Raw genomic sequence first — 112,141 nt, 5'->3', positions numbered from 1 at the left:
TCGGCCTCGAAGGCGGCGGCGAGCCGGGCGCGGGACGCGGTGACCTCACCGATCCGGTCCCGCAGCTCGGCCTCGCGCGGGGCGAGCAGCGCCCGGGCGAGCGCCGCCCGGGCACCGGCGAGCGCGGTGAGCGGATGGAGCAGCAGCGGCAGCAGCAGCATCCCGAGCAGCGCGGCCCCGAAGGCCTGCGGGTACGAGGTGACGAGGTACGCCTTGACGACCTTCGCCTCCTGCCCGTCGGCCGCCAGCTGGAGCGGCGCGCTCATCAGCGCGAGGGGCAGCCCGACCCCGACGGCGAGCACGAGGAGGTCGAGCGGCCACAGGACGGTGGCGTGCAGCACGGCGTACGCGAGCTCCCGCCATGTCGCCTGCTCCCGTGCCCGTACCCGCACCCAGGCCCCGAGCCCGGGCGCCTCGGGCACGCGATGCGGATCGGCCGCCGGCTCGGTCTCGACCAGCCGCAGCCGTCGTCGCTCGCTCCCACCGAGCGCGACCCCCGCCGACAGCAGCAGCGGCAGCCCGACGAGCAGCACGGAGAACCCCGCGAGCACGAGCAGCACCGCCAGCACGACGGCCCCGCTCACGACCCCGGACGCGAGGTAGGCGACGGCCCGCCAGGGCCAGGAGGTGCGGAGGAAACCGCCGGGCCGGGCAAGGGCCTGCCAGGCGGTACGGGGGCCGTGGGGGCGACGGGGCTGCATGACGATCACGCTATGCGCGGGAGGCGGGGGCGGGCCATGGGTGTGGCGGGTGTACCAGGGGTGGCCCTGGCCCTACCCCTGGGGCCGTGGGACCTGCCCCGGGAAGGGACGGTTCTGCTTCTCGTACAGCCCGCGCAGGTGGGTGCGGCCCTCCGGCCCGAGCGGCTCGTACGGCGCGGTGGGCGCAGGGCGCCACCAGATGGGGTCGGGGGTGGTGAGGCCGGCCCGGCGGAGGGCAACGCGGTGGATCTTGTTGGTCGCGGTGAGGGGGAGTTCGGGCATGACGCGGACGTAGGTCGGGGGCATCTTGGTGCCCAGGTCGGTCTGGGCGGCGAGGAAGGCGGCGAAGGCGGTCGGGTCGAAGGCGGCGCCGGGTCGCAGGGCGAGCGCGGCCATCACCCGGTCCCCGGCGACCGGGTCGGGTATCGCGTAGACGGCGACGCCTGCCGCGCGCTCCCAGCGGGCCAGGATGTTCTCGATCATCGCGGCGGCCAGGTTCTCGCTGTCGACGCGCAGCCGGTCGCCGGTGCGGCCGGCGAAGTAGAGGAAGCCGTCGGCGTCCCGGTAGAAGAGGTCGCCCGTCCAGTACCAGCCGTCACGGAGCCGGGCGGCGTCGGCTTCGGGGTTGCGCCAGTAGCCCTCGAAGGGGCTGCGGCCGCGGTTGACCAGCTCGCCGACGGCCTCGTCGGCGTTGAGGAGGACGCCGGTGGCCGAGAAGCGGGCCGGCGGGCACGCGCGTCGGGTGTCCGGGTCGACCACGGCCAGGTCGTCACCGGGCGCGGCGCGCCCGATCGCGCCGGCCGGGGTGTCGGCGGTCCGCTGGATCGCCGCCCCGCCCTCGGAGGAGCCGTACCCCTCGACCAGCCGCGCCCCGAAGCGCGCCTCGAAGCGTGCCGCGTCCACCGCGCCGGCCTCGGTGCCGAAGCCCAGCCGGAGGCGGTGGTCGCGGTCGTCGGGGCTCTCGGGGGTGGCGAGCAGGTACTGGACGGCGCGGCCGACGTAGGTGAAGTACGTGGCGCCGAAGCGTCGGACGTCGGGGAGGAAGCGGGAGGCCGAGAATCGGGCCCGGAGCGCGATGCCGGCACCGGCGGCGAGGGCGGGCGCCCAGTCGGCGATGACGGCGTTGCCGTGGAACATCGGCATGCAGATGTAGTGCGTGTCGTCGCGCGTGACGCCGAAGTGGGAGACGAGCGAGGCACCGGCGGCGGCGAGCCGCCCCTGGGAGCAGACGGCCGCCTTCGGAGCCCCGGTGGAGCCGGAGGTGAAGTACAGCAGCAGCCGGCTGTCGGGGCGGGCCGGCCGCAGGAAGGTGTCGTCGGGGGTGGCCGAGCCGTAGGGGGCCAGGAGGGCCGCGTAGGCGTCGGTGTCCGTGACGAGGACGCGCAGCCCGGGCAGCGGGAGGCCGTCGAGGAGCGGCAGGTGGGCGCGCTGGGTGACCAGGACCCGGCAGGCGGTGTGCCGGATGTCCCGGGCGAGTTCGGCGCCGCGCCGCGTGGGGTTGATCCCGGCCACGGCGGCCCCCGCGAGGGCCGCCGCGCCGAGCCAGAGCGGGTACTCCGGTGTGTTGTCGAGCAGGAGGCCGAGGTGCGGCTCGCTCCCCGGCCGGTCGGGCATCAGCTCCGTGAGCAGGGCGGCGCGCGCGGCGGCGCCGGAGGCGACCTCGTGGTGGGTGAGGGTGGTGTGCTCGTCCCTCAGTCCGGTCCGGTGGTCGCCCCACTGGCGTCGTACGAGTTCCGCGACGGTCCCCATGCGGCGGGATGGTAGCTGACGCTCCGTCAGAACTGAACGTCCGAGCACGCGTAGAAGGCGTTCCCGGTGTCCGCGATGGTCCACACCGCCAGGATCAGGTGGCGGCCGGTCTTGCCCGCCGGGACGGTCCCGGAGTGCGAGAGGGTCGAGGGCGGCTGCTGGTTGTTGTAGGGGACGACCAGGAAGGGCTGGGTGTCGAGGTCGGCCCGGGTCAGGGTCTTGCTCCCGTTCCAGCCGTTCTTGGTGATGTAGTAGCGGAAGTCCGTGGTCGCGTGGCGCGCCGTGAACTGCCAGCGGAAGGTGTAGCTCTGGCCCGCGGTGACCCTGGTGGTGGGCCAGGCGCCGCCGCGGGGGTCGTCGAGCTGCGCGAAGCGGCTGTTGCCGCCGGCGCATATCTTCCCGTCGGCCGGCCCGGCGGCCGGGAAGCCCTTGAGCCCCTCGACCGACTGCGGCTCCCATTGGATGTCACCGCAGTTGCCCACGGTGCGGTTGGCGCAGAGCTTCTGACGGCTGATCGGCGAGTCGGTGTAGCCGTGGCTGCTCGCGCTGGTGGTCGCGAAGAGGGAGGCCGCGGCGACGCCGAGCGCCACGGCCGCCACTCCTGTCTTTTTGCGCATGCTGTCGCTCCAGGAGAACGTGGGGGAGTTCTGTGGGCTGTGCTTCACGCGTGCGGGGATGACGGTTCCGGTCTAGACCAAGTACCAAGGTAGGGACGGAAGTTGAGCATGTCCATACCAAAGGAGAGGGTCGGGGGAGCACACGGGTGTCCCCCGCGGGGAAGCCCCACGGGGGACGGCCGCCTCCGGCCCCGCCCCCCTTACGCCCCCTCCCCCGGCACCGTTCGGCCGGTGTAGAACGCCACCGTCAGATCCTTCACCAGCGCCTTGCGCTCGTAGTCGTCCAGCTCCACCAGACCGCGGGAGGTCAGCCGGTGGACCACGTCGTCCACCGCGTCCACGACCGAGGTCAGCACGCTGTCCCGGTGCTTCGCGTCGATCGCCGCGATCCGACGGCGCTGCATCGCCGCGGCGACCTCCGGGGCGTACTCGATCCGGGTCGGCTGCACCGAGAAGACGTCGATGCCGACCGGGGCGCACTCCGCCGACAGCAGGCGGGTGAGCGCCTCACCGACCGCCTCCGAGTCGCGCAGCGTCGGCGCGTCCTCGTGGAACGCGTCGGCCGGCAGTTGCGACAGCACGCGGGCCATCGCCGCCTCCACCTGCTCGCGCAGGTACTCCTCGTGCCGGTCCACGCCGAGCGCGGCCCGCACGGTGTCCCGGATCCGCCAGACGACGAGGACCACGACGTCCAGCGCCGTGCCCTTCGCGTCGACGGCGGGCAGCGGCTCGCTCCTCCAGTGCCGCAGCCGTACGTCGACGCGACGGCGGAGGAGGAGCGGGCTCACCCAGAGGAGCCCGGTGCGGCGCACGGTGCCGCGGTAGTCGCCGAAGAGCGTCAGGACGAAGGCGTAGCCCACCCGCCCGCGGCCGAGCCCGCCCAGGAAGAACAGGGTCAGCACCACCCCGAGCGCCAGCAGGGCCCACTGCCAGAGGCGGATCCCGTCGTACGGGCGCGAGGGCGCGTGCAGCATCCGCGTCACCTCTGCGGGCACGGCCCCCGTCCACCACAGCAGGGCCGCGCACCCGACGAGCGCGAGCACTCCCCCGGCCACCCCGATCCACCCGGGCAGCACCGGCCCCGGCCGCTCGACCAGCTTCGGATCGGCGGTCGGAGCGGGGCGGGCGGGTACGGCGGCGCGGCGGGCGGGTAGGGGAACGGCGGCCTTGCCCTTCCCCTTCCGCGCCGACGCCTTGGACGCCACGGGGGTCTTGGGCATCTTGGGCACGGGCACGGTGGCGGGCCCCCCGTCGTCGGCCCCGTCCGGCTCGTCCCGGAACAGCAGATGTACCGGGATGGACCCGGTGGTCTCGGTCCCGATCACGTTCCGGCGCCGCGAGCCCCCGCCGCCGTTCCCGACACCGACCCCGGAGGTCCCGGAGGTCCCGGAGGTCCCGGAGACCCCGGAGGTCCCGGAGATCCCGGAGATCCCGGAGGTCCCGTTGGTCCCACTGGGCCCGCTGGACCCGCGCGGCACGACGTCGACGGAGGCGGCCACGGGCACGGCGACAGTCCTGACCCGGCCCCCGGCGAGGCGGCCGAGGTCGACGGATCCGCCGGCCGCGGGGGCGGTCGCCGTGGGACCCGCGGCCGGCGGGGTGGCGGGGCCGCCCGGCGCCCCCGAGCCGGACGGATCCACGTCCTGCGCGGCGTTGCCGGTCGCCGCCGCGCACGAACCCACGGCGGCCGCGGTCGGGGCAGCGGCCTGCGCGGTCTCGGGGCCTTCGGCGACCGCGCCGCTACCGGCCGGGCCGGGCGCCGCCGAGGAGTCGGAGGACGCGGCCCGCGGGGTGGCGAGGCCGGGCGCCGCGGCCCGCGGGCCGTGCTGCGGCGCGGCGCCGGAACCGGCGGCGGGCGCCGGCGAGGTGTCCGCCCGGCGGCCGTGGTCACCCGCGGCCGCGCCGCCCCGAGCCAGCCCGGGCGGCGCGGGGCGCAGGCCCGGCCGGGCCTGCTGCGAAGAGCCGGCCGCGCCCGCCGTCGCCGGAGCGCCGGAACCGCCCGCCTTCGGAGCGCCGGGCCCCCCTCCGATCGGGCCGGCCCCCGCAGCAGCAGAGTGAACGTCCTGCCGTGCGGCACCGGGGCCGGTCGCCCCCGCACGTGCACGGGCCGGGTCGGGCGACCCGGCCCCCGGGCCGTCGGAGGCCGTCCGAACCGCGCCGGCCTGCGCGGCGCCGGGAGTGCCGGGGGATGCGTCCCCGCGGGTCGGGCCTGGCGACGCCGGGCCGAGGTCCGGACGGACCGACGGCGCGGCGCCGGGGCCGTCGGAGGCCGCCCGAACCGCGCCGGCCTGCGCGGCGCCGCGGCTGGCGGGGGATGCGTCCGAACCCGCCCGGCCGGAGGGTCCGACGCGCGGGCCGGACCGCGTCACGGCGGGTGAACCGGCTCCGGGTGCCGCCGAGGCCACGGAGGACATGGCCGGCGAAGGAGCGGAGCCGCCCGGCACCGCGTCCGGGTCGGCGGCGGTCGCGCCGGGGGTGGCCCGGAGGCCGGCGGGGTCACCCGCGACCACGCCCTCGTCGGCCGGAGCCGGCGACGCGGGGCGCGAACCGACTCCGGGAGCCACCGACGCGTCGGACGACGCACCCCGCGCGGTGACGGAGCCGCCCGGAGCCGGGCCCGTGCCCGCCGAACCGGGCGACCCCGCACGTGAAGCGACGGCGGGCGCCACCGGCGCGCCGGACGACTCGGCCTGCCGGACGGCGGAGCCGTCCGGCGCCGGGCCCGAAGCGGCGGCGGGCACCGAATCGGTGGCGGGCGCCGAATTGGTGGCGGGCGCCGTCGCGGTGGCAGACGCCGCAGCGGTGGCGGGCGCCGTCGCGCTTGCAGGCACCGACGCCGTGGCCCTCTCCGGCCCCGCGCCCTCGCGGGCCCGGCCGGGCAGCACGGAACGCGGGCCGACGGTGGGCGCCGAGCCGGTCTGCGGGCCGGCGGGGTCGGACGCGGGCCGCGGGCCCTGCTGCGCCCCGGCGCCCGGGTCCGTGGCGGGTGCGGCGTCCCTCGCGTGGACGGAGCCGGTGCCTCGCGGTGCCGCCGGGGCTTCGTACGGGCCGGCGGGGTCGACGGTCGGGCGCGCATGCCGCGAGCCGCCGGCCGCCGCTTCCTCCTGGACCCCCACCTGCGGGGCGGGCGCCCCCGGCACCGGACCTGCCGAACGGTCCGCCGGCTGCGAGGCCACGCCGCCCACCGTGCCGGAGGCCGTACCCGGGCGTGCCGCTCCTGCCGAATCGATTCGCGCCGTCGGGGCACCGGACGCACCGGACGCCGCCGGATCCTGCGGCACACCGGCCGCTCCGGGCCGCGGGGCGCCCGCGCCGGGTGCGGCCCCTTCCGGGGCGGCGTCGACGGCGACGGCTCCGGCCCGCGCGCCCGCCGCGGCAGCGGGCAGCGGGCCGGCGCCCGGCCCCTCGGACCCGCCCGCGGGCGGACCCGCACCCAGGTCCCCGCCGCCGGCAGGTGCAGCCGAGCCCGCACCCGTACCCGGCGCCGCGCCGCCGCCAGCGGGCACCGCCGTCCCCCTCACCGGTGGGGCCCCGTCGCCGGGTGAACCCGCGCCGGCAGGTGCCCCCGCACCGGTGCCGGGCGCAGTCGTCCCGCCCGGAGGCCCCGCCGGGCGTAGGCGGCCGTCGGTGAGGCGGCGGGCCGTGCGGGCCGCGTCTCGGGTGGCCGCCGGGCCGGAGTCCGGGGGATTCGGGGTCGATGCCGTCATTCGGTCCACCTCATGTTCTCGGGGTCATCGGAACAAGCGCCGCCAGGTCTCCGGACCCGGGTAGCCGTCGGCCGCGCCGCCGCGCCAGCCCTGGGCCCGTTGGAAGGCCTCGACGTTGCGGCGGTCCGCTTCCGTCCACCGCGGACCGGGGCCCGACACGTAGTGCCCGCCGTAGCCCCGCTTCACCAGTTGTTTGCCCAGCTTCTCCACATATGCGTTGGATTGGCCCGGACGGAAGTAGCCACGCCCTGGGAACCCGCTCGCAGTTGCGCTCGACCCGCCCGAACCACTCGAACCGCCGATGTCCTTGCCCTTGCCGGCGACGAGCAGCGACCAGGTCTGCGGGCCGGGCATGCCGTCCGCGTCGCGGCCCTTCCAGCCCTGGGCCTGCTGGAAGGCCTGGGTCGCCCGGCGGTCCGCCTCGCCCCAGCGCGGGCCGGGGCCCTGTGCGTAGAACTTCTTGCCGCCCCGCGCCACGAGCAGCCTCCCGAGCTGCGTCACGTACGCGTTGTTCGCACCGGGCCCGAACATCGCCGTCCCCGGGTACGCCGACGCCGTCACCGCCCCCGCCGAGCCGCTCCCCGTACTGCCGCCGCTGATCACGCCCTTGTAGCGGTAGGCGAGGTAGCGGTCGGAGTTCGCCCAGTACGCGAGCGGCGTCGCCTGCTTCCGGGTGCGCGGCTTCGTCTGCTCGTAGGCGATGTACGAGGTGTGCGTGTAGTCCGTCCACCCGCCGAAGATCGTCACGTGCGAGCCGCGCGTCGGGTCGGCCGGGTTGTGGAAGAGCAGGATGTCGCCGGGCTGGAGCTCGGTCCGGTCGATCCGGTCGGCGAACCGGTCGAGGCTGCCGGTCCACTCGTTGGTCCGGAGGCTCCAGGCCATCGAGATGTAGCCGGAGCAGTCCTGGCGGTAGCCGTCGCTCCAGTACCGCTCCATCGAGTACGGGACGCCCTCCGTGATCCAGGTCTTGGCGCGGTTGATGATCTCGGTCCGGGTCGTCTTCCGCAGGGACTGGGCGGAGACCTGACTGGTCGTCGGCGTAGCGCCCGGGGCCGGGGACGAGCCGGGGCCGGGAGCGCCGCCGTGCAGCGGGCCCCGGCCGCCCTGCGGGGTGTCCGCGCCCGGGCCGGTGGAGACGGCGCCGTCGTCCGTGACGCCCGCGGCGTCCGTCACTCCCGTCGCGCCCGCCGCGTCCGCGTCGGCCACTCCCGTCCCCCCGCCGAGCACCACCCCCGCCGCCGTCACCAGGACCAGGGCCCGGCGGGCGCCGTGCACGGACGGGTGGCCTCCCGCGCGGACGGGGAGGCCCAGCGCGAGGTCGCGCCGCTGCCGGGCGCAGCCCGCGCAACCGCAGTCGGCCGCGGGCTCGATTTCTTCGAAGACCGGCACACTCATGCGTTCCCCTCCACACTCGTCAAGATCTTTTGGCGCTCTTGCACGGGCGCCAGTTTCTCAACTGTCTGGACAAATCGCATTTTGACGGATCGAAGGGTCAATACGACCATCCGACAGGCCGGGCGGGACCGTAAATGGTCAAGGGCATGGTCAGACGTCCTGTAGAGTTATCTCTGTCAGCAGGCGCCGCTAGCTCAGTTGGTTAGAGCAGCTGACTCTTAATCAGCGGGTCCGGGGTTCGAGTCCCTGGCGGCGCACGCGAGGCCGAGGCCCTTCACCATCTGGTGAAGGGCCTCGGTCGTTCTCGGCGTTCTCCTCTACAGTGAGCGGGACCCGACCTCCCGCGGCGGCTCCGGGCTCCTCCCGCGGCCCGTGAGCCCGCGGTCGAGGACCGGACCGGCCGGCGGCCGGCGCCTCCCGCCCCGCCGGCCGGCCCCCGGTCGCCCGCCCCACGGGATCGCGGGCACGGTCGTCCCCGATGCGGCGCCGCGCCGCTGCGGAAGGGCGGTCAGCCGCGCTTCCCCGTCAGATACGCCGACACCACCACGTTCGCCGAGTAGGTCCCGCTCTCCCGGTCGTAGGTCCCCCCGCAGGTGATCAGGCGCAGCTCCGCCCGGTCCGGCACGTGCGGGCCGTAGGCCCGCCGGGCGTCGAAGCCCGCTCGCGGATGGACCCGGACGTCGTCGATCGTGAATTCCGCGACGCTTCCGTCCGAACGGGTCACGGAGACCGTCGCGCCGGGGCGGGCCGCGCTCAGGCCGTAGAAGACGGCGGGGCGGGTCTCGGTGTCGACGTGGCCGACGAGGAGGGCGGGCCCGGGGGCGCCGGGGCGGGTGCCGGAGCCGTACCAACCGACCGTGTGCGGCATCTCGAACGGGGGCGGGTCGATCGCCCCGTCCGCGTCCAGGCCCCGGGGCACGACGGGCGCGGAGATCCCGAGCGAGGGGATCTCCACACGCAGCGGTTCGACCGGGTCCAGCGGGGTGCGCGCCGGGGGCGGCGGAGCGCCGGGCGGGCGCCCCACGGCGGCCATGTCACCGGTCGTGGGGGCCGAGCCGCCGACGGGCCCTTCGACGGCGCCCCGGCCCCAGAGCCACAGGCCGAGGAACAGGACCGTCCAGGCCGTCCCGGTCAGCGCCCGGCCGGACGTCACGCGGGTCAGTCCGAGCCCGTACCGCGGCGGCGGGCGCTGCGGAAGGCGACGGCCACCGCGGCGACCGCGGCCAGGCCGAGCCCCAGGAGGGTGTACGGGGTGCCGAGGCCCGCCGCGCCCGCGGTCTGCGCCACGCCGGGCGCGGCCGGGGCGGCGAAGGCGGCCGCGCCGCCGCCGCCCGCGTGGACCGGGGCGATCGGGGACGGGTGGTACGTGGGCCGGTGGGTCGGCCCGTCGTGGTGCCTGACATGGATCGTGCCGACGTCGCGGTGCTCGTGCCCGTCGCAGGTCACGCTGACCTTGTAGGCGCCGTCCTCGAGACCGTGCCTGACCGTCGTGTCGCCGAACAGCGGGTTCTTCCCGCCGTCCCGGCCGGTGAGCTCGGCGTCCGTGGCGAACGCCCGGGACTTGGCGGCGCCGGTGGTGCCCTTGCAGCCGGTGACGCGGACGTCGACGTCGGCGCCGGGCGAGGCGGTGGACGGGGTGACGGTGGCCTGCACTCCGTCGTGGGCGAGGGCGGTGCCCGCCGTGGGCGCGAGCACCAGCACCAAGGCCGCTCCTGCGGCACGGAGAGCGATGGGACCTGAACGCATGGTGACCTCCTGGTACTGGCAGGGTCACCCGGTTCGGTCCGTCGCGCATCCGCAGAGGGCCGACCAGGGCCCCCGTCGCGACCGCTCAGACGCGGTCGACGAGGTCCGCGATCGACTTGACGATCTTCGACGGGCGGAACGGGAAGCGGTCGATCTCCGCCTGCGTGGTCAGACCGGTGAGCACCAGGAAGGTCTGCATGCCCGCCTCCAGACCGGCCAGGATGTCGGTGTCCATCCGGTCGCCGATCATGGCGCTCGACTCGGAGTGGGCGCCGATCGCGTTCAGGCCGGTGCGCATCATGAGCGGGTTGGGCTTGCCGGCGAAGTACGGCTCCTTGCCGGTCGCCTTGGTGATCAGCGCGGCGACCGACCCGGTCGCGGGCAGCGGGCCTTCGAGGGACGGCCCGGTCTCGTCGGGGTTGGTGCAGATGAAGCGGGCGCCCGCGTTGATGAGCCGGACCGCCTTGGTCATCGCCTCGAAGGAGTACGTACGGGTCTCGCCGAGGACCACGTAGTCGGGGTCGTGGTCGGTGAGCACGTAGCCGATGTCGTGCAGCGCGGTGGTCAGGCCTGCCTCGCCGATGACGTACGCGGTGCCGCCGGGGCGCTGGTCGTCGAGGAACTTCGCGGTGGCGAGCGCCGAGGTCCAGATGTTCTCGACGGGGACCTGGAGGCCCATGCGGGCCAGCCGGGCGTGCAGGTCGCGCGCGGTGTAGATCGAGTTGTTGGTGAGGACCAGGAAGGGCTTCCCGGTGTCCCGCAGCTTCGTGATGAACGCGTCGGCACCGGGGATCGGCACGCCCTCGTGGATGAGGACGCCGTCCATGTCGGTGAGCCAGGATTCGATCGGCTTGCGCTCTGCCATGGGTGCGGGACTCCTGCCGTGCGGACGTGCGGTGTGCTGGGGGCGACGCGACGACGCTGTGGCGACGCCCCCAGCCTAGGTCAGGAAGTGCCGACCTTGACCCCGTCGATCACCCAGTACCAGTTGTTGGACCCGGTGTAGCGGAAACGGAAGCTGACGTTCGAGGCGCCGGCCGGCACGGCGACCGTGACCGACTGGGGCTGCGAGACGACGTCCGCCGCGTAGCTCTTCACGACCGTCGGCGTGCCGCCGTTGAAGGAGGCGAGGACCTGCGCCGTCTGGGCGCCCTCCTGTCGGTAGAAGGTCGTGAAGTCCAGGGTGACGCGGGACGCGCCGGTGACCGCGTACGCAGGGCTGACGAGCGTGGAGTCGTAGGTGCCCGAGAAGGACTTGTCGGCCCACTCGTCGGAGTCGGCGACGGCGAAGACGCCGCGGGCGCGCACGTTGAGCTCGCGCCACTGGTCGCGCTGGGAGCGGGACCAGAACTCGTCGGTGGCGAAGGACCAGCCGCGCCACTCGGTCACACCGCCGGTGCCCATGGCGTTGTTGATGACGGACCAGCCGCTGGGCGCGGTGTGGGTGAAGCCGAGGACACCGGCCGGGATGCCGGTCTCGTCGACGCGGCCGCTCAGGGAGGGGTGGAGGGCCTCGAACGGGTCGGTGGAGCGGTCCTGGATCGGCTTGCCGTCGAGCCCCCAGGCGGGGGCGGGGGTGATGCCGAGCTGACGGAAGACGGTGGCGGCGACGTCGACGAGCCGGGTGTCGACGGGCCGGGCGCCGGCGGCGATGCCCGGGCCCTGGGCGAGCACGAAGGTGCGGCGCTCCTCGATGCTGGAGCCGCCGTGCCCGCCGGCGTCGGTGTGGCCGTGGTCGGTGGCGACGATGACGGTCCAGCGCTCGCCGGCGTAGGTCGGGCGGGCCCGGATCGCGGCGAGGAGGCGGCCGAGGTAGGCGTCCTGGACGTCGATGGCGTCGAGGTACTTCTGGCTGGCGGCGCCGTAGGTGTGGCCGATCTCGTCGGTCTCGCCGAAGTAGACGAACAGGACGTCGGGGTTCTGGTTGCGCAGGACGTCCTCGGTGATCTCGGTGATCGTGAGGTCGTTGACGGCGTAGTCGTTGTCGTAGACGAGCTTGGCGTCGGCGCCGGGGGTGACCGTGCCGTACGTGTCGAGCTCGGGCCAGTCGACGGCGGCGAAGAGCGAGAGCTCCGGGCGCACCTGGTGGAGGCGGGCGAGGAAGCCGGGGTAGGTGCCGTAGTTGCGGCCGGCGAAGGTGTTGTCCTTGACGCCGTGCTTGTCGGGCCAGACGCCGGTGGAGACGGTCGACCAGCCGGGGCCGGACGAGGTGGCGGCCATCGGGTCGGCGTAGAGCAGCGAGCGGCCGTAGGTGCCGTTCGCCATCAGGGACTTGAGGGTGGGCGCCTTGGCGGCGTCGATGCGGTCGTGGCGCAGGCCGTCCATGCCGACGACGAGCACCTTGTCCTGGCTGGTGCCGTCGGGGAGCGTCGGCGCGGCGGCGGTGGCCGCCTGCGCGGCGGGGGCGGTGGCGAGGCCGGCGGCGGCGACGGCCGCGGTGGCGCCGGCGGCGGCGAGCACGGTGCGGCGGGATATGCCGGTGAGCGGCATGTCGGGGGTCCTCCGTAGCTGGGAGATCGGGGTCGGAGCGCGCCAACGCCCCTGATTCCTCAGGGGCGTTGAGCTTTGGTCCGTACCCGTTATCTTTCCGCTACATTTCTGGGCGGGGAAAGGGGCGTGCGGTGAACTTTCAGCTGCCGGTCGCGGACTTCCACGCGTCCACGTAGGCCGTCAGGTTCGTGTCGATGTCCGACCAGTCCGGCTCGAAGACCTCGACGCCGGTCATCAGCTTGCCGAGCTCGATGGCGTTGGCGTCGGTGGCCCTGACGTCCTTGCGGACGGAGAAGCCGCCGCCGACCGAGCTGACCTCGCGCTGCGCCTGCTCGCCGAGCATGAAGTCGAGCAGCTTCTTGGCGTTCTCGCCGTGCGGGGCGTTGTTCACCAGGCCCGCGGCGTACGGCAGGGCGAAGGTGGTGGGCTTGCCGCCCTCCTTCGCGGGGAACCAGATGGCGAGGTTCGGCATGGAACGGGCCTGCGCGAAGTTCATCTGGACGTCGCCGTTGGCGACCAGGATCTCGCCCTTGTCGACCTTGGGGGCGAGCTTGGAGGTGGAGGAGGACGGGCCGACGTTGTTGGCCTGGAGCTTCTTCAGGTACTCCATCGCCGGCTCCTTGCCGCCGAAGTCGTGCATGGCCTTGATGAGCACGGCGGTGCCGTCGCCCGCGACGCCCGGGGTGGAGTACTGCAGCTTGTTCCTGAACTTGGCGTCGAGCAGCTGCTCCCACGTGGTGGGCGCGGTGGGCAGCTCCTTCTTGTTGTGGATGAAGCCGAAGTAGTTGTTGACGACGGAGATCCACTTGCCGTCGTCGGCCTTGTCGATGCCGTTGACCATGGCGGCGTCCTTCGGCGTGTACGCCTGGAGGAGCCCCTTGGAGTCCGCCTGCTGGATGAACGGCGGCAGGGTGACCAGCAGGTCGGCCTGGGTGTTGCTCTTCTCGCGGGCGGCGCGCTGCACCATCTCGCCGGAGCCGCCCTCGACGTACTCGACCTTGATGCCGGTCTGCTTCTCGAAGTCCTTGAAGACCTTGTCGTACCAGCCGTCGCCCGCCTCGCCCTTGAGGCCGTCGGCGCTGTAGACGGTGACGACCTTCTCCTCGGAGGCGGCGGTGGAGCCGCCGCAGCCGGTGAGAGTGGCGGCGAGGGCGAGGCTGCCGGTGACGGCGGCGATCGGCTTGAGGTGCTGGGACATGGTGCGCATGACGTCGTTCTCTCCTGGTGGTACGGGGCGGGGTTGTCAGCGGTACGAGGCTTTGGTGCGGACGCGGGAGACGGCGAGCAGGACGATCAGCGTCGCCGCCATGAGGACCACGGCCAGGGCCGAGCCCGTGAAGAGCGAACCGCGGTCGGTGGCCGTGAAGACGAGCACGGGCAGCGGCAGCCAGTCCGGCGGGTAGAGCATCATCGTGGCGCTCAGTTCGCCCATGGACAGGGCGAAGCAGAGGCCCGCCGCCGCGTTCAGCGACGGCAGCAGGAGCGGCAGCCGCACCCGGAGCAGGACGTACGAGGGGCGGGCACCGAGACTGGCCGCCGCGTGCTCGTACATCGGGTCGAGACGCAGGATGGCGGCCGAAACCGACTGGTAGGCGAACGCCGTGACAAGAATGGCGTGCGCGAGGATCACGATCCAGCGCGTGCCGTTCAGGAGCAGCGGCGGCTGCGAGAAGGCGACCAGGACGGCGAGTCCGACGACCACGGACGGCACCGCCACCGGCAGGACGAACAGCGCGTCGAGGACCTTGCGGCCGACGCCCTTCTCGCGCATCGCCGCGGCGGCGAGCGCGGCCCAGGTCCCGACCGTCAGCGCGAGCAGGCTCGCGGTCAGCGCGGTGACGAGGCTCGTGGTGAGCGCCTGCAGCGATTCGCCGCGCACGGCGGCGGCGTAGTGGGCGGTGGTCGGCCCGGAGGGGAAGGCGCCGGACCAGTGGGTGGAGAAGGAGGCGGCGAGGATGACGAGGAGGGGCAGGGCGAAGAGCGGTACGAAGAGGACCGCGAACAGGGCCCAGGCGCACCGGCGCCCCGCTCGGCTATGCACCAGCACGACGACGGCTCCCTTCCCGGCCCGACCCGGCGCCGCCGGACCTGGCCAAGAGCGTCCGGTAGAGGCCGTAGAGCCCCACCGAGATCAGCACGTTGACGACGGCGACGACACAGGCCGCCGCGTAGTCGGACTCGAGGATGGCCTTGCCGTAGACGAGCATCGGCAGGGTCGTGACGCCCTTGGCGCCCGTGAACAGCACGATCCCGAACTCGTTCAGGCACATCACCAGGACGAGGCTGCCGCCGGCGGCGAGCGCGGGCAGCGCCTCGGGCAGGATCACCCGGCGCACGATCCGCAGCGGCCTGGCGCCGAGCGAGGAGGCGACCTCCAGCTGGGCGGTGTCCAGCTGCGAGAAGGCGGCCAGCAGCGGCCGGATCACGAACGGTGTGAAGTACGTGATCTCGGCGAGGAGCACGCCCCACGGGGTGGTGAGGAACCGGAAGGGCCCGTCGGCCGCGCCGGTGACGTCCGTCCACAGTCCGTTGGCCATGCCGGCCGTGCCGTACAGGAACAGCAGGGCCAGCGTGATCAGGAAGGACGGGAAGGAGAGGAAGACGTCGATGAACTTCGACACCGCCCGGCCGCCGGGGAACGGCACGAACGCGACGACCAGCGCGAGCACGAAGCCGAGGACGAGACATCCCACGGTGGCCGCCGCGGCGAGCCACACGGTGGTGACGAGTGCGTCGCGGAAGGAGGCGGAGGCGAAGACCTGCGCGTACGCCCCGGGGGCGAGGGACTCCCGGACGACGAGGGCGAGCGGATAGAGGAAGACGACGGCGAGGGCGAGAACGGGGGGCGCGGCCCAGAGCCAGGCGCGGGCGCTGCGCTCCTTCGCGGCGGCCGGGGGCGTGCGCCGGCCTGCCGGGCCGGGGGTCGGGGCGGCCGCGGCACCGCGTGGCGGCAGATCACTGTCCACCGGTCGTGGGCAATCGTCCCGCAGGGCCTTGGGGGTCCCCCCGGACGGAGTCTGGGGGAGGGTGGGCACAACCCCCCGTGCGGGCTGCGCCTTCGCGAGACGCGCGCCCCGGCTACCCATCGTTCACCCCCGCGGCCAGCAGCACCGCGTCCTCCCGCGCGAAGTGCAGCGTGACCTCGTCGCCGAGGGCCGGCGTCTCGCGCAGCTCGCGGACGTCCGCCTTCACGCGGTGTCCGGAGCCGACCTCCACGTACAGGCGGTGGGTGGCCCCCCGCCACTGCACCTCGGCGATCCGGCCACGCAGGGCATTGGGACCGGGGCCCAGGCCCACCAGGTGCGGCCGCACGCACAGCGTCGCGCTCGCGCCGGCGACCGCGCCGCCGTCGACGGGCACGTCGAGCGGGATCCCGTCGAGGCTCACCCCGTCCGCGCCGACCGTCACCGGCAGCAGGTTGGCGTTGCCGACGAAGGACGCGGTGAACTCGGTGCGTGGCCGCCGGTACAGCTCCTGCGGGGTGCCGCAGTCCTGGACGCGGGCCCGGTCCATGACCGCGATCCGGTCGGCGAGGGTGAGCGCCTCGACCTGGTCGTGGGTGACGTACAGCAGGGAGACGTCGGGCAACTCTCGGTGAAGTCGCGCGAGTTCGGCGAGCATGCCGGACCTCAGCTGGGCGTCGAGCGCGGAGAGCGGCTCGTCGAGGAGGAGGACGTCCGGGCGGATGGCGAGCGCCCGGGCGATGGCCACGCGCTGCTGCTGGCCGCCGGAGAGCTCGCGCGGATAGCGCTTGGCGTAGGCGCCCATCCCGGTCATCTCCAGGGCCTCGGCGACCCGCCCGGGGATCTCGCCCTTGGGCGCCTTCTGGGCCTTCAGACCGAAGGCCACGTTGTCCTCGACCCGCATGTGCGGGAAGAGGGCGTACTGCTGCACGACCATGCCGATCCCCCGCTTGTACGGAGGGAGTTCGGTGACGTCGCGGTCACCGATGAACACCCGGCCGGCGACCGGCCGGACGAATCCCGCGACGGCCCGCAGGGCGGTGGTCTTGCCGGAGCCGGACGGCCCGAGCAGGGCCATGACCTCGCCGGGTTCGACGGTCAGGTCGAGGGAGTCGAGGACGGTGGTGCCGTTGTAGGCGACGGAGACGCCGTCGAAGCGGATACCGCTGGAGGCGCCGCTCATCCCTCGCGCTCCTCGTAGTCCCTTATGAGGGCCGGGAGTTCGGCGACCGAGGGCAGGACGTGGGTGGCGCCGTGCTCCTTGAGCGCGGGCTCGCCGTGCGCGCCGGTGAGGACGCCGGCCACGATCCCGGCGCCGGAGCGCACGCCGCTGAGCATGTCGTACGAGGTGTCGCCGGCCACCACGACCTGGTGGACGTCGTCGACGGCGCCGGTGCGCAGGAAGGCGGCGAGCACCATGTCCGGGTACGGGCGGCCGCGGCCGCCGGCGTCGGCCGGGCAGAGGGTGAGGGCGACGAGCTCGCGCCAGCCGAGGGCATCGAGGATGGCGTCCTGGGTGACCCGGGCGAAGCCGGTGGTGAGGACGACCGTCCGGCCCTGCCCGGTCAGCTCGGCGATGGCCTCGGCGGCGCCGGGGACGGCGGCGATCCGGCCGTCGGCGACCAGCTCGCCGTACGCCTCCTCGAAGGCCAGGTTGGCCTGCTGGGCCCGCCGCTCGTCACCGCCGAAGAGGTGGCGGAAGACGGAGATCTTGGACTCGCCCATGGTGGCGCGGACGTAGTCGATCATCGTCGCCGGGTCCTCGCCGAGGCGCTCGGCGGCGGCGGTGAACGCCTGCTCGACGAGGCCGCCGTCGGCGACGGTGGTGCCGGCCATGTCGAGGACGATCAGGTTGTGCCGCGGTGCGTTGTCGGTGGTCACGGTGTTCACCAGCCCAGTTCGTTCGCGGTGGTCTCGGCGATGGCGGGCGAGCAGGTCATGCCGCGTCCGCCGGGTCCGGTCACCAGCCAGACGCCGTCGCGCACCTGCTGGCGGTGGACGACCCGGGTGGTGTCGGTGCACTGCGCGTACACGCCGGCCCAGCGGCGGCGGACACGCGGCAGCGGACGGCCGAGGAAGGACTCGACCACGCGCGTGAGGTGCTCGTAGGGGTCTTCGACGGTGTCGAAGGCGAAGGGGTGCTCGTACTCGTGGGTGTCGCCGATGGTCAGCCCGCCGTCGAGTCGCTGCACCATGAGCAGCTGCATCTTGTGGGCGGCGGCGGTCGGGTCCTGCGCCTGGCCCGCGTTGAGGGCGTCGAGGGCCGGGGAGGCGTAGGCCGGGTAGTAGCGGAAGGAGTCGGCGTCGGCGACGGAGGTGGTGAGGGGTTCGCCGAGCGGGTCGGTCTGCATCATCTGGAGCCGGACCCGGCGGACCGGGATCTCGCCGGCGACCTCGCGGACCAGGCCGGAGAGCCAGGCGCCGGTGCACAGGACGACGGCGTCGCCGGTGTGCGTGTCGCCGTGGTCGTCGCGGACGGCGTTCTCCCCCACGACCTCGCGCACCTCCCGATGGGGCAGGAAGGTGTAGCGGCCGGAGGCCAGAAGGGCCTCGCGCAGGGCGAGTTGGGCGGTCCTGGGCTCGACGGCGGCGTCCCGCTCGCACCACAGTGCGGCGTCGAACGCGCCGCGCAGGGCGGGGTTCACGGCCCGGGCCTCGTCCGGGGTGAGCAGCTTGTAGCCGCGGGCGGCGGCGTCGGGGCGGGCCAGGGCGGCCTCGGCGACGGCGAGTTCGAGCCCGCCGCGCACGGGGGTGAGGGAGCCGATCGCCCGGAAGCCGAGCTCCGGGACACGGGCGCCGATGCCCTCCCAGAGTTCACGGGCGCGCAGCGCGGTGTCGAGTTCCTCGCCGCCCGCCCGTCCGCTGACCCATATCTGGCCGAAATTGCGGAGTGATGCCCCGCGCGCCTCGGCCTCGCGCTCGATGTGGACGACCTCATGGCCGCGTTCGACTGCCTGCCAGGCGTGCATGGTTCCCACCACGCCGGCTCCTACGACGATCACCTTCATGCCGTTCACGGTCGGGGCGGCGGGTGACCCCGGCCGGTCGGAACGGCGACGGGACGGTGAACGGACCGACAAGCTTGGACTAGACCCGTTATCCCTTCGTGACATTTCTGGGTGCGGAGGAGGCGAAGGCGGTGGGGCCGGCGGGTCGGTGAGCGGTGGGCCGGTTGGCCCGTTGGCCGGTTGGCCGGTTGGCCGGTTGGCCGGTTGGCCGGTTGGCCGATGATCGGTGATCGGTGATCGGTGGTGCGGGAGCTCAGTCCTGCCGCCCCAGGTGCGCGGTGAAGCTGAACCGGTCGCCTCGATAGAGGGTGCGTACGCGCTCCAGGGGCCGTCCGGCGGTGTCCCGCGAGACGCGGTGGATCAGGAGCATCGGCAGCGCGGGCGGGGTGCCGATGAGCAGGGCCTCGCGCGGGGTCGCGAGCACGGTCTCGATGCGCTCGTCGGCGTCGCCGAACGAGACGCCGAGCCGGTCGTGGAGGTACGCGTAGAAGGAGGAGTCCGGGTCGAAGTCGGTGTCCAGGCGCGGGGCGCGCGACTCGGAGACGTACGTGCTCTCCAGGCCGACCCGCTCGTCGTCGGCGAGCAGCACGCGCTCCATGTGCCAGACGGGCGCGCCGCGTTCGACGCCGACCTCGGGCGCGAGGGACTCCGGGCAGGGGAAGCGGTCGAGCGAGATGAGCGCACGGCCGGGCCGGCGGCCCTGCCGCCGCACGCCCTCGGTGTAGCTGGCGAGTGAGAGCGGCTGCTCCAGCTTGGGCCCGGCGACCACGGTCCCGCGCCCCTGCCGCCGCAGCCGCCCCTCCAGGAGCAGCTCGCGCAGCGCCTGCCGGACGGTCTCCCGCGACACCTCGTAACGGACGGCCAGATCCCGCTCGGTGGGCAGCAGACCGCCCTCACCGAGCTCGTCGACGAGCGCGGCGACCTTCGCCTTCACCGCGTAGTACTTCGGGATGCGCCCGTGCTCGGGGATCCCGGAGCGGATGGGGGCGCCCGGCCGGTCGGCACCGCTCTGTCGGGCGCTGCTGTCTTTCTCCACGTTCTGCACGCGTTGATCGTCGCAGAGCCGAGTGAACGGGAAGGTGTACGGAGCGTGGCCTGCGGGGTGTCCGGCGGATCAGCGGCGACGCGCACGGGCCCCGGGAGTGCCCGGGGCCCCGATCCGCCGGACCGGCTCCCGGTCGTTCCCCTCAGATCATCGGACCGTCGATCGGGTCGGGCCAGTGCCGGCGTTCGGGAATCACCCTGCGCAGGATCCACAACCCGGCGCGCAGCTTCCAGTCGCCGGGGGAACGGATCTCGGAGATGAGGGCGGCGGTGCTCCTGCCGATCGACCGCGACGCCTCCTCCGTCGCATGCGGGTCCAGGAGCCTGTCGCAGTTGAACCAGGCCAAGCCCCGCGCGACCCGGATCCCGTAATTGGTCAACAGTTCGTCACTACGGGTGAACAGCCTGTCCAAAGAGCCGAGCCCACGGATGTACCTGGACGAAAGGTCGTCCTGGACCGCGTCGATACAGGACGCCAGCACGTGGTTCATGCGGTGGAAGTCCGCGATGCGACCGCGGTCGCCCGTGGACGTCGCCATGCGCCGCAGCGCCTCCGGCAAGTCGTACGAGATGTGCGCCATCATGGAGAAAAGCACGTCTTCCAGCGTGTAGGAGCGCCGGACGCTCGAAGCGGCGAAGACGTCCCGCCACGGTTGCGGGATGGAGTCCGGCAGATCACCGGGCCGGACCTCGTCAGCGGATCCGGCGGAACCGCCGGGTCGTTCTGCGAGCCATGCGTCGATGCCGTCCATCGCGCTGAAGTAGGCCGATGCGAGCGTCTCGCACAGCTCGGCGACCCACGGCGGGTCGTTGAACACGGGGTCGCCCGCGTCCAAGCCCGTGGCGAGCGTCGTCGTGAGGCGGTAGTAGGTGTAGGCGAACGCGGCCCGGCGGTCGCGCGTGGCGTCGTACTGTCTGACCCGTTCGGCAAGCAGACCGGCGACCAGGGTGACCTTCTCGGCGGGGAGCATGGACTCGGCGGTCATCGGGAGCGCTTTCCTGCCGCCCGCTAGGCCGGCGCGCCGACTCGGCGGGTTTCCTCGGTCACCCTGCCCCAGTCGCACAGCAGTTCCGCGAAGAGGCTCTGACGGTCGGTCGCGACCTGATAGTTCGCGATCCATGGGCTCCCGAGCAACGGCATGCGGTAGGTCGCGGCCATCCCCTCGTCACGAATCTCCGCGGAGTAGGTGAAGGTCCGCGTGAGCACGCCCGGCACGGGACCGAGCCGCTCCTTCCCGTGCACGACGACCCCGGTTCCGTTGCTGTCCAGTACGTACTGCTCTTCCAAGAGGTAGAGGGACATGCCGAACTTGGAGATCTTGACCACGTTGTCGGCCACACCGAACTCCCCCTCCTCCGGCTTCGCCACGATCGTCGATTCCTGCTCCGGCGCGCCGGTGAGCAGCTCGACGACGTGCATGACGGTCGCGAGCAGCTTGTTCGTCAACCCGATGCGGCTGCGCATGAGACGAGGCCAAGAGGTGACGCGGAAGGTGGCCTTTCCCCGCCAGACGCCGGTCCCGATATCGAAGTAGTAGACGTGATTGGGCGCGTTCGTGCGGTGTCGGGTGATGCCCTCGGGCTCCGTTGTCACGCTGCGTAGCATACCATCACACTCGGTGAGTGGCGCTCTGGACTCGGCCTCTCCTGTCGGCCTCGCACGCGCGTACCGGCGGGTCCGAATGGGCACCAGGCACCACGAGAGCCCGGCGCGATCGGCACGGCGCCCCCTAGGCGGGCCGTCGGCGGCGGGCGCGGACGCGGAGCACGACGGCCACCCCGGCCGCGAGCAGCGCCGCGGCGGGTGCGGCGTATCGCAGGGCGGGATCCGGTCCCGTGCGCGCGAGTTCGGCGAACTCGGGGGCGGGCGCTGCGCCGGGGACGGTGGGGCGGGCCGGGGCGGCAGAGGGGTCCCGCGTCGGGTCGGTGGGGGCGGTCGGGGCGTCCGGGTCGGCGGGGACGATCGTCAGGCGGTAGTCGCCGGACTCGCCGACCCAGTCGCCGTCGTCACCCCGGCGCTGGACGACGGCGGCGTTGACGACGACCTCGTCGGGCGCGGTGTCGGCCCGGAAGGCGAGCCGCACGGGAACGGTGAGCGTCCGGCCGGCGGGGACGGCGAAGCCGGGGAACGGGGGGAGCAGGGGTGTGGGGTTGGCGGACGCGGTGGGCTCGGTGGGGCCGGTGGGGCTGGTAGAGCCGCTGGGTCTGGTGGAGTCGGTGGGTCTGGTGGAGTCGGTAGGTCTGGTGGAGCCTGGCTCGTGAGGGGCGGCGGGGTCGGTGGGGGCGATCGGGTCCAGCGGGTCGACGGGCGTGCTGGCGAACACCCCCACGCTCTCGGCCTGGTCGGTCCCCTCGAAGACGACCGGCCGCCAGATCCGCGCCGCCGCGTCGTAGAACTCGGCCCGGATCTGCGCCGGACGCAGGACCCGGTCGCGGTCGGTGACGACGAGCACCGGGTGGATGCCCCGGCAGGGCTCGGCGGTGGTGTTCGCGAGGTCCAGCTGCCAGGTCTGGAAGCGCCCGCCGGCGGGGTAGTCGACGGGGCCGCCGTGGATCCGGGTGGCCAGGGGGAAGTCGGCCACGTCCGCCGCACCGCAGGTGGGGGCGGGGGCATGGGCCGGCGCCGCCGCCTGGGCCGCCGGGGCGGTGTCGGAGGCCACGGGGACGGCGGTCGTGGTGGCCGTGACGAGGGCGGCGAGGGCGAGGGCGTTGCGCGTTCGCATGGGGGCGGTGCCTTTGCTGCTCGCGGGCGTACGGGGTGCCCGCGACGTTGCCAGGCGGGGCGGGGCGGGCCCGGGAGCGACGCGGCCGGGCGGCCGAACGGCACCACCCCTTCCGCCCGATCAGCCTATTTTCCGAAGATCGGCGCGAGGATCAGGTGGGCCGCGCCCTCCGCCACGGCGTACGGCGCACCGGCGACCTCGACGTCCGTCGGCAGGCCGAGGCCGACCAGCACCTCGCGGGCCCCGCGCGCGTACGCCCCGGGGTCGGCGAGGACGGCCCGGCCGCCGAGCAGCACCCGGTCGATGTCGAGCAGACGCACCAGGTTCGCCGCGCCGGTGCCGAGGATCCGGGCGGCCTCCGTGCGGTCGCCGCGCGCGAGCGCCGTCAGGCACAGCACCTCCAGACAGCCGCGGCCGCCGCAGTCGCAGGGCGGCCCGTCGAGCTGCACGGTCTGGTGCCCGAGCTCCCCGGCACCGGTCCTGCCGCCGCGCAGCACCGCGCCGCCGAGGACGAGCCCGGCACCCAGGCCCGTACCGAGGTGGACGTACGCGAAGGAGTCCGGAGCGTCGGGACGCAGCGCCAGCCCGAGGGCGGCCGCGTTGGTGTCCTTGTCCAGCACGACCGGCAACCCGAGCCGCCGCGCCAACTCCTCGCGCAACGGAAACCCGTCCCATGCGGGGAAACCGGTGACCCGGCCGGGCGTCCCGGTCCGGTGGTCCAACGGGCCGGGCATGGCGACACCGACACCGAGGACGGAGCCGGGGACCGCCCCGCTCCCGGCCGCCGGCGCCACAGTCGCAGCCGCCCCGGCGCCCGCGCAGGCACCTGCACCCACACCCACACCGGCACCGGCACCGGCACCGGCACCGGCACCGGCACCGGCACCCGCACCCGCACCCGCACCCGCACCCGCACCCGCAACGGGACCGGGACCGAGACCGGCCCCCGCACCCGCACCCGCGCCCGCGCCCGCGCCCGCGGCAGCCGTCAGCGCCGCCACCTCCGCCAGCGCGGCGGCGAGGACCGGCTCCGCGCCCGCGCCCAGGTCGAGCGGCACGCGGCGGGCGGCCACCCGGGTGCCCGCCAGGTCGAGGAGGACGGCGGTGAGCTCGTCGCGGTCGAGGTGGAGGCCGACGGCGTACGCGGCCGCCGGCACGAGCCGGAGCACCGTGGCCGGCTTGCCGCCCGTCGAAGCGCGGCGGCCCGCCTCGGCGACGAGGCCCTCGGTCCGCAGCCGCGCGGTGATCTTGCTGACGGCCTGAGGGGTGAGGCCGGTGCGCTCGGCCAGCTGGAGGCGACTGATCCCGCCCTCCCCCGCCGTGCGCAGCAGATCGAGCACCAGCGCCGCGTTGTGGCTGCGCAGTGCCGGCAGGTTCGCTCCGGCCGCGACGCCTCCGTTGTCCCTGTTCACCCACCCATTGTGCCGGTCGCTTGCACTTTGGCAACAGCGTTGCCAAAGTGGTGGGCATGAGCTCCTCCACCTCCCCGCTCCGCGTCGGGCTCGTCGGCTACGGCCTCGCCGGCTCCGTCTTCCACGCCCCGCTGATCGCCGCCTCCCCCGACCTCGTCCTCGACACCGTCTCCACCGGCAACCCCGAGCGCGCCGCGCAGGCCCGCGCCGAACACCCCGGGGTGCGCGTGGCGGCCTCCCCCGAGGAGCTCCTCGCACGCGCCGGCGAGCTCGACCTGGTCGTGGTCGCCTCCCCCAACAAGACCCACGTCCCGGTCGCCACCGCCGCCCTGCGGGCCGGCCTGCCCGTCGTCGTCGACAAGCCGCTCGCCGGGACCGCCGCCGAGGCCCGCGCGCTCGCCGCCCTCGCCGACGAGCGCGGGCTGCTGCTCTCCGTCTTCCAGAACCGCCGCTGGGACAACGACTTCCGCACGCTCCGCGCCCTCATCGCCGAAGGCGCCCTCGGCGAGGTCCAGCGCTTCGAGTCGCGCTTCGAGCGCTGGCGCCCACAGCTCAAGGGCGGCTGGCGCGAGTCCGGCGCCCCCGAGGAGATCGGCGGCCTGCTCTACGACCTCGGCAGCCACGTCGTCGACCAGGCCCTGGTCCTCTTCGGGCCGGCCGTCCGCGTGTACGCCGAGTCCGACGTGCGCCGCCCCGGCGCCGAGGCCGACGACGACACCTTCCTCGCGATCACCCACGCCGGCGGGGTCCGCTCGCACCTCTGGGTGAGCTCCACCGCCGCCCAGCTCGGCCCGCGCTTCCGGGTCCTGGGACAGCGCGCCGGCTTCGTGAAGTACGGACTCGATCCCCAGGAGGCCGCCCTCCGCGAGGGTCTGCGCCCCGAGCCCGGCACCGCCTGGGGCCTCGAACCGGAGGAGCTGTGGGGCCGGCTCGGCTCCGGAGAGTCCCCGCTCACCGGCGGCGGCACCCCGGTCGAAACCCTCCCGGGCGCCTACCCCGCCTACTACGAGGCCGTCGCCGCCGCCCTCCGCGGCACCGGCGAGAACCCGGTGACGGCGTACGAGGCCGCCGCCGCACTCGACGTCCTGGAGGCGGCGAAGAAGTCCGCCCGCGAGGGCGTGGCGGTGACGCTGTGAGCTCCGATACCTCCGTGCCCCCCGGCGGGCCCGCGGCTCCGCCGGCTTCCGTCGAGGAACTGACGGCCCAGGAGGCCCGGCTGCGCCTGCCCCGCTTCACGTACGAGGACGCCTGGACGCTCGGCACGATCCTGGTCGGACTCGCCCGCGAGCGGCGGGCCCCCGTCGCGATCGACGTCCGGCGCGGCGCCCAGCAGCTCTTCCACTGCGCCCTGCCCGGGTCGAGCGCGGACAACGACGCGTGGATCGACCGGAAGCGGCGGGTCGTGGAGCGGTACGGCGTGAGCTCGTTCCTCGTCGGCGCACGCTTCCGCGCCAAGGGCACGACCTTCGAGGATTCCTCGCGCCTCGACCCGGACGCCTTCGCGGCGCACGGCGGTTCGTTCCCGGTCGCGGTCGAGGGCGCGGGGGTCATCGGCTCGGTCACGGTCTCGGGCCTCCCCCAGGCCGAGGACCATGCGCTGGTCGTCCTCGGCCTGGAGCGCCTGCTCGCCTCGTACGAGCAGGAGGCCGACGCGTAGGGGCCGGTCGGCACGGGTCCGGCCGACAGGGGGCCGGCCGTCACGGGTCCGGCCGACACGGGTCCGGCCACTACGGGCCCGGCTCGACCGGCGTCAGCCCGTAGGGACCCGACGGCATCGGTCCGTACGGCCCCTACGGGCTCAGTCCTTGCGGCCCCGACGGCGGGCGACCGCCACGAGGACGCCGCCGGCGGCGGTGAGGGCGAGGGCCAGGGCGGCCATCACGGCCTTGCGGGTGCCGGATCCGGCCCCCGTGTCGGGGAGTTCGGCGCCGCTGGTGCGACCACCGGTGGCGGCGGCAGCGCCGGTGGTGGCGCCGCCCGAGTCCGTACCCCCGCTCGCGCCGGCCCCTTCGGCCGCGCCCCCGTCCGACGCCCCACCTCCAGCCGTCCGGTCTTCAGCGGTTCCGTCTTCGGCGGTCCCGTCTTCGGCCGTTCCGCCTTCGGCCGTTCCGCCTTCGGTGGACGTCCCGTCGAAGGCGTCGTCGCTCGCGGTCACCGGCTTTCCGTCGTCCTGGCCCCCCGTCGGACTCGTGGCCGACAGGGGAGTCGACGTCGGGCCGGTCCCGTCGCCGGGGCACTCGGGCAGGTCGCCGTCGAACGGGTAGTTGTGGAACTCCTGCCCGCCGCCCCCGCCCACCGCCGAGGCGTGGGTGAGCGAACCGCTCGTGTAGAAGCGCCCGTTCATGCCGGACATCGTCACCTCGGTCGTGCTCGCCGGGTCGGCGACGAGCACGCTGCCGTCGAACTGCCCGCGGCCCTCGAAGACCACGTTCGTCGCGTCGGGGAAGTTCCACAGCAGCCGCTCGCGCAGCCCCTCCTGGAGGCCGTTGACGTACGTGTCGACGGTCCGTCGCGCGCCGACGACGTTGACGAGGACGGTCGCGTCCGCCGGGATGCCGGCGAACCTCAGCCGCTGGGACCCGCCCTTCGCCGACTCCAGGTCGAAGTCGACGTCGAAGACCTGGAGCACGGACTTCCCGTCGCCCGTGAACACGGTCTCGTAGCCCCTGTTCACGGCCGTGCCGGTGGCGGTGCGCGGCCCGCCGTCGCCCGGGTGGGCGTAGCAGCGACTGGCCGCGGTGAGTTCCTCCCGCAGGTGCTCGTACGGGGCGGCGGCCTCGGTGTCGGCGGCCGCCTTCGGGCCGACGGCGCCGCTCAGCGTGCCCCCGTACCGCACGGCTCCGCGGACTCCCCGGACCCTGCCCTCCTCGGCGAGCAGGCGCTGACCCGAGGCGACGGTGACGTTCCCGCCGGCGGTCAGGAAGTCGGTGCCGCTGTCGGGCGGGACGCGCGAACCGACGCCCGCGGTGCCGACGTTGTAGTCCTGCGAGGCGTCGGCGCGCTTGTCCACGTCCACGTTCCCGAGGACCACGACCTTGCCCTCGGCCCCGGCGGCCGCCTCGCGCACGAGGAGGTCGCCGCCGACGAAGACGTTGACGTTGTTGTCGCGGCCGGCGACGGAGCTGTTGTTGATCCCCGGGTACGGGGACGGACAGCTGCCCGGCAGACATGGTCCCAGGCCGCCCGGGAGCGGCGCGGCGGAGGCGGCCGCGGCCACGACGACGCTGGTGGCGAGGGCGGCGGTGGCAAGGGCGGCGGCGGTGGCGAGGGCGGCGGCGGTGGCGAGGGAGCCGACGAGCGCGGCGGCCCGGGTGGCCGCCACCCCGACGGTCGGCATCCTGGTGACCGCCCGATGGCGACGATTCATTACATGTGCGCGCATATGCGGCAATATGCAGAACGTCAGTCCGCAAGGCGACGCCCCACGCGCGAGGGCGCATGGGGCGTCGCCCGAACGACTCACGTACGGGATCGGAACGGGTCCCACGGGGGGATCACCTACGGGCGCAGGTCACCTACGGGAGGGATCACCCCTGTGTGGGCTCAGGCGCTCTTGAGCTCCTGGCGCTGCCGGCCGAGGCCCTCGATCTCCAGCTCGACGACGTCGCCGGCGCGCAGGTACGGCTTGGGCTCCGGCTGCCCCATGGCGACGCCCGCCGGAGTACCGGTGTTGATGATGTCGCCGGGGTAGAGCGTCATGAACCGGCTGACGTACCGGACGACCTCCGCGACCTTGAAGATCTGGTCCGACGTGTGGCCGTCCTGCTTCAGCTCGCCGTTGACCCACAGCTTCAGGCCGAGGTCCTGCGGGTCCGGCACCTCGTCGGCGGTGACCAGCCACGGGCCCAGCGGGTTGAAGGTCTCGCAGTTCTTGCCCTTGTCCCAGGTGCCGCCGCGCTCGATCTGGAACTCGCGCTCGGAGACGTCGTGGGCGAGGGCGTAGCCGGCGACGTGAGCGAGGGCTTCCTCGTCGGTCTCCAGGTAGCGGGCGGTGCGGCCGATGACGATCGCGAGCTCGACCTCCCAGTCGGTCTTCACCGAGCCGCGCGGCACGAGCACGGTGTCGTCCGGGCCGACGACGGTGTCGGCGGCCTTGAGGAAGACCACGGGCTCCTCCGGGATCGCCGCTCCGACCTCGGCGGCGTGGCCGTGGTAGTTCAGCCCGATGCACACGACCTTGCCGATGCGGCCGATCGGCGGGCCGATCCGCAGGCCGGCCGGGTCGAGCGCGGGCAGCACGCCCGCGCCGAGCGCGGCCCGTACGCGGTCGAGCGCGGCGCCGTCGGCGAGCAGGGCGCCGTCGATGTCGTCGACCACGGCGGACAGGTCGCGCAGCGTCCCGTCCTCGTCGAGGAGGGCAGGCCGCTCGGCTCCCGCCGGGCCGACACGCAGCAGCTTCATGGTCTTCTCCCTGTGGTCGAGGTGGCCCGGGGAGCGGGCCGTGGTGAACCCCGGCCGATGGAGTGCGGCCATCGGAGGATTGGCCGATCCTCCAAGACAAAAGGTCACTCTGCAAGACCCCGTTCACACCCTGGACCCTTACGCATGGGTAACAAGTCGCGCGTAAGGGACCCGACGGAAGGCGGCGACGGCCGGACCGGCCGGCGTCAGGAGGTCCCGGACCGGCGTCCCGGAGTGGCTGGACCGGCGCCCGGAGGCCCCGGGCCGGCGTCCGGAGGGTGCTGTACCGAGGCGCGGCGCCGGACCGGCGTACGGAGGTGTTGGACGCGGGCCCGGAGGTCCCGGGCCGACGTCCGGAGGGTGCTGGGCGGGCCCGGTTCCGGGCCTGCGTCCGGAGGCGCTGAGGCCTGGGCCAGGACGGGCGGTCAGGGGTCTCAGAGGCTCGGCGCCAGGGCCCCGGCGGCGGGCATGTCGCGATAGAGGAAGGCCCGCTCGACGGCGCTCCAGGTGGTGCTGGTGACGATGTAGAGCGCGGCGGCCAGGGGCACGACGGCGACCGAGATCAGGGTCGCGAAGGAGAGCAGCGGGAGGTAGCGGGCCATGCCGGCGGCGAGCGCGGCGCCCGGCTGACCGGGGTCGGCGGCCGGGGCGGCGGCCTGCTGCCGCTTCGCCCGCACGAAGTTGTACGTGGCCACGGCGGCCACGACCGCGAAGAGCGCGAGGTAGACCAGGCCGGCCGGGCCGAGGACACCTCCGTGCGAGAGGGCGTCGGCGTAGTGGTCGCCCAGAGGTGCGGCGAAGAGGCTGTGCCCGGCCATCCGCCCGCTGGAGAAGAGGTGGAACATCAGGAAGAACGCGGGCGCCTGGAGCAGACTCGGCAGGCAGCCGGCGAACGGCGAGACCTTCTCCTCGGCATGCAGCTCCATCACCGCCTTCTGCAGCCGCTCGGGGTTCTTGGCGTGCTTCTTGCGCAGCTCGGCGAGCTGGGGCGCGAGCCGGGTGCGGGCCTTCTGCCCGCGGGCGGCGGCGCGGGAGAGCGGGTGGATCGCGAGCCGTACGCCCATCGTGAAGAGGACGATCGCGGCGGCCGTGGAGGCGGTGGCGAACAGCGGCTGGAGCAGGTCGGCGAGCTGCTCGACCAGGGAAGCGAAAACGGACATGGGAGCCCTCCGGGGGTCTTGTCGTGCCGGAAAAGAAATGGGGAGGTCGGCAGGACGGAACCGCGTGGAGAACCATGGAGGAGCGCGGGATCCACTGGATCCGTGAGATATCCGCGGGATGCGCGGGATATCCGTCGGATCCGCAGGATCCGCAGGATCCACGGGATCCGCAGCGTCCGGCAGGACCGTGGGTTGCCCACGGATGCCCGTCGCGAACACTGCAGAAGCTGCAGAAGGTGCAGAACCCCGGGAAAGCGCTGATGGTCTCGCTACGCGGCCGTCGGGAGGGAACGGCCGGGCGCTCGCGGCCTGCGACGACCCGACGCGTCGGGGTCGCGTTGGGGCAGGAAGGCGGTACGCCGGGCACGGTCGCGCAGGGCGGTGCGCACGCGGGTGGGCGGTACGGGCAGGGCCGTACGAGCTCCGATCAGGGCGCAGAAGAAGCCGGCCGCGGCGACGGCGAAGGCGGCGGAGAGGCCGGCCCCGCTCGAACCGTCGGAGAGCAGCAGATCGGCGAGGGCGAGGAGGACGAGCAGCGGCGCGAGGACGCGCAGGACCAGGTCCTTGAGCATCTCCTCCTCCTTTCGCAGATCTCGTCCGTTATACACGACGTGATTCGGCCGGGGAGAGTTCCAGCGGTACGAGGAGCCGGCGCGGGGCGAGGAGGGCGCGGCTCACCGGGTCGGCGGGGTCCGGGTCGAGGCCGGCGCCCGGCCGCATCTCGATGTCGGCGGGGGGCACGGGGATCCGGCAGGCGGGGCACTCGCCGTACGGCCCGACCTCGGTGCCGCAGTCGGCGTGGTGGAAGTGGCGCACGGGCACCGCCCCGGGCAGCGCCTCGCGCCCCCAGAGCCCGAGCGAGCGCAGGACCGGCCACAGGGCGATGCCGCGCTCGGTGAGCACGTACTCGTCGCGCGGCGGCGACTGCTGGTAGCGGCGCTTGTCGAGGACCCCGACGTCGACGAGGGCCTGGAGACGGGCGGCGAGGACGGCGCGGGGGGCGCCGAGGTGGACGAGGAAGTCGTTGTAGCGGCGGACGCCGTAGAAGGCGTCGCGCACGACGAGAAGGGTCCAGCGCTCGCCGACGACTTCGAGGGCGCGGGCGATGGAGCACTGCTGGGTCGCGTAGTCCTTGCCGAGGGCCATGGGGACGAGTGTAAGCCCAGTGGGTTCAATGAATGAACCAATGCTGCTACGGTGACGGGCACGCACCAAGGTTCATTCACCGAACCCACCCCGTGAGGACCTGCCATGCCCGAGCCCACCACCGCGCCCCCGGCCCCCGAGGCCCCCGGCCGGGCCATCCGCCGCCCCGCTCCCCACGGCCATGCGCCCCGCCGGGCCCACCCGGACGCTCCGGACCGCCACGCCGACCCGGACCGCCAGGCCCGCAAGGACCACCAGGCCGGCCGGGCCCGCCAGGACCACCAGGCCGGCCGGGCCCGCCAGGACCACGAGGCCGGCCGGGCCCGTGCCGGCGCCACCCTCGCCGTCACCAGCGCCGCCACCGCGCTGACGCTGATGAACTACACGGCCCCGATGCTCACCCTGCCCGCGACGGCCGCCGCCTTCGGCACCGCGCCGTCCGCCCAGGCGTGGCTGCTCAACGGCACCCCGCTCGGCCTGGCCGTCCTGCTCCTCGTGGCGGGCAGCCTCGCCGACGCGCACGGGCGGCGACGCGTCTTCCTCCGCGGCACCCTCGCCCTCGGCCTCACCACCGCCCTCGGCGGCCTCGCGAGCACCACCCTCACCTTCACCCTCGCGCGCATCGCGCAGGGCGCGGCGAGCGCCGCCGTGCTCGCCGCCAGCCTGGGGCTGCTGGCCACCGCGTACCCGACCGGCGCGGCACGGATCCGGGCGACGGGGGTGTGGGGCGCGTTCGTGACCGCGGGCATCGCGCTCGGCCCCCTGCTCGCGGGCACGCTGAGCGGCCTGGCCGACTGGCGGTGGACGTACGAGGTCCTGGCGGCGGGCACCCTGCTCGTGGCCGCGCTCGGCACCCGCGCCCTCGTCGAGTCCCGCGCCCCGCACGAGGGCCGCACGGACATCGCCGGCGCGCTGACCCTCGGTCTGGCCCTGGCCGCGCTGCTCACCGCGCTGACCCTCGGCCGGGACGGCTGGCTGCGCCCCTCCGTGGGCCTGTTGCTGCTCGCCGCGGCGGTGCTGACGGCGGCGTTCGTACGGGTCGAACGACGCAGCCGTACCCCGATGATCGACCTGGCGCTGTTCCGTCGCCCGGCGTTCCGGGCGGCCACGGCGGGGGCGCTCTTCACGGGCCTGGCCGTGATCGGCTTCTTCAGCGTGCTGCCGGCGCTGCTGCAGCGGGGCGCCGGGATGTCACCGCTGGGCACGGCGTGGCTGTTCCTGCTGTGGTCGGGCACGGCGTTCGTGGTGGCCCTGCAGACCCGTCGGCTGGCGGGCCGGCTCCCGGCCCCGTACCAACTGGCCGTCGGCTTCGCACTGTCGACGGCGGGGGTGCTGGCCCTGCTGGGCGCCCTGGAGGGAGGCGGGCACGGACAGGGAACCGCCTGGCTCCGCCTCCTGCCCGGCCTGCTGGTGGCGGGCGCGGGCAGCGGCCTGCTGAACGCGGCGCTGCCGCGCCTGGCCGTGGACTCCGTACCGCAGGACCGCGCGGCGATGGGTTCGGGCGCGAACAACACCGCCCGCTACATCGGCTCCTCGGCGGGCGTGGCCCTCGCCCTGGCACTGGCGACGGCGGGCCCGGACGCGGCGGTCGTGGCGTCGGCGGTGCTGGGCGTCACGGGGGCGACGGTCACCCTCGCGGCCGCGCGGGGCCGGTGACGGACGAGGAGGGCGCCCCGTACGCGCGAGACCTAGGGTCTGACGAGCTCGGCCCAGACGACGAGCCGGTAGCGCGAGGTGAACTCGGGCGTGCAGGTGGTGAGGGTGAGGTAGGCGCCGGGCCGGTCGTAGCCGTAGGACGGGTGGACGAGGGACCGGGGCACGGGCTCGATGACCCCGGTGTCGCGGGCGGAGGTCTGCGGCAGGACGCGGTCGACGCGGTAGGTGAAGGTACCGGCCCGGGTCCGGACGGTGATGCGGTCGCCTTCCTGCAGTCGATTGATGTAGCGGAACGGCTCGCCGTGGGTGTTGCGGTGCCCGGCGAGGGCGAAGTTCCCGGTGCGGCCGGGCTGGGCGGTCCCGGGGTAGTGCCCGACGTAGCCGCGGTCGAGCACGTCGCGCTTGCCGACACCGGCGGCGACGGGGACGCTGAGGCCGAGCCGCGGAATGCGCAGGACGGCGTAGGCGGAGCTGGGGGCGGGCGCCGTCCCTTCCTCGTCGCGCGCGCCACCGGAAGGCGAGCCGTCGGAAGCCGCTTCGCGGGACGGCGTGACGTCAGGGGCCGGCCCGTCGGAGGGCGCCGCACCGGGCGTCCCGGAAGGTGACACGGCGGGAGGTGAGGCGTCCCACTCCCGCTCAAGGGCGTGCACGGACCGCACGGCCTCGGCGCGGGCCTGCTCGTTGGTCCACCACAGCTGGTGGACGACGAGAAGCACCAGCAGAAGACCGCAGGTGACAAGCCCTTCGGCACAGGTGAACAGCGCGCGCCCGACGGGCCCACGTCTCCTCCCCGCCGACCCGCGCGCCTGCACGACAACCGGAATTCGCCCTCGCACGGCGGGCACGATAAGCGCTGCGGCACCAACTCTCCAGGCCCATACCGCAGTACGGTGTTCGACATGCGCCCCGACACGCCTGCCGACCACACCACCGAAGCCGAGCGCCTGCTCCGCACCGCGGGGCAGTACCCGGAGGACCGCGAACCGCTGCTGCTGCGCGCGGCGGCCCACCTGGAACTGGCGGGCGAGCGCGAGAGAGCGACGCCCCTGTACGACGACCTCCTGTCCTCGGACCCGGCGGACCCCCTCCTGATCAGGTCCCTGAAGGCGGCCAACCTGTGGGAGTACGGCCACGAGGCCGAGGCGCGGGCGATCATCGAGGGTGTCCGGCGCGCCCGCCCGCAGGAGCCGGCGCCGTGGGAGATCGTCGCGGAGACGCTGGAGGCGCACGACGAGCTGGAGGACGCGGAGGCGACGTTCACGGAAGCGGCCGGCCTCCTCCTCCCCGCGGACACGGACGACATCTCGTACGCCCTCCAGTCCCTCCTGACCGGCCGCCACCGCGTACGCCGCCTGCTCGCCCTCCCCCACGACGCGCACGACGCCCTGGCGGACCGCCTGCACACGGCGGACGTCCCTCTGGACGAGCTGCACGACCCGAAGCGCCTGTGGGCCCTGGGCTCCTCGGACCCGGCCGAACTGCAGGCCGAGATCACCCGCCTCCGCTCGGAACTCGGTTCCTACCGCACGGCCCTGTCCCGCCCCTTCCCGGTGGCGGTCCTGCACTGGCCGGAACGGGAACTGGACGAGCTCCTGGCGGCGTACCCGGAGCTGGAGGCGGAGTACCCCACGTACCGGGCCCACCTCACCGACATCGAGGCCTCCCTCCGCGAACTCGCCCAGTCCGGCACCCCCAACCTCGGCATCGTCCCGGCCACGGTCCCCTCCTACGAAGCCTTCGCCGCCTCGGAATCCTCCACCCCCGCCAACCCGGACCTCCTCCCCCAGTACGCCACGACCCTCGCTGCCCGGGGGCGCGCCACTGCTTGGCCGCCGGCCCGGGGGGCGGATTGCTGGTGCGGGTCGGGGCGGGCTTACGGGGTGTGCCACGGGGGTGACGGGGACTGAGTCCGCGCGCTGACCGTGCAGGCTTGGCCAAGGATCGCCCGGCAAACCGTTCTGTCCTGGTAGTGGTGCCTGATATCACTGGGTGATCTACGCGGGGAGGGACGACGATGACCGGTCAGCGTGGCGCCGAGCAGCCGATCTCGGGGTTGTACGAGCAGCTGATCACGCTGCGCCTCGAGAACCACCTCAAGGGGATAGAGGCCGGAGGCTGGCACGCCATCGACGCCACCGTGGGACCGGAATCGTCGCCCCACGTCATCTCACGGCACGTAGCCGAGACCACGCGACGCATTCTGGAACGACTTCCGGCAACGGAACGCGTCCACGCGGCCAACCACATTCTCGAATCGATGAGCACCATCGAAGGCGCGAGAGAGTGGGTGGACCTGGTTGCCGAGGGCCCGCGACAACTTCTCGCCATCGCCGAGCAGGAGTCCGCAGACGCATACCAGGTTCGCCCCGCCACGCCGCTCTCCGAAACCGCGCTCATCACCAACTCGCCCGAGGATCCCAGTCTCGGGTTTGAACTGCGCGCGGAGCTTGCCACAGCCGATCGGGTGGACCTGCTGTGCGCCTTCGTGAAGTGGCACGGCCTGCGCGTCATAGAGCAGTCACTTGAAGCGGCTCACGCGCGTGGGGTACCCATCCGCGTGATCACCACCACGTATATCGGCGCAACAGAGCGACGTGCCCTTGATCGACTGGTGCAGAGGTTCGATGCGCAGGTCAAGGTCAACTACGAGCTGCGCTCTACGCGGCTGCATGCCAAGGCATGGTTGTTCCGTCGGAACAGCGGCTACGACACGGCCTTCGTCGGGAGCTCCAATCTGTCGAAGGCCGCACTTCTCGACGGGCTGGAGTGGAATGTCCGCCTGTCTTCCGTCGCCACTCCAGAGGTGATCCGCAAGTTCGAGGCGACATTCGACTCATACTGGAGCGAATCAGCCTTCGAAAGCTACGATCCAGCTCGGGATTCCAGCCGCCTCGACGAAGCGCTTCACGTGGCCAGCCACGGCACGAGCAACGCGCCGGGCGATCGCATCACGCTCTCCGGCCTAGAAGTGCGCCCCCACCCCCACCAGCGCGACATGCTGGAAAGGCTTGAGGTCGAGCGTGAGGTGCACGGGCGGCACCGCAATCTCCTGGTGGCGGCCACGGGAACAGGCAAGACCGTCATGGCCGCGCTCGACTACAAGCGTCTGCGACAGAAGTACCGGCGGGACCTTCGGGTGCTGTTCGTCGCCCACCGTCAGGAGATCCTTCGCCAGTCCCTTCGCACCTACCAGGACGTTCTGGTCGATGCGAACTTCGGCGAGGAACTGCATAGCAGTCTCGTTCCGGCGGACTGGAAGCACGTCTTCGCCAGCGTCCAGTCCCTCAGCGCGGGAACCTTGGACGGGCTCGCGCCTGACCATTTTGACGTCGTCGTCATCGACGAGTTCCACCACGGTGTGTCCCCGACGTACCGGCGGATCATCGATCACTTCAGACCGCTGGAGTTGCTCGGCCTCACAGCCACCCCCGAGCGCATGGACGGGCGCAACGTTCAAGACGAATTCTTCGACGGGCGCATCGCGGCTGAGATGCGTCTCTGGGAAGCCCTCGAGAACGACTTGCTGAGCCCCTTCCACTACTTCGGCATCACGGACAACACCGACATGAGCTCCATCGCTTGGAAGCGTGGAGCCTATGATTCATCCGCCCTCAGCAACCTGTTTACCGGCAACGAAGCTCGCGCCCGTCTCGTGGTCCAAGCCGTCAAAGACAAGGTCAGCGACCCTGGTTCGATGCGCGCTCTCGGCTTCTGCGTCTCCGTGGCCCACGCACGGTTCATGGCGGAGTTCTTCCAGAAGGCAGGCCTACGAGCCGTCGCGCTGTCCGGCGAGACACCCCGGGACGAGCGAAAGGCAGCCCTGAACGCCCTGCGGTCAGGGGAACTCCAAGCGATCTTCTCGGTCGATCTCTTCAACGAGGGACTGGACATCCCTGACGTTGACACCCTTCTGTTGCTGCGCCCGACGTCAAGTGCCACCGTCTTCCTGCAGCAGTTGGGGCGGGGACTCCGGCGCAGTGAAAGCAAGGCGGTGCTCACCGTCCTCGACTTCATTGGCCAGCACCGCAAGGAGTTCCGCTTCGAGGAGCAGTTCCGGGCCCTGACGAACCTCACACGCAACAGGCTGCTCTCCAACATCGAGCGGGACTTTCCCCAACTGCCCTCCGGATGTCAGATCGTCCTTGAGGCAAAGGCCAAGGACCTGATCATCAACAACATCCGCAGCCAGATCAGCGTCAACGTCGCTCAACTGGCTCGCGAGGTGGCGCAGTACGGCGAGACGCAGCTCTCCGCGTACCTCCGAGAGAGCGGTCGGGAGCTCAAGGAGATCTACCGCGGCAACGGAAACTCGTGGAGCGGACTTCTGCGGCGAGCCAAGTTGCTTCCCGCCACAGGCCCGGAAGGCGAGGATGCGCTTCTGAAGCGAGTGCCCGCCTTCGTCCACATCGATGACCCCCAGCGTGTGGCGATCTACACGAGCATCCTCGAGGACGACGCCCCTACCTACAGCGAACTCAACGAGCGCGAGCGCGCTTACGCCCGCATGTTCTACTTCTCCCTCTGGCCGCTGGGCGGACACGCGGCCTACCAGGACGGGTTCGACCTTCTCGCCCAACAGCACGCCTTCCGGAGCGAACTCCGGCAGGTCCTGGCGAGCGCCCTCGACCGCACCGACCACGTACCCATCCCCCTCCTTGGCCCTCTTGCCGACCTCCCTCTCACGGTTCACGCTTCGTACAGCCGTGAAGAGATCCTGCCGGCCCTGGGGCAGTCCTCCATAGGTGGCTTCGTGCCGGGACACTTCCGCGAGGGAGTGAAGTGGTGTGAGGACATCCAAACGGATGCCCTGCTCATCACTCTGGAGAAGGACGAGAAGGACTTCTCTCCGCAGACGCGCTATCGCGACTACGCGTTGAACGACACCCTCTTTCACTGGGAGTCGCAGAACCAGACGTCAGAGACATCCCCGACAGGTGTCCGTTACCAGACCCACAAGGCGAACGGCTCCCATGTCCTCGTCTTCGTCCGCCGCTACAAGAAGACCGACATCGGCGGCCCGCAGCCCTGGATGCTCCTAGGCCCGGCCGAGTACGTCGAGCACAGGGGCAGCAAGCCCATGGGAATCACATGGAAGCTGCGACACGACATCCCGGCTGACGTCTGGACCTACTCGACCATCACAGCAAGCTAACCCAGACGATCCGCCGGGATCGGCTTGGTACCCCGAACCGAGAGCAACAGTCCAGGCCACCTCAGCCACTGACCAAGACCCGCCCCACCGGCCGGTCACCCGCCTGCGGCGGGAATGGCTACCCGGTCTCCCCGCGCGGCACCGCCCCGGCCGCCCTCCGAGTGCGAAAGGGCCCGCGGAGCCGCCGGGTCAAGGGTGGGCGGAGCCCATCGCGCAGCGACGCGACCGAAGGGAGCGCCCTTGACGCGGTGGTGGAGGGGGCCACACTCGGGAAGAGGGCGGCCGCGCGCTGCGCGCCGTAGGTCGTTCACCGGGACGAACTCGCCCCCTGAGGTGGAGGGCCACCAGGACGCCCGCCCCGAACAGCCGCTCGTTAGGCTCGACGCAGACCGTTTCCGCGAGAAAGGCACCGTCATGCCCCGTATCCCCTCCCCCGCCCTCGCCGCCGTCGGGCTCGTCGGCGGGTACGCCGTTGCCCGGTGGACCAAGAAGCGGCCGCTGGGTGGGGCCGTGCTGGCGGTGGCCGGTGGCGTGGCGGCGCGGGAGTGGCAGCAGGTGGGTGGGGCGAAGGTGGCCGCCGGGCTGGGTGCCGCCTATGTGGCCGCTTTCGCCGGGTCCCACCCCCTGGCGAAGAAGATCGGGGCCTGGCCCGCCGTGTTCTCCGTGGCCGGGGCCATGGCCGCCACCTCCTGGGCCGTCACGCGCAAGGCCGGCTGAGACCGCAGCCCTGCTGAGCCGCCGGGGCCTCGTACGCCGTCACGCGCAAGGCCGGCTGAGACCGCAGCCCTTCTCGTGATCGGGGCCGCGTACGCCCGACGCGCAAGGTCGGCTGAAGGCTCCGTTCCTCCGGCCGAGGGCCGACGGCTCCCCAGCCGGCGTCGGCGGCTCGTGCCCCCGGAAGGCGGCTCGTGCCCCCGGAAAGGTGGGCCGCGCCCCCGGCCAGGCGTCGGCGGCTCGCGCCCCAGCCGGCGTCGGCGGCTCGTGCCCCCGGAAGGCGGCTCGTGCCCCCGGCCAGTGTCGGGGCCCCGCGCCCCCGGAAGGCGGGCCCTGCCCCGTGGCGCCTCCTGAGGGCTCAACCGCCCAGCGCGTGGCTCACCGTGTAGATCAGGAGGCCGGCCAGGGCGCCGACCACCGTGCCGTTGATGCGGATGAACTGGAGGTCGCGGCCGATGTTGGCCTCGATCTTCTTGGAGGTCTGGGTGGCGTCCCAGCCGGCGACCGTGTCCGTGATCAGGGACGTGATCTCCGTGCGGTAGGTGGTGACCACGTACGCCGCCGCGTCTTCCGCCCAGCCTTCGACCTTGGACTGGAGGCGGGTGTCCGAGGACAGGCGCTGGCCCAGGGAGATCAGGGAGGCGCGGGCGCGGCGGCGGAGTTGGCTGCGGTCGTCCTCGGCGGCGGCCAGGAGCAGGGCGCGCACCGACGACCAGGCCGAGGCGATGACCTCCTGGACCTCCGGGCGGGCCAGGATCTCGGACTTGAGGCGTTCCACGCGGACCCGGGTGTCGGTGTCGGCCTGGAGGTCGGCCGCGAAGTCGGTCAGGAAGCGGTCGATCGAGGCGCGCGCCGGGTGGGCCGGCATGTCGCGCATCTCCGTCACGAAGCGGAGCAGCTCCCGGTAGACGCGGTCGCCCACCTTGCGGTCCACGAAGCGCGGGGTCCAGCCCGGGGCGCCGCCCTCGATCGCCTCCATCACCGAGTCCCGGTGCGTCACGAGCCAGTCGTGGCCCCGCGCGCAGATCAGGTCCACCGCCCGGTGGTGGGCGCCGTCGGCCACGATCTTGCCCAGGGTCTTGCCCAGGGCCGGGCCGACCTCCGCCGACTCCGCCCTGCGCGTGATCGCCTCCCCCACCACCGCCTGCACGTCGGAGTCCCGTAGGACCGTCAGGGCGCCGCGCAGGGCCGCGGCCAGTTCCGAGGTGACGCGGTCCGCGTGGGCCGGGTCGGCCAGCCACGTGCCCAGGCGGCGCGCGATGGCGAAGCCGCGCAAGCGCCCCCGCACGACGTCCGCGGAGAGGAAGTTCTCGCCCACGAAGGAGCCGAGCGAGGCGCCCAGCTGGTCCTTCTTCGTCGGGATGATCGCCGTGTGCGGGATGGGCAGGCCCAGCGGGCGGCGGAACAGCGCCGTCACCGCGAACCAGTCGGCCAGGGCGCCGACCATGCCGGCCTCGGCCGCGGCCGCCACATAGCCCGCCCAGGCGCCCGCGTCCGAGGACTTCGCCCACGTGGCCAGGGCGTAGATCGCCGCGACCAGCGCCAGCAGGCCCGTGGCAAGGGCCTTCATGCGCCGGACGCCTCGGCTCTTCTCCTCGTCCGCCGCCGTGTACGTGAAGCTGACCATCACCTCACCTCCCTACCTCAGGGACTCCTGGGCCGCATCCGGAGTTCCCCCGTACATCTTCGCGATCACCGCCTCGATGTCCGGCTCCCGCACCGAGAGGTCCACCAGCGGGTACGCCGCCGCCACCGCCGCGACCACCGGGGCCGCCGAGGAAGAAGTGGGCAGGGCCAGCCACTGCCGGGGGCCCTCCGCGCGGACGAAGCGCGCACCGGGTACGTCGATCGGGGGCGTCTCGCGGTCCAGGTCGACCACCAGCAGACGCTCGCTCTCGCCGATCGCGTGGAGTCCGGCCAGTTCCCCGTCGTACATCAGGCGCCCGTGGTCGATGACCATCACCCGTCTGCACAGCTGCTCGATGTCGGTCAGGTCGTGGGTCGTCAGCAGGACGGTCGTGCCGCGCGTGGCGTTCAGCTCCCTCAGGAACTCGCGCACCTTCGCCTTCGACACCACGTCCAGGCCGATCGTCGGCTCGTCGAGGTACAGCACCTCGGGGTCGTGCAGCAGCGCCGCCGCGATGTCGCCGCGCATCCGCTGGCCGAGCGACAGCTGCCGTACGGGGACGTCGAGGAGGTCGCCCAGCTCCAGGAGGTCCACGCAGCGGGCCAGGTTCTCCCGGAACCGGGCGTCCGGGATCCGGTACATGCGGTGGACGAGCGCGTACGAGTCCCGCAGCGGAAGGTCCCACCACAGGGTCGTGCGCTGCCCGAAGACCACCCCGATCCGCTCGGCCAGCCGCGTCCGCTCCCGCGACGGGTCGATGCCGGCCACCCGCAGCCGCCCGCCGCTCGGGGTGAGGATGCCCGTGAGCATCTTGATGGTCGTGGACTTCCCGGCTCCGTTCGGGCCGATGTAGCCGACCATCTCCCCCTTCTCCACCGTGAAGGAGATGCCGTCGACCGCCCTGACCTCCCGCTTCTCGCGGCGCAGCACCCCCGCCCGCTTCCTGATCGTGAAGGTCTTCTGCAGGGCTTCCAGTTCGATGAAGGGCATCGGGTCTCTCCTCAGCTTCCGGTCGATCTGTACGCGCGCAGGCCCGTCCGCCACGCCCGTCCCGCCACCGCGCAGCACCCGAGCGCCACCACCGGCGACGCGAACGCCGCCCACCCCGGCACCCCGGCCGGCGCCGGCCGCCCCAGGACGTACAGGGCCGGCAGCCAGTTCACGAAGGCGAGCGGTACGACGTACACGACGCCCCGCACCAGGTCCTGCGCGAAGATCGTCGGCGGGTACTGGAGCAGGGTGTTGCCGCCGTACGTGAAGGAGTTCGTGACCTCCGCCGCGTCCTGCAGCCAGAACAGGGCCGACGCCCCCACCACCATCACCGCCGCGAAGATCAGCGCGCCGCTCAGCAGCATCACCGGCACCAGCAGCACCTTCAGCGGCGTCCAGGCCACGTCGTCGAGCAGGACCAGGCCCCAGATCAGGACCAGCAGCCCCTGCGTCACCCGCCCCAGTCTGCGCAGCGCGAAGCGGTCCGCCGCGACCTGCGCCAGGACCGGCGCCGGCCGCAGCAGGAACGTGTCGAGGGAGCCGTCCCGCACCCGCTTGCCCATCCTCGGCAGCGAGCCCATCACCAGGTCCGCGAGGCCGAAGGACGTGCTCGTCGTGCCGTACAGGAAGGCGACCTCGGCGAAGGAGAAGCCGCCGAGACCGTCGACCTGACCGAACATCAGGAGGATGACGACGAAGTCGAAGAAGGTGACCGTGAAGGAGGAGAGGAGGGTCAGGGCGAAGGACGACCGGTACGTCATCGTCGAACGGATCCACATCGCCGCGATCATCCGGTACGTACGCCACGACTCGGCCACTCCCGAAGCCGCGCCCGCGCCCAGGCCCGCACGCGAATCCGCACTCGGATCCGCACCCGAATCCGGGCCCGGGCCCGCGCCCCGGCCCGTACCCGGCTCCGCGCCCCGGCCCGCGCTCTGCCCCGCGCCCCGGCGCGGGCCCGCGCCCGCCCGGGCGCCCGCGTCCGCCCGGGCACCCAACGACCGCCGCTTCTCACCCACCCTGCACCACCACCTTCCGCGTCGCCGCCGCCTGCGCCGCCCGCCCCGCCGCCAGCAGCGCCACCGCCCAGCCGCCCTGGAAGGCGTACGCCCGCACCAGGCCCCAGCCCTCGTACCGCTCCAGGTAGACGTCCGCCGGCACCTGGAGCATCGAGGCCCAGGGCAGTGTGCGGGCCACCTCGCCCAGGGCGCCCGGGAAGACGCCGAGCGGGAGCAGCATGCCGGAGAAGAACAGGCCGCCGAGCCAGGCGACCTGGACCACGCCCTGCCCGTCGAGCAGCCAGAACGCGCTCATCGCCACCAGGTACCAGATGGCGAAGCTGACGATGGAGCCGAGTGTCACGGCGAGCAGGAAGGCGGGCCAGGTCCAGGGGCTCGACGGCAGGGTGAGGTCGAAGACGAGGGCGCCGAAGGCCATGGGGAGGACGCCGCGGCCGAGGAGCTGGTAGGCGGAGCGGCCCAGGTTGGCGGAGAACCACCAGGTCTGGAGGTCGGCGGGGCGGTAGAGGTCGACCGCGATGTCGCCCGTGCGGATCCGCTCGATCAGCTCGTCCTCGAAGCCGCCGCCCATGAGCCCGCAGACGGTGATGAGGGCCTGGCCGATCCAGACGTAGGCCAGCGCGTCACCCATGTCGTATCCGCCGAGCGAGGGACGGGCGTTCCAGAGGGCGATATAGGTGTACGACAGGATGAAGCCGAAGACCGTGTTGGTGAACACCCCTGCCGCCGTGGCCACCCGATAGGTGGCATGGCGCCGGAATCCACCCGCGGCCACGGTGACGTAGAGCCGCAGCATGCCCCCGTCTCCTCCCTTTCGGCACCGATCGGCGCCTTCCGCGCCAAAGCGCCCGACCTTAGTGGGATTTCCCGTGTCGTCGCGAGCGGATTTCCGGCCTCGCGGGCCCTCGCGGGGGCAGGATGTGCTGTTATGTCCTCTTCTTCTGGTATGCCCTCAGATGCGGCGAACGAGGTCCTGCCACCCGATCAGGATCCCGATCACGACCCCCGTCGCGATCCCGATCACCGTCCCCATCGTGATCCCCATCGCGATACCGGTCGCGATGCACTTCGCGATGCCCGCCGCGATCCCGGTCGCGATCCCCGTCGCGATCCCCGTCGCGCCGCAATGCGCGATCCCCGTCGCGATTCCGGTCGTGACACCCATCGCGACCCCGATCGCGCCTGGGACCCCAGGGACCCCACCGTCCCCACCCCACCGCCGAAACGTCCCGCCCGCCACGACGGACGCCGTACCGGCCGCCGCCCCCGCAGCCGCCCGCGCCGCATCCTCCGGCGGCTCCTCGGCCTCGCCGCGCTCGGCGCCCTGCTGCTGCTCGGCGGCCTCGTCGCCGGCTACCTCCTCGTGGACATCCCCGCCGCCAACGCCACCGCGGTCGCCCAGTCCAACCTGTTCCTCTACCGCGACGGCACCCAGCTGGCCCGCGACGGCGAGGTCGACCGGGAGAACGTGAGCCTGGAGCGGATCCCCACCGCCGTCCAGCACGCCGTCCTCGCCGCCGAGGACCGCGACTTCCACACCTCGCAGGCCGTCGACCCCCGCGCGATGGTCCGCGCCACCTGGAACACCCTCACCGGCAAGGGCCGCCAGTCCGGCTCCACCATCACCCAGCAGTACGTGAAGAACTACTACCTGGGCCAGGAGCAGACCCTCACCCGCAAGGCGAAGGAGTTCTTCATCGCGCTCAAACTGGGCCGCGAGAAGACCAAGGACGAGATCCTGGAGGGCTACCTCAACACCAGCTACTTCGGCCGCAACGCCTACGGCGTCCAGGCCGCCGCCCGCGCCTACTACGGCAAGGACGCCAAGGACCTCGACGCCGCCGAGGGCGCCTACCTCGCCTCCCTCCTCAACTCCCCCAACGCCTACGACGTCGCCACCCACCCCGAGAACCGGGACCGGGCCCTCGCCCGCTGGCGCTACGTCCTCGACGGCATGGTCAAGGAGGGCTGGCTCTCCCCCGCCGCCCGCGCCGCCGCCGTCTTCCCCGCGCCGCAGCCGATGCACGCCTCCGCCGGGCTCTCCGGCCAGCGCGGCTACCTCGTGCAGGCCGTCGAGCAGTACCTGACCGAACAGGGCATCGTCGACGAGAAGACCCTGGCCGCCGGCGGCTTCCGGATCACCACGACCCTGGAGCGCGCCAAGCAGGACGCCTTCGTGAAGGCCGTGGAGGAGCACGTCACCTCGAAGCTCGACCCGCACCGCAACCCCGCCGACCGCTGGGTACGGGTCGGCGGCGCGGCCGTCGAACCGGGCAGCGGCAAGGTCGTCGCGCTCTACGGCGGCATCGACTACACCCGCCAGTTCGTCAACAACGCGACCCGCCGCGACTACCAGGTCGGCTCCACCTTCAAGCCCTTCGTCCTCGCCGCAGCCCTCCAGCACGGCTCCCAGACCCAGGAGGGCGAGCGGATCACCCCCAACACCTACTACGACGGGAACAACCGGCGCCCCGTACAGGGCTGGAGCGGCGCGCCCTACGACCCGGCCAACGAGGACGACACCAGCTACGGCGACCTCACCGTGCGGTCCGCCACCGACTACTCGGTGAACGCCGTGTACGCCCAGATGGCCGTGGACGTCGGCCCGGCCCGGGTGCGCGACACCGCCGTCGCGCTCGGCCTGCCGCGCCGGACCCCCGACCTCACCGCCTCGCCCTCCATCGCACTCGGCCCGGCCACCGCGAGCGTCCTGGACCTCGCGCAGGCCTACGCGACGCTCGCCAACCACGGCGGGCACGGCGCGTACACGCTGGTCGAGAAGCTCGTCAGGGACGGCGAGGAGTTCGCGCTGCCGGGCACCGACGGCCGCCAGGCCATCGGGCGCGAGGCCGCCGACACCACGACCTCCGTGCTCAGGAGCGTGGTCGAGGGCGGCACCGGCACGGCGGCGCTCGCGGCCGGGCGGCCCGCCGTGGGCAAGACGGGCACGGCGGAGGACGACAAGGCGGCCTGGTTCGCCGGCTACACCCCCGAACTCGCCACCGTGGTCGCCATGATGGGCCAGGACCCCGACACGGGCCGGCAGCTGTCGCTGTACGGGGCGCTCGGGCTGCCCCGGATCAACGGAGGCGGGGCGCCGGCGCAGATCTGGGCGCAGTTCACCCGCGACGCGCTGGCGGGGGTGCCGGCGAAGGACTTCGACCTCCGGCTGATGGAGGGCGCGGAGGAGCCTCCCCTGGAACCGCCGGCACCCGACTTCCCGGAGGCGGTCGAGGGGTACGAGGGCCCCGGCGCGAACCGCCGGCCCCACCGCCCCCGCCCGTCGACCCCGAAGGCGACGGCACGTGAGGAGGCGGCACGGGACCAGGCGAGCCGGGACCAGGGCGGCGTACGGGACCAGGCGGGGCCGGAGGCCGGGCCGCCGGAGGTTCGGGGGCCGGAGCCGGCCCAGGAGCTCGTACGCCTCCCGGAAGCGGGCCCCGAAGCGGGCCCGGTGACGGTCCCGACCACGGCGGACGAAGCCCTGCGGCCGGACCGGCCCGCACAGGCCCCGCCCCCGGCGGGCACGCCGGTCAGTGGCCCGACGTCGCCTTGAGGCCGACCACCGCCACCAGCAGCAGACAGACGAAGAAGATCCGGGCGGCGGTCGCCGGTTCACCGAGGACCACCATGCCGAGCACCGCCGCCCCGGCCGCGCCGATACCCACCCAGACGCCGTAGGCGGTACCGATCGGCAGGGTCTTGGCGGCCTGCGAGAGCAGCAGCATCGAGGCGACGATCCCGGCCGCGGTGAAGACGCTGGGCCAGAGACGGGTGAAGCCCTCGGTGTACTTCATGCCGATCGACCAGCCGACCTCCAGCAGACCGGCGACGACGAGAAGAACCCAGGCCATGACGACAACACCTCCGCGAGACGGATCAACAGGGGTGCGTCGTCTTGTCGTGGAACCCGGTACGGCGCGTCTCGTCGGGTGCTGCCGATTTTAGCAAAGAACGGGCAAAGGGCCTGGTGACACCGGCCACCAGGCCCTTCCCCGGCCAGTCCTACAGATAGAGCCCGGTCGAGTCGGTCGCACCCTGGAAACGGTCCGCGGCGACCGCGTGCAGGTCGCGCTCGCGCATCAGGACGTACGCCACGCCCCGCACCTCGACCTCGGCCCGGTCCTCGGGGTCGTACAGGACCCGGTCCCCGATCTCGACCGTACGGACGTTCTGCCCGACGGCGACGACCTCGGCCCAGGCAAGACGGCGACCGACGGCCGCGGTCGCCGGAATCAGGATGCCGCCGCCCGAGCGCCGCTCCCCCTCGGGAGAGTCGGTCCGGACCAGGACCCGGTCGTGGAGCATCCGGATGGGCAGCTTGTCGTGCGTGTTCTCGCTCACGGTCCGAACCTACCTGCCCGGGCGTGTCGTCCGTACCCGGGACGGGCCAGGAGGGGGCCGGGAGGCGTCACCCCTTGCCCCTCCGGGAGGACGCGGCGATCAGCCCGACCACGGCGACGGCGACGAGGGCCACCGGCACCACGCGCTCCAGGCGCGGCGCGCCGTCCTCGTCCGTGAACCGGGCCTTCACGTCCGAGACGAGACGGTTCACCGCGACGAACGCCCGCCCGGCGGTGTGGTCGACCTGGGCGGCCACCTTCGCCTTGGCGTCACCGATGATCGTCTTCGGGTGCACCCTGATGCCGATCTCGTCGAGTGTGACGGCGAGCTGCTCGCGCCGGCGGACGATGTCCGCCTCGATCTGCGCAGGGGTCCTGGCGTCCGACACCGCGCTGCCTCCGTAGTCGTGTTCCGGTCGTTGTGGACAGTCTGTCAGCTCATGCCTGCGAGGGTTGGCACAGACCCCCATTAGGCTGGGTCGGCGTACGCGTACGACCTCCGAGGAGAGCCATGAGCGAGCGACTGCAGCCCGGCGACACCGCCCCCGCCTTCACCCTTCCCGACGCGGACGGCAACGAGGTCTCCCTCGCGGACCACAAGGGCCGCAAGGTCATCGTCTACTTCTACCCGGCCGCCCTCACCCCCGGCTGCACGAAGCAGGCCTGCGACTTCACGGACAACCTCGACCTGCTGGCCGGCGCCGGCTACGACGTCATCGGCGTGTCGCCGGACAAGCCGGAGAAGCTCGCGAAGTTCCGCGAGAAGGAGCACCTCAAGGTCACGCTGGTCGGCGACCCGGACAAGACGGTCCTGGAGGCGTACGGCGCCTTCGGCGAGAAGAAGCTCTACGGCAAGACGGTGACGGGCGTGATCCGCTCGACCGTCGTCGTCGACGAGGAGGGCAAGGTCGAACGCGCCCTCTACAACGTGAAGGCCACCGGCCACGTCGCCAAGATCATCAAGGACCTGGGGATCTGACCCGGCCCCCTCCGCGCCCGACGGCCCGCACGGCTTCCCCGACCGGAAGCGGCGCGGGCCGTTCCGCATCCCGTACGCGATACGACGTGACCGTCCGATATGCGGTTCGTTAGCCCGTACGAGAGGGGAAGGAGGGCTCGATCGGTGGGGACGAGCGCGTACACGAAGGAACGCCTGGAGGCGGCGGCCCGCGGGGCGCGGACGCTGTCGGAGGCGCTGGCGCGGCTGGGGGTGGATCCGCGGAGCCCGACACGGCGGTACGTGGCGGGGCGGATGCGGAGGCTGGGGGTCGACACCTCGCACTTCGAGCGGGAGGGGGTGCGGTGGACGCGGGAGGCCCTGACGGAGGCGGTGGCCGCCTCCACGAACATGGCGGACGTCCTGCGACGGCTGGGCGTCGAGCTCGTCGGCGGGCAGCACACGCACATCAGCCGTCGGATCAGGGCGCTGGGCATCGACACCTCGCACTTCACCACCTCGGGCTGGACCGAGCGGATGAGGTACAACCAGCGGCGCCGGACGCCGGAGGAGATCCTCGTCGAGAACACGGCGGCCCACCCGCAGCGTGCCCGGAGCAGTCGGCTCAAGAGCGCGATGCTCGAGGTCGGCGTCGAGGACCGGTGCGCGCGGTGCGGGATCGAAGCGGTGTGGCTGGGTGTGCCACTGCCGCTGGAGGTCGACCATGTCGACGGCGACTGGCGGAACAACCGGATCGGGAATCTGCGACTGCTCTGCCCCAACTGCCACTCGACGACGGACTCCTACCGCGGGCGTGGCAGGGGGCGCGCCCGATGACGAGCGGCACGCCGTACACGCGCGAGCGGCTGGCCGAGGCGGCGGCGCGGTGCTCCGACATCGGCGAGACCATGGCTTTCCTCGGAGCGGAGCCGTACAGCGCCCTCCCGCGCTACCTCATGAGGCGGTTCGCCCATTTCGGCATCGACGTCTCGCACTTTCCGCCCTTCGGCAGAGGCGTCCGACCGAGCCCTCGCCGGCTGCGGGAGGCGGTCTCCGAATCGCTCTCCTTCAGGGAGGCGCTGCGCCGTCTGGGCCGGGCGGACAACGAGACGCAACGCGCGAACCTCCGTCGATGGATCGCGGATGACGGCCTGTCGACAGCGCACTTCCTGGGGCAGGCCCACCAGCGCGGGAAGCCGAGTCCGACGGCCCAGCGCCCTGAAGACGTGCTCGTACGGCACGACAGCGGGCGCCGGACGCCCACCAAGCGGCTGCGCCGCGCGCTGCACGCGGTCGGCGTACCCGAGCAGTGCTCCCGTTGTGGGGTCGGTCCCGAGTGGCTCGGCGAGCCGATGACGCTGGAGGTCGACCACGTCAACGGGGACCCGGGCGACGACCGACGCGAGAATCTGCGACTGCTCTGCCCCAACTGCCATGCAACCACCGCCACCTGGTGCCGGGGCGGCAGCCGGTACGATGGCAGGCGATTGAGCGGCGGTGGCGCAACGGCTGACGCAGCAGACTTAGGATCTGTGGCCTTTGATCGGGCTTGAGGGTTCGAATCCCTTCCGCCGCACGGCAAACGGCCTGCGAATCGAAGCATCGATCGCAGGCCGTTCACATACGAGCCCTCAGCCCAGCAGCTCCCTGACCACCGGCACCAGTGCCCGGAACGCCTTCCCCCGGTGGCTGATCGCGTTCTTCTCGGCCGGCGTGAGCTCCGCGCACGTGACCTCGTAGCCCTCCGGCTGGAGGATGGGGTCGTAGCCGAAGCCGTTGGTGCCGACGGGCTCGTGGCGGAGGACGCCCGGCATGCGGCCTTCCACCACGCGCTCCGTGCCGTCGGGCAGGGCGAGCGCGGCGGCGCAGGCGAAGTGGGCGGCGCGATGCGGGGCGGCGATGTCGGAGAGTTGGGCCAGCAGCAGGTTCAGGTTGGCCTTGTCGTCGCCGTGGGTTCCGGCCCAGCGGGCGGAGAAGATGCCGGGGGCGCCGCCGAGGACGTCGACACAGAGGCCGGAGTCGTCGGCGACGGCGGGCAGGCCGGTGGCCTGGGCCAGGGCGTGGGCCTTGAGCAGGGCGTTCTCGGCGAAGGTGACGCCGGTTTCCTTGACGTCGGGGATGTCGGGGTACGCGTCCGCGCCGACGAGTTCGAGGTCGAGGCCTGCGTCGGCGAGGATCGCGTGGAGTTCGGTGATCTTGCCCGCGTTGCGGGTGGCGAGGATCAGACGGGTCATGCCCCGATTATCCGAGCCTCCGCCGGCAGGCTGGTACGCCTGTCCCGGGGTGCCTGTCCGGCGGATCGGACCGGGGAGGTCCTAGCCGGGGGTGCAGACCTTGCCGACCTCGGTGGCCGCGTTGGTGATCGGCGTGATGTCGGGCGTGGTGTCGCCGTTCTTCACGGCCTCGCGGACGGAGTCGACGCCCTTGTTGAGGTCGTCGACGGCCTTGGACAGGTCGGCGTTGTCCGTCGTGTTCTTGAGGTTGCCCAGCTCGGTGTCGATGCTGTTGAGGGCCTCTTCGATCTGGGTCGGGTCGTTGGAGGCGTTGGAGACGGCCTGCGAGAGCTTGTCGACCGAGGTGGCGATGGCGTCGGCGGTCTTGACGCAGTCCATGGCCTTGTCGAGCGCCCCGCAGCCGGTCAGGCCGGTGACTGCGACGGCGGCCGTGGCGACGGCGAGGGCTATGGTGCGGCGGCGCTTCACGTTCGGGTCCTCCCCCTACGTACGTACAGACGTGGACGGGGCGCACGGTTCGACCCGTGCGCCCGTAAGCGTAGAGACGCGGTGGCGTCCTACAGAGTTCCTTCGAGGGCCTTGCGCTGGATCTCGGCGAGCTCGGCGCAGCCGCCGGAGGCGAGGTCGAGGAGGGCGTTGAGTTCCTTGCGGTCGAAGGGCTCGGCCTCGGCGGTGCCCTGGACCTCGACGAAGCGGCCGTCGCCGGTGCAGACGACGTTCATGTCGGTCTCGGCGCGTACGTCCTCCTCGTAGCAGAGGTCGAGGAGGGGGGTGCCGTCGACGATGCCGACGGAGACGGCGGCGACGGTGCCGGTGAGCGGCTTGCGGCCGGCTTTGACGAGCTTCTTGGCCTGGGCCCAGGCGACGGCGTCGGCGAGGGCGACGTAGGCGCCGGTGATGGCGGCGGTGCGGGTGCCGCCGTCGGCCTGGAGGACGTCGCAGTCGAGGACGATGGTGTTCTCGCCGAGTGCCTTGTAGTCGATGACGGCGCGGAGGGAGCGGCCGATGAGGCGGGAGATCTCGTGGGTGCGGCCGCCGATCTTGCCGCGGACGGATTCGCGGTCGCCGCGGGTGTTGGTGGAGCGGGGGAGCATGGAGTACTCGCCGGTGACCCAGCCTTCGCCGCTGCCCTTGCGCCAGCGCGGGACGCCTTCGGTGACGGAGGCGGTGCAGAAGACCTTGGTGTCGCCGAAGGAGATGAGGACGGAGCCCTCGGCGTGCTTGCTCCATCCGCGTTCGATGGTGACGGGGCGGAGCTGTTCGGGGGTACGGCCGTCGATTCGAGACATGGCACGAGCGTAGCCCCATGACGGAGGGGCCCGTTCCCCTGCCGGAACGGGCCCCTCGTCGGCTGGTGTCAGCTGCTCACATCATGTCTTCGATCTCGGCGGCGATGGGGTCGGCGTCGGTGCCGATGACGACCTGGATCGCGGTGCCCATCTTGACGACGCCGTGGGCGCCGGCGGCCTTCAGCGCGGCCTCGTCGACGAGGGCGGGGTCGTTGACCTCGGTGCGGAGGCGGGTGATGCAGCCCTCGACCTCTTCGATGTTGTCGATGCCGCCGAGCCCGGCGACGATCTTCTCAGCCTTGCTGGCCATGTGTTTCTCCCTGTCCGTTCCGTCCGAAGACGCGTGAAGAACGTGAGTCTCGGCGCACCGGTGGTCCGCTTTGTCACGTTAGCCCACGGTTGGCCCAACCTCGCGAGCGCATGCCGCCGTTCTGTCGAATGATGACGATCACCGGCGGCCTGTCCCGAGCGGCCTCCGGGAGCCTATCGCAACTGGTCTACACCAGTATGCATCCGCAGCCCCCAGGGAGGACGCCGATGAGTAGCGCGAATGCGGCCGCCACGTCGTGGAGACCGACGTGGGGCGGCTTCTTCCAGGGGCTGCAGAAGATGGGGCGCAGCCTCCAGCTGCCCATCGCCGTCCTTCCCGCCGCCGGCATCATCGGCCGGCTCGGTCAGCCGGACGTGTTCGGCGCCGACGGGCTGGGGTGGGACACCGTCGCGAAGGTGATGGCGGCCGCGGGCGGTGCGCTGCTCGACGGCAGCCTCGGCCTGCCGCTGTTGTTCTGCATCGGCGTGTCGATCGGCATGGCGAAGAAGGCGGACGGCTCGACCGCGCTCGCCGCGGTGGCCGGCTTCCTCGTCTACTACACGGTGCTGCGCGCGTTCCCGAAGCCGTGCCCGGTCGGCACCAAGGACATCGGTGGCGGCTGCCTGGGCACGGACGACTCCTTCGCGGGGTACACGTACCAGAACCCGGGCGTCTTCGGCGGCATCGTCATGGGTCTGCTGGCGGCGTACCTCTGGCAGCGGTTCCACCGCACGAAGCTGGTGGACTGGCTCGGCTTCTTCAACGGGCGCCGGCTGGTCCCGATCATCATGGCGTTCGTCGGCATCCTCTTCGCCGCGCTGTGCCTGTGGATCTGGCCGCCGATCGGTGACGCCCTGGAGAGCTTCAGCGACTGGCTGGTGGGGCTCGGTTCGTGGGGTTCGGGCATCTTCGGGATCGCCAACCGCGCCTTGCTGGTGGTCGGCCTGCACCAGTTCCTGAACGTGCCGGTCTGGTTCCAGTTCGGCTCGTACACGAAGCCGGACGGCACGGTGGTGCACGGCGACATCAGCATGTTCCTGGCGGGCGACCCGAACGCCGGCCAGTTCCTCACCGGCTTCTTCCCGATCATGATGTTCGCGCTGCCGGCGGCGGCCCTGGCGATCACCCACTGTGCCAGGCCGCACCGGCGCAAGGAGGTCGGCGGCATGATGCTGTCGGTCGCGCTGACCTCGTTCGTCACCGGCATCACGGAGCCGATCGAGTACTCGTTCCTCTTCATCGCGCCCGTGCTGTACGCGATCCACGCCCTGCTGACGGGCGTGTCGATGGCGGTCTCGTGGGCGCTCGGCGTCAAGGACGGGTTCAGCTTCTCGGCCGGCCTGATCGACTACGTGATCAACTGGAACCTGGCGACCAAGCCGTGGCTGATCATCCCGATCGGCCTCGCGTTCGCCCTGGTCTATTACGTGATCTTCCGCTTCGCGATCACCAAGTTCAACCTTCCGACGCCCGGCCGCGAGCCGGACGAACTGGGGGACGAGCTCGAGCGCGACGTCACGAAGGCGTAAGCCCCTGCCCGTACGGGCCCTCGGACCTCCCGGTCCGGGGGCCTTTTGTCGTCCCCTGTCCGGCTATGGCTCAGCGCACAGAATTCACAGGTTCCTTATCTAAGTCTCACGTGCTACAACAGGTCTACACCACTCATTGGTGTAGACCACGCGGTCCAGACCACCGCGTTCCCCCCGAGACGCCGCCGTCCCCTTTTTCCTGTGGCGGCGCCTTGCCCTCCCCCGGCCTCCGGCTGGGGGCACCCCCAGGAGGAAGTTGATGAGTACGGCCACCGCCCAGGCCGCCGCTCCCGCGAAGAAGCGCGGATCCGGCCTGTTCCAGGGCCTGCAGAAGGTCGGTCGCAGCCTGCAGCTGCCGATCGCCGTACTGCCGGCCGCGGGTATCTTGCTCCGCCTCGGCCAGCCCGACGTGTTCGGCGCCGACGGCCTCGGGTGGGGCAAAGTCGCCACGGTCTTCGCCTCCGCCGGAGACGCGGTCTTCGCCAACATGCCGCTGCTGTTCTGCGTCGGCATCGCGATCGGCTTCGCCAAGAAGGCCGACGGCTCCACCGCCCTCGCCGCCCTCGTCGGCTTCCTGGTCTACAGCAACGTCCTGAAGGCCTTCCCCGTCACCGAGGCCGTCGTCAACACGACCGCGAACAAGGGTGTCGACGTCGCCGCGACGTACAACGACCCCAAGGTCTTCGGCGGCATCGTCATGGGTCTGCTCGGCGCCGTCGTCTGGCAGCGGTTCCACCGCACCAAGCTGGTCGACTGGCTCGGCTTCTTCAACGGCCGCCGTCTCGTCCCGATCCTCATGGCCTTCGTCGGCACCCTGATGGGCGTCCTGTTCGGCCTCCTCTGGGAGCCGGTCGGCGGTGTGATCACCGACTTCGGCAACTGGATGACCGGCCTCGGCGCCGTCGGCTCCGGCGTCTTCGGCGCCATCAACCGCGGTCTGCTCCCGGTCGGCATGCACCAGTTCGTGAACACCGTCGCCTGGCAGGAGATCGGCACCTTCACCGACTCCACCGGCGCCGTCTGGCACGGTGACCTGCCGCGCTTCTTCCACGGCGACCCGTCCGCCGGCCAGTTCATGTCGGGCTTCTTCCCGATCATGATGTTCGCGCTGCCCGCCGTCGCCCTGGCGATCACCCACGCCGCCCGCCCCGAGCGCCGCAAGGTCGTCGGCGGCATGATGTTCTCGCTCGCCCTGACCTCGTTCGTCACGGGCATCACCGAGCCCATCGAGTTCGCCTTCATGTTCCTGGCGCCGCTGCTGTACGTGATCCACGCGGTGCTCACCGCCGCCTCGATGGTCATCACCTCGGCCCTCGGCGTGCACCACGGCTTCACCTTCTCCGCCGGCGCGCTGGACTACTTCCTGAACTGGACGTACGCCACCAAGCCGTGGCTGATCATCCCGATCGGTCTGGTCTTCGCGGCGATCTACTACGTGGTGTTCCGCTTCGCGATCGTCAAGTTCGACATCATGACCCCGGGCCGTGAGCCCGACGAGGAGCTCGAGGACCTCACCAAGGCGTGAGCCTCGCCCGCAGAACGGGGAGTGCCCTGGAACCGTCCGGTTCCAGGGCACTCCCCGTTCTCACACCTCGTAGACCGCGCCCGCCCGCGCCAGCTCCGCGGGCCCCCCGAAGACCTCGCGCGCGTCCGCCAGGTTCCGCTCGCCGTCCGTCCACGGCGGGATGTGGGTCAGGACCAGGCGGCCCACCCCGGCCCGGGCGGCGTGGGCACCGGCCTCGCGGCCGTTGAGGTGCAGGGCCGGGATGTCCTCCTTGCCGTGCGTGAACGAGGCCTCGCAGAGGAACAGGTCCGCCCCCCGCGCCAGCTCGTGCAGCGCGTCGCAGACGCCGGTGTCGCCCGAATAGGTGAGCGTGCGGCCGCCGTGCTCGATGCGGATGGCGTACGCCTCGACCGGGTGGCACACCTTCTCCGTACGGACGGTGAAGGGGCCCACCTCGAAGGTGCTGGACTTCAGCGTCTGGAAGTCGAAGACCTCGCCCATCGCGTCCGGCGAGGGAGTGTCCGCGTACGCCGTGGTCAGCCGCTGTTCCGCGCCGTCCGGGGCGAAGACCGGGATCGCGTCGCAGCGCCCGCCCTCGTGGCGGTAGTAGCGGGCGACGAAGTAGCCGCACATGTCGATGCAGTGGTCGGCGTGCAGATGGCTGAGGAAGATCGCGTCGAGGTCGTACAGACCGATGTGGCGCTGCAGCTCGCCGAGGGCGCCGTTGCCCATGTCGAGGAGCAGCCGGAAGCCGTCGGCCTCTACGAGGTAGCTCGAGCAGGCCGATTCCGCGGACGGGAACGACCCGGAGCAGCCGACGACGGTGAGCTTCATGGAGCGTGAACCTCCGAAGACGGGTGCGGAAAGCGCGCGGAGAAGGGGAGGTCGTGCGGTCTGTCGAGCGTACGGCGCGTCGCCGTCCGTCGCTCCTCCGTGGCGGCCCGTTGTGGGCGAACTCACGGGCTCTGTCACCGGTTCGGATGGATGGCGGGGCTTCCCGGCACGGTGGGCGGTGCGACGGTACCTTCTTGAGGTATGGACACGTCGTCGGACGCCTCGTGGTGGCCCGCGCTGCTCGCGGTCGTGGTGATCGCGCTCGTCGTGGCGCTCGCCTGGGGGTCGCCCCGGACGGGGTCCGGGGGAGGGCGGCGGCGTTCGGACCGCCGCCCCGCGGGCCGGACCCGGCCGCCCGCCCGCCCGGCCGCGCGGGGGAAGGCGCCGGAGCGGCTGCCGCGGGCGGGTGAGATCTGGTGGGCCGACGTGCCGTACGAGGACGGGCCCGGCTCGAAGGACCGCCCGTGTCTGGTCCTGGCGCTGCGCGGCGACAGCGCGCTGGTCGCCAAGATCACCAGCAAGTACCACGACGAGCGGCCGGGGGTGATCGCGCTGCCGCCTGGTTCGGTGGGCGACGCGCACGGCCGGCCGAGCTTCCTGGAGACGGACGAGCTGCGGGACGTGCCGGTGTGGGAGTTCCGCCGCAGAGTGGGAATGGCGGACCCGGTGGTCTGGGACCAGGTCCGCCATCTGGCGCGCTAGCGACCGGGGGGCTCGGCCCGCTCAGGGGCTCAGGCCCAGAGCTGGTCCTGGAGGGTCGCGATCGCTTCTTCGGTGGTGGCCGCCGTGTAGACGCCCGTCGACAGGTACTTCCAGCCGCCGTCGGCGACGAGGAAGACGATGTCGGCGCTCTCGCCGGCCTTGACCGCCTTCTTTCCGACGCCGATGGCCGCGTGCAGGGACGCGCCCGTGGAGACGCCGGCGAAGATGCCCTCCTGCTGGAGGAGTTCGCGGGTGCGGGTGACCGCGTCGGCGGAGCCGACGGAGAAGCGGGTGGTGAGGACGGAGGCGTCGTACAGCTCGGGGACGAAGCCCTCGTCCAGGTTGCGCAGGCCGTAGACCAGGTCGTCGTAGCGGGGCTCCGCGGCGACGATCTTGACGTCGGGCTTGTGCTCGCGCAGGTAGCGGCCGACGCCCATGAGGGTGCCGGTGGTGCCGAGGCCCGCCACGAAGTGGGTGATGGAGGGCAGGTCGGCGAGGATCTCGGGGCCGGTGGTGGCGTAGTGCGCGCCGGCGTTGTCCGGGTTGCCGTACTGGTAGAGCATCACCCAGTCCGGGTGCTGCTCGGAGAGCTCCTTGGCGACGCGTACGGCCGTGTTCGACCCGCCCGCGGCCGGCGAGGAGATGATCTCCGCGCCCCACATGGCGAGCAGCTGGCGGCGCTCTTCGCTGGTGTTCTCGGGCATGACGCACACGATGCGGTAGCCCTTGAGCCGGGCCGCCATGGCGAGCGAGATGCCGGTGTTGCCGCTGGTGGGTTCGAGGATGGTGCAGCCGGGGGTGAGCCGGCCGTCCTTCTCGGCCTGCTCGATCATGTGGAGCGCGGGGCGGTCCTTGACGGAGCCCGTGGGGTTGCGGTCCTCCAGCTTGGCCCAGATGCGGACGTCGTCCGACGGGGAGAGCCGGGGCAGCCGGACCAGCGGCGTGTTGCCGACCGCCGCGAGCGGGGAGTCGTAACGCATGGGGGCCGGTCCGCTCAGACCATGCCGCCGGCGACGGCCGGCAGGATCGTCACGTTGTCGCCGTCGGAGAGCTTGGTCTCGATGCCCTCGAGGAAGCGCACGTCCTCGTCGTTCAGGTAGACGTTGACGAAGCGGCGCAGCTTGCCGCCGTCGACGATGCGGGCCTCGATCCCGGCGTGACGGGACTCCAGGTCGGCGAAGAGCTCGGCGAGGGTCTCGCCCTTGCCCTCCACGGCCTTGGCGCCGTCGGTGTAGGTGCGGAGGATGGTCGGGATGCGGACCTCGATGGCCATGGCGTGGGCTCCTGTCGGAAGGGGCGGAAGGGGCGCGCGGCTCTGGCCCCCGCGCGAGGGGGGTCGTGCTGGGAATGCGCTCGGGCCGGTGGTTCAGAGCGCAGCGCGCGGCGTACACATCGCGCTGGCGAGGCGGCACAGGTCGACGTGCAGGCGCGCCACGAGCAGGGGTGTGCCCGGCGTCTCTTCGCTCACGTCGTGGGAAACCATGCGGTCATCGTATCGATTCCCGGTCCGGGTTCCGGAATGTGATCTCACATGACGGACAGATCGCGTTCGGCTGTCGGACGGTCCGACGGGCCGGTGAGGTAGACGACGAGCGGGCTGCCGGTCCGCGGATGCGGGATGACCTCGGCTTCCACCCCGTAGACGTCGCGCAGGAGGGCGGGGGTGAGCACCTCTGCCGGTGTTCCCTCGGCGACGACGCGGCCGCCCTTGAGGACGTGGAGGCGGTCGCAGTAGGCCGCGGCGAGGGTGAGGTCGTGCAGCGCGAGGAGGTTGGTGGTGCCCAAGTGGCGCACGAGGGAGAGGATTTCCAGCTGGTAGCGGATGTCCAGGTGGTTGGTGGGTTCGTCGAGGACGAGCAGCTCGGGCTCCTGGACGAGCGCGCGGGCGACCAGGGCGCGCTGCCGTTCGCCGCCGGAGAGCTCGGGGTACGGGCGCTCGGCGAGGCGAGCGATGCCGACCCGGGCCAGCGCCGCGTCCGTCCGGGCGAGGTCGGCGGAGCTGTCGCCCTCCCAGAAGCGCTTGTGCGGGGAGCGCCCGAGGGCGACCAGCTCGCGGACGGTCAGCTCGAACTCGGCGGCGCTCTCCTGCGGCACGGTCGCCACCCGGCGGGCCCGCGCCCGGGGGCCCATCGCGTGCAGGTCGGCGCCGTCGAGCAGGGCGCGGCCCGAGGTGGGCGCGAGGGTGCCGTAGAGGCAGCGCAGCAGGGTGGTCTTGCCGCTGCCGTTGGGGCCGACGAGGCCGACGGTCTCGCCGGGGCGGACGACGAGGTCGGCGGGGTGGAGCCGGTCGCCGTACGCCATCCCCTGGACGCGCAGTCCGGTCATGCGGTCACCCCTTCGGCGCGGCGGCGCATCAGCCAGAGGAAGAAGGGGCCGCCGGTGAGCGCGGTGAGGACGCCGACGGGGATGTCCTGGGGCGCGGCGACGGTGCGGGCGGCGAGGTCGGCGAGGACGAGGGCGACCGCGCCGCCGAGGGCGGCCACCGGCAGCAGCCGGCGGTGCGGTGCGCCGACGGCCATGCGGGCGGCGTGCGGGACCATCAGGCCGACGAAGCCGACGGCGCCGCTGGCCGCGACCATGACGGCGGTGACGAGGGAGGCGAGGACGAAGACGAGGGCGCGGAAGCGGGCGGTGTCGAGGCCGAGGACGGTGGCGCCCTCCTCGCCGACGAGCAGCAGGTCGAGCGGCCGGGCGAGGGTGAGCAGGAGGCCGGTGCCGAGCGCGAGGACGGCGGCGGGCAGCACGAGGCCGTCCCAGCGGGCGCTGCCGAGGCCGCCGAGGGACCAGAACAGCGCCTCCTGGAACTGTTCGGGCCGGCCGGCGACGACCAGGAGCAGGGTGGTGAGCGCGGACAGGATGTAGGAGACGGCCACGCCGGCGAGCACGAGCCGGGCGCCGGTGAGGGTGCCGCCGCGCCGGGCGAGGGCGTAGACGAGGACGAGCGAGAGCAGGGCGCCGGCGAAGGCCCCCGCGGGCAGGGCGACGGTGGTGGTGACGCCGCCGGCGGCGCCGAGGACGAGGACGCACACGGCGCCGGCGGAGGCCCCGGAGGAGATCCCGAGCAGGAAGGGGTCGGCGAGCCGGTTGCGCACGAGGGCCTGGAGGACGGCGCCGACGACGGCGAGCCCGGCGCCGACGACGGCGCCGAGCAGGACCCGGGGCAGCCGGACGTCGAGCACGATCGTCCGGTACGGGGAGGGCCCGGCCCGCCCGGTCAGGGCGTCGAGCACCTGGCCGGGCGGGACGCGGACGGAGCCGAGCGCGAGCGAGGCGACGACGGCCGCCGCGAGCGTCACGAGCAGTCCGGCGACGACGGCCGGGTACCGCTTCGCCGGGCTCATCGCGCGGGGTGCAGCTGGGTGGCGAGCTTGTCGACGGCGGCGGGGGCCCGGACGCCGAGGACGGTGTCGGAGAGCGGCATCACGGCGAAGCGGCGGTTCTTGATCGCGGGGACCTCGCGCAGGGCGGGGTCGTCGAGGAGGCGCCGCTTCTTCTGCTCGACGGTGGTGGAGCCGTAGTCGTAGATGACGACGACCTCGGGCTTGCGGGCGACGACCTGTTCCCAGGTGGCGTCGCCGAAGGCCTTGTCGAGGTCGGCGAAGACGTTGCGGCCGCCGGCGCGGGTGATGATCTCGTTGCCGATGCCCTTGCCGCCGGCGGTGAAGGCCGTCTTGTCGCCGCTGTCGTAGACGAAGACGGAGACGGGGGCGACGCCCTTGAGGCGCCGTTCGGCGGCGGCGACGGTGTTCTTCGCGGTGGCGGCCCAGGTCGCGGCCCGGTCGGCGGCACCGAAGGTGCGGCCGACCTCGTCGACCTCGCGGTAGAGGTCGGCGAAGGAGCTCCTGCCGCTGGGGCAGTACTCGGTGTTGAGGCGGGTGGCGATCCCGGCGCGCTCCAGGTCGGCGCGGCTCCGGCCGGCCGTGGCGTCGAAGGCGGAGGCGTACCCCCCGTAGACGAAGTCGGGGTTCGCGGCGAGCAGGGCCTCCTTGGAGGGGTACTCCTTCGCGAGCACGGGGACGGCGTCGTAGGCCTTCTTGTAGGAGGGGAGGACGGCGTCGTCCAGGTAGGCGGTGCCGACCAGGGACTTCTCCAGGCCGAGGGCGAGCATGACCTCGGTGACGTGCTGGTTCATGGTCACCGCGCGCTGGGGCGGGGCCTGGTAGGTGGTGCTCACGCCGCAGTTGGCGACGGTGTACGGGAAGCCGGGCGCGGGCCGTGCCGAGGGCTTGGCGGCGGGGGCCGAGCAGGCGGCGAGGAGGGACATGAGCGCGGCGGCGGGCAGCAGTGACGTACGGCGCCAGGACATGACGGAACGGGCCTCCTGACGGGGATCTCCGCGTCCCCGATCGGTGGTGGGAAGGCGGCAGGTCAGTTCCTGGCTTCCATCCCGGGAGGGATGGTCACAGTGGCGGGACCGTGCCGGATTCGCACCGGCTTCCTGGCTCCTGCCGCCCGTTGGTCGCGCTCAGTCTCGCATGATCATCGGAGCGGTCACTCGTACGCCTCGACGACCTTGACCTCTTCCTCCGTCACGACGCCCTCGACGATCGTGTACGAGCGGAACTGGAAGGGGCCCGCGCCGTCGGTGTCGGCGGTGGAGACGAGGACGTAGTGGGCGTTCGGCTCGTTGGCGTAGGAGATGTCCGTACGGGACGGGTAGGCCTCGGTCGCCGTGTGCGAGTGGTAGACGATCACCGGCTCCTCGTCCCGGTCGTCCATGTCGCGGTAGAGCTTCAGCAGGTCGCCGGAGTCGAACTCGTAGAAGGTGGGCGAGCGCGCGGCGTTCAGCATGGGGATGAAGCGCTCGGGGCGGCCGCTGCCGACCGGACCCGCGACCACGCCGCAGGCCTCGTCGGGGTGGTCCGCACGGGAGTGTTCCACGATCTGGTCGAACAGGGCTCGGGTGATGGTCAGCATGCCGACAGGATAAGCAGACGGGCCGCCCCGTACCGAGGAGTGGTACGAGACGGCCCGGATGCCGAGACGGTGCCGGTCAGGAGCGCTTGGCGAAGGCGGCGCCCTCGGGGTTGCGGGCCTTGAGCACCAGGTAGGCGACGGCCAGGAGCAGGCCCCAGACCGGCGCGCCGTACAGGGCGACCCGGTTGTCCGCGTCCATGCCCATGGTCACGACGACCATGCCGATGAAGGCGAGCGAGAAGACGCTGAACCAGATGCCGCCCGGCGCCTTGAACGAGGACTGCGGCAGCTCGCCCCGGTCGGCCTTGAGCCGGTAGCGGATCTGGCAGATCAGGATGACGATCCAGGCCCACATGCCGGAGATGGTGGCGAAGGAGACGACGTAGTTGAACGCCTCGCCGGGCCACTGGTAGTTGATCCAGACGCCGACCGTCATCAGCGCGGCCGAGACGGTGGTGCCGACCAGCGGGGTGCCGGACTTCGTGAGCTTCGTGAAGACCTTCGGGCCCTGGCCGTTGAGCGCGAGGTCGCGCAGCATGCGGCCGGTCGAGTACATGCCCGAGTTGCAGGAGGACAGGGCCGCCGTCAGGACGACGAAGTTGACGATGGCGGCGCCGACGCCGAGGCCCATGCGCTCGAAGGCCGCGACGAACGGGCTGACACCCGGCTTGAACGCGGTCCACGGGACGACCGACAGGATCATGATCAGCGCGCCGACGTAGAAGACGGCGATGCGCCACGGCACGGTGTTGATGGCCTTCGGCAGGACCGTCTTCGGGTCCTTCGACTCGCCCGCGGTCACGCCGACCAGCTCGACGGCGAGGAAGGCGAACATGACCATCTGAAGGGTCATCAGGGTCGAGAAGATGCCGTCCTTGCCGGCGAAGAAGCCGCCGAGGCTCCACAGGTGGGTCACCGAGGCGGTGTCGCCGGCGTCGGAGAAGCCGAGGGTCAGGATGCCCGCGCAGATGAGGATCATGCCGACGATCGCGGTGACCTTGACCATCGAGAACCAGAACTCCAGCTCACCGAAGAGCTTCACGGAGATGAGGTTGGCGCCGTAGAGGATCACGGTGAAGACGAGGGCGGACAGCCACTGCGGGATGTCCCACCAGTACGTCATGTAGGTGGCCGCGGCGGTGACTTCGGTGATGCCGGTGACGACCCAGAAGAGCCAGTACGTCCAGCCGGTCACGAAGCCCGCGAACGGGCCGATGAACTCACGCGCGTACTCCGAGAAGGAGCCCGACACGGGGCGGTACATGAGGAGCTCGCCGAGCGCCCGCATGATGAAGAAGATGACGAGGCCCGCGACGGCGTACGCGAGGATCAGGCTCGGTCCCGCGATGGAGATGCCCTTGCCCGCGCCCAGGAACAGGCCGGTACCGATGGCACCGCCGATCGCGATCATCTGGATCTGGCGTGCGCCGAGTGCCCGGTGGTAGCCCTCGCCCGCCGCGGTGTCCGCGGCCTCGTTGCCGTCGTGCTGCTGGTCGACCTGCGCAGAGGTCATGGTGGTGCGCCTTTCTCCATGCTGATCCGCGCACCGGCCGGCTCGGCCGTCTGTGCTGCGGACCAGGTCCTGATCCCCCCGGATGTGGAATGGAGTGCCACCGGCGGTCAGCCGGTCGAAGCGCCCCCGGGGACAGGGGTGGCGTCCCCGGGTGGTCGTGAAGATTTATCACGCGCTCAACCGTGATCGAGGCCCCTGCGCGTGACCCGGACCACACAAAAAGAGGGATGAAACGGACCCAACAGAGCAAAGCAGGGTTCTTTGATAACGCATTCGTTATCCGGATTTGAGCGTCCGCTGAGCGAACACCCGCCGTCGCGGGTGCTCGGCCGTGCCGGGTGCGGCGACTACGGCATCAGCGTCTCGACGAGCGACTCCTGCAGTCCGCCGAGCCAGAGGTACGCCATCACCATCGGCTTGCGCGGATCGGAGTCCGGCAGCCGGTACAGCTGCTCGCTCTCGTCGTCGTCCGTGACGTCCAGGCGGGTGCCGATGGTCAGCCGCAGGTCGTTGAGCGCGCCGAGCCACGCGCGCGACTCGTCCGGCGTGAGCTTGAGGATCCCGCCGCCCTCGCCGGCCGCGGCCGAGGCGAGCGTGTCGAGGCTGCGGACCACCGCGAGCGCGTCCTCGCGCTTGCGGGCCCGCAGGTCGTTCTCCGTGAAGCGGCGGAAGTCGGCCGCCGCCCGGCGCAGCTCGTCCGTGTCGTCCCCGTACGCGTCGGGGAAGAGCCGGCGCAGGGCCGGGTCGGCGGGCGGCTCGCTCGGCCCCTCGGCGAACAGTGCCGCCAGCGGGTCCTCGCCCTCGACGGGCTCGTCGCCGGGGCCGATCAGCTCCATGAGCTGGACGGCCAGGGAGCGCAGGATCGAGATCTCGACCTCGTCGAGCGCGACGGCCGCGCCGCCGCCCGGGAGGGACTCGAAATGGCCCGCCATCAGCCGCGGTCCTGGGAGAGGGTCGCCCACAGTCCGTAGCCGTGCATCGCCTGCACGTCCCGTTCCATCTCCTCGCGGGTGCCGCTGGAGACCACCGCGCGGCCCTTGTTGTGCACGTCGAGCATCAGCTTGTGCGCCTTGTCCTTGGAGTAGCCGAAGTACGCCTGGAAGACGTAGGTGACATAGCTCATCAGGTTGACCGGGTCATTGTGGACGAGGGTCACCCAGGGCACGTCGGGTTCGACGACGGCGGAGACCTCCTCGGCCGATTCGGTCCGTTCGATCTCGATAGGCGCAACGCTCACTTACCCCATGCTGCCACCCCGACCCGTCGGTCGCACAAACGGGTCACCCGTGCCGCGCCGCACATTCCCGCAGTATTCGTCAGAGTGACGAATACTGCGGTAGCATCCTCACATGAACGCTGCGGACCTTGGGCTGCCGGTGGACGTGCCGTCGACCGCTCTCTTCACCGACCAGTACGAGCTGACCATGCTCCAGGCGGCCCTCAGGGCCGGCACCGCGGACCGCCGGTCCGTCTTCGAGGTCTTCACCCGCCGACTGCCCGAGGGGCGGCGCTACGGCGTGGTGGCGGGCGTCGGACGGGTCCTGGACGCCGTCGAGAACTTCCGCTTCGACGCCGGCGTGATCGGCTTCCTGCGCGAGCGGAACATCGTCGACGAACCGACCCTGCAATGGCTCGCGCGCTACCGCTTCTCCGGCGACATCTGGGGCTACCCCGAGGGCGAGGTGTACTTCCCCGGCTCGCCGATCCTGCGGGTCGAGGGCTCCTTCGCCGAGTGCGTGCTCCTGGAGACCGTCGTCCTGTCGATCCTCAACCACGACTCCGCCATCGCGGCCGCCGCCTCGCGCATGTCCTCGGCCGCCGCCGGACGCCGGCTGATCGAGATGGGTGCGCGGCGCACCCACGAGCTGGCCGCCGTCGCCTCCTCGCGCGCCGCCTACGTGGGCGGCTTCGACTCCACCTCCGACCTGGCGGCCGGCTTCCGCTACGGCATCCCGACCGTCGGCACCTCCGCCCACGCCTTCACCCTGCTCCACGACACCGAGCGCGACGCCTTCCGGGCCCAGGTGGACTCGCTGGGCAGCGGCACCACCCTGCTCGTCGACACCTACGACGTGGCCGAGGCCGTCCGTACCGCCGTCGAGGTGGCCGGAACCGGGCTCGGGGCCGTCCGCATCGACTCCGGCGACCTGCTGCTCGTCGCCCACCGGGTGCGGGCACAGCTCGACGAGCTGGGCGCCACGGACACCAAGATCGTGGTCACCTCCGACCTCGACGAGTACGCCATCGCCTCGCTCGCGGCCGCGCCCGTGGACGCGTACGGGGTGGGCACCCAGCTGGTGACCGGCAGCGGCCACCCGACCTGCTCCATGGTCTACAAGCTGGTCGCCCGGGCCTCCTCGGCCGACCCGAAGGCCCCGCTGACGCCGGTGGCGAAGAAGTCGGTCGGCGGCAAGGCCTCCGTCGGCGGCCGCAAGTGGGCCGCCCGCCGGGCGGACGCCGCCGGCGTCGCCGAGGCCGAGGTCGTCGGCACCGGGCCCGTCCCGTCGGAGCTTGTCGACCGGCAGCTGCTCGTCGAGCTCGTCAAGGGCGGCGACGTGGTGGCCCGCGAGCCCCTGGAGGCGGCCCGGGCCCGGCACATCGCGGCCCGCGCGGGGCTGCCGCTGTCGGCGACCCAGCTGTCGCGGGGCGAGCCGGTCCTGCCGACCGAGTACGTGTGAGCGCACGCCGCACGGAGCAGGTGACGGAGTGCGCGTCGCGCACTGAGCGCCCCCTCCCGTAGGGAGGGGGAAGTCTCTAGGCTCGAATCCGTCCGAGAACCGACGCCCGATCCGCCCTCCCGATCCGACCGCTAAGGACCTGTCATGCACCGCGCATTGATCGTTGTGGACGTGCAGAACGACTTCTGCGAGGGCGGCAGCCTCGCGGTGGCCGGCGGCGCGGACGTCGCCGCCGCCATCACCGACCTGATCGGCGAGACGGCGGGCTCCGTCTACCGGCACGTGATCGCCACCCGCGACCACCACGTCGACCCGGGCGACCACTTCGCCCCGGCCGGCGAGGCGCCCGACTACGTGACGAACTGGCCGCGGCACTGCGTGGCCGGCACCGAGGGCGTCGGCTTCCACCCGAACTTCGCGCCGGCGGTCACCGCCGGCGCGATCGACGCCGTCTTCGACAAGGGCGCCTACGAGGCCGCGTACAGCGGCTTCGAGGGGCGCGACGAGAACGGCAGCGCGCTGGCCGAGTGGCTGCGCGCCCGCGAGGTCACCGAGGTCGACGTGGTCGGCATCGCCACCGACCACTGCGTGCGCGCGACCGCCCTGGACGCGGCCCGGGAGGGCTTCCGCACCCACGTCCTGCTCGACCTGACCGCCGGCGTCGCGAAGGAGACCACGGACCGGGCCCTGGAGGACCTGCGCGAGGCGGGCGTGGAGCTGACCGGAAAGCCGGTCGTCGCCCCGTAGCCGCGGCGCCGGGGCGGGCCACCGGGCGCCGCTCGGGCGGCCGGGGGCCGGGGGCGCCGGCTCGGCTCTCAGGCGGCCGGGGCCTTCGGCAGGGAGCGCACGGGGTGCCAGAGCTCCTGGGCGGTGCTCCGCCACAGGAGGCCTTCCGGATGGTGCAGGACGGCCGTGATCTCGTCCGGGGTGGGCGGCTCGGTGTTGCCGCGGAGGTAGACCGCACGCAGGCCCAGGTTCCGCAGCCGGGTCAGGGCGCGGGCCCGGTTCGCGGCGTGCACCAGGAAGCGGACGGTGGCCCCGTCGCCGGCCGGGCTGGGCAGTCCTATGGCGACGACGACACTGCCTCCCGGCAGTCTGCAGAACCCTCCGTTGGGCATGCGGAACCACTCCCCCGTGGAACGACTGTCAATAAGGTCGGACGGCCGAAGCCGTAAGACGCACCTAAACACGATCGGCCGTCGCCCGCTAGGGGGCGACGGCCGATCATGCTTTGACCTGCGACGATTCAGAAAAACTCGTCGTTACTTGGTCGAGGGACCCACCTGGACCGTGATCGTGGAGCCGTCCTTGGCCTCCTTGACGACCTGGATCTTGGTGTTGGTGTCAGTTACCTGGACACCGGAGCGCTCGGTCTCCTTGAACCAGTAGACGCCCTTGCGGTCGTCGAAGGTCGGGTTGCCGGCCTGGGACGGGACCCAGGTGCCGACGCCGGCCTTGTGCAGCTGGAAGCCGTCCGTGCGGGAGATGCTGAACGGGGAGTCGTAGGCCTGGATGCGGCCGCGCATCAGCGAGCCGTCACCCCACTTCAGCGGGCTCGGGTGGGCGTCGATCGGAAGGACGCGGCCCACACCCGGGTGCTGCGAGGTGTTGTTGTCCTTCTGGGACAGGTCCCACTTCCAGATCAGCAGACCGTTCTGGTACGGGTAGTGCTCGACCCAGCTGGCCTTGTCGCCGGTGAAGCCGAAGTTGTACGGGCCGACCTTGAGGGTCTGGTCGTACGAGACGTACTGGCGGTTCTCCGCGATGTAGTACTGCTCGTACTCCTTCGCGAAGCCCTTGCCGATGCGCGAGAAGCCCTTGGCGACCCAGCCGTTGTCACCGTTCTCGGCGTTGTCCGAGAAGACGGCGGCACCGTCGGCGGTCAGCGTGATGGCGTCGGCCGTGAAGCCCTTGCCGCCCGCGCCGCCGTCCGTCTGGTACCGGAAGCGCAGGTCGAACTTCTTGCCCGCGTAGGCGTCCAGGCCGTAGACGAGCTTCTGGTACGTGTTCGAGGCACCGGTCAGGGCCGGGGCGCCGGACGCGTCCTTCTGCAGCGGCTTGCCGTCGGCGGTGCCGTCGAGGGCGGTCCAGTTGGCGCCGCCGTCGGTGGAGACCTCGGCGTACAGGTAGTCGTAGTCCTGCTCGATGTCGTACCAGCCCTGGAGCTCCAGGGAGGCGGCCGACTTGCCGGTCAGGTCGACGGAGCGGGTCAGGGTGTTCTTGAGGTCGTCACCCATGTCGCTCCACCACTGCGTGGCACCCTCGGCGGGAGCCACGACGTCGGTGGTGACCTTCTTCTTCGGCAGCTCGACGACGAGCGCCTGCGGGTTCTTGGTGTTGTACTCCGAGACGCCCAGCTTGTGGGTGGTCTTGGTGGCGCGCTGCCAGTCGTTGACCTTGGCGTAGTTCAGCCAGCCGAGCTGCAGCTTGTCCCAGGCGTTCATGTCGCCGGGGAGGTCGCCGATGGAGTCCTTGCCGGTGCCGAGCCACGAGCCGGAGGACATGAGGGTCCAGAAGCCGGTCGAGTTCTCGCCGCCGGAGGTGTCGTAGTGGTCCGGCAGACCGAGGTCGTGGCCGTACTCGTGGGCGAAGACGCCGAGGCCGCCGTTCTCCGGCTGCATCGTGTAGTCGCCGACCCAGATGCCCGAGGTGCCGATCTGCGTGCCGCCGGCCTTGTTGTTCGCCGGGCCGGTCTTGCCCGCGTCGGTGCCGTAGGCGTACCAGCGGTGGGCCCACAGGGCGTTGGTGCCCTCGGCGCCGCCACCGGCCGACTCGTCCTCGCCCGCGTGGACGATCTGGAAGTGGTCGATGTAACCGTCGGGCTCGTTGAAGTTGCCGTCGGCGTCGAAGTCGTAGCGGTCCCACTGGTCGTACTGCGCCAGCGTCGCCTTAATCTCGGCGTCCGTCTTGCCCTTGGCCTTCTGGTCGGCGTTCCATGCCACGAGGCCGTCGCGCACGGTGTCCCACACGTTGGCGCAGTTGGTCTGGCCGCAGTAGTTGGAACCGTAACGGGCCTCGTTGTACGGGACCTTGACCCAGTCGGAGACCGTGCCGTCGACCGAGTAGCGGCCGGACGAGGTCTTCTCGTAGTAGGTCTTCAGAGACTGCTTCGGCTGGCCCTTCTTGTCCTTGCCGGTGCCGAAGTACAGGTCCTGGAAGTGCTGCTGGTTGTAGTCCGCCTGCCAGGCCGTGGAGTTGTCGTTCTTGCGGTCCGGCTTGGCTATCGCGTTGTGCAGCGGGCCGGGCTCGCCACCGAACTTCGGCTTGAGCTCGTCCGTGTCGTCGTCCTTGCGGTCGACCAGGGTGGTGTTGTCCACCTGGTCGCCGAACTCGACGAGGATGGTGAAGATCTTGTCGGTCTTCTCGCGGCCCAGCTCGACGTACTTCTTGCTGTCGAGCTTGACGACCTGGGAGCCGTTGCGCTGCTCGACCTTGGTCTCGCCGTTGAGCACCTGCTCGATGGCGGCCTTGCGCTGCTGCTCCTGCTGCTTGCTGAACGGACCGTCGAGGTCGTGGTCGACCGCGAGCTTGTCCACGGCCTGCCCGGAGCGCGCCACCGGCGCGCTGCCGCGGTCGTCGGCCCATGCCGTACCGAAGGTCGAGGCGGTGGCGGCCGTGGCCGCGAGGGCCACGACGATCGCGGACGCTCTGATCGCCCTGCGCTTGTTGGTCACTTGGATCTGTCCTCCCCGGCGCTCCTCGCCCGCGGACCGGGTGGTGGGGTGTCCGCCCGGGCGGGGTAGCGCGTCACAAGTGACGACATTCGACCGGAGTTGAAGCAGAAAAGACAGATCTTGACTTGGACAGGCCAACTGCACTATGCGGGATCGGATTTCCGATAGTCGAACTTCGAACGAACATCCGACGTGCGTGTGCGCCCCTGCGCCCCCCGTGCATCGGCCGTGGGTTAGGCCACGCTTACCAGCGGTTCGCTCCGGGCATGCACCGTCGTAGGGTCGACCCGGCGGAGAGTCACGCGCCGCCGAGACACCCGATCGCCCAACCGCCACGTGCCCGAGGGACGGAACCCGCCATGCAGCGACCGAACGCCGCACAGTTCGCCTACGGTTCGGCCACCGTCGTCTTCTCGACCGTCGCCCTGCTGCTGCTCTCTGGCACGACCACGACGCTCGGCATCGCGGCGATCTGCGCCGCGGGGCTGATGCTCGGAGTGCTGGTGGCGGTGACGATGCCGGTCCGGACGGGGCACGTCAAGCCTTTGGTCACGAATCCCGCGCGCGCCGAGGAGACGGCGATCCGGGTGCCGGCCGCACCGGTGGGCGCGGGGGCGGACACCCGGACCGTTTCGTAACGCCGAGTCCCTTCCGTCCGGTTGTCGCCGAGGGTCGCCGCGGTCCGGTCGCCGCGTGACGGGGCGCGCCGCGGGCGGTCACCGTGTGACGGACACCACGACCGTCTTGGCTGCCTTGTCGTGAAGGCCCTGCTTGTACGGCTTGTCCACGAGGATCAGGATCAGCAGGAGCAGCGGCCACAGACAGGCGCAGCAGATCAGCGCGGGCAGCCAGAGCACGAGCGCGCGGATGAGGGAGGCGTTCATCGGCGGCGTGGAACCGTCGTTGAGCATCGCGACCCGCAGCTTCAGCCACTTCTTGCCGAGGGTCTGACCGCCCTTGGCGACCATGATGGTGTCGTACGCGACGTACGCGACGATCGTGATGAGCTGGAAGACCAGCTGGCCGCCGCCGTTGAGGCTGTTGACCGTGGCGTCGAAGTTGTCGTTGTCGGTGGCCCGCTCGTAGATGTCGAACGGGATGCCGATGATCGCGAGCGGCACGGCGATGATCAGCCAGTCGATGATCCGGGCGGCGATGCGCTTCCCCGAGTCGGCGAGCGGCGGCATCCCGGCGAGCGGATCGGCGCCGCCGTACCCACCTCCGTAGCCGCCGTAGGGCGGGGGCGGCGGTGGCATGTGGTCGTACGGGCTCCCGGACGGCGGACCGCCCGGGGGTGGACCGCCGGGGGGTGGACCGCCGGGCGGGGGCTCACCGGGTGGCGGCCCGCCGGGCGGCTGTCCGCCGGCAGGCGGCTCCTGCGGCGGCCTCTTGCTGAACGGATCCTCCTCGGGCGGCTGGCCCGGGGGCGGCGGCGGCTGATCGTTGCTCATGGGGGCAGTGCATCCCGGGCGCCCGGCCCCCGCAAGGAATCGCCCGCCGTTCGAGGGACGCCCTTCCGGGGGCCGCGCGGGGCGCCCGTACGGGGAGCCGTACGCGGTCGGCGGGGTGCCGCGCGCAGATGCTTGCCCGTTCAAATCTTGACTCGTGCACAGGACCGCTGACGGGGCCCGGCCTAGCCTGAAGAGGGGACTTCCGTCGCGGGAAGGGCAGCGAGCTCATGAACGTACGGGCCAAAGGTGCCGCGGTCGGAGCGGCGGCGCTGGTGATCGGTCTGACGACCGGCGGTATGACGACGTACCCGGGCGACCTGGACCCCAAGGAGATCTACGAGCGCTCCGCGCCCGTCACCGTGCACGTGCTGGGGAAGACCGGATCCGGCAGCGGGTTCGTCTACGACGCCGACCGGGGGCTCATCGCCACGGCCGCGCACGTGGTGCAGGGTGAGGCGTCGTTGAAGGCCGTCGTCGGGGACCGGCCGCCGGCGCCGGTGCGGGTGGTCGGCATCGACCCCTGCGAGGACCTGGCCGTGCTGGCGTTCACCTCGCCGCAGCCGGACCTGAAGGCGGCGGAGTTCGGTGACAGCAAGGACGTCCAGGCGGCCGACGAGGTCGTCGCGCTCGGCTACCCGGCCTCGCTCGGCAGCCAGGGCGAGTCGCAGAAGCCCGCCTTCACGAGCGGTTCGGTCCAGAACCCGGCCGTCCAAGACGCCGAACCGTCCACCTCGCTCCCCCGCTACCCCTCCACCATCCAGCACTCGGCCACCATCAACCCGGGCAACTCCGGCGGCCCGCTGTTCAACAGCGACGACAAGGTGGTCGGGATCAACGTGCTGAGCGTGAGCGGCGACACCCAGGGGCAGTTCTACTCCATCAGCTCGGACCACGCCCGCCCGATCCTCGACGCGCTGGCCGGCGGTCAGATCAAGAACGACCCCGGCTGGTACCTCAAGGCCGTGGACGACCCGACGGTCGTCGAGGACTTCGCGACCGAGTACCAGGCCGACGTCGAGGCGACGCAGAAGCGACTGGTCGACAAGGGCGTCACCGGGGTGCTCGTCGTCGACGTGGCCAGCAACTCACCCGCGGACAAGGCCAAACTGGGACCCATGGACGTGATGACCGGCATGAAGGACAGCCCCGTGGAGTCCGTCGGCGAGGTCTGCGACGTCCTCCAGTCCGCCGGTCCCGGCGAGACCGTCCCGGTGGAAGGCGTGTACACCTACGACGATCCGCAGGAGAACATCGCGTTCGGCGACGTGTGGAACACCAACGTCGTGCTCAGCAAGAACAGCGGCGCGGGCGGGGCCGGCTGACCGGCCCCACCCGCCCGACGGCTAGCGGGCGACGAAGGTACGGGCCGCCTTGTCGTGCCAGCACTGCCGCCAGGGCCGGTCGAACAGGCACCACAGCACGTTGAGCACCCCGATACCGAGCAGCCCGAGCACCCCGTAGACCAGCCAGCGGCGCAGCGCGGCGCCGAAGGTGGGCGGCTCGTGCGCCTCGATGTCCCGCACCTCGATCCCGCAGAGCTTCTTCCCGAGCGTCCGGCCCCACTTGGCCGTGGGCAGCGCCTCGTAGAGCGCGCCGAGCACGAGGAACGCGGCGAGCACGATCCCGAACTGCACGGAGGTCGTCGAGTCGACCAGCCACACCTGGACGGTGACGCCGGACTGCTTGGCGGCCTCGATCTTGTCGGCGATGTGCGTGACGGCGGCCGTGAGGAAGGGGTACGACACGGCACCGACCAGCGCGCCGAGCACGACGCCGTCGACGAGCCGGGCCATCAGCCGCCGTCCGAGCCCGGCCGGCCGCGCGGCGGCCTGGGCCCGCGCCGCCGCCATGAAGACGTCCTCGACCGGCGGCTTCCAGGGCGCGACGGGCTGGGCGTCACCTTGGGGCTGCTGGGCGGGGGTGTGCGGGCCGGGGGCCTGGTGGCGCGGGCCGGGGGCCGGGGCGGCTTGCGGGACGGGGGTCCGGGCCGCCTGGGGGCCGGGGGCCTGGGCGGCCGGCGGGACGGGGGCCGGAGCAGCCTGCGCGGCAGCGGTCGGTGCGGCCTGCGGGCCCGGGGGCTGGGCGGTCCGCGGGGGCCACGGGGCCGCAGGCGCGGGGGTGACGGGCATCCCGCCGAGCCGCGCGGAACCGGCGGTGCCGGGCCGCTGACCGGGCAGCCCGGCCGGGGCGTCACCCTGCGGGCGCGCGCCCTGGCCGTCGGCCGCCTGCCCGCCGGCCGCGGGCCACGCGGGCGCCGCCGTACCGGCGTTCGCCTGGACGGGGGCCGCGACGGGCCCCTGGGCGGGCACCGCGCCCGGACCGCCCGCCGTACCGGCGGGCGTGGGCGCCGCCGCGTCGGCAGCCGGGGCCGCGCCGGTCCCCGGGGCCGCCACCTCGCCCGGGCCGTCGGCCGAACCGCGGGCCGCGGGCCAGGCAGGGGCCGCCGTAAGGGAGTTCGGCCTGCCGGCCGGGCCGCCGGCAGGCTGCCCTCCCACGGCAGGCTGCCCTCCGGCCACGGCAGGGGAGCCGCCGGGCGTGCGGTCGTCGCCGGGCCCGGCCGCCGGCCAGGCCGCGCGCGGGTCGCGCGGGTCCGGGGTGCTGCCCCAGGAGACCTTCTGGTCGCGCTCGCCGCCGAAACCGGTCTGGCGGTCCGTGCTCGCCTGCCAGGCCGACGCGGGCTCCTGCCGGGCGGCGGGAGCGGACGCGGGCTCCTGCCGGGCGGCGGGGGCGGGGTCGGCGGCGGAGGCGGGGTCGGCGGCGGAGGCGGGCTCCGCCGCGGCGGGGCTGGGGGCGGGGTCCTCGTCCAGGAAGACCGGGCCGGTCTCCTCGACCGCGGGCACGACGGGCAGCGAAGGCGCCGGGGCCGGGCTCGGGACCAGGTGGGGGGCGACGGAGACGGGCGGGCCGGGAAGCGCCTCGCCCTCCTTGGGCGCGGGCCGGCTCGTACCGGGAACCCACGCACCGCCGTTCCAGTACCGGATGTACCCGGGAATCGAAGGATCCGGGTAGTAGCCCGCCTGCGGTACCTCTCCGCCGCCTCCAGGTGGAGTAGCCACTGCCCCGACTCCGTTCAGTCACAACGTCTTTGATCCGTCGGGCCGCGCCCCGTTCGCGCACCGTCCGCGCCACGCCCAGGGAGGACAGTAACGAAGAACGCCCCCGCAAGGACAAGGAGCCCGCCAGAAAGGCCGCCTTCGAGGGACAGCTCCTTCTTTTCGTCACTCAGCGTGATTCTCGGGCCCGCGCCCCGAGGCCCGGAGAAAATTCTCCAGAAATCTTCGCGAAGTCGCGTCATGACTCCGCCCGACCCCGCTCTCTCCCTGTGAAGGCCCACCGCGGGCCGCACCGAGAGAGAGGCAGCACGCCGTGCAGAACACCGAGAACAACGTCGTCGAGCGCGAACTCGAGCTCAAGCTCGTCCTCTCCCCCGAGCGCTCGATCCCCGTCCCCGCCCGCCTCGCCTACCGCGTGGACGACCCGTACGCGGTCCACATCACCTTCCACGTCGGCTCCGAGTACCCCGTCAACTGGACCTTCGCCCGCGAGCTCCTCGTGGAGGGCGTCTTCCGGCCCTGCGGCCACGGCGACGTCCGCATCTGGCCGACGAAGGTGGACAGCCACAACGTGATCCTCATGGCCCTGTCGTCACCCGACGGCGACGCCCTCCTGGAGGCGCCGTCGGCGCAGGTGTCCGCCTGGCTGGAGCGGACCCTGCGCGCCGTCCCGCCGGGCACGGAGGCCGAGCAGCTCGGCATCGACGACGGTCTCGCCGAACTGCTCGCGAGCACCGTCGCGGCCGACGAGCTGTGGCTGCGCGACCCGTGGCCGTCGGACGAGTCCACGGACGGTGAGGCGTGAGGCCGGGACCGGCCCCCGCGCCGACACCGGCAGCCGGCCCCGGTCCGGCCCCCGCCCCGCCGCCCGCGGGCTCACCCGAGGGCTCAGAAGAGCTTGCCCGGGTTCAGCAGGCCCAGCGGGTCGAAGGTGTTCTTGATCCCGCGCTGCAGCTCCACGCCCACCGGCCCCAACTCCCGTGCCAGCCACTCCTTCTTCAGCACGCCCACCCCGTGCTCCCCCGTGATCGTGCCGCCGAGTTCCAGGCCGAGCGCCATGATCTCGTCGAAGGACTCCCGCGCCCGCCGCGACTCGTCCTCGTCGGCGTGGTCGAAGCAGACGACGGGGTGCGTGTTGCCGTCGCCGGCGTGTGCGCAGACCCCGATGGTCAGCCCGTACTTCTCGGCGATCGCCCTCGTGCCCGTGAGCATCGCGGCGAGCTTCGTGCGCGGCACGCACACGTCGTCGATCATCGTGGCCGTCCTGATCGTCTCCAGGGCCGTGAGCGCGAGCCGGCGCGCCTGGAGGAGCAGGTCGGACTCGGCGACGGAGTCGGCCGGTACGACCTCGGTGGCGCCCGCGGCCCGGCACAGCTCCGCCACCGCGGCCAGATCGGCACCCGGTTCCGGGGTGTCGAAGGCGCACAGCAGCAGTGCCTCGGTCGTGTCGGGCAGCCCCATGTGGGCGAGCTTGTTGACGGCCCGGACCGTGGTGCCGTCCATGAGTTCGAGGAGCGACGGCGTATGGCCGCGCTCCATGATCGCGCAGACGGCCGCACAGGCCGCCTCCGCCGAGGGGAACTCGGCGGCGAGCGCGAGCTGCGCCGGCGGCTGCGGCCGGAGCGCGAGGACCGCTCCGACAACGATGCCGAGGCTGCCCTCGGAGCCGACGAAGAGCCGGGTGAGGTCGTAACCCGCGACGCCCTTGGCGGTGCGCCGGCCGGTCCGCAGCAGCCGCCCGTCGGCGAGGACGACGTCCAGGCCCAGCACGTACTCGGCGGTGACCCCGTACTTCACGCAGCACAGGCCGCCGGACGCGGTGCCGATGTTGCCGCCGATGGTGCACTGTTCCCAGCTGGAGGGGTCCGGCGGGTAGGAGAGGCCGTGTGCGGCGACGGCACGGGAGAGGGCGGCGTTGACGACACCCGGTTCGACGACGGCGATCCGGTCGACCGGGTTGATCTCCAGGATGCGGTCCATCTTCACCAGGGACAGGACGATGCAGCCGTCGGAGGCGTTCGCGGCACCGGACAGTCCCGTGCGGGCGCCCTGCGGGACGACCGGGACGCGCAGCTCGGTCGCGGTGCGCATGACGTGCTGGACCTGCTCGACGGTGCGCGGGAGCACGACGGCCGCGGGGGTGCCGGCCGTGCAGAAGCTCGCCATGTCGTGGGCGTAGGAGACGGTGACGTCCGGGTCGGTGAGGACCGCGTCGTCGGGGAGCCCGGCGCGCAGCCGCGCCACGAGGTCGTTCCAGTGAAGATCGTCCATGCGTCCAGCGTGGCACCCGGGGCCATCGGTGTGAACCCGCCGGAGCGGCTGCTCGTGTGCTCTTCGTACAGCGGCGGCCGGGCGCACAGTGAGCGCCATGAAGACCGAGAACGTGTCGAGGGCGGTCCTCGCGGGCGGGGTGGCGGCGGTGCTCGCGGCGACGGCGCTGCTGTACGTGCCGGACCTGTTCGGCGGGACGCCGCCGGCCCCGCCCGGGCCCGCCGAACGGGCGGCGAACGCGGCGAACGCGGGGGCGCAGGCGGCACTGCCGGATCTGGTCGCGCTGATCGGCGACCGGGAGGAGTGGCTGCGGGCCCACCCCGATGACGAGGCGTCATGGGCGGTGCTCGGCACGGCCTATGCGGAGCGCGGATCGCGACGCGGGGACGCCGCGGACTTCCCGCGCGCGGAGAAGGCCCTGCGGCGCTCCCTCGCGGTGCGGCCGGCCCGGGAGGGCAACCTGGACGCCCAGCTGGGGCTGGCGGCCCTGGCGAACGCCCGCGGCGACTGGAAGGCGGCGAAGCAGTGGGGCGAGCGGGTGCGCGCGGCGAACCCGAAGCGCTGGTCGGCGTACCCGGTGCTCATCGACGCGTACAACGGTCTGGGCGACTACAAGGCGGCCGAGAAGGCGACGCAGTCCCTGGCCGAGCTGCACTCCGGGGCGGCGGTCGCCGCACGCTCGGCGCAGCAGTTCCGCAACCGCGGCTGGCGCGAGGACGCGGGCGCGGCGGCCCTGGACGCGGTGGCGCTCGCCGAGTCGGGCGCGGACAAGGCGGCGGCCCTGGCGCGGCTCGGCGACCTCGCGTGGGAACGGGGCGAGCCGGCGGAGGCCCTGGCGCAGTACGGCACGGCGCTGCGCCTCGTACGGGACCACGGCCCGTCGCTGGCCGGCCGGGCGCGGGCGCTCGCGGCCCTGGGCCGGCCTCAGGAGGCCCTGCGCGAGTGGCGGGCGGCGCTGCGGGTGCTGCCGCTGCCGGAGTACGTCCTGGAGGCCGCCGAGCTGGACGAGTCGCTCGGCAGGGACGGGGACGCGCGGGCGGGCTACGAGCGTCTGCGGACCGGCTCCTGGGTGGGTGCGGAGGCGGTGCTCGGCCTGTTCGAGGCGGACCACGGCGAACCGGCGGAGGCGGTGCGTCGGCTGCGCGCCGAGTGGGCGCGGGGGCACCGTTCGGTGCAGGTCGCGGACGCGCTGGGTTGGGCGCTGTACCGGTCGGGGGCGCCCCGGGAGGCCCTGGAGTACACCAGGAAGGCCACCGACGAGGGGTTGCGCAGCGCGCTCTTCGCGTACCACCGCGGGGAGATCGAGCGGGCCCTGGACGACCTCGGCCCGGCCCGCCGCCACCTCGCGGAGGCCCTGCGCATCAACCCGTCCTTCTCGCCGCTCCTCGCACCCCGCGCGCGGCAGACCGTCGCGGCCCTCGGCGAACCCCCGGACGACCTCCCCCCGGACGTCCGCCAGGAACCGGAGAAGGAACCGGAGAAGACCCCGCCCCCGGCAAAGCCCACCGCCCCGGCACCACACCCATAGCCCGACGCCGCGCCCGTGGCCCGGCACCACACCCACCAGCCGAGCGCCGCGCCCATGGGCGGGGCCGCACCCATGGGCGGGGGCGGGGGCCATGGGGCGGGGGCGGCGCCCATGGGGCGGGGGCGGGGGCCATGGGGCGGGGGCGGCGCCCATGGGGCGGGGGCGGCGCCTATGGGCGGGGGCCATACCCACAGCCCGGCACCGCGCCCGTGGGCCGGGGCGCCACTACGGGTGCCGCGCCGGAAGACCGTGGGCCGACGGGGCCGAGGTCTCCGACCCCGGCCCCGGTCGTGGGCGCGTTGACGCCCCGGGCGAGCCCCCCGTAACCCGCCCGGGGCGTGGAAGGGGCCCGGCCCGGGGTGTCCACCCGGGCCGGGCCCCTCCGTATGGGGGAGCTGCGGCTAGAGGTTGCCGCGCCGCTCCTGCTCCCGCTCGATCGCCTCGAACAGGGCCTTGAAGTTGCCCTTGCCGAAGCCCATCGAGCCGTGCCGCTCGATGATCTCGAAGAAGACGGTCGGGCGGTCCTGCACCGGCTTGGTGAAGATCTGGAGCAGGTAGCCGTCCTCGTCGCGGTCGGCGAGGATCTTCAGCTCGCGCAGGGTGTCGATCGGCACGCGGGTCTCGCCGACCCACTCGCCGAGGGTGTCGTAGTACGAGTCCGGGGTGTCGAGGAACTGCACGCCCGCCGCCCGCATCGAGCGGACGGTCGCGACGATGTCGTTCGAGGCGAGCGCGATGTGCTGGACGCCGGCGCCGCCGTAGAACTCCAGGTACTCGTCGATCTGCGACTTCTTCTTCGCGATCGCCGGCTCGTTGATCGGGAACTTCACCTTGAGGGTGCCGTCGGCGACGACCTTCGACATCAGCGCCGAGTACTCGGTCGCGATGTCGTCGCCCACGAACTCCTTCATGTTCGTGAAGCCCATGACCTTGTTGTAGAAGCCGACCCACTCGTTCATGCGGCCGAGCTCGACGTTGCCGACGCAGTGGTCGATGGCCTGGAAGGTGCGCTTGGCCGGCGGCTCGACCATCGGCTTGGCGGCGACGTAACCCGGCAGGTAGGGGCCGTCGTAGCCGGAGCGGTCGACGAGGGTGTGGCGGGTCTTGCCGTACGTGGCGATGGCGGCCAGGACGACCGTGCCGTGCTCGTCCTTGAGCTCGTACGGCTCGACGAGGCCGGTCGCGCCCTGCCCGACGGCGTGGGCGTAGGCGGCGCGCGCGTCCGGCACCTCGATCGCCAGGTCGATGACGCCGTCGCCGTGCTCGGTGACGTGGTCCGCGAGGAAGCGGCCCCAGTCGGTGGACGCCTTGATGACGGAGGTGAACACGAAACGGGCGGAGCCGTTGGTGAGGACGTAGCTCGCGGTCTCGCGGCTGCCGTTCTCCGGTCCGGAGTAGGCGACGAGCTTCATGCCGAAGGCCGTGGAGTAGTAGTGCGCGGCCTGCTTGGCGTTGCCGACGGCGAAGACGACCGCGTCCATTCCCTTCACCGGGAAGGGATCGGCCTCACGCGCGGTGTTCGGGGTGTGGTCAATGGTCTCAGTCATGGCAGCAGAGTCCCGCCGTCCGGCAAGCTGCGCAATAGTTTCTTGTTCCACTGGTCAATCTGCTCAGCGACCGGCCAGTATGGGCGTGCGACTTGTACATGATGACCACTGGGAGACCGTGATGGCGATCGATCATCTGGACGGGCGACTGATCGTGCTGCTCGCGGAGGAGCCCCGGATCGGGGTCCTGGAGGCCTCGCGCCGGCTCGGGGTGGCGCGCGGCACGGTCCAGGCGCGGCTCGACCGGCTCCAGTCGAACGGGGTGGTCCGCGGCTTCGGACCCCAGGTCGATCCGGCCGCCCTCGGCTACCCGGTGACGGCCTTCGCGACGCTGGAGATCAAGCAGGGCCAGGGCGCCGACGTGCGGGGGCACCTGGCGACCGTGCCGGAGGTCCTGGAGCTGCACACCACCACCGGGCACGGGGACATGCTGTGCCGGCTCGTGGCCCGTTCCAACGCCGATCTCCAGCGGGTCATCGACCGGGTCGTCGGCTTCGACGGGATCGTGCGGGCCTCCACGGCGATCGTCATGGAGAACCCCGTCCCGCTGCGGATCATCCCGCTGGTGGAGCAGGCCGCGACGGAGGGCTGACCGGGACCTCGGGGCACCGTCCCCAGAGTTGCAAAGGACTCTCTGCAAAAAACCCTTGCAGAGGGTTCTTTGCAACTCTAGTGTGGAGTCATGCCCGAGAAGCCCGCCCCCACTCCCGAAGGACGGCCCGCACCGCGGATGCTCGACCCGCGCTCGCTGCGCGGGCTCGCCCACCCGCTGCGCATCCAGCTCCTGCGCGCCCTGCGGCACCACGGACCCGCCACCGCCTCCCAACTCGCCGAGCGACTCGGCGAGTCCAGCGGCGCCACCAGCTACCACCTGCGCCAGCTCGCCGCCCACGGCTTCGTCGAGGACGCCCCCGAGCGGGGCAAGGGGCGGGAGCGGTGGTGGAAGGCGGCCCAGGGAGGCACGTCCGTCGACGAGGCGCTGTTCACGAACCCGGACCCGGAGGTCCAGGGCGCCGTCGAGGTCTTCCTCTACGAGATCGCCAACATCCACACCCAGGAGCTCAACACCTACCTCGGCACCCGTCACCAGTTCCCCGACGCGTGGAGCGGCGCCTCCGACCTCAGCGACTTCACGCTCCACCTGACGGCCGAGCGGCAGCGCGAGCTCAACGAGAAGATCCACAAGCTGATCGACGAGTACACGGACCTCGGCGACCCGGAATCCGCCGACACCCAGCGCGTCCGGATGCACCTGCACGCCTTCCCCCAGCACGGCTCGAACTGACCGCTCACCGAACGGAAAGGCCACGCCCATGCACCCCGACGTCCATCTGACGCTGCACCGCCTGACCGCCGCCGAACTCCAGGACGCGGCGGCCAGCGCCGCCCCCACCACTCCCGTACGGGTCCAACTCGGCTGGAAGCTCGTCGAGTTCGGTCTCCGGCTCGCCGTCCCGCGGCCCGCCGCCGCCCGCGCCGCACTGCACGCCGCCGTCTGACCCGGCCGACCGAGCCGACCCGGCCGACCCGATCCCGCCCACCGAGCCGACCCAGCCGACCCGATCCCGCCCACCGAGCCGACCCGGCCGACCCGATCCAGCCCACCGAGCCCGACCCAGCCGATCCAGCCCACCGAGCCGACCGAGCCGACCGAATCCGGGGGGATCCACCGTGCGCTCCCGCACACCACTGGCCACCGTCCTGGCCGCCAACGCCATCTCCATCAGCGGCAATTCACTCACCCTCATCGGCGTCCCGTGGTTCGCCCTGGAGACCACGGGAAGCCCCGGCAAGGCCGGCCTCGTCGCCTTCTGCGCCGCCGTGCCGGTCGTCGTGTCCGCCATCGTCGGCGGCCCGGTCATCGACCGGATCGGCCGCCGGCGCGTCTCCGTCGCCTCCGACCTCGTCTGCGCCCTCGCACTCGCCTCGATCCCCCTGCTCAACCAGGCCGGCGTCCTGAAGTTCTGGATGCTGTGCGCCCTGATGGCCCTGACCGGCCTGTTCCACGCGCCCGGCGAGACCGCCCGGCACGTCCTCATCCCCGACCTGGCGCGGCGCGCCGACACCCCTCTCACCCGCGCCGCCAGCCTCTACGACGCCGTCTCGCGCGGCGCCCGGATGACCGGCGCCGCCGTCGCCGGCATCCTGGTGGCGCTCATCGGCGCCGACACCGTGCTGTACGTCGACGCCGCCACCTTCGGCGTCTCCGCGCTGCTCGTGCTCGCGGGCCTGCGGGGCATACCGTCCGCCGAACCGCTGCGCGGGGCGCCGCCGCTGTCCCTCGCCGCCTACCGGGCCGATCTGCGCGAGGGCTACTCCTTCCTGCTGCGCACCCGGCTGCTGCTCGGCATCAATCTGATGGTGATGATCACCAACGGCCTCGGGCAGAGCTGGAACTCGGTGCTCCTGCCCGTCCACGCCCGCGAGGAGCTGGGCGGTTCGGCCGCGCTCGGACTGCTCGTCGCCGTGTTCGGCGGCTGCGCCCTGACCGGCGCGCTGCTCTACGGGGCCTTCGGACACCGCTTCCCGCGCCGCCCGGTGTTCGCGATCGGCTTCCTGCTCGTCGGCACCCCGCCGTACCTGGTCGCCGCCTTCACGGACACGACCCTGCCCCTGCTCGTGGCGATGGCCCTCGGCGGTCTCGGGGCCGGTGTGCTCAACCCGATCCTCGCCACCGTCTTCTACGAGATGGTCCCCGACGAGCTGCGCACCCGCGTCGGCGGCGCCAGCACCGCGAGCGTGCTGCTGACCACCCCGCTCGGCGGGCTCGCGGCGGGCTTCCTGGTCGAACGGGCGGGCCTCACCACGGCCCTGGTGGTCTGCGCCGCGATCTTCTTCCTCGCCACGCTCGCACCGCTGGTCCTCCCTTCGTGGAAGGGGCTGGACGCCGCCGCCCGGGCGGGCGGCGACGACCCGGCCGTCAGCAGCTCGGGACCTTCGACTCCTGCCCCTGCTCCAGGGCCCGCAGGGACGACACCGCGTCGCTGAGCCCGGTCACCGGGACCAGGCGGAGCCCCTTCGGCCGCTCCGCCTCGGCCTGGGAGCACTCGTCCTTCGGCACCAGGAAGACGGTGGCCCCGTCGCGGGCCGCGGCCTGCGTCTTCAGGGAGACCCCGCCGACGGCCCCGACCGTGCCGTCCGGCTCGATCGTGCCCGTGCCGGCGACGGTCCTGCCGCCGGTGAGGTCGCCGCCGTCGCCGTCCCCGTCGATCTTGTCGACGATGCCCAGGGAGAACAGCAGGCCGGCGCTGGGCCCGCCGATGTCCGCGAGGTGGAGCTGCACCTTGACCTTGTTCGGGTCCAGCTTCAGATAGTCGAGGGCGGCCAGGGTCGCCGCGTCCTGCGACTCCTTCATCTGACCGAGGTTGTGCTGCTCGATCTCCTTGTCGGACTTGCCCGGCGGGTAGACCGAGGACTTCGGCAGAACCGCCCGGTCCGTGCGGAACCAGGCGTCGGCCACCTCGCCGACATCGATCGACTCCGACGGACCGGTCGCCAGGATCGTCGTCATCCGCAGCTGCCCGTCGGTCGGGCGGACCGGGACGCCGGAGATGGTGATCACCTCGCGCCCCTGGTCCTTGCCGAGCACGTCGGCGGTCGTGCCGGGCTGTGCGATCGAGAACGGCAGCGGCGCGAGCCCGGCGACGGCGAGCAGCGCGACGACGGGCAGGGCGCAGAGCGCGAGGGCACGGTTGCGCGGGAGACCAGCGAGACGGGAGAGCACGCCCCCAATCTACTGGGCGGCCGCCGGGACGCCTCCTAGGCCGGATGGGCGTCGAAGAAGGTCCCGAGCCGTCGGCGCACCCTCGCCACCGTCCGGGCGGGGGCGCCCGTGCCGACCAGCGCGGCCCGCGTACCGGCCGTCACGAGCCCGGCGTCCTGGAGCTGCGGGACGAACGCCGCGTAGTCCGTGAAAGCCCAGTGGCCGGCTGCCGGGAGCAGGGCGCGGTGGCCGGGCAGGCCGGACCAGGAGCGTTCGAGGCGGGCGGCGCCGTCGAAGCCGTCGGTGCGGAAGAGCAGCAGGGGCCGGTCGAAGCCGTCCAGGGGAGCCAGGTCCAGATGGCCCTCCAGGTTCGCCACGGCGCAGATCCGGGCGTCGGCGTGGGCCGCGTACACGGTCGCGGTGCCGCCCGCCGAGTGCCCGTAGGCGCCGATCCGGCCCCGGTCCATGACGGGGGCGAGAGGGAGGCCGCCCAGCCGGTCGAGGACGAACCTCAGGTCCGCGACCCGGGTGCCGACCATCGTCCGGAAGGTCGCCGGGTCCGGCGGGCCGAGCAGGACGGTGGCCCGTACCCCGCCGGGGAGCTCCACCTGGCTCGCGTCGCCGGGATGGTCGACCAGGACGACCACCCGGCCGTGACTCGCCAGGTCCTCGGCGAGGCTCGTGCCGAGGGTCCGCGAGTCCCCGCCGCCGGGGCTGTACAGCAGCACCGGCCGCCGGCCCGGCAGCGGCGGCGCGTCGACGTGCCCGTGGGTGAGCACGGCGCCCCAGTCCACCGCCCCGGCCTCGGGGAGCCCCGGGTGGACGTACGGGGCGTAGTCGGCGAAGACCCGGGCGGCGGCCGGGGTGAGCTGCGGGGCGCGCGGGCAGCCGCGGACGGTGCGGGCCGGGTAGAGGACGGTGAGCATGACCTCCCGTACCCCGCCCACCCACGGGTCGGTACGGGTCGGGTCGGTCAGGTGGACCGTGTGCAGGCCCACCGGGTGCGGCCCGGTCGGCGCGGGCAGCCGCAGCGGCGGCCGGGCGGCCGGGCCGGCCGCGGCGGGCCCCGCGGTCGGGGGGAGCAGCGCGGCGGCGGCGCCGAGCAGGGCTCCCTTGGCGAGGGTCCGGCGGCTGAGGGCGGAGGCGATGTCGGTCGTCATACCGGGCATCCTTGGGGCGGGGCCGGGCCCGCGCGAAGGTTCAGGCCCTGCCCGAAAGGCTGGCGGACGGCGAGGAGTTGTGCGGGTGCTGCGAATCCACTACACGGCGGACGATCTCGCCCGGGTCCGCTTCGCGCCCCGCCCGGTGCCGCTGCAGGAACTGCACGCGGCCCTGACGACGGCCGTCGCGCCCGGTACCGCCCCGCTGTTCGGACCCTGGCGCGGCCGGGTGCTGCGGGCCCTGCCGGCCGCCGCCGAACCGCTCGCCGACCTGGTCCCGGCGGGCCGGCCGCCGGTCTTCCTGGACGTTCTCGGCGACACCCTCGCCGACGGCTTCGACCGCATCCGCGCCACGGACCCGGGCCTCGTCCGGGCCGAGCTGGAGCGGGTGTACGGGCCGGGGCCCGCGCCCCGCTGGATCCGGGGCCTGCACGCGGGCGAGGAGCCCGCCTGGCGCACCGTGCACCGGGCCCAGCGGGCGGCGTTCGAGGCGGTCCTCGCGCCCGTCTGGCCGGTGGTGCAGGACCTGCACCGCGACGCGTTCGCCCGGTACGCGCTGACGGCCGCGGAACACGGCGTGGCCGCCGCGCTCACGGCCCTGGCCCCGGGCAGCCGCTGCCACGACGGTGTGTGGGAGTGGCCGGGCGCCGCGGTCCGTGACGTCCGCCTCGCCGGCCGGGGCCTGGTCCTGCTCCCGACCTTCCACCACCCCGCGGGCCCGCTCCTGCAGGACCTCCCGGGCCGGCCGGTGGTCCTCACCTGCCCGGTGGGCCCCGGCCTCCCGCCCGTACCGGACGGCCCCGGCGGGCCGGACGAACCGCTCGCGGCGGCCCTCGGCCGCACCCGTGCCGAACTGCTCCGGCTGCTCGCCGAACCCCGGACCACGACCTCGCTGGCCCGCGCGCTCCGCGTCAGCAACGCGACGGCGTCGGCGCACGCGGCGGCGCTGCGAGCGGCGGGGCTGGTGACGACCCGCCGCACCGGCAGGTCGGTGAGCCATCAGCGGACGGCCCTGGGGACGCTGCTCGTCCTGCCGGCGGAAGGACGACCCGGCGGACCGGAGAGCGACCGGCACGGCGGCGGACGCGACAGCGACCCGCACCGCGGCGGACGCGACAGCGACCCGCACGGCGGCGGACGCGACAGCGACCCGCACCGCGGCGGACGCGACAGCGACCCGCACCGCGGCGGACACGACAACGACCCGCACCGCGGCGGACACGACAACGACCCGCACCGCGGCGGACGCGACAGCGACCCGCACGGCGGCGGACGGCGGCCCGGTGGCCGCGCGCTCTAGCGCAGGGCGTCGGCGACCTCCCGGGCCGCGTCGACGACACGGGGGCCGACGCGCTCCGGAACGGCGTCCGCGAGCATGACGACACCGACGCTGCCCTCTATGCCGGTCACGCCGACCAGCGGCGCGGCGGCGCCGCTGGCGCCGGCCTCCAGCTCCCCGTGGGTGAGCGTGAAGCCCGGCTCGGTGAGCTCGCCCAGCCGGGCGGCGAGGATGGCGCGGCCGGCCGCCCCGCGGTCCAGCGGGTGGCGGAAGCCGGCCCGGTAGGCCACGTGGTAGTCGGTCCACGTCGGTTCGACGACGGCGACGGCAAGGGCCTCCGCGCCGTCGACGAGTGTCAGGTGCGCGGTCGCCCCTATGTCCTCGGCGAGCGAGCGCAGCGCGGGCAGCGCCGCCTCCCGCACCAGGGGATGGACCTGGCGGCCGAGGCGCAGCACGCCGAGCCCGACCCTGGCGCGGCCGCCGAGGTCACGGCGTACGAGGGCGTGCTGTTCGAGCGTGGCGAGCAGTCGGTAGACGACGGTCCGGTTCACACCGAGTCGGTTGGACAACTCGGTGACGGTCAGGCCGTGGTCGGTGTCGGCGAGCAGTTTGAGGACTCGAAGTCCCCGGTCGAGCGTCTGGGAGGTCTCCGCGGTCACGACGCCCTCTCCTTCGGAGTGATGTGACAGCGGACTCGTACGAGGGCTGCGGCACCGGTCCCATCGGCGACGCACGTCAGAGGCCGCCGGCAGGACGGGGTACACCGGCTGCGCTCCGCGGCGGCGCTGCCACGGGGCGTTTGCTTGAGGCGGGACAGTAGCGACCGTCTCCGCTCAGCGGAAGACCTCGTCCAGAATCCGGGCGCGTGCGACCGGATACGGGCGGTTCGGGACCCTAAGTCGGCCGAACACGGGACTTTGGATGACAAGACGGGCCGGTCGGGACCCGTGGCGTGGAGCCGCGCGAGGCCCGACCGTGGGGGCGGTCCCCGCCGCTGCGCCCCGTCCCCGCGGGACGACCGAGGCCCGTACGCCGTCGGCGTACGGGCCTCGATAGTGGGCGGCCGCGCGCCGCCACCGGGCGCCGGCGGCCACCGCCCGGCTCACCACCCGCGGATCACCGCATGCGGACCATCGCCCGCGGATCACCGCACGCGGACCATCGCCCGCGGATCACCGCATGCGGGTGGCCCACTCCTGGACCTTCTTGATCCGCTCGCGGATCTGCCCGGCGGTCGCCTCGGCACTCGGCGGCCCGCCGCAGACGCGGCGCAGCTCGGTGTGGATCACGCCGTGCGGCTTGCCGCTCTGGTGAACGTACGCACCGACCATCGTGTTGAGCTGTTTCCTCAGCTCAAGGAGCTCCTTGTGGGAAACGACGGGGCGCCGTTCCGCGGGAAGTTCCAGCAGGTCGGCCTCGGTGTCCGGCTTCTTTCGGCTGTGCGCGATCTGCCGGGCCTGCCGCTTCTGCAGGAGGAGCTGCACCTGGTCGGGTTCGAGGAGCCCGGGGATGCCGAGGTAGTCCTGCTCCTCCTCGCTGCCGGGGTGGGCCTGCATGCCGAACTCGGCGGCGTTGTAGAGCACCCGGTCGAAGACGGCGTCGGACTCCAGTGCCTCGAAGGGCAGCATGTCCTGCTCGCCGGTGTCCTCGTCCTGCTGCTTCTCCGCCTCCGCCATCTCCTTCTCGGACTCGGCGTACGGGTCCTCCTCGCCCTCCTTCTTCGGCCGGTCGAGGACGTGGTCGCGCTCGACCTCCATCTCGCTGGCGAAGCCGAGGAGGCTGGGGATGGTGGGAAGGAACACGGAGGCGGTCTCGCCGCGCCTGCGGGATCGCACGAAACGGCCGACGGCCTGGGCGAAGAACAGCGGTGTCGAGATCGTCGTCGCGTACACGCCGACGGCGAGACGCGGCACGTCGACGCCCTCGGACACCATGCGGACCGCGACCATCCAGCGGGCGGTGTTGTCGCTGAACTCGTCGATACGGCCCGAGGCGCCGGCGTCGTCGGAGAGGACGACGGTGGCCTTGGTGCCGGTGATCTCGCGGATCAGCTTGGCGTACGCGCGGGCCGAGTCCTGGTCGGAGGCGATGACCAGGCCGCCGGCGTCCGGAATGGACTTGCGGACCTCGGTCAGGCGCTGGTCGGCGGCCCGCAGCACGTTCGGCATCCAGTCGCCGCGCGGGTCGAGGGCGGTGCGCCAGGCCTGGGAGACCGCGTCCTTGGTCATCGGCTCGCCGAGCCGGGCGGCGATCTCGTCCCCGGCCTTGGTGCGCCAGCGCATGTTGCCGCTGTAGGAGAGGAAGATGACCGGCCGGACGACGCCGTCGCCGAGCGCGTTCCCGTAGCCGTAGGTGTAGTCGGCGGAGGACCGCCGGATGCCGTCGTTCCCCTCCTCGTACGTGACGAAGGGAATGGGGTTGGTGTCGGACCGGAAGGGCGTACCGGTCAGGGCGAGCCGGCGGGTCGCGGGCTCGAAGGCCTCCAGGCAGGCCTCGCCCCAGGACTTGGAGTCTCCGGCGTGGTGGATCTCGTCGAGGATGACGAGGGTCTTGCGCTGTTCGCTGCGGTTGCGGTGGAGCATGGGCCGCACGCCGACGCCGGCGTACGTGATGGCGATCCCGTCGTACTCCTTGCTGAGCGGCCCGGCGCTGTAGTCGGGGTCCAGCTTGATCCCTATCCGCGCCGCTGCCGCCGCCCACTGCTTCTTGAGGTGCTCGGTGGGGGCGACGACCGTGACCTGCTGCACCACGTGGTGGTGCAGCAGCCAGGACGCGAGGGTCAGCGCGAAGGTGGTCTTGCCGGCGCCGGGCGTGGCGACCGCGAGGAAGTCACGAGGCTGCTCCTGGATGTACTTCTCCATCGCGCCCTGCTGCCAGGCTCGCAGCTTGTTGGCGGTGCCCCAGGGGGCACGGCCGGGGAAGGCGGGAGAGAGGTGATGAGAGGAGGTGGCGGTAGTAGTCACGATCTCCGGTTCGACGCTCGTCCAGATATGACAACCGGGCCACCTTACCGGTGCGGCCGGCCCGACCCCGTAGGAACGAGCCCGCGCCGCCCCTCCTTGAGACGGTCCTCACAGCTCCCGGAGCCGCCCGGCGATGTCCGTTATGTCCGCGAGCTCACCGGCGGCGACCGCCACGACCAGGTCGTACGCGCGATCGAGGTCGACGTCGGCGAGATCGACCCCGTTGACGCCGAGGAAGACGGCGGCCGACAGCCAGGCCGCCCGCTTGTTGCCGTCGACGAAGGGATGGTTCGAGGCGATCGCGTGCAGCAGCACGGCGGCCTGCTCGTGGACGTCGAGATACGCGCTCTCGCCGAACATGCGCGCCCGCGGCCGGTGCACGGCCGACTCGAGCAGGCCGGGCGCGCGCAGCTCGGGCTCGCCGTCCCCGGTGAACGCGATCCTCGCGATCTCCGTGACCTCGGCGACGGTCAGGAACCGGCCCCCGCTCATTCCCCGAGCCTCCTCAGCAGCACCTGGTGACGCCCGGCGAGCCGCAGCGCCTCGTCCCGTACGCGGGAGGCCTCGACCTCCACGTAGCGCCGCACGGCCTCGCCGACGAGCTCGTCGACGGAAACGCCCCGCGCGTCGGCGAGATCGGCGACGGCGCCGCCGGCGGGGAGGGTGAAGGCGGAGGTGGAGGTGGAGGTGTTGGGGGACATGAGGGGACGGTAGTGGGGTGGGCCGGAGGGAGGCCAACGGGTTCCGGCACGGCGGGCGGGGCGTTCCAGCGGGGGTACGGGGCGGGGCGGACGGCGCTACGTGGGACGCCAGGGGGCGGGGGCGGGGCGGGATGGATGCTGCGACGCGGCGCGCCTCAGGGGGGGCGTGGGGGCGGGCGGACGCTGCTGCGCGGCGCAGGGGGCGGACGCCGCGACGCGGCGCAGAGGGGAGGACGCTGCTGCGCCACTCGCCCGGGAGCGACGTCGCTACTCCACGTAGCGGGTCACCGGGGCCGCCGGAACGCCCTGGTGGTGGTCAGGGGCGCCGCTACGCCACGTGCTCCTGCCCCCGTACGCCCAGCCGCGTGGCCACCCACGCGCCCACCGCGGCGACGCCCGCCATGGGCAGGAAGACGGCGGCGAAGGCGGCCGGGTGGGACCCGGTCGAGGCGCCGGCGGAGACCGCGTGCCCGACCGCTCCCCCGCCGAGGGCGGCGAAGGCGGCCCCGCCGGCGGCGAGGAGCAGGACGTTGGACAGGCCGTCCGAGATCTGGAGGGCGGCGGAGTTCGCGCCGGCCTCCTCGGGCGCGGAGAGCTTGAGCAGCAGGACGCTGGTCGAGGCGATGACCATGCCCATGCCGAAGCACCCGAAGGCCCAGGCCACGGCCACGATCCACACGGGCACGGCGGTGATCAGGACGCTCGGGGCGGTCGCGACTGCGGCGGCGACGAGCACCATTCCGCCGACGACGAGCCGCTCCCGGTACGGCTCGGTGCGCGGCCGGGACTGGACCCAGGAGCCGAGCGCCCAGGTGGCGCCGCCGACGGCGAGGGAGAGCCCGGCGAGGGTGGGGCTGAGGCCGCGCTGGGTGACCAGCATGAGCGGCACGAACGACTCGGCCGCGATGAAGGATCCGGCGGCGATCCCGCGCAGCAGCACGACGGACGGCAGGCCGCGCGCCGCCCGGTAGGTACCGCGTGGCAGCAGCCCCCGTACGGCGGGAACGAGCAGCGCGGCGCCGGCGAGGGCGGGCAGCACGGAGATCCAACGCAGCTCCTGTCCGGCGTACTGGAGCAGGCCGGCGCCCAGGGATATGCCGAGGGCGAGCCGGATCCGCCGCCGGTCCCACGGCGCCACGGGGGCGTCGGGAGCGGCGGGCCCGGAGGCGGTGCGCCGTATCGCGGGGAGGGCGAGCGCCAGCGGGAACACGACGAGGACGGGGATGCCGAGGAAGACCCACCGCCATCCGAGGTGCTCGGTGATCGTCCCGGAGGCCAGCGGCCCGACGACGGAGGGCACGATCCAGCCGGCGGCGAAGGCCGCCATCATCGCGGGCCGGAGGTGTTCCTCGTAGGCGCGGCTGATCACCACGTACAGCGACACGATCACGAGCCCGCCGCCCAGCCCCTGAACGGCCCGCCCGAGGATGAACAGCCACATGTCGGCGGCCGTACCGGAGAGCACCAGTCCGGCGGCGAAACAGCTCATGCCGCCGGCGAGCGGCCCGAGCGGGCCGCCGCGGTCGGACCACTGCCCGGAGAGGACCATGCCGAAGAGGCTGGTGGTGAAGTACGCGGAGAAGGCGAAGGCGTAGACGGAGACACCGTTCAGCTCGCGTGCGGCGACCGGCATGGCGGTGCCGACGGCGGTCGCCTCGAAGGCGACGACGAGGACCACGGAGACGATGCCGATACTGAGCGCCCGGTGGGCCCGATCGAGCACGGATCCGCCGCCGACCGGGACGGGCGGTGCGGCGGCGGGATTCGGCGCGACGTCGGCGTCGCGCGGTTCGAGGGCGCTCATACGCCTCAGAGTAAGGGCCGTATCCAGTTTTGGCCCCTGTCGGGAGTCGTATCCGCACTGCCCCGATGGTCCTACGCCCGGCGCCCTGTGAACGCGGCATGGCAGTCATGTTGCGCCCCCGCCGAAACCCTTGAGCCCTCGCCAGGCCCCCGCCTAACGTCTTTCTCGTCACCACCAAGACCGTGTGCCCGAGTGGTTGAGGGGCTCGCCTGCAAAGCGAGTTACGTGGGTTCAATTCCCGCCACGGTCTCTAGCGCCTTGACCAGGCGAAAGGAAAGGGCGGCACCTCTCACAGGGTGCCGCCCTTTCCTTCGCCCGTCTCAGTTTCCGTCTCATTGGGGCATGACCCGGATACGCCAGAAACCCGCCACGGAATGATCTTGTGTTGTTGAACGCCTTGCCCCGCCATCCGTACAGCCCGGTGTCGGGGACCGCGCATTCATGCCACGCGGAAGGCTCCTGACGCCCACTCCCTGGTCATCTCGTCGCTTCCGCAGCAACGCCCGGCTGCGTCCGGGTCCGCATACCCCAGCGGGCCAGAGATGGGCCGGCGGCACCCAGCATGGCGAAGAACAACGCCAGCAGCATCCAGCCCGCCGTGCCGAGGCCCAGCACCACTGTCGTGAGGATCGCAGGGGCAAGAGCCTGACCCGCATTGAAGCCGAGGCCGAAGACACCTTGGTACTGGCCCTGGGCATGGTCGGGGGCAAGACCGAAACCCAGGGCGAAGGCCGCCGAGGATTCCCAGACCTCTCCAAGGCTATGGACGAAGATCGCCACCAGGACCAGTCCTGCTGCCGCCCAGACAGGGGCGTACGCCGCCAACGCCATCATCGGGCAGCTGACGAGGAAGAGCAGCCCCGCAGTGCGAAACGCCCTGCCCCCGTCGTACGGGGTCTCGATACGGGAGCCGATCCTGGTCTGCATCAGTACGCAGAAGGCGGAATTGACTGCGAACAGTGCGGCCACCGTCCAACGCGGCGCTTCGGTGTGCTCGGAAATCCAGATCGGCAGGAGCAGGGAGACCACCGGGTACTGCAGTCCCATGGCCCCGTAGAGGGCGGTGAACGTCAGGAACGGACGGTCCGCGAAGACAAGCCAGCGACGCTGCTGCGGCGGCGCTGCCAGCACCGGATAGCGGGGCAGCAGAAGCAGAAGCACCCCGCACAGGGCGAAGCTCGCCGCGTTGCCGAGAATCAGCGTGACATAGGCGCCGCGGGTGTCCGCGGCCAACGCCAGCCCGGCACCCACCGTTCCCAGGATGACGCCCAGGTTGACGAAGGTCCGCAGCTTCGCCCGGAAGAGGGCCGGTCGCTCACCCCCGACCCGGACCACCAGAGCCCCCCACGCCGCCCCTCCGACCGCCGCGGCGATCTGGTCGACCGTCGCGATGATCGTGAGCGCGGCCCAGCTCTCGACGAGGACGAGGGCCGCCATCGACACCGCCTGGACCGCGAGGGCCAGCATCATGATCACGCGTGCGCCGCGCCGGTCGGCGAGATGACCCCCAGGTATCCCCGCGCACAAGCCGATCACTCCGGCGATGGTGAGCGCCGCGCCGACCTGCGCCGCGGGCAGGCCCACGACCAAGGTGAAATAAAGCGCCGACGCCGCGTTGAACAGACCATTGCCGACCCGGTTGACGAAACTGGCGGCGACCAGCACGCGCTCCGGCCCGCTGTCCCCCGCCATCCGGCCTATTCGACCTGCTAAACCGCCCCTGATCATGGACCGCAGGCTAACAGCGCCGCAGAACCCGCCGCAGTCGTACGAAGATCGCGTGCGATGAGGCCCACGACGGCCCTCTCGGGGACACCGAGGACGAGGAGGACCGTGGCGGCCGTGTGGCGCGCGTCGTGCAAACGCCCGTCCCGGACCTTCGCCTCCACGAGCAGAGCCTTCCACTCGGCCCGGTCAGGAGGAAGCCACCGTCGAGATCCACGTCCTCCCACATCAGGCCGAGCACTTCCCCTTGACGCAGTCCGAGGGCGAGCGCGACGGCCCAGCGGGCGGAGTTGCGGTGCCGAGCAGCAGCCTTGAGCAGCCGCTGGACCTCTTGAACACTGTTGGGCTCCACCTCGTACTCCCCTGAGAGAGCCGCCCCCTTCGGTTTCAGTGCGCCGCCCTACCGCTTCGGCTGGAAGACGGGCTTGTCGGAGAGCCCGGCGTTGTTGGCGCAGCCGAGCTCCTTGACGAGGGCGAGGGTGACGGAGTGGAGAACCGTGAGGTTGGCTTCGCGGATGGCGGGGGTGTCGGGGAGCTTGGAGGCATTGAAGCGGAGGCTGCCCCGAATGCGAGCGGGCCGTTCCTGGGAACCGTTGAACCGAGGGCTCACACAAGTGGTGAAGATATAGGCCTTCCCGGGTCCCGACCATGCTTCTCGTCCCATTCCGTACGGATGAAGTCCGATGGGGTGGGCGTCTCCGATGAGGTCTCTGTCGTCGTAGCGACCGAAGAAGATATCGACCCGGTCTGTACTGTCAGCCGGCGAAGTGCTGCACAGACGGCGACTCCGCGACCGTAGCCCCCCGGCGTCATAGTCCTCTGCGAGTTGACCCACGACCCGACTCAGTCCTCCGGTCGGGTCATCGTCAAACCTCTTGGTCCTCAGCACCGCCTCCAAGGCACGGGCCGCCACGGGGGAAAGCGTGCCGTCGCACTGCAGGGCAGCAATGACACGCGGAGGCCCCGGCTTCTCTCCACCGCTGCACGCGGTAAGGATCAGGCAAGACGTCAACCCCGCGGTTACGGACCTGATCGTTCTACGCACGATCGCCCCTGCCTCCATCGTGTGATCAGCCCGTCTCCGGGGCGTTCCCGGTCTGGCCTGCGAAGGAGTTGCCCTTCGAATAACCGCTGTCCACATCCGCAATGAGGTCCTGCTTGAAATCGCCGCTCACGTGGGCTCGATGCACCTTGACGAACTGCTTCATGGGTGACTCGGCTCCGTCCCTGCCGGCTAGATAGATGGCCCTTCTGTCGTCGTGGATCTTGCCCTCCATGGACTCCTTGTGATCGTCGACGGCCTTCTCGGACCGATCCCCGATGACCTGCCCTGCCATCGTCTCCAGGGCGCCCGAGCCTGTGTCGACCGCGAGTGGTACGAGCACTGCGGCGGCACCCGCAGCGGCTGCAGTGGCCGGCAGGAAGGCGACACCGGCAGCGATGGCGGCCGTCGTGCCGAACTCCACCCAGGCAGCCTTCTTCTCCTGTGCCTTCTCGTAGTCCTCGTGGAGCTTCATCCCCTCGGCCGCGACCTGCCCCGCGCGGGACTCGTCCAGCAACCCTTGAAGGCTCGCGCCGGTGCGCGCGGCTTCTCGGGCGGGCGCCTCGTCGATCCGGCCGTCCGCGCCGACCTGAGCCTCCAACATGCTCGCGGTGTAGACGCGTCCCGCCGTGGACACCGTCGCGTACGCGTCCGGATGCTGCCCCAAGGTGCTCAAGAATTCGACTGTTGCTTCCCGCCCGAACTGCGGATGTACCAGCATGTCCTTGCCCTTGGCCGCATAGGCGCTATCCGGCTCGTTGTCGGTCAATCCCCAGTTGAGATCGTCGATGTAACCCGCGCCCATATTTCCCAGGCTGTCCGCAATGGAGGACTGGTACTTCTTGAGCAGTTCCGCGTCGCTGCCGTACTTCGTGACGACGTCGGCCATGATCTCGGCCGACGTCGCGTCCCGCCTCAGCTCGGGCCTCGGGTCGTCCCACGCGTGTCCGAGCGTCGCCGCCTCCAAGGCGTGCCCCAAGGCGTCCGGCATGTAGTCCGCTGCCTTCTTCGCGTCGTCGGGGTCGTGGCCGTCGATGTCGGCGAAGAACTCGTACTTCTCGTTGGCGAAGAAGTCGAGGTAGTTGTCGACGCCCTCGCCGTCCTTGTTCTTGCCCAGGTCGAGCGTCCCTCCCACGCTTCCGTCCATCTCGTACGACGTGGGCTTCCCCGAGAAGAAGTCCTTCGCCGCCTCCGGGCTGTGTCCCAGCGCCTCCAGCATCGGGATCATCGGGTCGAACCCCGAGCCGTTGACGCCTGACGGGTTGTACTGGTTCGGCAGCCAGCCGCCGCCTGACCCGCTGTTGGCGAAGAGGTACGGGTCCTTGGCGTGGAGTTGTGTGACGTGCTCGGCGATCGGTACGAGGAACTTCGGGTCGTAGTCGCCGTATCGCATGATGCCGCCGAGCAGCTGGTAGCCGAACGCCGGGCTGCTGTCGTACTTGGTGAGCGGGATGCGTTCGGTGCCGAGCCTGCGCATCTCGGTGGACCAGTGCTCGGTCCACGCGTCGCCGCCCTGTGTCGCGGTGGCGAGGTTGAGGCCGAGGTTCCGCTGCAGGGCCTGGACGTCGGCCAGGCGCTGCTCGTCGACCGCGGGGTAGTCGTACGTGTCGGTGGACAGTTGGCCGAAGAACTCCAGCGCGCCCCTGGCCCCGAGGCCGTCGTAGAACGCCCTGGAGAAGGTCTTCGAGCCCTTGTTGTCGGCGAGGAGTTCGTTGAGCCGTACGAGCTCCTCGTGGGAGATGTCCCGCCCCTTCCCGGCCAGGTCGAGTGCGCGCCGCGCCTCCTCCTCGTCCAGGCCGGCGTACTTCGGGGCGCTGAAGTTGTGTTTGTCTCCGGTGATGTTGGCCCGCAGGGCGTTCGCGCAGGCCACGTCGGCGTCGTCGCAGTTCTCGATGACGGCGTCGATGCGACGCTGCAGCGCCGCGATCGCCTGGCGCTCCTTCAGGTCGCTCGCGGGGGTTTCGGGGTCGGGGCGCGAGACGGCGTCCTTCCGCAGCGAGTACGCGGCTTCGACGACGCCGTTGCTCCTCACCACCAGACCCTGATGGGGCGCCTCCGTCTCGACGATCCTCGTCAGGTCGTCCTGCGCCTTCCTGAAGGTCCGGTAGCCGTCCTGCAGGACCTTGTGGATGCCCTCGGCCGCCTTCGCCGCGTCCTCGAACTCCTTGGCGGTCTTGTCGATGAAGGGCTTCGTGACCTCGGCGTTCACACCGCGCCAGTCGCCGGCCTTGACCTTGGCGGCCATCGTCCTGCGGGCGTCCTCGGCGAGCGCGTGCAGCTTGCGCCGCATCTCGGACCAGCTGTCGGCCGCGGCCTTCATCCTGCTGAGCGGCGCGTGTCGAACGTTGTCGAAGGTCAGCACGATCTGTTCCCCTGCCCCTACGTGAAGTACTCGCTGATCCTGGACACGGTGAAGGCCGTTCTGATCTCCTCGTCGTCCTTCGCGTGCGCCGCCGCGCTGTGGTCGAGGTGGTTGGAGATGTGCGCGCAGGCGGAGAGGAGCGTGCCGAGCTGGGAGGACCAGGTCTCCTGGACGGTCCCCATGGCCGATCCGGTGCGGAAGCCGCACCGGGACAGGCCGGCGGCCGCCTCCGAGGTGTCGGTACGCGCGTGGTTCCCGTCCTTCAGCAGCCGGCCGTGGAGCTCGAACGCGGCGTGGCCGACGGCACCGAGGTGCCCCCGGTCCACCCAGAGGTCGGCGCCGCCGCCGCTCCCGGGCCCGGGGGACAGCTGGTTCAGCCGCACGGCCACCCGCTGCGCGGCCGCGCTCCGCTCCGCGGCCCACTCCTCTTCGAAGGACACGACTCCCCCAACGGTCATCCGCAGGACGCGGCGGCGTCTTCGCCGCCGGAGCGCCAGACGTTACTCACGCGCACGGCCGCACCGAGGGTCCGCGTCAACACAGCTCCAGCGGCGACACGCCGTTCGCGAACGGCCACCGGCCGCCTCGCTCCGCCCGAGCCACCCTTTCGAGGCAGGCGACTGCGTCAAGTCGCCTCCGATCCCCTCCCCTTCGTCCGGGTCACCATCCGTGCGGGCACCCCGAGCCGCCGGGCGCGACCGTGCCCGTCCGCTCCCGGACACCCCTTGAGTAGGCTCTCCCTGCTCAGGGGGAACGACAGGGGGATTCGCACATGGAACGGCCGTACCGTCTCGTCACGCGCCTCGACCCGCCGGACTCGGCCGGTGCCCGCACGGTCCCGTGCCGCCGCTTCGTCGCCAGGTCCGCGGACGACGGCCGTACGGTGTTTTTCAGCGCCCCGCTCTCCGGCAGCGATCCGGCGCTGTTCCGCGCCGAGGCCGAGGCCGCCCAGCGCGTGACGGCGCCCTGGACGCTGCCGGTCGACGCCGTCGGCGGCCCGGCCGACGCCTGGTTCACCCACCCCTACGTCCCCGCGCTCCCGCTCCCCGTCGCCCTCGCCGTTCATGGCGGGCCGTTGCCCGAGGAAACGGTTCGGGTGATCGGGGCAGCGCTCGCCGAGACGCTCGCGGCGCTGCACGCGCAGGGTGTCACGCACGCCGGGGTGTCTCCGGCCGCCGTGCTGCTGACGGCCGACGGGCCGCGACTGACGTGCTTCGGGGCGGCACGGGCAACGGACCGGGTGGACCGGGAGGCACTCGCGCCCGAGCAGGCCGCGCACGGAGGACCGGGGACTCCCGGGGCCGCAGGAGTTCCGGGGTCTCCCGGGGCCGCAGGAGTTCCGGGGTCTCCCGGGGCCGTTCCGGGGACTCCGGTGGCCCCGGGGACTCCCGGCGACGTGTACGGGCTGGGCGCGGTGCTCGCGTACGCGGCGACCGGGCACACCGTCCCGGAGCGCTCCGAGCTGCCGGACGCACTGCGCGCCACGATCACCGCGTGCCTGACCCGCGACCCGGCGCACCGCCCGGCCGCCGCCGCACTGCTGCCCTCGCTCGCCCCGCCGGCGCCGCACGGTACGGTGCTCGGCTCGGCGAGCTCGCTGCTGACGCCGGGCTGGCTGCCCGCCCGGGTGGTGGCGGCCCTGGCCCACCAGTCGGCCTCGCTCCTCGCGGCCGACCTGCCGGCCCCCACTGGCTCCTGACCACCCATGGAACGCGGAACCCACTGACCGATGCTCTCGCCCCTCACCCACGACGACCCGTCGGCCATCGCCGCGTACCGCCTGCTCGCCCGGCTCGGCTCCGGCGGCATGGGCACGGTCTATCTGGCGCGCTCGCCCGGCGGCCGCACGGTCGCGCTGAAGACCGTGCACGCCCGGCTGGCCGCCGATCCCGCGTTCCGTACCCGCTTCCGGCTGGAGACGGACGCCGCCCGCATCATCGGCGACCGGCACGGCGCGGCCGTCTTCGACGCGGACCCGCTGGCCGAGACGCCGTGGCTGGCCACCGAGTACGTGCTCGGCCCCCCGCTCGACGAGGCGGTCGCCCTCGCGGGCCCGCTCCCCGAGCCGACGGTCCGCGCCCTGGGCGCCGCCCTCGCCGGCGCACTGCGCCAGCTGCACTCCTCGGACGTGGTCCACCGGGACCTGAAGCCCTCCAACGTCCTGATCACCGCCCACGGCCCCAAGGTCATCGACTTCGGCATCGCCCGCGCCGCCGGCGACGAGCGGCTCACCAGCACGGGCTCGGCGGCCGGAACACCCGCGTACATGTCCCCGGAGCAGGCCTCCGGCCAGGAACACACCCCGGCGGGCGACGTGTTCGCGCTCGCCGGCGTCCTGCTCTTCGCGGCGACCGGCCGTCCCCCCTTCGGCACGGGCGCCGCGGCGGACCTCCTCTACCGCGTCCGCTACGCCGACCCCGACCCGGAGGCCCTGTCCGCCCTTCCGGCGTCCCTCCGCCCCGTCCTCTCGGCCTGCCTCGCGAAGGACCCGGCGGTCCGCCCGGGCACGGACACCCTGATCTCCGAACTCCACGACGGACACGGCGAGTTCGCCGACCACCTCCCTCCGGCCGTGCTCACCGCCGTCGCCCGCCGCGCCACCGACGTCTGGCACCCCCAGCCGCCGAGACTCCCGGCCCCGGAGGGGGACCCGTACGCGCGGACGGTTCCGGCGGAGCTCCCGGACGTTTCCAGGCGTCGCCTGCTCAGGCTGGGCGGCGGCGCGGTGCTGGGCTCCGCGGCCGTGGCCGGCGGCGCCTGGGCCTGGTCGTCGTCCGACGACGGGGCGCCCGGGGCCGGTGCATCGGGCCCCTCGGCGGCGTCCTCCCCGCCGGCGGTGGCGGCCACCGCGTCGGACGGTGCTCCGGAGGCGCTGTGGCGGACGGACTCCTTCGACCGGGACCAGACCGTCACGCCGTTCTTCGTCACCGACCCGGCCAGTGACGCGGCCGGTTTCGTGGAGACCGCCACGTTCCGGGTCAGGGACGCGCGCACCGGTGCCGAGCTCTGGAACACCAGCCTGATCAAGCCCTGGCAGGTCACGTCGGACGGCACGCGCTTCTACCTCTCCGACGGCGGTGTCGAGGGGCCGAGCTTCCTGCAGATCCAGACATATTCGGCCCGGGAGTCCAAGGAGGCGGCCCGCCGCATCGAGATCAAGGGCTTCGACGGCAGCGCCCTGTACACGAAACTGCACACCGTCTCCGACGGAATGCTCTACGCGGCCTCCCGGCACGGCGGGCGCGACGTCCCCCTGCTCGAAGCGGAGAAGGGCTGGCACCTGCTGGCCGTCGACCTCCGCACGGGGAAGGAGGCCTGGCGCGTCGCGGACGAGGACGCCGACCGGATCCAGCTCGCGGTGGTCGTGGCCGGCCGGCTGATCACGGTCACCAGCAAGGTCCTCCCCGACGAGTACGTGGTCGAGGCCCGCAACGCCCGCACCGGCGCCCGGCTGTGGCGGCGGGCCGTCCCGATGCCGAAGGACGGCGGGGAGCGGATGCCGTACCCCGGCGAGCTGGCCACCGACGCCACCCACGTCTATCTGGGCGGCAGCCGCCTGCGCGCGGTGCGCCTCAGCGACGGCGCCGTCGCCTGGGAGTACGGCCAGGACCGGTACTTCTACGGTCTGCCCGTCGCCGCCGGCGGTCTGGTGTACGCCACGGAGGGCGACCGCGGCCTGATCGCGGTCAGCGCCGACAAGGGCGCCCGCCGCTGGGAGGAGGCCCCGCCGGCCCGCGCGCTGACACCACTGCTCGCGATCGTCCCGGTGGTGGGTGAGAAGTACGTCTACGCTCCCGTACGGGGCGGCCTCAGCGCGGTGGACCTCACGACCCGCCGCTCGGCATGGGTCTTCCCGACGGACGCCACGCGGTACGTGGCGGACCGGCGCGGGAAGCGGATCATCGGCGCCGGGGAGACGACGACGGTGGCGTTCCCCTTGGCGTAGGACCGGCTGCGTACAGGCCCTGCCGTCCACTCACCCGTCTGTCCTCCTGCCCTCCTGCCCTCCTCTCCTCCTGCCCTCCTGCCCTCCTCTCCTCCTGTCCTCCTCTCCTCCTCTCCTCCTGTCCTCCTGTGGGTCCGTCTCTATCCGTCCGTCCGTCCGCCCGCCCGATCCCAGAAGGCATCGCCGTGACCATGCAGCCCCTCGCCACCGGAGATCCGCTCCGCCTCGGCCCGTACCGTCTCCTCGGCGTCCTCGGCGAGGGCGGCATGGGCAAGGTCTACTGCGGCCTCGACGGCTCCGGCCGCCCGGCCGCCGTGAAGGTCCTGCGTCCCGAACTCGCCCACGACCAGGGGCTCGCGCAGCGCTTCGTCCGCGAGGCCGAGATGGCCCAGGCCGTCACGAGCAAGGGCGTGGCGAGGGTCCTGGGCGCGCGGACGGAGGGCGGACGGCCGTGGATCGCGGCCGAGTTCCTGGCCGGGCCGACCCTGGACGAGGCCGTTCGCACGTACGGGCCGATGGACGAGCCCACCGTCCGTGCCCTGGGCCACTTCCTCTCCCGTACGCTCGACGACATCCACGGGGCGGGCCTGGTCCACCGCGATCTCAAGCCGGAGAACATCGTGCTGACCTCGTCGGGTCCACGGGTCATCGACTTCGGCATCGCTCGCCCCGAGCACGGACTGACGCTGACGACCACCGGCCAGATCCCGGTGACGCCGGGGTACGGGGCCCCCGAGCAGGTCCTGGGCCGACGGGTCGGTCCGGCCTCGGACGTCTTCTCGCTCGGCGCGGTGCTCGTCTTCGCGGCGAGCGGCCGGCGTGCCTTCGACGCGCCGAACATCGCGGCCGTGCAGTACGAAGTCGTGCACGGGAACCCCGACATGAGCCAGGTCCCGCCCGCCCTGCAGCAGCTCATCGGCCCGTGCCTGGCGAAGGACCCGGGGCTGCGTCCCTCCCCCGCACAGATCACCGCGGCCGTCACGGCACCCAAGGGCGCCGATCGCGCGTGGCGCAAGGGCCCGCTCGCCGAGGACATCGAACGGCGGGAGGCGGCCGTCAAGGACCTGGCCGCCTCGCACACCGCCACCGCCCCGGGCACGGTGCAGCCCCGGGCGACGTCCCGGCGGCGCTTCCTCGCCGTCGCCGGTACGGGTGTCCTCGTGGCCGGTGCCGGCACCGGCGCCTGGTGGCTGACCAGGGGCGGCGACAAGCCGACGGACTACGACGCCGACGTCCCCGCCGCCGCGGTGTCCTCGCCGGCGGCCCCCATCTCCCTCATCGACACCAAGGCGGGTGAGGCGCCCAAGCCGCTGTGGGGTCCGCTGGACGTGACGGCCCCCGAGGGCCGGGCGCCGCTCCCGGTCCGCGACGTGCTCGTCGTCCACGCCAAGGCGGGCGGCCTGCTCGCCCTGGCGGTCGCGGACGGCAAGCAGCGCTGGAAGGCCGAGGACATGGACGCGCGGGCCGGTTACGTCTCCGTCGCGGACCGCCTGGTCGTCGCCCTCGCCAAGGACGGTGTCCTCCACGCCTTCGTCGCCTCGACGGGCCGGCCCGTGTGGCGGACGGACGCGTCCGCCGCTCACCTGCTCGCCGCGGACGCCCGGCACGTCTATCTGGTGACCACGAAGAACGAACTCCGCGCCGTCGACGCCTGGACGCTCGCCACCACGTGGACCGTCCCGCTGGCGTCCCCGAGCACCGCCGGCAGTCCCGCCACCGCCGCCGCCGGCACCGACCGGCTCGTCGTGAACGGACGCGACGGCCACGTCGTCGCCGTCGACACCCGCACCGGCAAGACCGCGTGGAAGGCTCAGGACCAGGGCACCAACGGAGCCGCCCCCGTCATCGGCGGGGCACTCGTCTACCTGTCCGGCGCACAGCTGACGGCCTGCAAACTCGAGAACGGCTTCGTCATCTGGAGCGAGGAGGCGAAGAGCGCCCTGGGCTGGGGCACCCCCACCGCCAAGGAAGGCTCCGTCTACGCCGTCAACGGCTACAACGCCTACCGCTACAGCACGAGCACCATCTCCGACGCGTCCCTCACCGACTGGTACGAGATCTTCGACGAGCTCGGCGGCAACCTCACCGCCCCGGCCGTCGAGGGCACCACGGTCTGGCTCGCGGCGCCTGACGACAGCCACCTGCGGGTCATCGACAAGAAGACGCACCGCCTCTATTTCACCGCCACGATGAAGCGCACCGGTACCTACCAGCTCGCGAGCGACGGCAACCGCGTCTTCGCCACGCGCGGCGGCCGGGTGATGGCGATGCCGGTGTTCGGGTCCTGAGGAATCCGGGGCCTGAGGAATCCGGGCCTGACGAATCCGGGCCTGATGAATCCGGGACGGGCGTCCGCGTCGCCGAACTCCCCGCGTCCGTATCAGGAACGCGCCGACCGTGAGGGGGACGGGGCGGGCGCCGGCACGCCCGAGGCCAGACCGTCGTCCTGGCAGCCGAGCTCCTCGGAGACGTGGCGGGCGGCGGCGTTGGCGAGGGTGATCAGCTGGGTCTTGCGCCTCGCGTCGGCGTCGGCATCGGCATCGGCATCGGCGTCGGCGTCGTCGCCGCGGTGCGCCGAGCTCGCGCTCGTCTCGATGACGGTCCTGCCCGCCGGCGCCGTGAGGCGGCAGGTGAAGAACACCTTGCCCTGGCCGCCGGTGGCGAAGGCCTGCTCCCCCGAGACGAACCAGGCGGCGTTCGTCGACTCGAGCAGTGCGCCCCGCTGGGGTGCCCCCTCCACTCCCTTCACGACGACCTGGAGGGAATCCTCCCCTCCCTCCTCACCCTCCTCACCCTCCTCACCCGAGGCCGGCAGCAGCCAGCAGTACGGGTAGCCCTGCGGCCGGCTCGGGTCTTCCCGACCCGACCGGACGGCCTCCCGAAGCCCTGCGAGGGCCTTCTCGGGCATGGACAGATCCTCGTCGAACCGATCGGCCCCGGTCACGGCCCTCAGCGCCGCCGCCGCGCCGGCCTCCTTCGCGAAGCCGCCGCAGACCTCCGCAGCCGCGGGCCGCGGCTCCTCGGGTCCGGTCCCACCGCCGGAGCAGCCGGCGAGCACCCCCGCGACCGCCAGGGCCGTTCCCGCCCTCGTGAGCGCCGTTCGCATGTCAGTCCTTCTCGTAGGGGCGTGGGGCGGGGAACAGGCACGAAGCCCAACCCCTCACCGGCGGCGCGCCCTCGCGAAGGGCACTGCTACGGCCGCCCCGACGAGGACGGCGGCCCCGATCCCGAGGCCGATCCAGAGACCGGTGTTGCCGCTGCTGCCGTCCTCGGCCACCGCGCCGGGCGCCGGTGCGGGGCTCGTCGTGGCCGTGGCCGAAGGCGCGGCAGAGGGTGACGCGGTGGCCGCCGCCGGCAGGTCCGGGATGGGCCGCACGTCGGCGGGACCGGGATCGCCGGGGGTCTTCAGGGCGCGAAGGGGCCGGATGGCGCCGTAACCGATGTAGTCGTTGCGGCCGCCGCCGTCATCGGGAGCGGCAAGGGTGTTGAGCATGACCTTGAGGACCTGGTTGTTGGTCCAGTCGGGGTGCTCGGCCCAGATGAGGGCAGCGGCGGCGGAGGCCAGGGCGGTGGCGTCACTGGTGCCGGTCGACTTGCACAGGCCGGTGCCGCCGCCGCAGGCGTGCACGGTGTCCTTGCCGGGTGCCACGAGGTCCACCTGGGGGCCGTACTGCGAGTTCTTGACCCGGGTCAGCTTCTGGTCGATGGCTCCGACACCGACGACGCCGGGGGTGGCGGCGGGGTATTCCGGCTTGTTCAGCTTGTCGCCGCTGTTGCCCACGGCGGCGAAGATCAACGCCCCCTTGTCGTGGGCGTATTTCACGGCGTCCGCGAGGTCTTGCGAGCCCGTGCCGACGCCCAAGGAGATGTTGATGACCTTGGCCCCGGAGTCGGCGGCGTACCGGATCGCCGGAGGCACGTTGCGGTTGAACTGCTCGTCGCCGTCCTTCTGGCTGAGCTTGCCCTCGTCGAGCCCGGTGACCCGGACCGGCAGGATGCGTGCACCGGGTGCCAGTCCGAACGCTCCGTTCCCACCCTCACGCGCCCCGGTCCCGGCGATGAGACCGGCCATCCCCGTGCCGTGTCCGGTGTAGTCGGTGAACTCGTCACCCGGTCGGTCGGTCGCGAAGTCCTTCCCTCCGAGCACTTGGCCCTTGAGGTCGGGATTGTTCTTGTCGACGCCGGAGTCGATCACGGCGACCGTGACGCCCTGCCCCTTGCTGAGCTGCCAGATCTCTTCCGCGTGCATGATGTCGAGCTGCCACTGCTGCGCACGGATCGTCTCTGCGTGGGCGGGAACGGAAGCGATGCCCACCAGCAGCATGCCCAAGCCGGCCGAGGCGAGGTTCCGGACACGGCTCCGTCGAATACCGCTGGTACGCATCTGCTTCCTCGCGCCGATCAGTCGATGACGGGCGGCGCCACGCGGCGGCTGCCCTGCTGCCAGGTCTCTTCGTCCTCGACAAGGTAGTCGGGACGCTCGGTCCGCTCCTCCTCGCGACGTTCCGACGCCGGTACGGCGCCACCACGGCCCACGGGCCCGGTGCCGGTCTGTGCGCCGTCGCGCACGAGCCCCGACCCCCCGGGTGTGAACGGCCGGGGGTTCGCCGCGCCGGGCCGCTGTCCCCGGCCGCCGACCACCCCGCCGGGCTCGGAAGCCAGGCGACGGCCTCCGCTGATGCCGCTCTGCCCACCGCCGGGACCGCCCATCGGACCGCCCATGCCGGGCCCGCCCATGGGGGTACGGCCGAGACCGTTGCCCGTGCGCCCGTTGGCGGGCTCGTTGCCGACGACCGTGCTCCGCGGAATGCCGGTGGTGGTCCGGCCGGGATGGTTCGGTACGGGACGGCCGCCGGTGATGCCCTCCCGGGGCATCCCTGGCAGCGGTGCTGAGGGGTTGGGGCCGCCACGCAGGCCGGGCACCAGAGGCGTCTTGGTGGTGCCGGTGACCGGCGGCATCGGGCCCGGGCCCGTTCTGCCCGTCGTCGGCGGCAGGTTCACCGGCCCGGGCGGGACCGTGAACGGCGGGGTCGGCGTGATGCTCGGCGGCTGGCCGACGGTGGGCGGCGTGCCGGTGGTCGGCGGCGTGCCGGTCGTGGGCGGCGGCAGCGTGTGCACGCTGTCGATGCCCAGGTCGGCGGGCACGTCCGGCCGGACGACCTGCGTGGGCCCGGTGATGTCGCGCGAGGGCGGCACCACGTGCGTATCGGGCAGCGACCTGGTGTCCGGCCGCGCGTCCCTTGTGGTCGTGCCGGTGTCGGTAGCCGTGGTCCGGCTGTCACTTCGCTCCGTGGATCCGATGAAGGAGGAGTCGTCCCGACCGTCGGCGGTCTTGGGCACGAACGCGTCCGGCGGCGGCGGGAACGACGGCATCGTGAAGCTCTTCATCTGCAGGCTCGACCACTGGTACGTGCCCGAGAGCCGTTCCATCTCCCCTGCGGCCGCCTGCCGGTTGGCCTCCTCCTTCGCCTTGATCGCGGCCGCGTCGGCACCTTCCGGAGCCATCTGGGACCGTGCGTTGCGCGCGATCGTCTGGGAGTCCGGGTCGTTGTGGTACTTCTGTGCCGCCTCCAGGTTCTCCTTGGCCTGGGCGACGGACGTGTAGCGCGGGATGGCGCTCTGGGCGGTGGCGATCGCGTTGGCGGCCTCGGTCAGCCACTTCGACGAGTGGTCGCTGTAGTCGGCGAGGCTGTGGGTGGTGCTGGCCAGGCTGGTGGTCCATTCCATGAACGCCTTCTCGGCCTCGCCCTCCCACTGCACGCCGCCGGGCCGCTTCTTCAGTTCGTCCGCGATCTCCCGCATCTTCTTCGCGGCCCGCGTCAGGCGGTCGCTCGCGTCGCGTACGTAGAAGCTGCTGGCCTCGTCCACCCAGTCGATCATCTGCTGGTGCGGCATGGCGCGGAAGTTGGTTCCGCTGCCGCCCCCGCTGTTGTCGTTGTGCTCCATCGAGAGTCGCCCCTTCCCCGTGTCCCCGTGTCCCCGTGTCCCCGTGTCCCCGTGTCCCGAGTCCTGCGCCGGCTAGCCGAGGTCGGCGTCGCCGCCGGCCGTTTCGGTGGGCTGCGGCCGGCCGGTGGGGGCCGCCGGCGGCTGCGGCACGGTGGTGTCCGTCCCCTCCGGCTTGCCGGAGGGTGTGGTGTCGTAGCCGGCCTTCTTGTCGGCGGCGGTCTTGGCATCCGTGACGCGTTGGCTGATGGTCAGCATCTTGCTCCGGATGTCGTGGTCGGTCTCCTCCATGCCGTCCTTGGAGATGCCGACGGCGATGCCCATGCCCTCCAGGCAGTCGGACAGGAGCCCGGAGAGTCTGGTGAGCTCCGCGAGCACGTCCTTGTAGGACGAGAAGATCTCGTTCGCCTCGATCCACGCGGCGCCGCCCCCGCCGAACTGGCTGCGCGCCACCGGGTCGGACTCCATCTTCTGGGGAGCCGCCGGGGAGGCCAGAAGGTCGGCGATCATCTCGTCGACGCCCTTCTTGAACTCCATCATGGACTCGGAGTTGTAGTGGAGCGCCTCCCTGCTCATGCCACGCATGGCGTAGGCGCCCCCCGCACCGTCCACATAAGCTTCCACGCCTTGTGCTCCTCCCCCGTGAACCGACGAGCCGAGCCGAAGTCCGTGAATCACTGTAGTCAAGACGACGGACAGCGCGCACCACCCGGTTGCACGCCCAACAACGCTGCCCTGGTTACGACTTGGCCACAGGCGCCGAGGTGGTCCCCGGCGCCGCCGCGCAGCCCCTCAGCCCACCACCACCGCCGCCTGCGGACGGATCGGCAGGCGGTTGACGGGGCGGCCGGTGGCGGCGCGGACCGCGGAGGCGACCGCGGCCGGGGCGGTCACGACGGGGACCGCGCTGGCCGGCTTGGCGCCGAAGGGGGCGACGACGTCGCGCTCCTCGACGAGCTTCACGATGCGGATGTCGGGGGCGTCCAGGGAGGTCGGGAGGGAGTAGCCGGTCAGGTCGGGGTGGCGGACCAGGCCGCGGGAGGTGCGCAGGTTCTCGGTGAGCGCCGCGCCCACGCCCTGGGTGACGCCCGCCTCGATACGGGTCGCGAGCTGGGCGGGGTTGAGGATGCGGCCGACGTCCTGGGCGACCGCCATCTCGACGACCCGGACCGCGCCCAGCTCCACGTCGACGTCCACCACCGCGCGGATCGCGCAGAAGGCGAGGCCGACGAAGGCGTCGCCCTGGCCGGAGTCGTCGAGCGGCTCGGTGGGGTGCGGGCGGCACTGGGCGGTGGCCCAGAGCTCCTTGCCCTGCATGGCCTCCATGACCGTGGTGGACAGGACGCCGTCGTACGAGGTGATCTTGCCGTCGCTGATCTGGAGGAGCTCGGTCGACATGCCGAACTTGTGGGCCAGCGGCTGCAGGAGCTGCGTGCGGACCATCTTGGCGGCGCGTTCGACGGCGCCGCCCGACACCCAGGTGTGACGGCCGTGGGTGGCCGGACCGGCCGGGGGCTGGTCGGTGTCGACGGGCGCCACGTGGACCTCGTCGACGCCCAGTGTCTCCTGGACGATCTGGCGGGCCAGGGTCGCGAAGCCGGAGCCGGTGTCGACGGCCGCGCAGATGACCGTGGCCACCCCGTCCTGCACCCGGACCGTCGCCGTCGAGACCTCGTCGGTGCCCTCGGCGCCCAGCATGTGCACCATGCCGAGCGCGTAGCCGACGCCCCGCCGCACGGCGCCGGGCTCCCCCGCACCGTCCGGGCCGCCGGGCAGCAGCCAGTCCTCCTCCGGGGAGTCCATGGGGAGGGGCGGCAGCGGGAAGTCGCGTACGGCGGAGAGGAGTTCCGCGACCGGGGCCGGGCAGGTCACGGTCTGGCCGGTCGGCAGGATGTCGCCGGTGGCCAGCACGTTGCGCATGCGCAGTTCCGCTGCGTCCAGGCCCAGCTTGCCGGCGAGCTTGTCCATCTGCGCCTCGTACGCCGCGCAGACCTGCAGCGCGCCCTCGCCGCGGACGTGCCCGGACGGCGGGTTGTTCGTCCGGACCGCCCAGCCCTCGACGAAGGCGTGCGGGACGACGTACGGGCCGCAGGCGAACGACACCGCCGCGGCGAGCGACTCGGCCGACGAGTCGGCGTACGCGCCCGCGTCCAGCAGGATCTGCGCCTCCACCTTCACCAGCCGGCCCTCGGCGTCCGCGTGGTGGCGGTAGCGCAGCAGGGTGGGGTGGCGGTGGGCGTGGCCGAGGAAGGACTCCTCGCGGCTGGCGGTGAGCTTGACCGGGCAGCCGGTGCGCAGCGCGAGCAGGCCCAGCGGGATCTGGAAGCCCGGGTCCTCGCGGTCGCCGGTGGCTCCGGGGACACCGGTCACGACCACCTTGACCTGCTCGGGCGGCAGGCCGAAGCAGGCCGCCGCGAGGTCGCGGTCGGTGTGCGGGTCGGTCGACGCGGTGTAGATCTCGACGCCGCCGTCGGGGCGCGGCACGGCCAGCGCCGCCTCCGCGCCGACGGGGGCGGTGTCCTGGCGGCCGACGCGGTACAGGCCCTCGACGACGACCTCGCCGGTGGCCTCCGGGTCGCCGAAGCTCAGCGGGATGTGCCGGATCAGGTTGCCGTCGGGGTGCAGCGGCTCCGCGGCGAAGGCCTTCTCAGGGTCGGTGACCGGGTCGAGGACCTCGTACTCGACCGCGATGGCGGCCGCCGCGAGGCGTGCCGTGTCCGGGTGGTCGGCGGCGACGGCGGCGATGGCCTCGCCGTGGTGGCGGACCAGGTCGGAGGCGAAGACGGGGCGGTCGGCGACCTGGCGGCCGTACGTGGCGGCGCCGGGCACGTCGGCGTGGGTCACCACGGCCCGTACGCCGGGCATCTCGGCCGCGGCGGTCGTGTCGATCGACACGATCCGGGCGTGGGGGTGCGGGGAGCGCAGGATCGCCGCCCACAGCAGGCCCTCGGCCCACAGGTCGGCTGCGTACGGGAAGGTGCCCTCGGTCTTCGCCCGCGCGTCGGCCTGCGGAAGCGAGACGCCGAGACCGCGGCCGGGACCGGCGCCGGGACCGAGGTCCGCCGGTTCCGTGGTCGTCGTGTCGCTCGTCACGCCGTGCCTCCGTCGTGCGGGTGGGGGATCTGGTGCGGGATGCGGGCCTCGTCGCCGGCCTCGGCCGCGCGCCCGGCGACGACCTCGTTCACGGCGTCGAGCACGCCCCGGTATCCGGAGCAGCGGCACAGGTTGCCGCACAGCGCCTGGCGGGTCTCCAGCTCGGTCGGAGCGTGGTTGCCCTCCAGGAGGTCGTGCACGGTCATGGCCATGCCCGGGATGCAGAAGCCGCACTGCACCCCGCACTTCGCCAGCGCCCGCTGCACGTCGGACGGCTCGCCGTTCACGGCCAGGCCCTCGACGGTCCGCACCTCGCACCCGGCGGCGGTCGCCGCGGGCACCAGGCAGGAGGCCACGAGCCGGCCGTCGACCTGCACGTTGCACGCGCCGCACTCGCCCTGCGAGCAGCCGTCCTTGGCCCCGGCGAGCCCGAGCCGCTCCCGCAGCACGTAGAGCAGCGACTCGCCGATCCAGGAGTCGGTGACGGGCCGGTCGGCGCCGTTCACGCGGAGCGTGTACGAGGTGTGGGGGTGCTCGTCGCTGTCGATCGACATGTCGACGGGTGCCAGGTCGGCCGGGGCCAGGTCCGCCGGGCCGAAGTCGGCCGGGGCGGACGCGAAGATCTCCGGTTCCGGCGACGACCCCGGCGGGGGCTCGTGCGCCGACTCCGGCGGGGGCTCGTGCGACGACTCGTGCGCCGACTCCGGCGACGGCTCGTGCGACAGCGCCGGCGAGGGCTCAGGTGCCGACTCGGGCTCCGGTACGACCGCGAGCGCGGGCTCCGGCTCCTGCCCCTGTACGGCCAGGAGCTCGGCCGGGGTCTCGGCCACGGGATCGGGCTCCGGCGAGGCCTCCGGCACCGCCCACGGCGCCGGGGCGCCTCCCGGCAGCGTGGCGGGCGCGCTGCTCGCGTACTGCGCCAGCCGCGAGGTCGTGTACTCGCCCGAGTCCTCCAGGGCCTCCGCGTCGCCCTCGACGGTCGGGATGGTCCACTGCCCCGTCTGCTCCTGGACGGAGACGTCCTGCGCGAAGGACTCGTGCGCCGGGACCTGGTGCGCGGGCACCTCGTGCACCGAGCCCGCGCCCTGGACCGGTCCGGCCGTCATCGGGCCCTGCACCGGCCACGCGCCCGTCGCCGCCGGGTCCGTGGCCGCGTGGTCCGCCGCCGGAGGCGAGAGCGGGGTCAGCGGGACGATCATCGGCGGCACGTAGCCGTGGCCCGGGGCCTCCAGCGGCGTGCCCTCCAGCATGAACTCGGGCGGCAGCTGCACGAACGCGGTCGCGTCGCCGTCGTAGCCCTCGCTCTGCGGGATCGGCTCCCAGCCGCCCGTCTGACCCTTGTGTGCGTCGCTCACGACAGCGCCCTCCCCAGTGCCCGTCGGGCCAGCGCGGCGACCGTGCGCCGCAGGTGCAGTACGGCCGGGGGCAACTGCTCGTCGCCCTGCGGGTCAGGAATGCACGCGGCGGCGACGTACTCGCCGAACGCCGTCAGCGCCTCCGGGGCCAGGCCCCGCTCCGCGTCCCAGTCCACCAGCGAGGCGATCCACTGCTCGGCTTCCAGCGGCCGCAGCGGCATCGGCGCGATCGCGCCGACCGCGCAGCGCACCCCGCGGCGCGCCGGGTCGAGGACGACGGCGACCGAGGCGGAGGCACGGGCCGGGCCGGTCCGGCCGGTGGCCTTGAGGAAGACCTGGGGGGCGTGCAGCAGGGGTACGCGGACGAAGGCGACGAGTTCGCCGGGGGCCAGCAGGTCGCGCCCGGCCAGCAGGTGGCTGACGGGCAGCTCGCGGCTGCCGAGCGGACCGACGACGACCAGCTCGGCCTCCAGCGCCGCGAGGACCGGCAGGGAGTCGCCGGTGGGCGCGGCGGAGACGATGTTGCCGCCGAGGGTGCCGGCGTTGCGGATCTGCGGCGGGCCCGCGGCGCGCGAGGCGGCGGCCAGGGCGGGGATGAGGGCCGAGAAGTCGGGGCGGCCCATCCGGGCGTGGGTGAGGCCGGCGCCGAGCAGGGCGTGGCCGTCCTGGTACTGCCAGCCGCGGATCTCGTTGATCCGGCTGAGGCCGACCAGGCCGGCGGGGCGCAGCTGCCCGCGGTTGACGGCGGCCATCAGGTCGGTGCCGCCGGCCACGGGAACGGCGGCCGGCATGGCCGTGAGGGCCGCCACTGCCTCGTCGAGCGAGGTGGGCAGCGTCACGGACCGCGCCGCTCGTGGTGCCGTCTGTGGTGCGTGCGTGGTCAACCCGCTGCCCCTTCCCGGTGTCCCGGTGATCCCCGACCGTCCCCGGCTGTCACGCCTGTGTGGGCGTACCGTACGTGCTCACAGCCTGGACGTGGCAACTCTGGCACATCTTCCGAGCCGTACGTCGCGAGGGTTCGCGAAGGACGGTTCCGTCCAGGCCGTGACGTGGCGTCCCACGGGGGACAGTAACTTCCCTTTTGCCGCTGTTGGGTGAGGCCGAGGGGATAGGTGGGTCACACCGGGGACGCCCGGGCGCCTCACACGTTCGGGGGTGCCCCCTCGATGGGACGGCCCTGGACACCCGGGCGGCGCTGCCAGGGGCGTGGCCCGCCGGGCGGGCGGTACTCCACGCCGAGGGCGTCGAGGCGCCGGTAGTGGGTGGTCATGCGCCGCTCGAAGCCGGCGACGTCGCGGGCGGCCGGGGCGGGCAGCCGGGACCAGGCGACCTCGGCGAAGGCGGCCAGGCGGGGGTAGGTCTGGTAGTCGACGCGGGCCCGGTTCTCCATGACCTCCGTCCACACGTTGGCCTGTGTTCCCAGGATGTGGGCGGCGGCCTGGGGCGTGAGCCCCGGCGGCACGGGCTCGAAGCGGTAGACGTCCGCCAGGGTCCGTACGTATCCGATGGGCATCGGCTCGTCCTCGCCGTGGGCCTGCCGGTGGTCGAGGTACACCTGCTGCTCGGGGCACATCACCACGTCGTGGCCGGCCTCGGCGGCGGTGACGCCGCCCGCGTACCCGCGCCAGGACGACACGGCGGCGCCGTCGGCGAGCCCGCCCTCCAGGATCTCGTCCCAGCCGATGAGCCGGCGGCCGCGGTCGGCGAGCCAGCGGTCGAAGTGCCGGACGAACCAGGACTGCAGCCCGTCCTCGTCGGCGACGCCGAGTTCCTCGATGCGGGCCTGGGCGGTGGGCGAGGCCTTCCACTGGTCCTTGGGGCACTCGTCGCCTCCGATGTGCACGAAGGGCGAGGTCTCCGCCGGGAAGAGGTCGAGCACCTCCTCGAAGACGCCCTCGTAGAAGCGGAGGACGGTGTCGGTGGGGGCGAGCACGTGGGGATTGACGCCCCAGGTGTCCCAGACGGAGAGCGCCGTGGTGTCGACGACGTCGGTGTTGCCCAGTTCGGGGTACGCGGCGATGGCGGCCTGGGAGTGGCCGGGGACGTCGATCTCGGGCACGACCGAGATGTGCCGGTCGGCGGCGTAGGCGACGATCTCGCGGATGTCGTCCTGCGTGTAGTAGCCGCCGTGCGGCGTCTCGTTCCACAAGGGCGACGCCCGGTGTCCCCACTTGGTCCGCGCCCGCCAGGCCCCGACCTCGGTCAGCCGCGGGTGGCGCTTGATCTCGATGCGCCAGCCCTGGTCGTCGGTGAGGTGCAGGTGGAGCACGTTGAGCTTGTGCGCGGCCATGAGGTCGAGCTGCCGCAGCACGTCGTCCTTGGGCATGAAGTGCCGCGCGACGTCGAGCATGAGGCCGCGCCAGGGGAAGCGGGGGGCGTCGGTGACGGTCTGGTCCGGGATGCCGGGGGCCGGCTTCCCGAGCGATGCCCTGCGGTACGCGTCGGGGCCGAGCAGCTGCCGGAGCGTCTGGGCGCCCCAGAACACGCCGGCGGGCCCGCCGCCGGTGATCTCGACGCCCAGCGTCGAGGCCACCCCGAGGCGGTACGCCTCGGGGCCGAGGGTGTCGTCGAGGCGGAGGCTGATGCTGGGCCGCGCCCCTTCGGTGGCGGGCCGCAGCGGGAGCCCGAAGGCGGCGCCGAGGGTGGCGCGCAGCCAGCGCTCGGTGGTCTCCGTGCCGGGCGCGGCGTCGAGGGCCGTGGTGGCGTCGAGGGAGAAGCCGCAGCGGTAGGGGCCGTCGATGCTCACGGGCGCGGGGATCAGGTCCGCGCCGGGGTACAGGTCGTCGGTCATCGCGTCAGTCCTTCACCGCCCCGCCCGGTCCCGAGACCAGGCGGCGCTGTACGAGTACGAAGTAGACGAGCACCGGGATCGTCATCACGGCGCCTCCGGCACCGCCTCGACGAAGCCGCGCAGCATCCGGATCGCGAGGGGCAGCGAGAAGGCGATGACGGCCGAGGCGAGCACGACCGCCCCGGCGACGATCAGGGAGTCGAGGAAGTAACGGCCGAAATCCTGCTGTTCGAAGACGCGCCGGAAGGAGTCGAGGGTCGGGGAGAGGGCCCACGGCCGGGGTTCGGTCGACTGGATCTCGCCGGCCGGTTCGAGGGCGGAAGGGCGACGGGTACGGCGAGGCGGGCAGGAAGCTTCACGGCGGTTCCCCTCCGAGCGAGTGTTGCAACATACGCAACAGGTGTTTCGTACTGCACAACGTGTGTGAGGTTAGGGGCGGACCCACACCACGACAAGTGGTCTCAACCACTCTGTGACCGCCGGAAGCACTCCGTGCAACGACAACGGCCCCCGGCGTGCGCACCACCGAGTGGTGCGCAC

At 72.6% G+C, this 112,141-nt stretch carries 100 protein-coding genes, 3 tRNA genes, 3 pseudogenes and 2 riboswitches (1 of these 108 cut by a window edge); of the genes and pseudogenes, 30 read left to right on the top strand and 76 right to left on the bottom strand.

Annotated features, from left to right (window positions below; all coding sequences use genetic code 11):
• The 5 genes from AB0M16_RS07200 to AB0M16_RS07180 form a co-directional block, all read right to left on the bottom strand.
• On the bottom strand, nucleotides 1-701 hold the 5' portion of the coding sequence (locus AB0M16_RS07200) for a sensor domain-containing protein (RefSeq protein ID WP_365339728.1). It extends 613 nt beyond the left edge of the window; only the first 701 of its 1,314 coding nucleotides appear in the window; it begins with the start codon at nucleotides 699-701; its stop codon lies beyond the left edge, outside the window.
• Nucleotides 702-773: 72 nt separating this feature from the next.
• Nucleotides 774-2,450 (bottom strand): AMP-binding protein, encoded by a 1,677-nt coding sequence (locus tag AB0M16_RS07195; RefSeq protein WP_365339726.1) that lies wholly within the window; start codon nucleotides 2,448-2,450, stop codon nucleotides 774-776.
• A 26-nt stretch (nucleotides 2,451-2,476) separates the two neighbouring features.
• Nucleotides 2,477-3,067, bottom strand: coding sequence for a lytic polysaccharide monooxygenase auxiliary activity family 9 protein (locus AB0M16_RS07190; protein ID WP_365339724.1), 591 nt, complete (start codon nucleotides 3,065-3,067; stop codon nucleotides 2,477-2,479).
• A gap of 200 nt (nucleotides 3,068-3,267) precedes the next feature.
• Nucleotides 3,268-4,749 carry an SPFH domain-containing protein gene (locus tag AB0M16_RS07185; RefSeq protein ID WP_365339722.1) on the bottom strand — a complete coding sequence of 494 codons (1,482 nt, stop codon included), beginning with the start codon at nucleotides 4,747-4,749 and terminating at the stop codon, nucleotides 3,268-3,270.
• A 2,049-nt stretch (nucleotides 4,750-6,798) separates the two neighbouring features.
• Nucleotides 6,799-8,169, bottom strand: a complete 1,371-nt coding sequence (locus AB0M16_RS07180) for a peptidoglycan-binding protein (RefSeq protein WP_365339720.1) — start codon at nucleotides 8,167-8,169, stop codon at nucleotides 6,799-6,801.
• 183 nt (nucleotides 8,170-8,352) lie between these two features.
• Here AB0M16_RS07180 and AB0M16_RS07175 point away from each other — a divergent pair.
• Nucleotides 8,353-8,426, top strand: a tRNA-Lys gene (locus AB0M16_RS07175).
• Nucleotides 8,427-8,677: 251 nt separating this feature from the next.
• Here AB0M16_RS07175 and AB0M16_RS07170 read toward each other — a convergent pair.
• The 15 genes from AB0M16_RS07170 to AB0M16_RS07100 all read right to left on the bottom strand — a co-directional run bounded on the left by AB0M16_RS07170 (nucleotide 8,678) and on the right by AB0M16_RS07100 (nucleotide 23,555).
• Nucleotides 8,678-9,322 carry a class F sortase gene (locus tag AB0M16_RS07170; protein ID WP_365339718.1) on the bottom strand — a complete coding sequence of 215 codons (645 nt, stop codon included), beginning with the start codon at nucleotides 9,320-9,322 and terminating at the stop codon, nucleotides 8,678-8,680.
• A 5-nt stretch (nucleotides 9,323-9,327) separates the two neighbouring features.
• Nucleotides 9,328-9,915: a hypothetical protein gene (locus tag AB0M16_RS07165; RefSeq protein WP_365339716.1), complete on the bottom strand. Its 588-nt coding sequence runs from the start codon at nucleotides 9,913-9,915 to the stop codon at nucleotides 9,328-9,330.
• An 85-nt stretch (nucleotides 9,916-10,000) separates the two neighbouring features.
• Nucleotides 10,001-10,780 (bottom strand): HAD-IIA family hydrolase, encoded by a 780-nt coding sequence (locus AB0M16_RS07160; RefSeq protein ID WP_365339714.1) that lies wholly within the window; start codon nucleotides 10,778-10,780, stop codon nucleotides 10,001-10,003.
• An 80-nt stretch (nucleotides 10,781-10,860) separates the two neighbouring features.
• Nucleotides 10,861-12,405: an alkaline phosphatase family protein gene (locus AB0M16_RS07155; protein ID WP_365339712.1), complete on the bottom strand. Its 1,545-nt coding sequence runs from the start codon at nucleotides 12,403-12,405 to the stop codon at nucleotides 10,861-10,863.
• Nucleotides 12,406-12,544: 139 nt separating this feature from the next.
• Nucleotides 12,545-13,612, bottom strand: coding sequence for a 2-aminoethylphosphonate ABC transporter substrate-binding protein (locus tag AB0M16_RS07150; protein ID WP_365339710.1), 1,068 nt, complete (start codon nucleotides 13,610-13,612; stop codon nucleotides 12,545-12,547).
• Nucleotides 13,613-13,648: 36 nt separating this feature from the next.
• Nucleotides 13,649-14,452 carry an ABC transporter permease subunit gene (locus AB0M16_RS07145; RefSeq protein WP_365339708.1) on the bottom strand — a complete coding sequence of 268 codons (804 nt, stop codon included), beginning with the start codon at nucleotides 14,450-14,452 and terminating at the stop codon, nucleotides 13,649-13,651.
• Nucleotides 14,439-15,371, bottom strand: a complete 933-nt coding sequence (locus AB0M16_RS07140; protein ID WP_365339706.1) for a 2-aminoethylphosphonate ABC transporter permease subunit — start codon at nucleotides 15,369-15,371, stop codon at nucleotides 14,439-14,441. The genes AB0M16_RS07145 and AB0M16_RS07140 overlap by 14 nt, the downstream gene beginning before the upstream one ends.
• Before the next feature lie 112 nt (nucleotides 15,372-15,483).
• Nucleotides 15,484-16,551, bottom strand: coding sequence for an ABC transporter ATP-binding protein (locus tag AB0M16_RS07135; RefSeq protein ID WP_365339703.1), 1,068 nt, complete (start codon nucleotides 16,549-16,551; stop codon nucleotides 15,484-15,486).
• Complete coding sequence (locus AB0M16_RS07130; protein ID WP_365339701.1) at nucleotides 16,548-17,258, bottom strand: phosphonatase-like hydrolase; 711 nt, start codon at nucleotides 17,256-17,258, stop codon at nucleotides 16,548-16,550. Before AB0M16_RS07130 ends, AB0M16_RS07135 begins: the two co-directional genes overlap by 4 nt.
• Nucleotides 17,255-18,376, bottom strand: coding sequence for a TIGR03364 family FAD-dependent oxidoreductase (locus AB0M16_RS07125; protein WP_365339699.1), 1,122 nt, complete (start codon nucleotides 18,374-18,376; stop codon nucleotides 17,255-17,257). Before AB0M16_RS07125 ends, AB0M16_RS07130 begins: the two co-directional genes overlap by 4 nt.
• 253 nt (nucleotides 18,377-18,629) lie before the next feature.
• Nucleotides 18,630-19,421, bottom strand: coding sequence for a GntR family transcriptional regulator (locus tag AB0M16_RS07120; protein ID WP_365339697.1), 792 nt, complete (start codon nucleotides 19,419-19,421; stop codon nucleotides 18,630-18,632).
• Nucleotides 19,422-19,563: 142 nt separating this feature from the next.
• On the bottom strand, nucleotides 19,564-20,406 hold the full coding sequence (locus AB0M16_RS07115; protein WP_365339695.1) for a DUF5995 family protein: 843 nt from the start codon (nucleotides 20,404-20,406) through the stop codon (nucleotides 19,564-19,566).
• A gap of 23 nt (nucleotides 20,407-20,429) precedes the next feature.
• On the bottom strand, nucleotides 20,430-21,014 hold the full coding sequence (locus AB0M16_RS07110) for a hypothetical protein (RefSeq protein WP_365339693.1): 585 nt from the start codon (nucleotides 21,012-21,014) through the stop codon (nucleotides 20,430-20,432).
• Between the two features lie 136 nt (nucleotides 21,015-21,150).
• On the bottom strand, nucleotides 21,151-22,143 hold the full coding sequence (locus AB0M16_RS07105; protein WP_365339652.1) for a hypothetical protein: 993 nt from the start codon (nucleotides 22,141-22,143) through the stop codon (nucleotides 21,151-21,153).
• Nucleotides 22,144-22,268: 125 nt separating this feature from the next.
• Nucleotides 22,269-23,555: an ROK family transcriptional regulator gene (locus AB0M16_RS07100; RefSeq protein ID WP_365339650.1), complete on the bottom strand. Its 1,287-nt coding sequence runs from the start codon at nucleotides 23,553-23,555 to the stop codon at nucleotides 22,269-22,271.
• A 56-nt stretch (nucleotides 23,556-23,611) separates the two neighbouring features.
• Between AB0M16_RS07100 and AB0M16_RS07095 the strand changes: the two genes are divergently transcribed.
• Nucleotides 23,612-24,691 carry a Gfo/Idh/MocA family oxidoreductase gene (locus AB0M16_RS07095; RefSeq protein WP_365339648.1) on the top strand — a complete coding sequence of 360 codons (1,080 nt, stop codon included), beginning with the start codon at nucleotides 23,612-23,614 and terminating at the stop codon, nucleotides 24,689-24,691.
• A 14-nt stretch (nucleotides 24,692-24,705) separates the two neighbouring features.
• Nucleotides 24,706-25,212 (top strand): heme-degrading domain-containing protein, encoded by a 507-nt coding sequence (locus tag AB0M16_RS07090; protein WP_365340223.1) that lies wholly within the window; start codon nucleotides 24,706-24,708, stop codon nucleotides 25,210-25,212.
• 141 nt (nucleotides 25,213-25,353) lie between these two features.
• On the opposite strand, the gene AB0M16_RS07085 is transcribed toward AB0M16_RS07090, so the two are convergent.
• The 5 genes from AB0M16_RS07085 to AB0M16_RS07065 form a co-directional block, all read right to left on the bottom strand.
• The gene (locus AB0M16_RS07085) at nucleotides 25,354-26,937 is read right to left on the bottom strand and encodes a choice-of-anchor A family protein (protein ID WP_365339646.1); all 1,584 of its coding nucleotides are present in this window, start codon (nucleotides 26,935-26,937) and stop codon (nucleotides 25,354-25,356) included.
• Nucleotides 26,938-27,098: 161 nt separating this feature from the next.
• A complete protein-coding gene (locus AB0M16_RS07080; RefSeq protein ID WP_365339644.1) occupies nucleotides 27,099-27,956 on the bottom strand; it encodes a fumarylacetoacetate hydrolase family protein in 858 nt (285 codons plus the stop codon).
• Nucleotides 27,957-28,390: 434 nt separating this feature from the next.
• Entirely contained in the window at nucleotides 28,391-29,116 is a 726-nt protein-coding gene (gene yidC / locus AB0M16_RS07075; RefSeq protein ID WP_365339642.1) for a membrane protein insertase YidC, read from the bottom strand.
• 269 nt (nucleotides 29,117-29,385) lie between these two features.
• A complete protein-coding gene (locus tag AB0M16_RS07070; protein ID WP_365339640.1) occupies nucleotides 29,386-29,688 on the bottom strand; it encodes a DUF6412 domain-containing protein in 303 nt (100 codons plus the stop codon).
• A gap of 28 nt (nucleotides 29,689-29,716) precedes the next feature.
• Nucleotides 29,717-30,262, bottom strand: coding sequence for a helix-turn-helix domain-containing protein (locus AB0M16_RS07065; protein WP_365339638.1), 546 nt, complete (start codon nucleotides 30,260-30,262; stop codon nucleotides 29,717-29,719).
• Between the two features lie 375 nt (nucleotides 30,263-30,637).
• Here AB0M16_RS07065 and AB0M16_RS07060 point away from each other — a divergent pair, with 375 nt between their 5' ends.
• Nucleotides 30,638-31,918 carry an MFS transporter gene (locus AB0M16_RS07060; RefSeq protein ID WP_365340221.1) on the top strand — a complete coding sequence of 427 codons (1,281 nt, stop codon included), beginning with the start codon at nucleotides 30,638-30,640 and terminating at the stop codon, nucleotides 31,916-31,918.
• A 32-nt stretch (nucleotides 31,919-31,950) separates the two neighbouring features.
• Here the strand turns inward: AB0M16_RS07060 and AB0M16_RS07055 are convergent, their stop codons facing one another.
• Nucleotides 31,951-32,634 (bottom strand): class E sortase, encoded by a 684-nt coding sequence (locus tag AB0M16_RS07055; RefSeq protein WP_365339636.1) that lies wholly within the window; start codon nucleotides 32,632-32,634, stop codon nucleotides 31,951-31,953.
• Between the two features lie 183 nt (nucleotides 32,635-32,817).
• On the opposite strand from AB0M16_RS07055, the gene AB0M16_RS07050 reads away from it, so the two are divergent.
• From AB0M16_RS07050 to AB0M16_RS07040, 3 genes are all read left to right on the top strand, one after another.
• Nucleotides 32,818-33,825, top strand: coding sequence for an SEC-C domain-containing protein (locus tag AB0M16_RS07050; protein WP_365339634.1), 1,008 nt, complete (start codon nucleotides 32,818-32,820; stop codon nucleotides 33,823-33,825).
• Between the two features lie 107 nt (nucleotides 33,826-33,932).
• Nucleotides 33,933-37,070, top strand: coding sequence for a DUF3427 domain-containing protein (locus AB0M16_RS07045; protein ID WP_365339632.1), 3,138 nt, complete (start codon nucleotides 33,933-33,935; stop codon nucleotides 37,068-37,070).
• Nucleotides 37,071-37,484: 414 nt separating this feature from the next.
• Complete coding sequence (locus AB0M16_RS07040; protein WP_365339630.1) at nucleotides 37,485-37,787, top strand: hypothetical protein; 303 nt, start codon at nucleotides 37,485-37,487, stop codon at nucleotides 37,785-37,787.
• Nucleotides 37,788-38,142: 355 nt separating this feature from the next.
• On the opposite strand, the gene AB0M16_RS07035 is transcribed toward AB0M16_RS07040, so the two are convergent.
• The 5 genes from AB0M16_RS07035 to AB0M16_RS07015 form a co-directional block, all read right to left on the bottom strand.
• On the bottom strand, nucleotides 38,143-39,411 hold the full coding sequence (locus AB0M16_RS07035) for a DUF445 domain-containing protein (protein ID WP_365339628.1): 1,269 nt from the start codon (nucleotides 39,409-39,411) through the stop codon (nucleotides 38,143-38,145).
• A gap of 12 nt (nucleotides 39,412-39,423) precedes the next feature.
• Nucleotides 39,424-40,401: an ATP-binding cassette domain-containing protein gene (locus AB0M16_RS07030; protein ID WP_365339627.1), complete on the bottom strand. Its 978-nt coding sequence runs from the start codon at nucleotides 40,399-40,401 to the stop codon at nucleotides 39,424-39,426.
• 11 nt (nucleotides 40,402-40,412) lie between these two features.
• Nucleotides 40,413-41,192 (bottom strand): ABC transporter permease, encoded by a 780-nt coding sequence (locus AB0M16_RS07025; protein WP_365340219.1) that lies wholly within the window; start codon nucleotides 41,190-41,192, stop codon nucleotides 40,413-40,415.
• Nucleotides 41,193-41,412: 220 nt separating this feature from the next.
• Entirely contained in the window at nucleotides 41,413-42,213 is an 801-nt protein-coding gene (locus AB0M16_RS07020; RefSeq protein ID WP_365340217.1) for an ABC-2 family transporter protein, read from the bottom strand.
• Nucleotides 42,214-42,372: 159 nt separating this feature from the next.
• On the bottom strand, nucleotides 42,373-42,585 hold the full coding sequence (locus AB0M16_RS07015; RefSeq protein WP_365339625.1) for a hypothetical protein: 213 nt from the start codon (nucleotides 42,583-42,585) through the stop codon (nucleotides 42,373-42,375).
• On the opposite strand from AB0M16_RS07015, the gene AB0M16_RS07010 reads away from it, so the two are divergent.
• Nucleotides 42,547-44,976 (top strand): transglycosylase domain-containing protein, encoded by a 2,430-nt coding sequence (locus AB0M16_RS07010; protein ID WP_365339623.1) that lies wholly within the window; start codon nucleotides 42,547-42,549, stop codon nucleotides 44,974-44,976. The two genes, AB0M16_RS07015 and AB0M16_RS07010, sit on opposite strands and share 39 nt — an antisense overlap.
• Here AB0M16_RS07010 and AB0M16_RS07005 read toward each other — a convergent pair.
• The 3 genes from AB0M16_RS07005 to AB0M16_RS06995 form a co-directional block, all read right to left on the bottom strand.
• A complete protein-coding gene (locus tag AB0M16_RS07005) occupies nucleotides 44,954-45,274 on the bottom strand; it encodes a multidrug efflux SMR transporter (protein WP_365339621.1) in 321 nt (106 codons plus the stop codon). The genes AB0M16_RS07010 and AB0M16_RS07005 overlap by 23 nt on opposite strands.
• Before the next feature lie 33 nt (nucleotides 45,275-45,307).
• Nucleotides 45,308-45,376, bottom strand: a riboswitch (guanidine-III (ykkC-III) riboswitch).
• A gap of 49 nt (nucleotides 45,377-45,425) precedes the next feature.
• On the bottom strand, nucleotides 45,426-45,764 hold the full coding sequence (locus tag AB0M16_RS07000) for a co-chaperone GroES (protein ID WP_073807849.1): 339 nt from the start codon (nucleotides 45,762-45,764) through the stop codon (nucleotides 45,426-45,428).
• Between the two features lie 67 nt (nucleotides 45,765-45,831).
• Complete coding sequence (locus AB0M16_RS06995) at nucleotides 45,832-46,152, bottom strand: DUF3618 domain-containing protein (RefSeq protein WP_365339619.1); 321 nt, start codon at nucleotides 46,150-46,152, stop codon at nucleotides 45,832-45,834.
• A 122-nt stretch (nucleotides 46,153-46,274) separates the two neighbouring features.
• Between AB0M16_RS06995 and bcp the strand changes: the two genes are divergently transcribed.
• The 4 genes and pseudogenes from bcp (at nucleotide 46,275) to AB0M16_RS06975 (ending at nucleotide 48,276) form a co-directional block, all read left to right on the top strand.
• Nucleotides 46,275-46,742, top strand: coding sequence for a thioredoxin-dependent thiol peroxidase (bcp, locus tag AB0M16_RS06990; RefSeq protein WP_365339617.1), 468 nt, complete (start codon nucleotides 46,275-46,277; stop codon nucleotides 46,740-46,742).
• 144 nt (nucleotides 46,743-46,886) lie between these two features.
• Nucleotides 46,887-47,537 (top strand): HNH endonuclease, encoded by a 651-nt coding sequence (locus tag AB0M16_RS06985; RefSeq protein ID WP_365339615.1) that lies wholly within the window; start codon nucleotides 46,887-46,889, stop codon nucleotides 47,535-47,537.
• Nucleotides 47,534-48,166 (top strand): annotated as a pseudogene (locus AB0M16_RS06980) (HNH endonuclease); the annotation flags it as partial. The gene AB0M16_RS06985 and the pseudogene AB0M16_RS06980, both read left to right, overlap by 4 nt.
• Before the next feature lie 25 nt (nucleotides 48,167-48,191).
• Nucleotides 48,192-48,276, top strand: a tRNA-Leu gene (locus AB0M16_RS06975).
• A 55-nt stretch (nucleotides 48,277-48,331) separates the two neighbouring features.
• On the opposite strand, the gene rdgB is transcribed toward AB0M16_RS06975, so the two are convergent.
• From rdgB to AB0M16_RS06955, 4 genes are all read right to left on the bottom strand, one after another.
• Nucleotides 48,332-48,934: an RdgB/HAM1 family non-canonical purine NTP pyrophosphatase gene (gene rdgB, locus AB0M16_RS06970; RefSeq protein ID WP_365339613.1), complete on the bottom strand. Its 603-nt coding sequence runs from the start codon at nucleotides 48,932-48,934 to the stop codon at nucleotides 48,332-48,334.
• A gap of 81 nt (nucleotides 48,935-49,015) precedes the next feature.
• A complete protein-coding gene (locus AB0M16_RS06965; protein ID WP_365339611.1) occupies nucleotides 49,016-49,402 on the bottom strand; it encodes a hypothetical protein in 387 nt (128 codons plus the stop codon).
• Nucleotides 49,403-49,491: 89 nt separating this feature from the next.
• The gene (rph, locus tag AB0M16_RS06960; RefSeq protein ID WP_365339609.1) at nucleotides 49,492-50,223 is read right to left on the bottom strand and encodes a ribonuclease PH; all 732 of its coding nucleotides are present in this window, start codon (nucleotides 50,221-50,223) and stop codon (nucleotides 49,492-49,494) included.
• A gap of 76 nt (nucleotides 50,224-50,299) precedes the next feature.
• The gene (locus AB0M16_RS06955; protein WP_290110624.1) at nucleotides 50,300-50,533 is read right to left on the bottom strand and encodes a PTS glucose/sucrose transporter subunit IIB; all 234 of its coding nucleotides are present in this window, start codon (nucleotides 50,531-50,533) and stop codon (nucleotides 50,300-50,302) included.
• Nucleotides 50,534-50,760: 227 nt separating this feature from the next.
• Here AB0M16_RS06955 and AB0M16_RS06950 point away from each other — a divergent pair, with 227 nt between their 5' ends.
• On the top strand, nucleotides 50,761-52,062 hold the full coding sequence (locus tag AB0M16_RS06950; protein ID WP_365339607.1) for a PTS transporter subunit EIIC: 1,302 nt from the start codon (nucleotides 50,761-50,763) through the stop codon (nucleotides 52,060-52,062).
• A gap of 259 nt (nucleotides 52,063-52,321) precedes the next feature.
• Nucleotides 52,322-53,587 carry a PTS transporter subunit EIIC gene (locus AB0M16_RS06945; RefSeq protein WP_365339604.1) on the top strand — a complete coding sequence of 422 codons (1,266 nt, stop codon included), beginning with the start codon at nucleotides 52,322-52,324 and terminating at the stop codon, nucleotides 53,585-53,587.
• A gap of 60 nt (nucleotides 53,588-53,647) precedes the next feature.
• Here AB0M16_RS06945 and AB0M16_RS06940 read toward each other — a convergent pair whose 3' ends face one another.
• Nucleotides 53,648-54,400, bottom strand: a complete 753-nt coding sequence (locus AB0M16_RS06940; RefSeq protein WP_365339602.1) for an MBL fold metallo-hydrolase — start codon at nucleotides 54,398-54,400, stop codon at nucleotides 53,648-53,650.
• A gap of 201 nt (nucleotides 54,401-54,601) precedes the next feature.
• On the opposite strand from AB0M16_RS06940, the gene AB0M16_RS06935 reads away from it, so the two are divergent.
• Nucleotides 54,602-55,102: a type II toxin-antitoxin system PemK/MazF family toxin gene (locus AB0M16_RS06935; RefSeq protein ID WP_365339600.1), complete on the top strand. Its 501-nt coding sequence runs from the start codon at nucleotides 54,602-54,604 to the stop codon at nucleotides 55,100-55,102.
• 29 nt (nucleotides 55,103-55,131) lie between these two features.
• Here the strand turns inward: AB0M16_RS06935 and AB0M16_RS06930 are convergent, their stop codons facing one another.
• From AB0M16_RS06930 to clpS, 10 genes are all read right to left on the bottom strand, one after another.
• Entirely contained in the window at nucleotides 55,132-56,082 is a 951-nt protein-coding gene (locus AB0M16_RS06930; RefSeq protein ID WP_365339598.1) for a cysteine synthase, read from the bottom strand.
• Nucleotides 56,083-56,096: 14 nt separating this feature from the next.
• Nucleotides 56,097-56,375, bottom strand: coding sequence for a MoaD/ThiS family protein (locus AB0M16_RS06925; protein ID WP_365339596.1), 279 nt, complete (start codon nucleotides 56,373-56,375; stop codon nucleotides 56,097-56,099).
• 93 nt (nucleotides 56,376-56,468) lie between these two features.
• The gene (locus AB0M16_RS06920; RefSeq protein ID WP_365339594.1) at nucleotides 56,469-56,585 is read right to left on the bottom strand and encodes a putative leader peptide; all 117 of its coding nucleotides are present in this window, start codon (nucleotides 56,583-56,585) and stop codon (nucleotides 56,469-56,471) included.
• A 44-nt stretch (nucleotides 56,586-56,629) separates the two neighbouring features.
• Nucleotides 56,630-57,427 carry an ABC transporter ATP-binding protein gene (locus AB0M16_RS06915; protein ID WP_365339592.1) on the bottom strand — a complete coding sequence of 266 codons (798 nt, stop codon included), beginning with the start codon at nucleotides 57,425-57,427 and terminating at the stop codon, nucleotides 56,630-56,632.
• On the bottom strand, nucleotides 57,424-58,443 hold the full coding sequence (locus tag AB0M16_RS06910; RefSeq protein WP_365339590.1) for an iron ABC transporter permease: 1,020 nt from the start codon (nucleotides 58,441-58,443) through the stop codon (nucleotides 57,424-57,426). Before AB0M16_RS06910 ends, AB0M16_RS06915 begins: the two co-directional genes overlap by 4 nt.
• On the bottom strand, nucleotides 58,440-59,408 hold the full coding sequence (locus AB0M16_RS06905; RefSeq protein WP_365339587.1) for an ABC transporter substrate-binding protein: 969 nt from the start codon (nucleotides 59,406-59,408) through the stop codon (nucleotides 58,440-58,442). Before AB0M16_RS06905 ends, AB0M16_RS06910 begins: the two co-directional genes overlap by 4 nt.
• Nucleotides 59,409-59,450: 42 nt before the next feature.
• A riboswitch (cobalamin riboswitch) is annotated at nucleotides 59,451-59,592 on the bottom strand.
• Nucleotide 59,593: 1 nt separating this feature from the next.
• Nucleotides 59,594-60,019 carry a M67 family metallopeptidase gene (locus AB0M16_RS06900; RefSeq protein WP_365339585.1) on the bottom strand — a complete coding sequence of 142 codons (426 nt, stop codon included), beginning with the start codon at nucleotides 60,017-60,019 and terminating at the stop codon, nucleotides 59,594-59,596.
• 76 nt (nucleotides 60,020-60,095) lie between these two features.
• Nucleotides 60,096-61,532: an amino acid permease gene (locus tag AB0M16_RS06895; RefSeq protein WP_365339583.1), complete on the bottom strand. Its 1,437-nt coding sequence runs from the start codon at nucleotides 61,530-61,532 to the stop codon at nucleotides 60,096-60,098.
• A 347-nt stretch (nucleotides 61,533-61,879) separates the two neighbouring features.
• Nucleotides 61,880-62,464 (bottom strand): DUF2017 domain-containing protein, encoded by a 585-nt coding sequence (locus AB0M16_RS06890; RefSeq protein ID WP_365339581.1) that lies wholly within the window; start codon nucleotides 62,462-62,464, stop codon nucleotides 61,880-61,882.
• On the bottom strand, nucleotides 62,464-62,769 hold the full coding sequence (clpS, locus tag AB0M16_RS06885; RefSeq protein ID WP_352080754.1) for an ATP-dependent Clp protease adapter ClpS: 306 nt from the start codon (nucleotides 62,767-62,769) through the stop codon (nucleotides 62,464-62,466). Before clpS ends, AB0M16_RS06890 begins: the two co-directional genes overlap by 1 nt.
• A 112-nt stretch (nucleotides 62,770-62,881) precedes the next feature.
• On the opposite strand from clpS, the gene AB0M16_RS06880 reads away from it, so the two are divergent.
• Complete coding sequence (locus AB0M16_RS06880) at nucleotides 62,882-64,210, top strand: nicotinate phosphoribosyltransferase (protein WP_365339578.1); 1,329 nt, start codon at nucleotides 62,882-62,884, stop codon at nucleotides 64,208-64,210.
• A 144-nt stretch (nucleotides 64,211-64,354) separates the two neighbouring features.
• Nucleotides 64,355-64,957 carry an isochorismatase family protein gene (locus AB0M16_RS06875; RefSeq protein WP_365339576.1) on the top strand — a complete coding sequence of 201 codons (603 nt, stop codon included), beginning with the start codon at nucleotides 64,355-64,357 and terminating at the stop codon, nucleotides 64,955-64,957.
• A gap of 68 nt (nucleotides 64,958-65,025) precedes the next feature.
• Here AB0M16_RS06875 and AB0M16_RS06870 read toward each other — a convergent pair whose 3' ends face one another.
• Both AB0M16_RS06870 and AB0M16_RS06865 read right to left on the bottom strand, forming a co-directional pair.
• Nucleotides 65,026-65,328 carry a hypothetical protein gene (locus AB0M16_RS06870; RefSeq protein ID WP_365339574.1) on the bottom strand — a complete coding sequence of 101 codons (303 nt, stop codon included), beginning with the start codon at nucleotides 65,326-65,328 and terminating at the stop codon, nucleotides 65,026-65,028.
• Nucleotides 65,329-65,472: 144 nt separating this feature from the next.
• Entirely contained in the window at nucleotides 65,473-67,884 is a 2,412-nt protein-coding gene (locus AB0M16_RS06865; protein ID WP_365339572.1) for an immune inhibitor A domain-containing protein, read from the bottom strand.
• A 359-nt stretch (nucleotides 67,885-68,243) separates the two neighbouring features.
• Here AB0M16_RS06865 and AB0M16_RS06860 point away from each other — a divergent pair, with 359 nt between their 5' ends.
• Nucleotides 68,244-68,522 carry a hypothetical protein gene (locus AB0M16_RS06860; protein WP_365339570.1) on the top strand — a complete coding sequence of 93 codons (279 nt, stop codon included), beginning with the start codon at nucleotides 68,244-68,246 and terminating at the stop codon, nucleotides 68,520-68,522.
• Between the two features lie 78 nt (nucleotides 68,523-68,600).
• On the opposite strand, the gene AB0M16_RS06855 is transcribed toward AB0M16_RS06860, so the two are convergent.
• The gene (locus AB0M16_RS06855; RefSeq protein WP_365339568.1) at nucleotides 68,601-69,335 is read right to left on the bottom strand and encodes an RDD family protein; all 735 of its coding nucleotides are present in this window, start codon (nucleotides 69,333-69,335) and stop codon (nucleotides 68,601-68,603) included.
• Between the two features lie 227 nt (nucleotides 69,336-69,562).
• Here AB0M16_RS06855 and AB0M16_RS06850 point away from each other — a divergent pair, with 227 nt between their 5' ends.
• Nucleotides 69,563-70,657, top strand: a complete 1,095-nt coding sequence (locus AB0M16_RS06850; RefSeq protein WP_365339566.1) for a trypsin-like peptidase domain-containing protein — start codon at nucleotides 69,563-69,565, stop codon at nucleotides 70,655-70,657.
• 21 nt (nucleotides 70,658-70,678) lie between these two features.
• On the opposite strand, the gene AB0M16_RS06845 is transcribed toward AB0M16_RS06850, so the two are convergent.
• Nucleotides 70,679-72,391: an RDD family protein gene (locus AB0M16_RS06845; protein ID WP_365339564.1), complete on the bottom strand. Its 1,713-nt coding sequence runs from the start codon at nucleotides 72,389-72,391 to the stop codon at nucleotides 70,679-70,681.
• 310 nt (nucleotides 72,392-72,701) lie between these two features.
• Between AB0M16_RS06845 and AB0M16_RS06840 the strand changes: the two genes are divergently transcribed.
• Entirely contained in the window at nucleotides 72,702-73,193 is a 492-nt protein-coding gene (locus AB0M16_RS06840) for an SsgA family sporulation/cell division regulator (protein ID WP_365339562.1), read from the top strand.
• Between the two features lie 83 nt (nucleotides 73,194-73,276).
• On the opposite strand, the gene AB0M16_RS06835 is transcribed toward AB0M16_RS06840, so the two are convergent.
• A complete protein-coding gene (locus tag AB0M16_RS06835; protein WP_365339560.1) occupies nucleotides 73,277-74,659 on the bottom strand; it encodes an FAD-linked oxidase C-terminal domain-containing protein in 1,383 nt (460 codons plus the stop codon).
• A 97-nt stretch (nucleotides 74,660-74,756) separates the two neighbouring features.
• Here AB0M16_RS06835 and AB0M16_RS06830 point away from each other — a divergent pair, with 97 nt between their 5' ends.
• Nucleotides 74,757-76,187 (top strand): hypothetical protein, encoded by a 1,431-nt coding sequence (locus AB0M16_RS06830; RefSeq protein ID WP_365339558.1) that lies wholly within the window; start codon nucleotides 74,757-74,759, stop codon nucleotides 76,185-76,187.
• A gap of 401 nt (nucleotides 76,188-76,588) precedes the next feature.
• Here the strand turns inward: AB0M16_RS06830 and hppD are convergent, their stop codons facing one another.
• Nucleotides 76,589-77,734 (bottom strand): 4-hydroxyphenylpyruvate dioxygenase, encoded by a 1,146-nt coding sequence (hppD, locus tag AB0M16_RS06825; RefSeq protein WP_365339556.1) that lies wholly within the window; start codon nucleotides 77,732-77,734, stop codon nucleotides 76,589-76,591.
• A 121-nt stretch (nucleotides 77,735-77,855) separates the two neighbouring features.
• Between hppD and AB0M16_RS06820 the strand changes: the two genes are divergently transcribed.
• From AB0M16_RS06820 to AB0M16_RS06805, 4 genes are all read left to right on the top strand, one after another.
• Nucleotides 77,856-78,326 carry an Lrp/AsnC family transcriptional regulator gene (locus AB0M16_RS06820; RefSeq protein ID WP_365339554.1) on the top strand — a complete coding sequence of 157 codons (471 nt, stop codon included), beginning with the start codon at nucleotides 77,856-77,858 and terminating at the stop codon, nucleotides 78,324-78,326.
• Between the two features lie 90 nt (nucleotides 78,327-78,416).
• Nucleotides 78,417-79,019 carry a winged helix-turn-helix domain-containing protein gene (locus AB0M16_RS06815; protein ID WP_365339553.1) on the top strand — a complete coding sequence of 201 codons (603 nt, stop codon included), beginning with the start codon at nucleotides 78,417-78,419 and terminating at the stop codon, nucleotides 79,017-79,019.
• A 28-nt stretch (nucleotides 79,020-79,047) separates the two neighbouring features.
• Complete coding sequence (locus tag AB0M16_RS06810; RefSeq protein WP_365339551.1) at nucleotides 79,048-79,233, top strand: hypothetical protein; 186 nt, start codon at nucleotides 79,048-79,050, stop codon at nucleotides 79,231-79,233.
• 172 nt (nucleotides 79,234-79,405) lie between these two features.
• Nucleotides 79,406-80,722, top strand: a complete 1,317-nt coding sequence (locus AB0M16_RS06805) for an MFS transporter (RefSeq protein WP_365339549.1) — start codon at nucleotides 79,406-79,408, stop codon at nucleotides 80,720-80,722.
• Here AB0M16_RS06805 and AB0M16_RS06800 read toward each other — a convergent pair.
• Nucleotides 80,655-81,458, bottom strand: coding sequence for a S16 family serine protease (locus AB0M16_RS06800; protein ID WP_365339547.1), 804 nt, complete (start codon nucleotides 81,456-81,458; stop codon nucleotides 80,655-80,657). The two genes, AB0M16_RS06805 and AB0M16_RS06800, sit on opposite strands and share 68 nt — an antisense overlap.
• A gap of 35 nt (nucleotides 81,459-81,493) precedes the next feature.
• Nucleotides 81,494-82,597: an acetylhydrolase gene (locus tag AB0M16_RS06795; protein WP_365339545.1), complete on the bottom strand. Its 1,104-nt coding sequence runs from the start codon at nucleotides 82,595-82,597 to the stop codon at nucleotides 81,494-81,496.
• 85 nt (nucleotides 82,598-82,682) lie between these two features.
• On the opposite strand from AB0M16_RS06795, the gene AB0M16_RS06790 reads away from it, so the two are divergent.
• The gene (locus AB0M16_RS06790; protein WP_365339543.1) at nucleotides 82,683-83,897 is read left to right on the top strand and encodes a helix-turn-helix domain-containing protein; all 1,215 of its coding nucleotides are present in this window, start codon (nucleotides 82,683-82,685) and stop codon (nucleotides 83,895-83,897) included.
• Here the strand turns inward: AB0M16_RS06790 and AB0M16_RS06785 are convergent.
• The 5 genes from AB0M16_RS06785 to AB0M16_RS06765 all read right to left on the bottom strand — a co-directional run bounded on the left by AB0M16_RS06785 (nucleotide 83,894) and on the right by AB0M16_RS06765 (nucleotide 89,344).
• The gene (locus tag AB0M16_RS06785; protein WP_365339541.1) at nucleotides 83,894-84,535 is read right to left on the bottom strand and encodes a helix-turn-helix domain-containing protein; all 642 of its coding nucleotides are present in this window, start codon (nucleotides 84,533-84,535) and stop codon (nucleotides 83,894-83,896) included. The genes AB0M16_RS06790 and AB0M16_RS06785 overlap by 4 nt on opposite strands.
• 513 nt (nucleotides 84,536-85,048) lie before the next feature.
• Entirely contained in the window at nucleotides 85,049-86,842 is a 1,794-nt protein-coding gene (locus AB0M16_RS06780) for a DEAD/DEAH box helicase (RefSeq protein WP_365340215.1), read from the bottom strand.
• 105 nt (nucleotides 86,843-86,947) lie between these two features.
• A complete protein-coding gene (locus tag AB0M16_RS06775; protein WP_365339539.1) occupies nucleotides 86,948-87,331 on the bottom strand; it encodes a type II toxin-antitoxin system death-on-curing family toxin in 384 nt (127 codons plus the stop codon).
• Nucleotides 87,328-87,540, bottom strand: coding sequence for a hypothetical protein (locus AB0M16_RS06770; protein ID WP_365339537.1), 213 nt, complete (start codon nucleotides 87,538-87,540; stop codon nucleotides 87,328-87,330). The genes AB0M16_RS06775 and AB0M16_RS06770 overlap by 4 nt, the downstream gene beginning before the upstream one ends.
• A 328-nt stretch (nucleotides 87,541-87,868) precedes the next feature.
• The gene (locus AB0M16_RS06765; protein WP_365339535.1) at nucleotides 87,869-89,344 is read right to left on the bottom strand and encodes an MFS transporter; all 1,476 of its coding nucleotides are present in this window, start codon (nucleotides 89,342-89,344) and stop codon (nucleotides 87,869-87,871) included.
• A 178-nt stretch (nucleotides 89,345-89,522) separates the two neighbouring features.
• Here AB0M16_RS06765 and AB0M16_RS06760 point away from each other — a divergent pair.
• Nucleotides 89,523-89,594 (top strand) — tRNA-Cys (locus tag AB0M16_RS06760).
• Nucleotides 89,595-89,821: 227 nt separating this feature from the next.
• On the opposite strand, the gene AB0M16_RS06755 is transcribed toward AB0M16_RS06760, so the two are convergent.
• The 5 genes and pseudogenes from AB0M16_RS06755 to AB0M16_RS06735 all read right to left on the bottom strand — a co-directional run bounded on the left by AB0M16_RS06755 (nucleotide 89,822) and on the right by AB0M16_RS06735 (nucleotide 94,913).
• The gene (locus AB0M16_RS06755; protein ID WP_365339533.1) at nucleotides 89,822-91,036 is read right to left on the bottom strand and encodes an MFS transporter; all 1,215 of its coding nucleotides are present in this window, start codon (nucleotides 91,034-91,036) and stop codon (nucleotides 89,822-89,824) included.
• A 92-nt stretch (nucleotides 91,037-91,128) separates the two neighbouring features.
• Nucleotides 91,129-91,436: pseudogene (locus tag AB0M16_RS06750) on the bottom strand (site-specific integrase); the annotation flags it as partial.
• A gap of 33 nt (nucleotides 91,437-91,469) precedes the next feature.
• On the bottom strand, nucleotides 91,470-91,679 hold the full coding sequence (locus AB0M16_RS06745) for a hypothetical protein (protein ID WP_365339531.1): 210 nt from the start codon (nucleotides 91,677-91,679) through the stop codon (nucleotides 91,470-91,472).
• A 460-nt stretch (nucleotides 91,680-92,139) separates the two neighbouring features.
• Complete coding sequence (locus AB0M16_RS06740) at nucleotides 92,140-94,473, bottom strand: hypothetical protein (protein WP_365339529.1); 2,334 nt, start codon at nucleotides 94,471-94,473, stop codon at nucleotides 92,140-92,142.
• 17 nt (nucleotides 94,474-94,490) lie between these two features.
• Complete coding sequence (locus tag AB0M16_RS06735; RefSeq protein ID WP_365339527.1) at nucleotides 94,491-94,913, bottom strand: hypothetical protein; 423 nt, start codon at nucleotides 94,911-94,913, stop codon at nucleotides 94,491-94,493.
• Nucleotides 94,914-95,245: 332 nt separating this feature from the next.
• Between AB0M16_RS06735 and AB0M16_RS06730 the strand changes: the two genes are divergently transcribed.
• The 3 genes from AB0M16_RS06730 (at nucleotide 95,246) to AB0M16_RS06720 (ending at nucleotide 100,707) form a co-directional block, all read left to right on the top strand.
• On the top strand, nucleotides 95,246-96,172 hold the full coding sequence (locus AB0M16_RS06730; RefSeq protein ID WP_365339525.1) for a serine/threonine protein kinase: 927 nt from the start codon (nucleotides 95,246-95,248) through the stop codon (nucleotides 96,170-96,172).
• A 30-nt stretch (nucleotides 96,173-96,202) separates the two neighbouring features.
• Nucleotides 96,203-98,419: a PQQ-binding-like beta-propeller repeat protein gene (locus AB0M16_RS06725; RefSeq protein WP_365339523.1), complete on the top strand. Its 2,217-nt coding sequence runs from the start codon at nucleotides 96,203-96,205 to the stop codon at nucleotides 98,417-98,419.
• Between the two features lie 191 nt (nucleotides 98,420-98,610).
• Nucleotides 98,611-100,707 (top strand): serine/threonine-protein kinase, encoded by a 2,097-nt coding sequence (locus AB0M16_RS06720; RefSeq protein WP_365340213.1) that lies wholly within the window; start codon nucleotides 98,611-98,613, stop codon nucleotides 100,705-100,707.
• A gap of 92 nt (nucleotides 100,708-100,799) precedes the next feature.
• Here the strand turns inward: AB0M16_RS06720 and AB0M16_RS06715 are convergent, their stop codons facing one another.
• From AB0M16_RS06715 to AB0M16_RS06675, 9 genes and pseudogenes are all read right to left on the bottom strand, one after another.
• A complete protein-coding gene (locus tag AB0M16_RS06715) occupies nucleotides 100,800-101,525 on the bottom strand; it encodes a hypothetical protein (protein ID WP_365339521.1) in 726 nt (241 codons plus the stop codon).
• A gap of 54 nt (nucleotides 101,526-101,579) precedes the next feature.
• Nucleotides 101,580-102,803, bottom strand: coding sequence for a type VII secretion-associated serine protease mycosin (gene mycP, locus AB0M16_RS06710; RefSeq protein ID WP_365339519.1), 1,224 nt, complete (start codon nucleotides 102,801-102,803; stop codon nucleotides 101,580-101,582).
• 17 nt (nucleotides 102,804-102,820) lie between these two features.
• Nucleotides 102,821-104,365: a hypothetical protein gene (locus tag AB0M16_RS06705; RefSeq protein ID WP_365339517.1), complete on the bottom strand. Its 1,545-nt coding sequence runs from the start codon at nucleotides 104,363-104,365 to the stop codon at nucleotides 102,821-102,823.
• Between the two features lie 72 nt (nucleotides 104,366-104,437).
• On the bottom strand, nucleotides 104,438-104,986 hold the full coding sequence (locus AB0M16_RS06700) for a hypothetical protein (RefSeq protein ID WP_365339515.1): 549 nt from the start codon (nucleotides 104,984-104,986) through the stop codon (nucleotides 104,438-104,440).
• Between the two features lie 168 nt (nucleotides 104,987-105,154).
• Nucleotides 105,155-107,455, bottom strand: a complete 2,301-nt coding sequence (locus AB0M16_RS06695; protein WP_365339513.1) for a molybdopterin cofactor-binding domain-containing protein — start codon at nucleotides 107,453-107,455, stop codon at nucleotides 105,155-105,157.
• Nucleotides 107,452-108,810 (bottom strand): 2Fe-2S iron-sulfur cluster-binding protein, encoded by a 1,359-nt coding sequence (locus AB0M16_RS06690; RefSeq protein ID WP_365339511.1) that lies wholly within the window; start codon nucleotides 108,808-108,810, stop codon nucleotides 107,452-107,454. The genes AB0M16_RS06695 and AB0M16_RS06690 overlap by 4 nt, the downstream gene beginning before the upstream one ends.
• Nucleotides 108,807-109,694, bottom strand: coding sequence for an FAD binding domain-containing protein (locus AB0M16_RS06685; protein WP_365339509.1), 888 nt, complete (start codon nucleotides 109,692-109,694; stop codon nucleotides 108,807-108,809). The genes AB0M16_RS06690 and AB0M16_RS06685 overlap by 4 nt, the downstream gene beginning before the upstream one ends.
• A 257-nt stretch (nucleotides 109,695-109,951) precedes the next feature.
• On the bottom strand, nucleotides 109,952-111,601 hold the full coding sequence (locus tag AB0M16_RS06680) for a beta-N-acetylhexosaminidase (RefSeq protein WP_365339507.1): 1,650 nt from the start codon (nucleotides 111,599-111,601) through the stop codon (nucleotides 109,952-109,954).
• 4 nt (nucleotides 111,602-111,605) lie between these two features.
• Nucleotides 111,606-112,017: pseudogene (locus AB0M16_RS06675) on the bottom strand (hypothetical protein).
• Between the last annotated feature and the right edge of the window lie 124 nt (nucleotides 112,018-112,141).

The organism is Streptomyces sp. NPDC051921, from assembly GCF_040680975.1.
Lineage (GTDB): Bacteria > Actinomycetota > Actinomycetes > Streptomycetales > Streptomycetaceae > Streptomyces.
This window is presented reverse-complemented; position numbering and strand designations above follow the sequence as displayed.

Bases quoted from the DNA above. Each gene is read 5' to 3' on its own strand.
- AB0M16_RS07195 (WP_365339726.1), bottom strand. From the start codon at position 2,450: ATGGGGACCGTCGCGGAACTCGTACGACGCCAGTGGGGCGACCACCGG.
- AB0M16_RS07190 (WP_365339724.1), bottom strand. From the start codon at position 3,067: ATGCGCAAAAAGACAGGAGTGGCGGCCGTGGCGCTCGGCGTCGCCGCG.
- AB0M16_RS07180 (WP_365339720.1), bottom strand. From the start codon at position 8,169: ATGAGTGTGCCGGTCTTCGAAGAAATCGAGCCCGCGGCCGACTGCGGT.
- AB0M16_RS07165 (WP_365339716.1), bottom strand. From the start codon at position 9,915: ATGCGTTCAGGTCCCATCGCTCTCCGTGCCGCAGGAGCGGCCTTGGTG.
- AB0M16_RS07160 (WP_365339714.1), bottom strand. From the start codon at position 10,780: ATGGCAGAGCGCAAGCCGATCGAATCCTGGCTCACCGACATGGACGGC.
- AB0M16_RS07155 (WP_365339712.1), bottom strand. From the start codon at position 12,405: ATGCCGCTCACCGGCATATCCCGCCGCACCGTGCTCGCCGCCGCCGGC.
- AB0M16_RS07150 (WP_365339710.1), bottom strand. From the start codon at position 13,612: ATGCGCACCATGTCCCAGCACCTCAAGCCGATCGCCGCCGTCACCGGC.
- AB0M16_RS07135 (WP_365339703.1), bottom strand. From the start codon at position 16,551: ATGAGCGGCGCCTCCAGCGGTATCCGCTTCGACGGCGTCTCCGTCGCC.
- AB0M16_RS07125 (WP_365339699.1), bottom strand. From the start codon at position 18,376: ATGAAGGTGATCGTCGTAGGAGCCGGCGTGGTGGGAACCATGCACGCC.
- AB0M16_RS07115 (WP_365339695.1), bottom strand. From the start codon at position 20,406: ATGACCGCCGAGTCCATGCTCCCCGCCGAGAAGGTCACCCTGGTCGCC.
- AB0M16_RS07105 (WP_365339652.1), bottom strand. From the start codon at position 22,143: ATGCGAACGCGCAACGCCCTCGCCCTCGCCGCCCTCGTCACGGCCACC.
- AB0M16_RS07095 (WP_365339648.1), top strand. From the start codon at position 23,612: ATGAGCTCCTCCACCTCCCCGCTCCGCGTCGGGCTCGTCGGCTACGGC.
- AB0M16_RS07085 (WP_365339646.1), bottom strand. From the start codon at position 26,937: ATGCGCGCACATGTAATGAATCGTCGCCATCGGGCGGTCACCAGGATG.
- AB0M16_RS07080 (WP_365339644.1), bottom strand. From the start codon at position 27,956: ATGAAGCTGCTGCGTGTCGGCCCGGCGGGAGCCGAGCGGCCTGCCCTC.
- yidC (WP_365339642.1), bottom strand. From the start codon at position 29,116: ATGTCCGTTTTCGCTTCCCTGGTCGAGCAGCTCGCCGACCTGCTCCAG.
- AB0M16_RS07070 (WP_365339640.1), bottom strand. From the start codon at position 29,688: ATGCTCAAGGACCTGGTCCTGCGCGTCCTCGCGCCGCTGCTCGTCCTC.
- AB0M16_RS07065 (WP_365339638.1), bottom strand. From the start codon at position 30,262: ATGGCCCTCGGCAAGGACTACGCGACCCAGCAGTGCTCCATCGCCCGC.
- AB0M16_RS07060 (WP_365340221.1), top strand. From the start codon at position 30,638: ATGAACTACACGGCCCCGATGCTCACCCTGCCCGCGACGGCCGCCGCC.
- AB0M16_RS07050 (WP_365339634.1), top strand. From the start codon at position 32,818: ATGCGCCCCGACACGCCTGCCGACCACACCACCGAAGCCGAGCGCCTG.
- AB0M16_RS07045 (WP_365339632.1), top strand. From the start codon at position 33,933: ATGACCGGTCAGCGTGGCGCCGAGCAGCCGATCTCGGGGTTGTACGAG.
- AB0M16_RS07040 (WP_365339630.1), top strand. From the start codon at position 37,485: ATGCCCCGTATCCCCTCCCCCGCCCTCGCCGCCGTCGGGCTCGTCGGC.
- AB0M16_RS07035 (WP_365339628.1), bottom strand. From the start codon at position 39,411: ATGGTCAGCTTCACGTACACGGCGGCGGACGAGGAGAAGAGCCGAGGC.
- AB0M16_RS07030 (WP_365339627.1), bottom strand. From the start codon at position 40,401: ATGCCCTTCATCGAACTGGAAGCCCTGCAGAAGACCTTCACGATCAGG.
- AB0M16_RS07025 (WP_365340219.1), bottom strand. From the start codon at position 41,192: ATGATCGCGGCGATGTGGATCCGTTCGACGATGACGTACCGGTCGTCC.
- AB0M16_RS07010 (WP_365339623.1), top strand. From the start codon at position 42,547: ATGCGCGATCCCCGTCGCGATTCCGGTCGTGACACCCATCGCGACCCC.
- AB0M16_RS07015 (WP_365339625.1), bottom strand. From the start codon at position 42,585: ATGGGTGTCACGACCGGAATCGCGACGGGGATCGCGCATTGCGGCGCG.
- AB0M16_RS07005 (WP_365339621.1), bottom strand. From the start codon at position 45,274: ATGGCCTGGGTTCTTCTCGTCGTCGCCGGTCTGCTGGAGGTCGGCTGG.
- bcp (WP_365339617.1), top strand. From the start codon at position 46,275: ATGAGCGAGCGACTGCAGCCCGGCGACACCGCCCCCGCCTTCACCCTT.
- rdgB (WP_365339613.1), bottom strand. From the start codon at position 48,934: ATGACCCGTCTGATCCTCGCCACCCGCAACGCGGGCAAGATCACCGAA.
- rph (WP_365339609.1), bottom strand. From the start codon at position 50,223: ATGTCTCGAATCGACGGCCGTACCCCCGAACAGCTCCGCCCCGTCACC.
- AB0M16_RS06955 (WP_290110624.1), bottom strand. From the start codon at position 50,533: ATGGCCAGCAAGGCTGAGAAGATCGTCGCCGGGCTCGGCGGCATCGAC.
- AB0M16_RS06950 (WP_365339607.1), top strand. From the start codon at position 50,761: ATGAGTAGCGCGAATGCGGCCGCCACGTCGTGGAGACCGACGTGGGGC.
- AB0M16_RS06945 (WP_365339604.1), top strand. From the start codon at position 52,322: ATGAGTACGGCCACCGCCCAGGCCGCCGCTCCCGCGAAGAAGCGCGGA.
- AB0M16_RS06940 (WP_365339602.1), bottom strand. From the start codon at position 54,400: ATGAAGCTCACCGTCGTCGGCTGCTCCGGGTCGTTCCCGTCCGCGGAA.
- AB0M16_RS06935 (WP_365339600.1), top strand. From the start codon at position 54,602: ATGGACACGTCGTCGGACGCCTCGTGGTGGCCCGCGCTGCTCGCGGTC.
- AB0M16_RS06930 (WP_365339598.1), bottom strand. From the start codon at position 56,082: ATGCGTTACGACTCCCCGCTCGCGGCGGTCGGCAACACGCCGCTGGTC.
- AB0M16_RS06925 (WP_365339596.1), bottom strand. From the start codon at position 56,375: ATGGCCATCGAGGTCCGCATCCCGACCATCCTCCGCACCTACACCGAC.
- AB0M16_RS06920 (WP_365339594.1), bottom strand. From the start codon at position 56,585: ATGGTTTCCCACGACGTGAGCGAAGAGACGCCGGGCACACCCCTGCTC.
- AB0M16_RS06915 (WP_365339592.1), bottom strand. From the start codon at position 57,427: ATGACCGGACTGCGCGTCCAGGGGATGGCGTACGGCGACCGGCTCCAC.
- AB0M16_RS06910 (WP_365339590.1), bottom strand. From the start codon at position 58,443: ATGAGCCCGGCGAAGCGGTACCCGGCCGTCGTCGCCGGACTGCTCGTG.
- AB0M16_RS06905 (WP_365339587.1), bottom strand. From the start codon at position 59,408: ATGTCCTGGCGCCGTACGTCACTGCTGCCCGCCGCCGCGCTCATGTCC.
- AB0M16_RS06900 (WP_365339585.1), bottom strand. From the start codon at position 60,019: ATGCTGACCATCACCCGAGCCCTGTTCGACCAGATCGTGGAACACTCC.
- AB0M16_RS06895 (WP_365339583.1), bottom strand. From the start codon at position 61,532: ATGACCTCTGCGCAGGTCGACCAGCAGCACGACGGCAACGAGGCCGCG.
- AB0M16_RS06890 (WP_365339581.1), bottom strand. From the start codon at position 62,464: ATGGCGGGCCATTTCGAGTCCCTCCCGGGCGGCGGCGCGGCCGTCGCG.
- AB0M16_RS06880 (WP_365339578.1), top strand. From the start codon at position 62,882: ATGAACGCTGCGGACCTTGGGCTGCCGGTGGACGTGCCGTCGACCGCT.
- AB0M16_RS06875 (WP_365339576.1), top strand. From the start codon at position 64,355: ATGCACCGCGCATTGATCGTTGTGGACGTGCAGAACGACTTCTGCGAG.
- AB0M16_RS06870 (WP_365339574.1), bottom strand. From the start codon at position 65,328: ATGCCCAACGGAGGGTTCTGCAGACTGCCGGGAGGCAGTGTCGTCGTC.
- AB0M16_RS06860 (WP_365339570.1), top strand. From the start codon at position 68,244: ATGCAGCGACCGAACGCCGCACAGTTCGCCTACGGTTCGGCCACCGTC.
- AB0M16_RS06855 (WP_365339568.1), bottom strand. From the start codon at position 69,335: ATGAGCAACGATCAGCCGCCGCCGCCCCCGGGCCAGCCGCCCGAGGAG.
- AB0M16_RS06850 (WP_365339566.1), top strand. From the start codon at position 69,563: ATGAACGTACGGGCCAAAGGTGCCGCGGTCGGAGCGGCGGCGCTGGTG.
- AB0M16_RS06835 (WP_365339560.1), bottom strand. From the start codon at position 74,659: ATGGACGATCTTCACTGGAACGACCTCGTGGCGCGGCTGCGCGCCGGG.
- AB0M16_RS06830 (WP_365339558.1), top strand. From the start codon at position 74,757: ATGAAGACCGAGAACGTGTCGAGGGCGGTCCTCGCGGGCGGGGTGGCG.
- hppD (WP_365339556.1), bottom strand. From the start codon at position 77,734: ATGACTGAGACCATTGACCACACCCCGAACACCGCGCGTGAGGCCGAT.
- AB0M16_RS06820 (WP_365339554.1), top strand. From the start codon at position 77,856: ATGGCGATCGATCATCTGGACGGGCGACTGATCGTGCTGCTCGCGGAG.
- AB0M16_RS06815 (WP_365339553.1), top strand. From the start codon at position 78,417: ATGCCCGAGAAGCCCGCCCCCACTCCCGAAGGACGGCCCGCACCGCGG.
- AB0M16_RS06810 (WP_365339551.1), top strand. From the start codon at position 79,048: ATGCACCCCGACGTCCATCTGACGCTGCACCGCCTGACCGCCGCCGAA.
- AB0M16_RS06795 (WP_365339545.1), bottom strand. From the start codon at position 82,597: ATGACGACCGACATCGCCTCCGCCCTCAGCCGCCGGACCCTCGCCAAG.
- AB0M16_RS06775 (WP_365339539.1), bottom strand. From the start codon at position 87,331: ATGAGCGGGGGCCGGTTCCTGACCGTCGCCGAGGTCACGGAGATCGCG.
- AB0M16_RS06770 (WP_365339537.1), bottom strand. From the start codon at position 87,540: ATGTCCCCCAACACCTCCACCTCCACCTCCGCCTTCACCCTCCCCGCC.
- AB0M16_RS06765 (WP_365339535.1), bottom strand. From the start codon at position 89,344: ATGAGCGCCCTCGAACCGCGCGACGCCGACGTCGCGCCGAATCCCGCC.
- AB0M16_RS06755 (WP_365339533.1), bottom strand. From the start codon at position 91,036: ATGGCGGGGGACAGCGGGCCGGAGCGCGTGCTGGTCGCCGCCAGTTTC.
- AB0M16_RS06730 (WP_365339525.1), top strand. From the start codon at position 95,246: ATGGAACGGCCGTACCGTCTCGTCACGCGCCTCGACCCGCCGGACTCG.
- AB0M16_RS06725 (WP_365339523.1), top strand. From the start codon at position 96,203: ATGCTCTCGCCCCTCACCCACGACGACCCGTCGGCCATCGCCGCGTAC.
- AB0M16_RS06720 (WP_365340213.1), top strand. From the start codon at position 98,611: ATGCAGCCCCTCGCCACCGGAGATCCGCTCCGCCTCGGCCCGTACCGT.
- AB0M16_RS06715 (WP_365339521.1), bottom strand. From the start codon at position 101,525: ATGCGAACGGCGCTCACGAGGGCGGGAACGGCCCTGGCGGTCGCGGGG.
- mycP (WP_365339519.1), bottom strand. From the start codon at position 102,803: ATGCGTACCAGCGGTATTCGACGGAGCCGTGTCCGGAACCTCGCCTCG.
- AB0M16_RS06705 (WP_365339517.1), bottom strand. From the start codon at position 104,365: ATGGAGCACAACGACAACAGCGGGGGCGGCAGCGGAACCAACTTCCGC.
- AB0M16_RS06680 (WP_365339507.1), bottom strand. From the start codon at position 111,601: ATGACCGACGACCTGTACCCCGGCGCGGACCTGATCCCCGCGCCCGTG.